Below are 112,656 nucleotides of genomic sequence, written 5' to 3'. Positions count from 1 at the left end.
ATGACGGCAAAGAAGGAGCGGAAGAACACGACTTCGCCCAAAGGAACTTCCGTTCCCGCGGCCTTGACGCAGACAAACATGCCAGCCGACAGAAGACCCGCGAGAATGCGCAAGCTGATCCCCAGTGTTGGACGGTCGTGATCGGTCATTCGGAACGGCCTCGCTCGGCCAAGGCATCACGCAGTGCGTCTCCCGTCAGGTTGATGGCCAAAACGCAGATCACAACGGCAAGTCCGGGCCAGATCATCTGGAGAGGTGTCGAGCGCAAGTGCACCCGCGCGTCCAGCAGCATCGCGCCCCATTCGGGGTTTGGGGGTTGCACGCCAAATCCCAAGAATCCGAGCGCCGAAATACCGAGAATTGCGCGGGCAAACATGCCGGTCCAGACCACCGTCAATGAGGGGATCAGGGAAGGCACATAGTGCCAACGCGCGATGGACCATCCAGGCAATCGGGCCAGCCGGGCTTGAACTACATAGCCTCGGCTTTGTACCGACAGACCAATGCCGCGTGCAACGCGGGCATAGCGCATCCAGCCGGTGACACTTAGAGCAAAGATGAGGCTCCAAGTGCCAGCGCCCATCAGCCCTGCAATGACGATGGCCGCAACAAGCTCAGGGAAGGCAAGAAATGTGTCGGTAGTGCGCATCACGACCCAATCGGCGAGTTTACCGCCCAGAGCCGCGGCAAGTCCGAATGTAGTGCCGATCACAAGGCTGATCACCGAGATCAGGAAAGCCAATCCTAGCGACCAGCGCGCGCCGTGCAGCAAACGCGACAGGATATCCCGACCGAGCGCGTCGGTCCCAAGCAGAAACTCAGGCCCCGGCGGTGACAATCGTTTTGGGATGTTGATTGCGGTTGGATCGTAGGGTGCCAGCACTGGACCAACACCGGCCAGCAGAACGAAGGCGATGCCCAGCACCCAGACGCTACGCATTACGCTCTCCGATCCTTGGATCAATGATGTTGTAGATGAGGTCGATGACCAGGTTGACGGTCACAAAGACAATCGCCGTCAGAACCACGACGGCCTGCACATGGGCAAAGTCCCGGGCGAGGATGGCTTGGACCAGAAAGGTGCCAAGGCCAGGCCTGCCAAAGATCACTTCTACAAGGACCAGACCTTCGAGGAGAAACGCCATTTCCAATCCAAAGACCGTGATGACCGGTATCGCAGCATGCGGTGCGACGTGGTCTTTGCCGATGGATCTTTCGGAAACGCCGCGTCGTCTGAAGGCGGGCAGGAACGGCTGGCCACGCGCCTCAAGAATACCAGAGCGGATGATCCGCGTGAGCGATGCTGCAACCCCGAGACCAAGCGTGAGGGCCGGAAGGATGGCGTGTGCTGGTGTGCTTGCCCCCAAAGCAGGCAGCCACGCGAGTTTGACGGCGAAGATCAGGATCAGGATTAACCCTAACCAATATGCCGGGATCGCGTTGCCGAGCGAGGCGATGCCAACAGCGAAGCGGTCCAGCCAGCCACCCGGTCGTTTCGTTGCCACAAGTGCGAGCGGGATTGAAACGGCAAGTCCAATGGCAAGTGACGTAAAGGCCAGCGGAAATGTGTAACTGATTGCGGCTGTGAGGTCTGGCCATACCGCGCGGCCTGTGACGGCGGAAAAGCCAAGGTCCAGTGTCAGCAAAGGTCCGAGCCAGGCCCAGAAGGCCTGCCAGAAGGATTTGTCGAGGCCCACCTCTTCGCGGACCTGATCGATCACCTCATCCGTCAAAAGCGCGTCGAACCGGGCCATGGCAATGGCCTGCGCGGGATCGCCCGGTGCGTTCCACAACAAGGCGAACGTCAAGATTGCAGTGCCGGACAGCACGACCAGCGTTCGCAAGAGCAGGCCACCGACAACCTTGATCACGCGACGGCCTCTAGCGCCCCAAGCGCGATGGCAGCGTTGCGTAGGGCGCGGCAATATTCGGATTGCGGGTCTAAGGCGAAGGTTCGGGCGTCTGCGATCTCCTCGATTCGTCCGGCTTTCAAAACTGCGATCTGGTCTGCGTGGGCCACGGCATAGCCGAGGTCGTGGGTGACAATCAGTGCGGCAAAGCCTTCTTCGTTTTGCAGGTCCGAGATCAGACGTGCGGTATGTTTCTGGGTCACCGCATCCAATGCCGAGAGCGGCTCATCGAAAAGCACCAAGGGCGGTGACGCGATCAGCGCGCGCAGGATCCCGGCGCGCTGTGCCTGCCCGATGGAAACCTGATCCGGACGACGCTCCAACAGATCAATTGGGAATTCCAATCCCGTGCACAACCGTTCCAGCCGACCATGGACGAGCGTGATGCGCTGCGCAACAATCGGTTCCATGATCGAGCGCCTCAGGCTGAGCGTTGGATTGAAGGCCGACCGGGGTTCTTGCATCACCAAGGCCGGACGTGCGGCGCGCGTCGGTGCGCCGTTCCACGTGATCTCGCCCGATGTCGGTCTCAACAGGCCGAGAATGGCAGCAATCAATGTCGATTTACCAGCACCGCTCTCACCAACGACCGCTAGTGTCTTACGTGCAGGCAAAGACAGCGAGATATTGTACAGAGTCACGCGTCTGCCGCGTTTCACTGTAAGATTGCGCACGGTCAGCACGGCAGTGACATCCAATTGCGATGCGCCGATAATGATTGTGCTGTCTCAGTCCTTGGCCGCTCCAAAATGTCCAGCGTAGCGCCCTGCTCCACCAGGCGGCCTGCGTCCATCACCATCAGCGTATCGACCTGGCGAGCGGCGAGACCCAGGTCATGGGTAATCAGGATCATCGCTGCGTCCTTTCCGTCCAGGAATGCGCTCAAGAGGTTCATCGTTGCGGCGGCCACCACGGGATCAAGCGCCGATGTAGGCTCATCGAGCACGATCAGGTCAGGCGTGCCTATGAGCGCCATAGCGATCACAAATCGTTGCTGCATTCCCCGGCTCCAGCCCCAGGGACGCTTGCCCAGATCACCTCCCTCAATCTTCAGCGCCTTGAACAATCCGGCCAGATCCGCGCTGTCTGGGGTCAGACCAAGCGCCACTTCTGCCTCACGCCAGTGAAACGACATGGACCGTAGTGGATCGAGCGCCTCATCCGGGCTTTGCGGCACATGAGCGACGCTGTGACCCTGCGCGCGCAAGTCGTCGATCAGCGCATGACCGAGCGTGGATTTGCCAGAGCCCGACGCGCCAACGAGGCCGATGCGGCCTCGTGGTGGGATGTCCAGCGATGTGGGGTGGAGGATGGTCTGGCCTGAACGGATCGCGTTCAGGCCAGAGACTTTCAGGGTCATTCTGACAGCTTCGTCTCATGCGTAATCCAGTAGGTCTCGGTCGGATGCACTTGGTAGCCAGTCAGGCCGGGAACACCCACGTTGGTCTGGCTGACATGAAACACCGGGATCAGAGCGGCCTCGGCAGCGATGATTTGCTGCGCCTCGTCGTAGATCGCCTTGCGAGCTTCATGTTCGAACGTCAGACGTCCCTGATCGAGCAACTCATCCAACCGGGCATTGGCAAAGCCACCCGAATTCGAGCCACCATCAGACTTCAGCAGCGTCTCCAGAACAGCGCCGGGATCGCCCTGCGGTGTGGTCACCCAAGCTTGTAGGAAAAGGTCGGCGTCTCCGGCCGCAATCGAGTCATTGCTTGCTCCCCATTCGCCCACAGTGATGTTGGCCTTTACACCGATGGCTGACAGGAAGGCTTGCGTCAGTTCAGCAGTTGGCGGCAATGCGGCCCGCGAAGAATAAGTGACGATGTCGATTTCAAGCGGTGCACCGTCGAGCATCCAGCTGCCGCCCTCTTTGACCGCGCCAGCCTCGGCCAATAGTTCTTCTGCTTTTGCAGGGTCGTAAGGTGCGGGAATATCCGCGGCCCAGCCCTTGCCCTCCGGGTAAACAGTGCCTGCCGGAACACCACCAACGCCGGACAGGGCGGCGTCAACAACGCCTTGACGGTCAATCGCATACGATAAGGCTTGGCGGATCAACGGGTTTGCCATAGGGCCGCTCTTTGCGTTCACGGTGAAGAAGTAGAGCCGTGCCGTCGGAGCCGAGAAGCCCTGCGCGCCGGTTTCTTTGATGCGGTCAAAGTCGGTTTCTGGGTAGTTGATCACAAGATCAATCTCGCCCGCCTCAAACGCCAGCGCGGCGGTGGCAGGGTTCGCCGACGCGACGACGCGGACCTCTTCTAGGCCAGGCGTCCCCTTCCAATAGTTGAGATTTGCTTCGGCGCGATAAAGCTGTTCCGGCACCGCTTCTTTGAACACGAAAGGACCCGTGGCGTTTATCGGAAACGCGTCAGACGGCTCACCCAAGACAGCAATCGCCGGTTCGGACAGAGTCCACGGGAAAGCGGCACTCGGGCTGTTCGTCTCGAACACGAGCACGTTGTCTCCGTCGGTCGACATACCCGCAAGGTCGAGCAGCTTGGACACCCTCGCGTTGTGACCGGGATGCTCCTCATCCGAAATCGGCGTGATCGCGTCTATGACGGCCTGGGCCGTCACCGCGCTGCCATCATGGAACGTCAGCCCGTCGCGCAGGGTTACGCGCCAAGTTGTCGGAGACGCCTGTTCGATGGTCTCCGCCAGGCGCGGATAGAGGTTCATCTCATAGTCGATCCCCATCAGCGTCTCGGTCACGCCGGTCTGATTGGACATCCAGCCGTTGTAGCTGGCGCGCGGATCAGGGACTTCAGCCGTAGGACCAAAGCCAACCGAAATGGTAAGGCTGCCCTCTTGAGCGGTTGCAGGAAGTGCAGTGCTTAGCGCGAGCGCTGTGGCGCAAGCCAGACGGGAAACGAAAGACATAAGGATTTCCTTCAGGACATGGAGTTGAGTTTGGAAGCAGTGGATTGCCGGTCACGTGCCAGTGTGCGGGCTTCGGCTTGAGCGAGCGTCAGCAGGGCCTCGTCGTCCGACTGACCCCGCGCCCGAGACTTGGACCAGATGCGACGAACTGAGGCCGGGGACCACGGCAAGGCAGCTTGCGCAACCCATTGCCGGACCGGCTGCGGCAAACCGTCAAAGGCGTCCATGGGATCACCCGCCCGCCTTTTGCGGCGCAGGCTGCATTGCCCGAGATTGCGTTTCATTCGGCCTCGTCCGGATCGAATACAGGGTCGAGAACGAGAACCAAGCGGGTCTCACCTGTGCCCTCGATTGGTGGTGAACGGTGCAGAAGACCTGATGGCGGATCGGCAGGCCAAAGCGTGCCCCGCAGCAGGATCGGCGCGCCAGTTGGCACTGTGAACACCCGCTTCGGGTCGGCGCCATCTATAGAAATCCCGTATTGTGTTGCCGTGCCACGATAGGTGCACACAAGTCGGGCGGTGATCGCGTCGATGTGGAACCGTCGGCAGGCGTTGGTTTGAATCCGGTCCAGCCGCAATCTCAGATACTGCGCCTGCATCAGGTCCGCGAACATCTGCGCCAATTCGGTGATATCAGCTTCAAGCCAAGCGCGTTGGTCACCATCTGGCACACCCGACATATCGCAAAGGTGGCCGACGGTTTCGGCCACGGCGCCCTTGGGAAGTATCACGCGGCCATTCGGCAGAGTATCTTCGGGCAAGGCTTCAAGCCAGGATGTAACATCTTCCGGCATGTTTCGCCGCCAAATCGCTGCCGCACAGCCCGGCTGCAAAAAGGCGCGAAGTCCCGCCGGGTCGTCCGCCACACCAACGCCGACCGCTGCGTCTTTGACAGTCTTGCGGACAAAGTTCATGCCGCATCCTCAACACGTCGCCAGCCCGGAAACGGGTCTGGCATGTCGAGCGGCAAGGCATCCGGTCCGGAAGCCATCACCGAGGGCACGAGGCACGCGTCGAGTCTGTTCTTGAGCGCTGGCCAATCGATGTCAGAACCGATGAACACCAGCTCTTGCCGCCGGTCGCCCCAAGGCTCAATCCAATGCTGCTGCAAGTACTCACGGGCAGACGCGTGATCTGGCCAGCGGTCTTGTGGGACAGAGGCCCACCAAGTTCCAATTGGCTTCACACTAGAAAGCGCCCCGGCCAGCGAAAACTCGGCCACCCATTCGGGGCGGGTTGCGATCCAGAAATGACCCTTCGCCCGGATCACCCCGGGCATATCGCCATTCAAAACTGCAAGAATCTTCTCAGGGATGAAGGGCTGACGCGCACGGTAGACGTAAGACGTTACGCCATACTCTTCGGTTTCAGGCGTGTGGTCCGCAAAGCCGTAGAGTTCCTTGGCCCACATCGGATGCTCATGCGCCTTGTCAAAATCGAATAACCCGGTGTCGAGGATTTTCTCGGCCGCAACCTCTGAATGGTTCGTCTCGATGATCTCGGCATCCGCGTTCAGGCTCCGAATGATCTTGCGCGCCGCATCCACTTGACCCTCGGTCGCATCGGCGACCTTATTGAGGATCACCACATCGGCAAATTCCATCTGATCCGTCAGAAGATGGACAAGCGTGCGCTCATCTTCTTCGCCCATGACCTCGCCGCGATCCCTCAGGAAGTCGTGGCTTGAAAAATCCTTGAGCAGGTTCACGGCATCCACCACCGTCACCATCGTATCTAGCCGCGCGACATCGGACAGGCTGTCGCCAAACTCATCGCGGAAGTCGAATGTGGCCGCTACGGGAAGCGGCTCGGAAATTCCCGTGCTCTCGATCAGCAGGTAGTCAAAGCGACGCTCGGCAGCCAACCGGCGCACCTCATCCAGCAAATCGTCACGCAAGGTGCAGCAGATGCAGCCGTTCGACATCTCAACCAGCGTCTCGTCGGTTCGGCTGAGTTCGGTGTCCGCGCGCACCAGATCGGCGTCGATATTCACCTCCGACATGTCATTAACGATGACGGCCACCCGCCGCCCCTCACGGTTGTTCAATAACCGGTTCAAAAGAGTGGTTTTGCCCGCACCTAAGAACCCGGACAGGACGGTGACGGGAAGACGGGTATCTGGCATATTTGGCTCCACAACACGCAACGACAGTCACGCAACTTACGCAGTTACTAGACGAATGCAACTGCTATTGTTACGTATTGAGGCAACCGGAGAATAATTGCGCATGAAGCGAAACAGCCGTCTTTCCCTTGCCCTGCACACACTGAGCCACATGGCAGGTGAACCAAGCCGTGTACGCACCTCTGCAGACATCGCCGAGCACGCTGGAACAAACCCTGTTGTCGTTCGGCGGGTCCTTGGAAAACTGCGCGAAGCCGGGCTTTTGTCGTCCGAGAAGGGCCATGCAGGTGGCTGGCGGTTAGCCAAGGCAGCCGACAGTATCACGCTTGCGGACGTCTATTTGGCCCTCGACGAAAGGCTTGTCTCCGGGGCTGGAGGCGATGCAGAACCATCTGAATGCAGCGTCGAAACGGGCTTGCAGGCTCGCGTTGCGGAAGTTCTCGATGATATCGAAGCAAGCCTTGTGGATCGCTTACGCGAAACCACGATCACGGATGTTCATCCCAGCAGTTGTAGCTATTGCGCTAGCTGAAAACTAAAAGTTCCCGAGTTCAACTAGACTAAGTCTCAGACTCTTTCTGTTTGATGGGCAAGTCGGCGCTGCGATCAGTTTTTCTGGTTCCCGTGGTATATTTCAGCGACAACGTGGGGTTGTCGTTTTGGGCGGGCATGGCGGATCGGAGGATCAGTCATGGAAACACCAAACCTACCTGCCATTCGTGCACTTCGGCCAGCCTGGAACAAAGGGCGCATCGTCGGCCAGAAACGCCCGCTCAAGCCAAAACACGTCTGGGCGATCCGCGTCCGACTTGAACTGGCCGAAAACCATCGCGACCTTGCGCTGTTCAACATGGCGATCGATAGCAAGTTGAGAGGCTGTGATCTGGTGAAGATGAAAGTCGTCGACATCATGGCATCTGGTCAGATCAAAGAGCGGGCATCGGTCCTGCAAAGTAAAACCCAGAAGCCTGTTCGTTTCGAGATATCGGAAGGCACGCGTGCTTCGGTCGAGAAATGGATGGAAGACGAACTCATGGTCGGCTCAGAGTACCTGTGGCCTGGACGCTTCCATGAGCGTCTGCATATCTCCACCAGACAATACGCGCGAATTGTCAGAGACTGGGTGACATCGATCGGCCTAGAAGCGAGCGCGTATGGCACGCATTCGATGCGGCGCACCAAGGTCACCCAAATCTACAAGAAGACAGGAAACCTACGGGCCGTTCAGATCTTACTTGGTCATACGAAAATGGACAGCACGGTTCGGTATCTTGGTGTCGAACTGGAGGATGCCTTAGCTATCGCAGAAGCCATTGAAATCTAGCGACTTCGGGTCGCCTTCAAGGGCGGCCCATAAGAGACATTCATCGCAGTCACTGGTGCCGCAGTGCGGCTTCACCAGACCGGCCATTCGCTACGGACATAAATATCCTGAAACTGCCGAACTCACAGATTGCAGACAATGCAGCCGTTTGATCTACCGCTATTGGGCGGCTCGAAACATCGGAAACAGGGGTGGGGCTTGGTCGGCTTTGATTAGACCCATCTCTTGGAAACCATAGCGCTTATACAGCGATAGATTTGTAGGGTTTGTCGACTCTAAGTAAGCAGGTCTTCCATCTTCATCACAACGTTTGAGGCAGCATTCAAGCAACGCGGACCCCAATCCTTTTCCTTGGCGAATTGGATCGACCGCAATAAATGCTAAATGCCAGCAATCCTCATCGGGATGATAATTGTCCATCTGCCCGAAGGTTTCGAACAACGCATCATGCTTTTCTGGTGAGACCGTCTGCTCAAAACAGGCGACAAGCCGTTCTTCGTCAGGGTGAATGCTTGGCGGAAGCCAAAGTGCGCCAGCAGTGAAATCATCGTTCCGAAACGCGCTACCCTGTTCAAATGCACGCCCGCCAAAGAAATCCATTACTCGCGGGAAGTGGGTAAGGAAATCGGCAGGTTCAGGATACAGCCAACGCATGAACGGGTCCGCAGAAAATCCAAGAGCAAGTCCGCTTAACAAACTTTCTGCTTCACTTCGGGTTGATGATCTAAACATGAAATTACCTTTGGTCGTTACACCTCGATTTTCACGTTTCAGCATGTGGGCCGCAAATACTTGTTGTCAAATGCGCAATTTATTGTCCTGCTCAAGCAACGATGGATGGCTACGTCGAGCTCCCAGCAGGCCTCTGAGGCGACGCAGCATCCTGTAATATTGTTTCTCGTCAATGTCGGGTTGTCGTTGTGGGAGGGCATGGCGGATCGGAGGATCAGTCATGGAAACCCAAACATACCTGCCGTTCGCGCGCTTCGCCCAACCTGGAACAAAGGACGTATCGTCGGTCAGAAGCGGCCGCCAAAACCCAAGCATGTCTGGGCGACCCGAGTTCGACTTGAACTGGCCGAAAACCACCGCGATTTCGCGTTGTTCAACATGGCATGTCTTACGGGCGAGGGCATCGATGACGATTGACGGCCTGCACATCATCGAAAGCTTTTTCAGTTACTTTTAGATTGTCTCTCCCATAAAGTTCGTTGAAATCAGAGTTGGCGGTGATCGAATGAATGGCGCAGAATCGTTAGTCAAAACCTTTCTTCACAATGGTGTGGATACGGTTTTCGCCAATCCAGGCACGTCTGAAATGCACTTTGTTGCGGCTCTTGATAGACATCCCGAGATGAACTGTGTTCTGTGCCTGTTCGAAGGTGGAACGACGGGCGCCGCTGATGGCTATTACCGCATGAAACGGGACGTCGCCGGCACTCTGCTGCATCTTGCACCGGGGCTAGGCAACGCATTTGCCAATCTACACAACGCCCGAAAATCAGGGTCCGGGATCGTGAATGTGGTGGGAGATCACGCAACACATCACCTGCGCTATGAAAGCCCACTCAGAGGCGACATTATTGGCGTAAGTCAGGCCATAAGCCATTGGACACGAGTTTCTGATCAGGCCACAAGCGTCGCATCGGACGGGGCCGCAGCCATCCAGGCCGCCCGATCTCAAAACGGCCAGATCGCCACTCTTGTTCTTCCCGCCGATACTGCTTGGGATGCAGCGACTGGCCCTGCGACGAATAGCATTCTGGCCCAACCACTTCATCGCCCGTCCTTGGAAGGCATCGAGGCCGCAGCCATGCGTCTGAAGACTGCAAACGCGGCTTTGATGATAGGTGGTTCCGCGCTTTTTGGTCCACTTCGTGTACTGGCTGGAAAAATTTCCGTCAAAACCGGATGCCGCCTGTTGGCGGATACTCTAATCCCTCGAATTTCGAAGGGGGCCGGGGCTGCCAAATTGGATCAACTTGTGTATCCAATTGCACCCAAGATCGCTCAGCTTGAACAGACATCGTCAATCACTTTGATCGGCGCCGACCAACCCGTTGCCTTCTTTGCATACCCGGGCAAACCGAGCACACCCGAGCCCGCCGGTTGCACGGTTTCAAGCCTGTGTGCTCCGACGGATGATATTGCCTGGACTCTTCAAACACTGGCAGATGCGGTTGGTGTTTCGAGCAAGACTCAGCTGAACACATACGCTCTCGACCTGCCTCCAATCCCAACCGGAGATCTCACCCTAGCGAAAGTCGGCCAAGCGTTAGCGGCCCTCATTCCCGAGAATGCTATCGTTTGCAATGAATCCGTGACGTCCGGGTTTCACGTCATTCCTCCGACTGCAACCGCGCGACCACATGACTTGCTTGGGGGAACCGGTGGTGCGATAGGGCTTTGCCTACCGTGCGCAACCGGCGCAGCAATTGCATGTCCAGATAGAAAAGTAATTGCTCTAACAGGCGATGGATCAGCCATGTATACGTTGCAATCTTTGTGGACGATGGCACGCGAAAGCCTGGACGTTACGGTGATTGTTTTTGCAAACCGCGGCTATCAAATCCTTCGAGATGAGCTGGCAAATGTCGGTGTTGAGAGTTTTGGCAAGAATGCGGAGGCAATGTTTGATGTGGAAAACCCAACGCTTGATTGGGTTGCGCTCGCTAAAGGGCATGGGGTTCCCGGAATACGAATTGAAGACACCGATAGCTTTGCAAAAGCCCTTTCCGCGGGGCTATCACGTGACGGCCCTTCCTTGATCGAAGTCATGTGCCCGCCAGCATCTTGAACACAAATTCTTTTTGAAACGGGCGGCCCAAAGCCGCCTTTCGTTACCCAAAGCGAAGCTACATTTTGGCACTGAAAGCAGACTGTCACGAGCGCTCAAACAACATGCAAAAAAATGTCATTGGCGTGCCAGAAGAGAACTCATGACAATGTCCTCCACACAGCCAATTTTCGCGATGACCATAATTGCGAAATGATAGTTGGTCGCACCTTAAACGTCACCGATAATCCGGCAGGACGGAAACCGGCTTCACTTCACTACGCCGAAACACGCCAGGTGCGCCTGGCTCGCTCCATCGAAATAAAGTTATGTGCCAAAGACCCGGACGCCTTCGCGAAGGGTCAATCAACCCGATATGCCGATCTGTTCTGAGCCGATCAGCAGCGAGCCATGAAGACGGCTCTCCGCCCGCAGCTAAGAGTTTGCGCCAGGGCTGACTGGCGAGTGCATAGATATCCGCGGCTTCGGGGCTGCGCAGATCGAATAACGCACATCGTTCCACCTCGAAGGTCAGCACAACCCGCGGGCGATCATCCTTCCTAACGTCCTGACCAATAGCGACTTTTGCGCTTTCGACATCAGGGCTCAGATACAAAGCGTCCTGCCCCCGGCGATTGAACCGGGCGGGTGGGCGATCCGGTGCGCCGCGCATGAGGTGAACGTCTGGGTCATCGGCCCAAACAATCTTTACGAATTCTCCGGAAACTTCTGTCAGCATAACGGGTGGCACTGATCGTTTGCGCGTCGCGTTATAGGAAAGACGCAAGGCGGCAGTGGTTTTCCTAGAACAGAGAAGACGCATGATATCTTGATTGAAATCACCTACTCATGTTTCCTCGCACTGTGTTGCATTTCCAAAGGCCTCTCGCATGACGGCTCCAAAGATCGCCCTCCTTGGCGCAATTCTCGAGTCAAATCGCTTTGCACCCCCGGCTGATTTGTCAGACTTTAAGTCTCTGACATGGCTTTCAGGCGATGCTTTGATGTCTGAAGCCAGATCCGCGACACCAAAGCTGGCAATAGAATTTGCAGCTTTTGTCAGGGCAATGGATGCTACGGGCGACTGGACTCCGGTACCCTGTATCTTGGCAGCCAGCCACCCGGCGGGTCCAGTACGAAAAACCGTGATCGAAGAGATCATAGTGACTTCGGAAGACATGCTTCGCTCAGCTGGGCCTGTTGACGCAGTTTACATCTGCAATCACGGCGCGATGGTTGCCGAGCATGACCACGACCCCGATGGTTTGTTGATGTCGCGCATTCGGAGAGTTGTCGGACCGGACGTACCTATCGTTGCGACACTCGATCTGCATGCAAATATCTCACAGCGGATGGTCGATGCCTGTGACCTGATCGTCGGCTATCGGACCAATCCCCACGTCGATCAGATAGAACGTGGCGAGGAAGCCGCTTTTTCGCTGCGCCGGGTTTTGGCGTCAGGCGTCCGGCCCCAAACCGCGCATGTCAAGCTGCCTCTTGTTCCGGCATCCGTAACCCTACTAAGTGCCGAGCACCCGTATGGCACCCTGATTGACCACGGTCAGCGACGACAAGCCGAAGGTCGAGGTGACTTTCTAAACGTATCGATCTTCGGTAATTTCCTTTTCTCCGACACGCCCGACAACGGTCTGAGCATCGTTGTCACCGCGCGTGAGGACCAGAAAGCGGCCAATGCACTGGCGGAAGAACTGGCAGACATGGCCTGGTCATTGAGGAAGGATTTCGTTCGGAAACTGACAACCGTGACGGAATCGATCTCGATTTCCACCGACCAAGCGCGCGCGCCTGTGATTTTCTCCGATGCCGGTGACAATCCTGGCGGCGGCGGCAGTGGCAGGACCACGGAACTGTTAGCCGCTCTTCATGCGGCAAAGGTCGAAGAATGCCTGTTCGGTTCCTTTTGTGATCCGGAACTTGCGAACGAAGCCCATGGCATCGGTGTCGGCGGCAAATTCAGGGCACGATTCAACCGGTCTTCCGATTCCAGCGCTTTCTGGGCGCAATGGGATGTACCTTTTGAGGCGGATGCAGAGGTCTTGGGTCTCCATAATGGAGATGTGGTAGGTGAACTGGGCATGACAGCTGGTCGCAGATTGGTCCTGGGCCCATGCGCTGCGCTTCGTATTGGTGGTATCACCGTGGTGGTGATCACCGATCGCACACAGACTGCCGACCCCGTGTTCTTTCACATGTTCGGACTGGATATTGCGTCGGCCCGGACCGTTGTTGTGAAATCCCGAGGCCACTTTCGGGCCGGATTTTCCAAATGGTTTGGGGCAAATCAGGTATTTGAAGTCGACACGGGCGGGCTTACGTCGCCTGTTCACGACCGCTGGCCGTTTGCTAATTTGCCACGACCGAACTTTCCGATGGACTTCGATACCTCGCGGGCGGAGCAAATGTTGCGCTAGACGGGCTCTGAATACTTGTCATGTGGCGTCGTCAATTTGACAAACTGCATGAACTGGCGGGCAAGTTGCGACGGCGGTCGGCCTGATGGTAAAACGAAGCTGGTGTCATAGAAGATGGCGGCGTCAAATGGTCTGACGACAACGCCTTCCATCCCCGACGACAGTAACGGGAACGGGTTGATCAGCGTCACACCCAAACCCTCGCGGACAAGCTCCAAAGCGGCCATATTCGTTGCTGTTTCAGCGACTTGTTTTGGACGAATTCCAGCGCGCGCAAAGATCTTTTCGGTGATCGCTCGCGTCCCCAGCCTTCGCAGAAACTCGATCAGCGCGACGCCTTCAAGGTCGTGCGGCGTCACCACTCGTTTTTCCGACAGCGGATGGTTGCTCGGCATGGCGCAAACCACCTGACTGCGGCGCCAGGGCATTAGGTGAACACCCGTTCGTTGGATCATCGCACTCGTCAAGCCGAGATCATAGCGGAGGTCGAGAATGCCAGCGACAAGCACGTCCGTGGCCTGAATATCCAATTGAAGCTGCTTTCCCTCATTCTTCTTGAGAAAACTGGCCACCCTAGAGATGACAAAGTGATGCGCCAGAGTTGGCGGCACGATCAGGCGCAACGGCTCGTTATCCGGAGTAGCCCATTCTGCGCCCTCGATGTCCGCAAGCGTCTCGAAGATTGGGTCCAGTTTTTCGTTGAGACGCAATGCTTCGTCTGTTGGGTCAATACGTCCCGATCGGCGGAGAAAGAGCGATCGCCCAACACGGGCCTCGAGTTGGGACAAGGACCGGCTTACGGCAGACTGCGAAATCCCCATTCGCCGCGCGGCGCCGATGGTTGTACCAGTCGTGATTACGGCTCTCAGGGCCTCAAACTCGCGCAGTCTGTGTCGGTGTTCCGTCATGCTACGTTACTCCCCCAGTTTGAGCGGCTGAACATCCAAACTCTTGGATTGGTCTATGCAGAGTTGCATAGCATTGAGTATTGGCAATGTTTTTTGCGGTAGCTAGCCTTTTTTACAGGGCGCGGGATCGGCCAGGGATTCGCCTATTCACAAGCGCCAAATCAACAGGGAGTCTTTTTGATGAGGAAACTCACATCTGCGACAGCCGTCGCTGTCGGCATTTTGGCTTTCGGCGCCGGTGCTGTTTCGGCGGAAAAACTGACGATCGGCCTCGCTTCGGAGCCGACGTCACTCGATCCGCATTTTCATAATCTTGGTCCGAACAACGCCATGTCCGTGCACATCTTTGACCGGCTGATCGCGCAGGATGAGAAGCAGCGCCTATCGCCGGGTCTTGCCGTGTCCTGGGAGCCAATTGATGAATTGACTTGGGAGTTCAAGCTGCGTGAGGGCGTAAAGTTTCACGACGGAAGCGACTTCACGGCGGACGACGTCGTCTGCACCATGGCGCGCGCGCCGGACGTACCGAACTCTCCATCGGGATACGGCACCTATCTTAAGGGTAAGGAAGTCGTCAAGATCGATGACTACACGGTGCACTTCAAAACGGCCGCACCTTATCCGTTGATGGGCAACGACATTTCCACGATCCCTGTGATCTCAGAAGTGGGCTGCGAAGCAACGACGGAAGACTTCAACGCGGGTACGGCCGCCATCGGCACAGGGCCGTTCAAGTTCCAAAGTTACACGCCGGGTGAAAGCATCGTGCTGGTACGGAACGACGAATACTGGGGTGATGCACCGATCTGGTCCGAGGTGGAATTCCGCCCAATCACGTCCGGTCCGAGCCGTGTTGCATCGCTTCTTGCCGGTGACGTCGACATGATATCGGGCGTTCCGACGACCGATATCACAACACTTAAGGGCAACGATGGTATCCAGCTGAGCCAGGGCGTGTCCAACCGAGTGATCTATCTTCACATGGACCAATTCCGTGAGGATTCACCCTTTGTGAAGGCCAACGGTGGTGGCGATATAAAGAACCCGCTCATGGACGTCCGAGTCCGGAAGGCGATCAGCATGGCGATCAATCGCGACGCGATCGTTGAGCGTGTCATGGAGGGGGTTGCGCTGCCCGCTGGCCAGCTTCTGCCCGAGGGATTCTTTGGCGTGTCCGACAATCTGGACGTGGTGGCTTATGACCCGGACGGTGCTAAAGCACTTCTGGCTGAAGCCGGTTATCCCGATGGATTTGAAATGACAATCCATGGGCCAAATGACCGCTACATCAACGACGCCAAAATTGCCGAGGCAATTGCGCAAATGTTGACCCGTGTGGGCATCAAGACAGCAGTCGAAACAATGCCGCGTTCGGTATACTTTGGACGCGCGTCCAAAGGCAGCCCGGAGGGTCTGCCGGAGTTCAGCTTTATCCTCGTCGGATGGGGCGCGGGGTCCGGCGAAGCGTCCTCGCCTCTCAAATCGCTGATCCACACCCATGACAAGGATGCGGGCTTTGGATCATCGAACCGTGGCCGGCACTCGGATGCTGAAACCGACGCGTTGATCGAAGAAGCCCTGCGAACAGTCGATGACGCAAAGCGGCAGGAACTACTCGCCGCGGCGACAGAGCGCGCGATCGAGAATGTGGCGATCATTCCGACTCACTTCCAGGTCAACACCTGGGCGGCCAAAAAAGGTCTGAGCTACATCCCTCGGACCGACGAGTACACTCTCGCGACAGGCGTCGTGAAAGAGTAATCGCAATGCATCCGGGCCGCCTTCGCAGCGGCCCGGAGCCTTTGCCCAGGGAATGTCCTCATGACCGTTTTTGTCATTCGCCGATTGCAGCAAGCAATGCTTGTTGTCTTCCTGATGTCGGTGATTGTCTTTTTCGGCGTCAATATCGTTGGTGACCCGGTCTACATGCTGGTCAGCCCCGACGCGGATCAGGCTGACATCGAAGCTGCAATTCGACGGCTTGGATTGGATCGGCCTATTTGGGAACAGTACTGGTTGTTCCTCAAAGGTGCTGCACAGGGTGACCTCGGCGACAGTTTCGTCTTCGGTGAGCCCGCGCTCAAACTGATCCTGCACCATATGCCTGCCACGATGGAACTGGCCTTCAGTGCACTCTTTCTTGCTATCGTGATCGGTATTCCATTGGGTCTTTATGCCGGGCTCTATCCCGACAGCCCGCTGTCCAAGGGCATTATGGCTGGCTCAATCCTTGGGTTTTCGCTGCCGACCTTCTGGGTCGGGCTTATGCTCATCATGCTGTTTGCCGTAGAACTTAGATGGCTCCCAGCGACAGGGCGCGGCGATATCGGCTCGTTTCTTGGGATTCACAGCAGCCTTTTTACGCTCGATGGGTTGAGCCACATCTTCCTGCCTGCTCTCAACCTAGCGCTTCTTAAGATTTCACTGGCAATCCGCCTTACCCGAGCGGGTGTCCGGGAAGCGATGGGACAGGATTACGTGAAGTATGCCCGGGCCAAAGGGCTTTCGACCCGACGCATCATTCTGGTGCATGTAATGAAAAACATCATGATCCCGGTAGTGACCGTCATGGGCCTCGAATTCGGTAGTTTGATCGGGTTCTCGGTGGTGACTGAATCAATCTTCGCGTGGCCGGGAATGGGCAAACTGCTGATCGACGCAATACTGCAATTGGATCGGCCTGTCGTCGTCGCCTATCTGATGATCATCGTACTGTTCTTCGTGCTGATCAATCTGATCGTCGACATACTCTACTCGATCCTCGATCCGAGGGTTCGTTTGCAGGATCAGGGCGCATGACCGACACCGTCACAGATCATTCTCTGACCCCCGCCAAGTCCCCTAAAGTCGAGACGCCGTTCCAGCGATTTCGGGCCGAGTTCTTCGAAAGCAGGATCGCAACAGCGGCGCTCGGCATATTCCTGATCATCGTTCTGCTGGCCATCCTGGCACCCTGGATCACGCCGCAGAACCCCTACGATCTTGGCCAGGTCAGCGTCATGGATGGGCGCTTGCCTCCAGGTTCCGAAGCATTCGACGGATACACGATGTGGCTCGGTTCGGACGGGTCTGGACGCGATCTCTACTCGGCAATTCTCTATGGCTTGCGTATTTCTCTGACCGTTGGGCTTGCATCTGGGGTGATTGCCCTTCTGATCGGTATGGCGATCGGTCTGGTCGCGGCCTACGCCGGAGGCCGGACCGAAGCGTTCATCATGCGCATCGTGGATCTTCAACTGTCGTTCCCGGCATCGCTTGTTGCGCTGATGATGGTTGCGGCACTTGGTAAGGGTGTCGACAAGATCATCCTCGCCCTCGTGATCGCGCAATGGGCTTATTACGCCCGCACGGTTCGCGCGACCGCGCTTGTCGAGCGTGGCAAGGAATATGTCGAAGCCGCGCAATGCCTTGGAATATCGCGACCCCGGATCGTCTTTCGCCATATCCTTCCGAATTGCATGGCGCCTCTGATCGTCGTTGGCACGGTGCAAACCGCCAGCGCAATCTCATTGGAAGCGACGCTTTCGTTTCTTGGCGTAGGCCTTCCACAGACTGAACCGTCGATTGGGGTGCTGATCGCAAATGGCTTCGAGTACATGCTGTCCGGGCGCTACTGGATATCCGTTTTCCCCGGCATCGCGCTCTTGCTGACGGTCGTGTCCATCAACCTTGTGGGCGACCATTTGCGCGATGTTTTGAACCCGAGGTTGAAGAAATGACGGCAGTACTCGAAGTCAGCGGGCTAAAGACCCACTTCTTCACGCACGCGGGTGTGGTCAAGGCCGTAGATGGTGTGGATTTCACCGTCTCCAAGGGCGAGGTAATGGGTCTGGTGGGTGAGTCCGGGTCGGGCAAGTCGATCACCGGGTTTTCCATCCTTGGGCTGATCGATCCTCCCGGGCGCATCGTCGATGGGTCAATCCGTTTTAATGGTGACGAGATCGCGAACGCACCGGAAGAGCGACTCAAGACCTTGCGTGGCAACCGAATCTCGATGATCTTTCAGGATCCGATGATGACTCTCAACCCGGTCCTGCGCGTCGATACGCAGATGATCGAGGCCATTCTCGCCCATGAAAACGTAAGCCGCCAAACCGCCTGGGAAAGAAGCCGTGATGCGCTTGGTTTGGTTGGCATCCCATCGCCGGAAGAGCGATTGCAAGCCTATCCGCATCAGCTTTCCGGTGGGATGCGGCAGCGCGTGGCGATTGCGACAGCCTTCTTGAACCAGCCGGACCTCATTATTGCCGACGAGCCGACGACAGCGCTCGACGTGACAATTCAGGCGCAGATCATCCACGAGGCACAGAAGCTGACGAAACGCACGGGAACCGCGATGATCTGGATCACGCATGACCTTGCCGTTGTGGCAGGGCTCGCGGACCGGATTTCGGTGATGTACGCAGGACGGATCGTTGAGCAAGGCAGTATCGACGATGTTATCGACCGTCCGTTGCATCCCTATACGGTCGGGCTTCTCGGATCGGTTCCGACGGCGAACCGGCGCGGGCAGCGTTTGTTCCAGATCGAAGGGATGACGCCAAACATGCTCGCCCTGCCTGAAGGATGCGCCTTTGGACCGCGTTGTCAGGCCCGAACGGCAGCGTGTTCCAAGCGCCCCCCGATTAAGGACGTGGATGGCCGCAGCCTTCGCTGTTTCAATCCGCAACGCACCAAGGAGACGACGCTTTGAGTGAGCCGCTCGTTGAAATCCGAGGCGTTTCGAAGCGCTTCACCAAACGTTTGGACGTCGCGGGGAAAATCGCACAGCGACTTGGCGCAAACATCCGGGAAGAAACGGTCCATGCTGTCGATAACGTGAACCTGTCGATTCAAAAGGGTGAGGTTCTGGGATTGGTCGGCGAATCCGGCTGCGGCAAGTCCACTTTGGGACGTGTTGTTGCCGGCATTCACCCTGCAAGTGACGGACAGATGTTCTACGGAGGCAAAGATGTTGCGACGTTGAACGGCACCGACAAACGCGCGGCGACCCTCGCAATTCAGATGATCTTCCAGGACCCCTTTGCCAGCCTAAATCCGCGAATGCGCGTCGAAGATATCATCGGCGAAGCACCGCGTATGCATGGGATCGTCCGCAAGGCAGAGAGTGCGGAATACGTGGACGACGTGATGCGCAAGGTCGGCCTCGACCCGTCGCTCAAGCGGCGTTACGCGCATCAGTTTTCCGGCGGTCAGAGGCAACGGATTGGAATTGCACGTGCGCTCGCCGTGAAGCCGAAGTTCCTTGTCTGCGACGAAGCCATCGCTGCGCTGGACGTGTCGATCCAGGCGCAGGTTATCAACTTGTTCATGGATCTGCGCGAAGAGCTGGGCCTGACCTATCTGTTCATCAGCCATGACCTGAGCGTCGTCGAACACATCGCCGACCGCGTGGCGATCATGTATCTGGGCCGCATTGTCGAGAGCGCATCGACTGAGGAAATTTTTTCGGACCCACGCCATCCCTACACGAAAGCGCTGCTTGCAGAGGCTCCGCGCCTTGATCAGCGCCGGCGTGAGTTTGCCCCGATTGAGGGGGAAATTCCGTCGCCGCTCGATCCGCCATCTGGATGTACCTTCCACCCGCGTTGCCCGGTGGCGACCGCTGAGTGCCGCACCACTGTTCCTGAACTGAAAGCGGGGCGCGGCGGGCGCGAAACGGCTTGCCTGCTGGAACACGCCGAAACCGTTTGAACGAGAAGCTGGAGAGCCCCTTGAAAAACGCCGATCCGATCTGGGACCACGTCGACCGCCATCGTGATGATTTTATCGCCTTGTCAGATCGAGTCTTTGACACGCCCGAGACGCTTTATGCCGAGTACAAGTCCGTCGCCGAACATGTGCAGATGTTACGCGCTCAGGGCTTCAAGATAACAGAGAACGCAGCTGGCATTCCTACGGCCGTGATTGGCGAAGCAGGAGACGAGGGTCCGGTGATTGCCATCCTCGGCGAGTTCGATGCGCTGCCATATCTGAGCCAGGCGCCAGGTGTGGCTGAACATCAGCCGCTTGAAGAGGGCGGCAACGGGCATGGGTGTGGTCACAATCTTTTAGGGGCCGCCGCACTCTTGGCCGCGACGGCGGTGAAAGACTGGCTGGCCGAAAACGGCATCAAGGGCCGTGTGCGATACTATGGCTGCCCCGCTGAAGAAGGGGGCGCGGCCAAGACATACATGGTGCGCGAAGGACTGTTCGATGATGTCGACGCAGCCATCTCGTGGCATCCAGCGACCTTCACAGGCGTGAATGAGGCCAGATCGCTCGCGAACACCCGGATCGATTTCACTTTTCATGGAAAAGCTGCCCATGCGGCGGGTGCACCGGAATTGGGTAGGTCGGCGCTTGATGCGGTTGAACTGATGAACATCGGTGTAAATTACCTGCGCGAGCACATGCCCGACAGCGCCCGGGTTCACTACGCCTATCTCGATGCAGGTGGTGTTGCGCCGAACGTGGTGCAGGCCAAGGCCACAGTGCGCCAACTCGTCCGCGCCAGCTCGCTACCGGACCTCGCCGATTTGGTTACGCGCGTCCGAAAGATTGCGGACGGCGCGGCGCTGATGACAGGAACGCAAGTTACCAGCCAGGTCTTTTCCGGCGTTTCAAACCTGCTTGGCAACCGTCCTTTGGAAGAAACCATGCAGCACGAGCTAGAGAAACTTGGACCCGTCGCCTTTGACGAGGCAGATCTCAGTTTTGCCCGCGACATTCAGACCACATTAACCGCCGCTGACATCAATACGACCTTCAAGCGGATCGGTGCTAAGCCCAAAAAAAATCTCGCACTCTGCGACTTCATCGCACCTCTTGATCGCCACAGCGATGGCGGCGAAGGCTCGACAGATGTTGGCGACGTGAGTTGGGCAGTCCCAACCGTTCAGGCACGAGTTGCCACCTGTGCTATAGGAACGCCGTTTCATACGTGGCAAACAGTGGCACAAGGCAAGGCGCCCGCGGCTCACAAAGGCATGGTCTACGCGGCAAAAGCAATGGCCGCGACAGCTTGTCGACTGGTTGAGGATCCCTCGCGCATCGAAGCTGCATGCGCGACGCATCAAGACCATCTGGGCCAAACACCTTACACATGTCCGATCCCGGACGACGTGCGTCCACCTGTCTGAGGCAAAACAACCGTGACCCGCGCCTCTGCAATAGACAACGCCGCCCAGTTTTTCGACACCGGTCAATTTGCAACAGAACTTAGCGAACTGGTTGCCCATGAGACGGAGAGCCAGACACAAGAAAAAGCCGCGGAGCTTCCGCGCTATCTTGAGGAAGCCCTCGTTCCGCGCCTGAGCAGACTCGGGTTCTCCTGTGAAATCTACCCGAACCCTGTGCACGATGCCGGACCGATCTTGGTTGCAGAGCGCATCGAGGACGACACGCGTCCGACAATCCTGTCCTACGGGCATGGCGACGTGATCCGCGCGCAAACGGATCAATGGCGCGACGGGCTTCACCCATTTCGACTGGTTGATGAGTGCGACCGCCTCTATGGACGCGGAACAGCCGACAATAAGGGGCAGCATCTCATCAATTTGGCGGCGCTGAGCGCTGTCATTGAGGCCCGTGGAGCGCTCGGCTTCAACATGCGCATTCTCATTGAAATGGGCGAAGAAATGGGATCACCGGGGTTGTCGGAGTTTTGCGCCAAGCACAAGGACAACCTAGCCGCAGACGTCCTGATCGCATCGGACGGGCCGCGCCTTCAGTCCGACACGCCCACGTTGTTCATGGGGGCAAGGGGCGGCAATTCGTTCGACCTCATCGTTGATCTAAGAGACGGCGCGCACCATTCGGGTAACTGGGGCGGTTTGCTTGCCGACCCCGCGATGATCCTTGCACAAGCCCTCTCGACGATCACCGATGTGCGGGGCCAAATCCAAATACCAGAATGGCGGCCGACCAGCCTGACTGAAGACATCCGGGACACCCTGCGCAACTTGCCGGTTGGCGGGGATGGTGGTCCGAAGATTGACGAGAATTGGGGAGAGGAAGGCCTGACACCGGCCGAACGCGTCTTCGGCTGGAACAGTTTTGCGGTCCTCGCAATGAAAAGCGGTGTCCCCGAGGCACCGGTCAACGCGATCTCGGGATTTGCCATAGCCGCCTGCCAGCTCCGCTTCGTTGTTGGCACTAACCAATCCGATATCCTGCCCGCCCTTCGACGCCACCTTGATGCGAGAGGTTTTGAGATCGTTCAGATCAAGCCTCATGACCGCAGCTTCTTTGATGCAACGCGAACGTCGCCCAACCATCCGTGGGTGTCTTTTGTCGCGCGTTCGCTTGAAAAAACGTGTGGGAAGCCACCCCATGTCCTGCCAAATCTCGCCGGTTCCTTGCCCAACGAGGTCTTTTCCGATTTGCTCGGTCTCCCAACGGTTTGGGTGCCGCACTCCTATCGCGGCTGTTCGCAGCACGCGCCAAACGAGCACGTGTTAAAGTCAGTTTCGCGTGATGCATTGCGCGCAATGGCCGGGCTTTTTTGGGATATTGGCGACCTTGCCAGGTCGCTCTGATCCCGCGCCACAAAGGACTTCATCCGTACCTGGATCGGGCGTGTATCGCATATCTGACTGTAAATGACCGCTTTCACAGATTGGTAGAGTTGCTCTCGCATATGCAGCGAAAGTCAGCTGTCCGCCCATATTGTTGAAAAACAACGTGTTGCTGGCGCAGAGAGAGGCGTACCGAACTGAGCGCGAGTGCCTTTCTTGTCAGGCTTTGCTCGTTTGCTGCGGTGCGGGAAAGATCTTGGCCAGTTTTCGGAGGTTCTGGGCGGTGGCGGCGAGGAGGAATTCGTCGGTTGCACCACAAGGGCCACGTAATCGGAGTCGTCCCAGCCCGAGAATGCGTTTGAGGTGGGCAAACAGCATCTCAACCTTCTTTCGGAGCTTTGCCGAGACTTTGTATTGGGGCGTTTTGCGAATGGCGCGTGCCACATCGCGTGCGTCTTCATGTTCTTCGCGGGTGATTTTGCGAGCATCGGCGTTTGGGCAGCACTTCATCTTCGACTGGCACGCCAGGCAGGTGTGTTTGAGGGCCTGATACTTGGCCACGCCCTTGCCCGTCGGGCCACGGTTCGGATCAGAGTAGTTGCGACGAAACTGCTTGAGCGCTTCGCCCTCAGGGCAGATGTATTGGTTGTTCTCGGGATCCCATTCAAAGTCTGCATGGGACCATGTGCCATCTGTCCGGCCAGCTTTGTCGATAACGGGAATGTGCGGCGCGATCTTGCGCTTCACCAGCCAGTCCAGCATGGGGCCGGAACCGTAAGCGGTATCTGCGATTAACCGTTCTGGGTGCAGGTCGAACTTGTCTTTGACCCGGTTCAACATCGTCTTTGTTGAACCGACTTCTGCCTGTCGGATTGATCTGGTGGCTTCGACATCGACGATTACACCGTGATCCGTATCAATCAGATAATTGTCGGAATAGCTGAAGAATGCAGGGCCTTTGCGGGCTGCAGTCCATTGGCTGGCGGGGTCAGAATGTGAGGTGAACTTGGGCTGTACCTCGCTGGCCGCGCCGAATGCCGCCTCGTCCAGCGTGTCGAGATACTCGCGGACCGCGCGGGACGCATCTGCCGGGTCAATGCTTGCCGCGTCCCAGTCTTCCTTCGGTGTTGAGTTCCGTTTGTTAGCATAGGCTTCGATCAGGCTGGCATCAATCGCCATGCGCTGGCCGCTGACGAGACCTTCCTCAATGCAGCGTGCCACAGTTGTCTCAAACAGACGACGCAACAGTTCGCTTTCCCGGAAACGGCCGTGCCGGTTCTTGGAAAACGTGGAATGGTCTGGCACCCGGTCGTTCAAGTCGAGACGGCAGAACCAGCGGTATGCCAGGTTCAAATGCACCTCTTCGCAGAGCCGTCGCTCGGATCGAATACCGAAGCAATAGCCAACCAACAGCATGCGGATCAGCAGTTCGGGATCGACGGAGGGCCGGCCCGTGTGGCTGTAGAAATCCGTAAGGTGCGCGCGAATGCTGCCCAGATCGACGAACCGGTCAATCGAGCGCAAAAGGTGGTCTTGCGGGACATGATCCTCCAGCGAGGACTCGTAAAACAGCGACGCTTGCGCTTCCTGTCTCGGTCCCATCATGGCTGATCCCTCCCTTTAGGAAGAAATGAATCAGCAACTTACCAACCGATCAAGCCCGAGTTTTTCAACAAAATACGCCGTTCGGACCCAATGACCAAGGTTTCGCTGGGCGGTTCTAGGCCGACTACCGGCCTCGAACTTTGGTTTCTGTTCTACCGCCGTCTGATCCGCTCGCGACGGCGCTCGCGACGTTCGATGTTTATCTGATGATCATGGCCTAGCGCGCGGTAGAATCCCAATCCCTTGGACCAGTTCAGAAAGTGGGCAAAGCTGTCGACCTGATCGTCATTGCGACCGCGTGGAAAGGACTGCAGTTCCCGTTTGAACGCCGCCAGCCAGGGCGCGTCTGCAGGCAGATACACCTTGCCCTCTTCGATAGGACCGCACGCGGACTGGAACCGGGTTTCCTTGTCCTTGTCAGGTCTAATGCGTTCATAGCGCCGACGGTCATCACGAAACAATTCGTCCAAAAGCGGTTTGCCAGAAGCGGCATCCTCGATCAGAACTCGATCCGGATCCCAGCGACTGACAAGCTGCAGTGCCTTGGCTTTCAGGTCTGGGTAGTCCACCTGCCCACGCCAGACGTCGAGAAGGTACCACGCATTTTCTCGGAACCCCCAGGTTGTACAGACCGAGAAGTCGGACCGGGGATCCGCAGACATCCCCGTATCCCAGCTTTGAACGACAAGCTGATACCAGCGGCGATCTTGGATAGTCTTGTAGGTACCAAACCACTCCCAGCGCAGGGGTGACCCGTCGGGAGCAATGGGGTTCTGCTGATACTGGCAATTGAACACGGCTGCGCCCATTTCACGACGCTTGGTATCCAGCGTGTCCTGATCCAAACGGGACGGGCAAAGGAGATCACCCGGTTTGCGGCACATGACCCTTCCGCGCCCAAGAGGCACTGTCTCATGGTCTTCGGCGATGGCAGGCAGGTTCAGGTGCCGATAGGTATCGCGGTCCAGCAGATAACCCGGCGGATCCATCTCGTGCAACCGCTGTGCAACCATAACCACACGCCCTTCGGACGGGTTGTCAAAGCGCGACAGCAAGGTCCCCTCAATGAACTCCTGTGCCTTGACCAGTTCAGCTTCGGAGCCCGCATCGCCGGCTTTCAGCAGGTCATCGATGATGGTGTAGTCAGCGCCATGTCCAGTCACAGAACTTCCGATGGAGACAGCCTTACGGCTGCCTCCCTTTGTGGTGCGGATTTCTTCTGAGGTGTTGCCCTTTTTAGCCAAGACCGTTTCAGGGAACATTCCCCGGTACCAGCGCGCAGACATGATCCGACGACAATCCTCGGAATGTTTGCGTGCCAGATCCAGCCCGTAGCTGGCAACAATAATCTTGGCGCTGGGGTTATGACCGAGAAGATAAGCGACATAGGCAACGGCCACGGTGACCGATTTCAGGCACCGGGGCGGAATGTTGATAATCAACCGCTTGTTCTCGCCGACGCGAACGTTGTCCAACTCATGGCACATGGCCCGCACATGCCAAGCCGGATCAAAGCTGTGGTCAGTTCCTTGGTGCAGCGTGTCAAACACACGCCAAACAAAGGGAAAGAAATTGCCCCGGCAAACCTCGCGCGCGGCTTGCAGGACCATTTTTGGATCAGGAGCCGTCATCTTCCGCCTCCTCATCTTCCGCACCGCCGTCACCGTCCAATTGGCTGGAAAAGAAATCCCGGAGGATGTCGTAGTCGACCTTATCCGGCCCTTCCAAAGCAGCGCTGGCCTGTCCGCTCCCATCATCTGAACCGCCAAACAGATCAGAGTCGACCTTAAGAAGCGCCATCAGCAATTTCGTGTCGCCCTTCAAAGCACCTGCCATGAGCCGCTTTGCAATTGCCTCCGCCTTGGAAATTCGGGTTTCGTGGTTGCCTTCGCGGACTGTGATCTTGGTTTCCAGTTCGCGTTTCAGGCTGGCATTCACGCCTTTGGCAGCTTTCGGTCGTCCTTTCGGATTTCCGGATCGCCCTTTTTGGAACCGGGTTGCTTTGGGCGGCTTGCCGTAGCCGACCTCATACTCTTTCGTATTGTCAGACATGACCCACCTCCAGCTCTGAGGTGGCATCAGTTGCCGCAGAATGCGCATCGAACGTCTGGCCTGTTACCGCGTGCACGGCGCTCTCACCGGTCATCTCCTGCCAACGGCGGATGGCGACATCGACATAAGCCGGATCGAGCTCAATCAGCCGCGCCCGGCGCCCAGTTTTCTCAGCTGCCAACAACGTCGCGCCGGATCCGCCAAAGGTATCCAGCACAACATCACCGCGGTGGCTCACATCCATGATGGCATCTGCAACCAAGGCTGTCGGCTTCACCGTGGGATGATCAGCGAGATCCGCTTCACGCCCTGCCCCAAAGCTGTTCACACCGGCATAGTCCCAGACATTGGTCCGGTTGCGCCCGTGTTTTCCCAGTTCGACATTGTTGATATGCGCCGCACCTGGTTTCTTGAAGATGCAAACCAGCTCGTGCTTGGAACGATAAAGGCTGCCCATCCCGCCATTGGTCTTGTTCCAGACGCAGAGATTGATGAGATCAAAGCCACCTGCCTTGCCGGACGCAATCAGTTCTTCAATGTGATGCCAGTCCATGCAGATCATCGCGATGCCACCGTCCGGCAAGCAGTCAAACAGCCGGTTGGTCACGCCTGAAAGAAAGCTGCGGAACTCGCTGTCCGACATTTCTCCCGACGCCATGGCAAATTCGCGATGATCGCCGCCGGTGCCGCAACGGACATGCCCATTGACCGGCACATTGTAAGGCGGATCGGTAAAGACCATCTGCGGGGTCTCGCCATCCAGCAAGGCGTCGTAGCTCTGGGCTTGCAAGGAATCCCCGCAGAAGATGCGATGATCTCCGAGAACCCAGAGGTCGCCAGGCTCCGTGATTACGGGTGCCTCAGGGTTCGGCGTCTCAACAGATTCCGCTTCAGTCTCCGTGACCTCATCCGCGCAGTCGATGATAATGTCGATCTCCGGTGTTTCGAACCCGGTGATATCCAGATCAAAGTCCAGTTCACCATCAAGGCTGAGATCCATCAGCTCGGCAAACTCGATCTGCAGAGCAGCTTCGTTCCAGTCGGACAATTCCGCCAGCTTGTTATCCGCAATGCGCAGAGCCCGCACTTCTGCGTCTGACAAGTGATCCGCGACAACTGTCGGCACAGACTTCAACCCCAGGGCTTTAGCGGCCTCATAGCGGCCATGACCCGCGATGATTGTGCCCGAACCATCCAACAAGATCGGGGTGACAAAGCCAAACTTGGCCACCGACGCTTTCAGCTTGTCGATATTCTTGGCCGCGTGCACGCGGTTGTTGTTGGCGTAGGGCTTGATCTGGCTGATCTGAGATTGGATGACTTTGTCCGCCATCCAGATCGGCGTGTTGGACGCCTTGGTGTCGCTCTGTGTTTTCTTAGTAGGCATTGCCGCCTCCTTTCGTTTGACGCTCGTTAGCGTCGACAAGAAAGGATCGTGTTGGGAATTCGGAGAGAGCACGAATAGCAACTCTCCGGACCAATCGATCCGGTTCGTTGCCCCTTCGAATGCTCTCGGTCTTATCCGCTTCGAAAAATGCGGCGCCGAATGCTGCCTGGGAGATGTATTCACCTCCCCGTGGGACCTTGTCCCTTGCAGGGCTGGCTAGAATCTATGCGCGGGCTTTTGCATTTGCAACCCCCAAGCAAAAAGTAACCAATTAAGATTGTTGACGAATAATCGGGGGTACAGCAGCAACACCCGACATAACACAGCCCTCTTCGGATTGCCCCAGAAAGAGCTGGACTGTTGCTGCGAACCACGCATCACTGAACCCACGCCCGAGCCATTCGGGCGCTCCTCGGTACGGGGGTTCGGCATTCCGCCAGCCCCAGATCAGAGGAGACAATACATGTCCAAATCCAAACCAACCAAAATTGACAAGGTGCAAGCTTTGTTGCGTCGCCCGAACGGTGCCAGCCTTGAGGCGCTCTGCAAAGCAACGGGGTGGCAGCCTCATTCGGTCCGAGCGGCATTGAGTGGGTTACGGAAGAAAGGCGCGACGATTGAACGGCGGACATCCGACAAACAAAATGGATCATCCACGTATCACCTGACGGCGGGAACAGGAGAAGAGTCATGACCAAGACCAGCGACGTCGCCGATCTGGCCGCCATGAGTCGATCGGATCTGGTCACGCTTTGGCAGCAACTGTTTGATCAACCCGCGCCCGCCATGCTCAGCCAACCCTTCCTGCGCCGTTTTATCGCCTTTGAGATGCAGTCCCGCTGTCATGGCGGGCTACCCTGGCAGGTCAAAGCCACGCTGGAAAAGGGTTCCGAGAAAAAACCCCGGCCAGCCTGCCCTGCTCTTAAACCCGGCGGGCGCCTGCTGCGCGAGTGGAATGGCGTGACCCATATGGTCGATGTGACAGGGGACGGCTTCACTTGGAACGGTCGGTCCTATCGCTCGCTCTCAGCCATAGCCCGAGAGATTACCGGCGCGCATTGGTCAGGGCCGCGTTTTTTCGGACTCACCCGAAAGATCGCCAAATGAGCCCGCGCCGTAAAATCCGATGCGCGATCTATACGCGCAAGTCCTCAGAAGATGGACTGGACCAGGACTTTAATTCGCTGGACGCTCAGTATGAGGCCTGCGCGGCCTATGTCGCCAGCCAGCGGCACGAAGGTTGGACCCTTTTGCCAGACCGCTACGATGACGGTGGCCTGTCGGGCGGCAACCTAGAGCGCCCTGCCGTTCAGCGCCTTCTTGAAGAGATAGATGTCGGGCGCATCGACATGGTTGTGGTCTACAAGATCGACCGGCTGACCCGATCGCTCGCCGACTTCTCCAAGCTGGTCGAACGGCTGGAACAAGCGAACTGTTCTTTTGTGTCCGTCACACAAGCATTCAACACCTCCTCATCCATGGGTCGGTTGACCCTGAATGTACTCTTGTCCTTTGCTCAGTTTGAACGGGAAGTCACCGCGGAACGTATTCGCGACAAGATTGCAGCGTCTAAGAAAAAGGGGCTTTGGATGGGCGGCAACCTGCCGCTCGGCTATGACCGCCACCCCGACCCAAAAGCAAGAACGCTGGTCGTGAATGAGGATGAGGCCAGAACGGTCCGGCATCTCTTTGGGCTCTATGATGAGCTGGGTTGCCTGCGCAAAGTAGAAGAGCGGGCAACGGCAGAAGACCTGCGATCAAAACGGGCTGTTCGGGCGGATGGAAGCGTGAAGGGGAATTGCCCGCTGTCACGCGGCCAGATCTATTATCTGCTGCGCAACCCGGTTTACCTCGGAAAAATCCGGCACAAGGATAAGATCTGGGACGGGCAACATCCGGCGATCATCGACCAGGACATCTGGGACCGGGTGCAGGAGAAAATGCGCGAAGCGTCGCAGCGATCCCGTGCAGACCCTTCACCTGATGCGCGCCAACGCACCAATGACCCCGGCGCCTGGCTCACTGGTCTGCTGCAGGACGAAACTGGTGATCGGTTGACGCCAACCCACACCACGCGCAAAGGCCGACGGTTGCGCTATTACGTCTCCAATCGACTGATCTCGGGCGGCAAGGATACCTCCGGCTGGCGACTGCCCGGCCCGGCGCTGGAAAACGCAGTCATTGATGTCATCGCCAGACATCTTCAAGAGGCCGCCGCCGCGCACCAAGTACTGGCGCAGCCCGAGGCTGGGTCAGCCGCGGTGATCCAGACGTCAATTGCCGATTTGGTGACTCGGCTTCAACGCCAAGGCGGTTATGTGGGCGCTGCTCTTCTGGCCAGCGGCGAAATTGCACGAGGACACTTTGAACTCGAGTTAAACCCCAAGACTCTGGCAAGCGCAGTTGGTATTGCTGCGGACCATCTGCACCCGGATCTCACCCACGTCACCGCATCTTTCGATCTGCGCCGCCGCGGCGTCGAGGCCAAGGTCATCGCCGGAGATATGGCACCCCAACCTGATCCCCACCTCCGGTCCATGCTGATCCGCGCCCATGGCTGGGCCCGAGATCTGAAATCCGGAGTTCAACTGATGGAGATTGCACGCCGCGAGAGCGTTCCCTGCGCCTTCATCCGTACCCGTTCCCAGCTCGCGTTTCTCTCACCGAAGATTCAAGCCGCGATTCTCGACGGCACTCAGCCGCCCGAACTCACACTCAAGCGTCTGGTCAGCGTGACCCACCCAGTTGACTGGACCGAACAGGAACGCCAGTTCGGCTTTTTATAGCTTCAAATCCTGCGTCCCTGATACAGGGTTTGCCCTACCTGATCCGGTGGAACAATTCTCTGTTCCCGCGAGGAAGTTCCCTGTTCCACTTTTTAGGGAATTTGCAACATAAACCTCTGAAAAACATACAGTTCCGACAGGTGAAATAACGGAACTCAGACCTGTTTCGCGAAAATTCCCTGTAAATTGCAGGTTATCAGGGAAATCCAGCCCAAAGCGACCCCGCCAAAATGCGGCACTGAGACTGCGGCCGGAATTGCGCTCTGAATGTACAGTCTGCTCCGTCTCTGATTGAAAGCGCACGCGCCAACTCGCGGAAATTGCGACACAATTTCGGGTCAGAAAACACAACTGAAGTGAGACAGGTATGAGTGGCGGGGAGACAGGGATTCGAACCCTGGGGACGCTCTCACGCCCAACGGTTTTCAAGACCGCCGCATTCGACCACTCTGCCACCTCCCCGTCGAAGGCAGGGTCTAAGCGCAAGTTCGGCCAGAGGCAAGTCGAAATCGGGATTTCTTGCCGAAGCCCGCGCAGCGGTCTTTCCATGACTCTTCAGCCGCGTTATGATCCCCGAAATAGACCGAAACAGGCTGGCAAGCAGAACCAGCAGACCGGCAGCGGGGTTCCGAGAACGAGACCCCTTCAGGCAAGGGATAAGCAGATGAAGCGAGCGATCATGACACGCCCGGGACCGAAACGGTTGGCGTATCTGGCGTTGACTTTGACAGTTCTGAGCGGGTGTGAGGATATTCTTCAAGAGGCTGAAAAACCTGAAGAAAACTCAAACAAAACTGAACTCCTTCCCGAGGTGGCCTCGGGCTCGCAGCGTGACGTCGAAGCCCCCGAGGTTTTTCAGGTCACCGAAGCAGGGCTTTGGGATGGCAGGCCCTCGCTGGGCGGTATCTGGGTTGCCTACCCGGAAGTATCCCAGCCCGAGCGTGTCGTGATTACGAACACTGCAAACAACAAGTCCGTAACAGGGGCCCTGTTCCGACGTGAACGCAACCTGCCCGGCCCAGCGATTCAGGTTTCATCTGCGGCTGCGGAACAGCTCGGAATGCTGGCGGGCGCGCCGACAAAGGTCAGTGTCGTCGCCCTGCGCCGTGAAACTGTAAAGGAATCACAACCTGAGGACGCGCCCAAACCGGAAGACGAGGCGACGGATAAGGCTGCGGTGTCGGACGCCGCGGCCACCGACGCCCCATCCGCGGCAGATACCGAAAAACCGGCCAAGCCGAAATGGTGGCAAAAGAAGGCGCCAGCAGCAGCAGCCGGTACAGCAGTGGTCGCGGCGGAAGCGGCAAGTTCTGCCAACGAGGCGACCGAAGGTACGGAAGCGACCACCGATGCGGCGGCGGCCACTGAGGATCCGTCAGAGCCCGCTGAAAAGAAACCGGCCAAGCGGAAGTGGTGGCAGAAAAAAGAGCCAGCAGCAGCAGCAGCTGCGGGAGCCACCGTGGCTGCGGCGGGTGCAGCAACAGGCGGTGCTGATGTGGCCGCAGATGTTGCGGCAGCCGCAGCTACACCAGCGTTGTCAGATGCGCCCGTCGAGGCCCCCGCCGAAAAGCCTGCAAAACGGAAGTGGTGGCAAAAGAAAGACCCCGCTGAAATCACCGAAACACCACTAGACCCCATCGAAGGCGCAGCATCCGCGATTGACGCGACCGAAGCGGTTCCGGCCGCAGCGGCAGCGACAGGCGCTGCGTCGTCGCTGAGCAAACCATTTGTGCAGATCGGCACATTCAGCGTCGAAGCAAATGCGAATACCGCTGCTGAGAAAGTGCGTCGGAATGGCATGTCGACTGTTGTGCGGGAACTGAAAACCGAAAACAAAACAGTATGGCGGGTCCTGGTTGGCCCCGCCGCAACCCGGGCCGAACGCAAAGCCATTCAAAAAGATGTAAAGGATCTTGGTTTCAAAGATGCGTTCACGGTGTCCGACTAAATACAAGGAGGCATAAGATGCTATCCTCATTGCGAACTTCTGTTCTGGCCATTGGGCTTACCGTGCTGGCAATCCCGGCTCAGGCTTTTGATACATCTGCCCGCGCAGCTTATGTGATCGATCAATCCACCGGTACGGTGCTTTTGGCAAAAGACTCCGATCAGCCCTTGCCGCCTGCATCCATGTCCAAGCTCATGACGCTGTATGTAGCTTTCGAAGCGCTGCGTGACGGCAGATTGACGCTGGACGAAACCCTGCCCGTGTCCGAACACGCGATGAGCTATGGCGGCTCGACCATGTTTCTGAACACGCAGGACCGGGTTCGGGTCGAAGACCTACTGCGCGGCATCATCGTTCTGTCAGGCAACGACGCCTGCGTGGTCCTCGCCGAGGCGCTAAGCCCTGACGGCACAGAGGCCGGGTTTGCCCGATATATGACCCAACGCGCCAAGCAGATGGGTATGAACAACTCGAACTTTGCGAATTCGAATGGGTGGCCTGCCGCCGGACATATGATGTCGGTTCATGACCTGGCGGTTCTGGCCGACAGGTTGATTACCGACTTCCCAGAATATTACCCTCTGTTTTCAGAAGAGGTATTCGAATTCGATGGCCGTGCGCCGTCGAATGCCCGCAACCGTAACCCGTTGCTGAAACTGAGCATCGGCGCGGATGGCCTGAAAACCGGCCACACGCAGGAGGCAGGATACGGCCTGGTCGGCTCCGCCAAACAAGGCGACCGGCGTGTCATCTTTGTCCTCAGCGGGCTGGACAGCACCGGTCAACGGGCAGAGGAGGCTGAGGCCGTGGTTAACTGGTCGTTTCGAAATTTTGTCGAGAGGACAGTTGCCAACGCGGAAACGCCGATAGCCGAAGCCAAGCTGTGGATGGGCGAGAAAAAGACTGTTGGTCTTGTACCTGACGGCGATCTGACGGTTCTGTTTCCGGTTCTGGGCACACAAAACGTCAAGGCTGAAGTTGTCTATCAGGGTCCTATCAATGCGCCGGTCAAGAAAGGCCAGCAACTGGCCGAGCTTGTCATCAAGCCTGAAGGATTGCCGGAAATTCGACGTCCGCTGGTGGCAGCGGAAGATGTTGCAATTGGTGGATTTGTCGTTCGTATGCTGACCGTTGGCGGCATTGTTCTGAAAGACGTGATCAATAACCCACTGGAGTCGATGTGACCAAGGCGGGGTTATTTCTGACTTTCGAAGGCATTGACGGATCAGGCAAGTCAACTCAGGCGCGGATGCTGGCGGATCAACTGCGGGCGCAGGGTCATGAGGTCGTTTTGACGCGTGAACCGGGCGGCTCACCCGGCGCGGAGGAAATCCGCAGCCTGGTATTGGAAGGTGATCCCGACCGCTGGTCGGCCGAAACGGAAATCCTGCTTTTCACGGCCGCCCGCCGCGACCATCTGGAACGTACGATCGAACCCGCACTTGCCGCAGGGCAAGTGGTGATCTGCGACCGCTTTGCCGACAGCACACGTATGTATCAGGGCCTGTCGCGGGGCGATCTGCGCGGCCTTGTTGATCAGCTGCACAGCCTGATGATCAAGCGCGAGCCGGACTTGACGCTGCTGATCGACATGGACCCCGATACCGGCCTGTCCCGCGCCAAAGGGCGGCAAGGCGCGGAAGAACGGTTCGAAGATTTCGGCCCGGACCTACAAAGGAAAATGCGGGCGGGCTTTCTGGCACTGGCCCATGAGTTTTCCGACCGTTTCCGCGTGGTGGACGGTAACCGGGACATGGACAGCGTTGCGCAGGATGTGACAGAAATCGTCCAGGCTGCTTTGCGATAGACGATGAATGACGAAATCCCCTCTCCGGATCAGGTGCCCGGTGCGCCGCATCCCCGCGAGACCGCCCGGCTTTTTGGTCAGGATGCGGCGGAACAGGCGTTTCTGACCGCCTACAACTCGGACCGGCTGCACCACGGCTGGTTGCTGACCGGGCCGCGTGGCGTCGGCAAGGCAACGTTGGCCTGGCGGATTGCGCGGTTCTTGCTGGCAACACCTTTGGCAAACGACGGTGGGCTGTTTGGCGCGCCGCCACCGCCAGAGACGCTCGACATTGATCGCGACCACCCGGTGTCACGTCGCATTCTGGCCGGGGCCGAGCCGGGATTGGCCGCGATAGCCCGGTCGCTGAATGATCAGGGGCGGCTGCGCAACGAAATCATTGTAGATGACATCCGAAAACTGGGAAAGTTCTTTGGCCTGTCCTCTGCCGATGGTGGGCGCCGGGTCGTAATCGTGGATTCAGCGGATGAGATGAATGTCAGCGCCGCCAACGCGTTACTGAAGATGTTAGAAGAACCTCCGGCGCGTACAACCCTTTTGCTGGTGTCGCACCAACCCTCGCGCTTGCTGCCAACTATCCGTTCTCGTTGCCGCACCCTACGTCTAGGCCCCCTGAGTGCCGGGGATATGCAGGACGCGCTGTCGCAAACCGGGACGACCTTACCAGCGCAACCCGAACATCTGGCTTCTTTGGCCGCTGGCTCGGTCGGGGGCGCGGTTCGCCTGATCAATCTTGGTGGGCTTGAAATCTATGCCGAGCTGATTGCCATTCTGGGTACCCTGCCCCGCCTTGACCGCCAGCGCGCACTGGCCCTGGCCGAGGCTGCGGCCCAACGTGGCGCAGCCGAGCGCTTTGATCTGCTGCTGACACTGATCGATGTTGCCTTGTCTCGGCTGGCCCTGACCGGGGCAACCGGCGCACCGCCGACCTCTGAGGCCGCCCCGAATGAAGCTGAAACGCTGGCCAGACTGTCGAATTCTTCGGATCAGGCCCGTCGCTGGGCCGAAGTCGCCGCGACAATCACAGCCCGCGCGCGACATGGTCAGGCGGTGAACCTTGACCCTGCCGCTCTGGTCCTAGATACGGTGTTCAAGATACAGGAAACCGCCGGCCAGGTCAGATGAGCGACATCCCCCAGATCACCGACAGTCATTGCCATCTGGACTTCCCGGATTTTGACGGTCAGTTGGACGACATCATCTCGCGCGCGGCTGAGGCTGGCGTGACCCGGATGGTGACGATTTGCACCAAACTGCGCAATGAACCTACGGTCCGTGCAATTGCCGAGGCCCATGCACCGGTATTCTACGCCGCAGGCACCCACCCGATGAGCGCCGCAGACGAGCCTATGGTCTCGGTCGATGAACTGGTCGCGTTGGCACAGCACCCGAAATTTGTGGGCATCGGCGAATCCGGTCTGGATTACCACTACACAGCCGATAGCGCTGAGCTTCAGAAGCAATCCCTGCGCATTCATATTGAAGCCGCCCAGCGCACAGGGTTGCCTTTGATCATTCATGCCCGCGCGGCAGACGACGATATGGCCCGAATTCTGGCCGAAGAGTATCGCAATGCGCCTTATTCCTGCGTGATGCACTGTTTCTCGTCCTCGGCCGAGCTGGCCAAAGCCGCGCTGGATCTGGGATTTTATCTGTCCATGTCCGGCATTGCGGCCTTTCCCAAAAGCCACGAGTTGCGCGACATTTTCGCAAGCGCGCCGGTGGATCGCATTCTGGTGGAAACCGATGCGCCCTATCTTGCGCCGCCCCCTTATCGTGGCAAGCGAAACGAACCGGCCTATACCGCACATACAGCCCGAAAAGGGGCTGAAGTGTTCGGTCTGGAGTATCCGGCTTTTGCCGCCCAAACTCAGGCGAACTTTGACCGGCTGTTCAGCAAGGCGGCAACGAACAGGGCCGCTGCATGACCGAATTGCGATTTACCATTCTGGGCTGCGGATCGTCAGGCGGCGTACCCCGGTTGGGTGGCCACTGGGGTGCTTGCGATCCTGCTAACCCCAGGAACATTCGCCGGCGCTGTTCCCTGCTTGTCGAGCGTGACGGCCCCGGCGGCACAACCTCAGTGTTGATTGATACGACCCCGGACATGCGCAGCCAGTTGCTGGACACGGGCACCGGGCGGCTTGATGGTGTAGTCTATACACACTCTCACGCGGATCATGTCCATGGAATCGACGACCTGCGCATGATCGTGTTCAACATGAAAACCCGTGTACCGGTCTGGGCTGATGGTGATACTCAGAACGCCCTGCTGGGGCGGTTTGGATACGCCTTCATTCAACCCGAAGGGTCACCTTATCCTCCGATCCTCGACCTCAAGTCCATCGACGGGCCGTTCGAAATCGACGGACCGGGCGGGCCCATTCCGTTTCGTCCATTCAAGGTCAATCACGGCTCGATAGATTCTCTAGGTTTTCGCATGGGACGGCTCGCCTATTTGCCGGATGTTGCCGAAATATACGACGACGCATGGCCTGAAATGGAAGGGTTGGAATATCTTATAATCGACGCCCTGCGCCGAAGCCCTCATCCCACACATGCACATCTGGAAAAAACGCTTGAGTGGATTGAGAAGCTGCAACCAAAACAGGCGATACTAACCAACATGCATATCGATCTGGACTATATGACCGTCGATGCAGAAACTCCGGACAATATCACCCCCGCCTATGACGGGATGGTGATACATCACGCGTTTCAGGCCCCTGTTCCTTTTGCATAAGATATCGCAACCTGGCCGTTGCACGGGGGCCAAATGCTGCAAAGTCTGATTGACGTCATTCTTCCTGTCTTTCTTGTGATCGGCGCCGGTTACACGGCAACACGAACAGGATATTTCAAAGAAGACCATGTCGACGGGCTGATGAGATTTACTCAAGGGTTCGCGATCCCATGCCTGTTGTTTCTTGCCATCGCGCATCTGGACCTCAGCGCCAGTTTCGATCCCCGGCTTTTGGCAAGTTTCTATTCTGCCGCCGCCCTGTGTTTCATCACTGGCCTTTTTGGTGCGCGCATCCTTTTCGGCCGCGAATGGGAAGACTGCGTGGCAATCGGGTTTTGTTGCCTGTTCTCTAACTCGGTTCTGCTGGGATTGCCGATTACTGAACGCGCTTATGGTCCCGAGAACCTGACAGGTAATTATGCGATTATCGCCTTCCATTCCCCCTTTTGTTACGGCGTGGGGATCACGGTGATGGAGGTTGTCCGCAATCGCGGAAACGGTGGCGTACGCATGGCGCGTTCCGTTCTGTCCGCAATGTTCAAGAACGCGCTGATCCTTGGTATTGCACTGGGATTCGTGGTTAATCTGTCCGGGTTGGCCATCCCGGCTGTGGTGGACGAAGCCCTTGGTCTGATCACGCGGGCCGCCCTGCCCGGCGCCCTGTTTGCACTGGGCGGGGTACTAGTCAAATACAAACCCGAAGGTGATCTGCGCACCATCGCTTTTGTTTGCTGTATCTCGCTGATGCTGCATCCCAGCCTTGTGTGGATATTCGGCAAATCCACAGGGCTGCCACAGGATCTGTTCCGCTCGGGCGTGTTGAACGCAGCCATGGCGCCGGGGTTCAACGCCTATATCTTTGCTAACATGTATGGCCGCGCCAAGCGGGTGGCAGCTTCGGCTGTTCTCATTGGGACAGCCACATCCATCCTGACTGTCTGGCTTTGGCTAACGGTTCTGGGCTAACAGTAGTGTTGACTTCGGTTCGCACAGAGGCACCTAACGCATATCGTGTCAGGAGATCCAAATGCCACATGCCATCATCGTCGCACATGGCCAGCCGTCCGATCCGGAACCGGCCGAGGCTGCTCTGGCTGCCTTTGCGGCTACAGTCGACGCCCTGACCGAGCATGTAACGGTGCATTCAGCAACTCTGGCCGCGCCCGGCGCGTTCGAGGCTAAGCTGAACAGCCTGCCGGAGAACACGGTCATCTATCCGCTTTTCATGGCAAATGGGTGGTTTGTCACCAGCGCTTTGCCCAAGCGGTTAGGGGATCACAAAGCGCGCATCCTAGACCCATTGGGTGTTGACCCAGAGCTACCGGAAATGACCGCGCAAGCCCTGCAATCTGAGTTGTCCGAAAGAAATTGGGTAACTGCGTCGACCGATCTGGTCATTGCCGCACATGGGTCGGGGCGTAGCCGAAACCCGTCGGCCGTGGCACTGAACTTCGCATCTCAACTTGAGGAAATGCTGGTTTTCAAATCTGTCCGCGTTGGGTTTGTTGAAGAGCCGCCATCCATTTCCGATGCCGCAACCGGCACGGGGGCCCAGGCACTGTGCCTTCCGTTCTTTGCCTGCACCGGGGGGCACGCAATTGAAGACGTACCCGCCGGATTGAGCCAAGCAGGGTTCAAAGGCGTTCTGCTGCCAGTGGTTGGAGAACTGCCACCCATCCGGCACCAGATTGCCAAGCAGGTAACAAAGGCCGTTCAGCTCGCGTGATAATTTGCTGAGATCTTTGACCCGAAAACAGGCAAAACTCAGGTTTGCGCTTTGATCAGAGTGGAATACAGGCGATGGCAGGACCGGCCATCTCGCTTGGCCTGATAAAGGGCAACGTCGGCGGCGTGAAGGATGTCAGCGGCTTTGGCAACCTTGAACTGGGTGGATAAGGCCGTTCCGATACTTGCAGAGATACAGCACGGTTGGTCCTGAAACATCATGGGTTCATTCAACCTCGCGATCAGGCGCCCCGCGATGGACTCCAGAGTTTCTTCCCGCGTCAGGTCTTTGAAAATAATGACAAACTCATCCCCGCCAACCCGCGCAACCGTATCGTCGCCACGCGTCTCTTCAAGCATGATGCGGGCCGCCTGTTGCAAAACGTAATCCCCGGCTGCATGGCCCAGCCGATCATTCACGGATTTGAAGAAGTCCAGATCCAGATGCATAAGGGCGAATGTAGAATTTGCCAGGATCAGATGCCCCAGCAAATGATCCATCGCTCGACGGTTCTTCAATCCCGTCAATGTATCGGTATATGCCTGCTCTTCCGCGGCCAGCATTGCCCCCTGAAGCCTGAGATTAAGTGAACGGGATGCTTCCATCGCGGCGGATTTGGCTTCGACCAGATACAGCAGCTCGATCGCCAGGTCGGTGCCGGAAAAATCCGCGCTCGTCAGGGCGTAATCCCGAACCGCGTCCAAAATCGAAATACCGAATGACAGATTGATGACTGCACCGCCTGACTCGGGCAAGGGTGCGACCAGACCTTTCAGGGTCGTACGCGGTTCATCGCGAAATCTCAGATGCAGTTTGGCACCGGCCATCGACATCAATGCGGGAAGGGTGGTGACTGTTCTGGGGCGGATCAGCTCGAACACGTCCAGAACCCCCAGCCCGACCAAAGGCAACTCGGGCCGCAACTTTTGCAATGTCGGGCCCGCTTGTTGAATGCATCCGCTGCGGTCCACCAACAAAAACATCGGGCAAAGTGTTTCCAGAAGATCTGCCAGTTCCTGAGTATGTGTCATCTGTTCCGAGCCCCCAGATCAAAATGGCGCCCCTCGGCAAAGGCGCTTTCGACCAAAATGATTGAAATGATTTCACAACACTCCTGCCGACCCTCATGCGACAGCATCACCAGCGCGCCATAATCATCGGCCATCGCGCGCAGGACCCCGACCATAACACTGGAAAATCCCGGCATATCCGGAAGGCAGCACAACTGGTATTCCGTGGCTGAAAGCTCTCTCAACTCAAGCGCAGGCAAATTCAGATCAGAGACAGCCAGTCTTACACGATCCGTAAGATCATCGAGGGAATGAAGGAACTCGACATAGGTGACACCCCCAAACCTGAGCAGTCGGCGCAGCCCTTCCATATTCGGGTGGGACACCAGATATGTTCCCAGATCTTCAAGGATTTCCGCCTGCGGTCGGTTGAGATCAATACTCAGGGCCTCGAGCACACGGGTCGTCATTTCATCATCATAGATGAGCATGGCTTCAAACTCGACAAACCCCAGCCGCGCACCTTCGGTCACGCGAACCCAACAGGATTGCCCATAGGTTGCGCCGACAAAAGACTGTATCGCCCGGTTGATCAGACCATGCATCGGATGCCTCAGATTGGTGTCCTTGGCACTGTGGTCTGAGAAACCTTAACAAATAGCCAAAATCCGCCCCGAGTTGCTGTGAGTACAACGGAGTATCAAACCGACACTACTCACCATGTCAGAAGTCTGTCGGCGCACCGCCTTCAGCCTTGCGGCGTTCGACAAACTCGGCCAGTTCCTCGCGGATACCATCGTCCATCGGAGGGGCCTCAAAGCTCGAGATGATCTCTTTGAACATGTGATGCGCACGCTCAGCCGTCCAGATGCCGCCTGCGGCCTCCCAGCCTTCATAGTTCTTCCAGTCGCTCAGGAAAGGCTGGTAGAAGGCCGTGGTGTAGCGGTCCTGTGTATGCTGGATTCCAAAAAAGTGACCGTCATTGCCAACCGCGCGGATGGCATCCAAAGCAATCTCATCCGGCCCGGTCGCGGTCAGATCAGGGTTCATATACCGCTGAATTTGCTGCAAAACCTCGCAATCCATAATGAATTTTTCCGGGCTTGCGATCAGGCCGCCTTCCAGCCAACCGGCGGCGTGGTACACCATGTTGGTGCCCGACTGCACGGCCGCCCAGAGCGAATTCGAGGTTTCCCACACGGATTGCCCGTCTGGCACATTGGCCGCACACACACCGGATGAACGCAGCGGCAGCCCATAATATCGCGCCATCTGCCCGGTCATCTGGGTCGAGCGCATGTATTCCGGCGTCCCGAAAGCGGGCGCGCCTGATTTCATGTCCACGTTCGACGTGAACGTTCCGATTACGCAGGGAATACCGGGGCGCACATATTGGAACAAAGCGATAGCGCATAAGGCTTCGGCCAGAGACTGGGCAACCGCCCCCGCCATTGTTACGGGCGCCATTGCTCCCGCCAGCGTAAAGGGGGTTACGACAATCGCCTGCCCGCGCCGCGCCAATCTCAGGCAGCCATCAATCATCGGATGGTCATGCTTCAACGGCGAGGTCGAGTTGATGTTGGTGTACATCCGTGGCGAGGCCTCGAATTCCTCATGGCTGAGACCGCCCGCGATGCGCACCATTTCCATCACATCTTCGACACGTTCCTTACCCAACGAATAAGCGTGCATCGCCTTGTCGGTCAGGGTCAGCTTGTCATACAGCACATCCAGATGCCGGACGCTGGCATGAATATCGACGGGTTCTACAGGATATCCGCCTGCGAAGTGAATACAGTTGAAGTACTGCGTCAGTTTCAGAAGATTCTGGCACATCTCGCGATTGCCGGGCACTTTCTTTCCAATCTCCATGTCCCAGTAATTGGGCGGCGACGAAACGTTGCCAAACAGGATGTTCTTTCCACCGATCTCGATCCTGTGGTCAACATTGCGGGGCGTGATGGAAAACTGGCTGGGCGCCTTGGCGATCATCTCCATGACGAAATCGCGCCCCATGCGGACGTTGTCACCATTGATCGTGCACCCCGCCTCACGCAGGATGCCGATTGCCTCTTCGTTGTAGAATTCGATCCCGATTTCTTCCAGAATTCGCATGGCCCCTTCATGGATCGCTTCGATCCCGGCCTGATCCAGCGGTTCAGTCGGGCGATCTATATTGATGGGTGGGTCCCACGGCATCTGGTCAATCACCGCGCTGCCCCTGCGTGCTGCCGCACCTGCGCGTCCTCCGCCGCGGCGTTTGCGTGTGTTGGTCTCGGCCATGGTTGCCTCCGTTCTGGCTTGATACAAGCAAGACCCGAAGACGCATTTCTGGCCGCTCCATCTGCGACAGAGCTTGTCGGTTTTCTATAATTGTTCGTCGATTTTCCGGATCAACGCATCATTTTTCGGCCAGCCATGCCGGAATGTGACCGATATCCGGCAGGACAACATCCGCCATCGGCGCCAGCGCTTCTGCTTCGGCCAATCCGGTCAAAACGCCAATGGTGATCATTCCGGCTGCGCGTCCCGCTTGCAGGTCATGAACACTGTCACCTACCATTGCGATGCGCGACGGCTCGACCCCGATCTGTGCGGAAAAGGCCAGCAACTGACCTGGCCCCGGTTTGAACCCATGACCACTGTCATACCCGGCGATAAAATCGAAGTGTTCGCGTATTCCCGCAGATTCCAGATGCTGCAATGCCGGATGCTCGCTGTCATTTGTCGCAACGCCCAGTTTGATCCCGGATTGCTGCAACCCTTTCAGGAACGGACCCAACGGAACGGCAGGGGATTGAGGAGCCGCCGCGGCTTCGGCGTTCATCATGTCCACAACTTCCTGCAATGTCACATCGTCAACATGCGAAATAAGCACTTCGGCGATTTCTTCGACCGTTGCGGCTATCACAATGCTATCTGTGGTATACCGCTCTTGCTCGAAGTCAAATCCGATGACGCTGCCGAGTTCCACCGCCCGGTCTACATCCCCCTTTGTCAGGCGCATCAGCAACGAGCGCCCGAACGTTCCCCAGGTTTTGGCAAAATCGAACAAAGTGCCATCCTTGTCGAAGACGATTGCTTCTATTGGCATCGCGTGCTCCTGCGGAAAAGGTGTTCAGGTCCAGTTTACATCGCCGCCGCCTGACAGAACCGCCCGCGCCTGGGCCGGGTGATCATAGGCGATTGAGTTGGCGTCACAAAACGCCATGACCCACGAATCGTCAAGCACCAGAAAATCGAGAACCGAAGTCAGAAAGTCCCGATCACCGGCCCGATTGCGAACATCCCCGATCGAAGCGCCCGTCGAGCCAAGAAATAAAGGCAAAAGCTCGTCGTTGCTGACCAACCACCCCAGGGCTGTCAGAGCAAGAGTCTCGGCTGAATCGGACGAAAGGGGCATAAACTGCGCTCAGAGAATGGTGCTGGAAAGAGTTTGTTAACCAGACTCATAAACAATTTGTTCACGCATGCAATCAACGGTGAACGACTATGTCTGTGCAAGGCACCATCCTTGTCCTCGACGGGGTATCAACCAACCGCATAATGCTGAAGGTTCAACTGACTGCTGCCTGGTACCACGTGGTACAGGGTGGAAAACTTGAAGGGCTACAAGCCCTTGCACGCCGCGTGCAGCCGGACCTAGTTCTGACGGCCCAAACATTGCCCGACGGAACAGCAGCTGATGTCAAGAAAGCCCTCACCGAAGTATCTGGCCTTGATGACGTGCCCGTCGTCGTACTGGCAGCACAGAATGACAAAAACGCGCGCCTGCGTGCCCTGAAAGACGGGCTGGACGATGTGCTGACGCATCCTTTCAAAGATACGTTGCTGCTGGCACGCATTCGCAGCCTTTTGCGCGCGCGCGCGGTTACTCAAGATTTGCAGGTCAGCACCGGATCGCAACCTATTGGATTTGGGGAACCCGCCCCTGTGATGATCAGCCCCCCGAACGCGGCCCGGGTTGATATCTTGGCCGATACGGTCCAAACCGGTGCCCTTTGGTACAAGGCCCTGCAAGGCCAGCACCGTTTCGATCTGTCCTGGCACCTTCAATCGAACTTACAAGGCGTTTTGTCCGGGCCGATACCGGACGCGATTGTCGTCGAATTGGGCTCGCACCCATCCGCGCTGAATGTCCTTGCGGATCTCAGGTCACGGGCAGCAACCCGGAATACCGTCCTGATTGGCGTCTTGCAGGACAACGATGCCGTGCATGCCTCGGAAGCGCTGGACAGAGGAGCGGACGCCGTATGCCTTGGGGGGTTCTGCGCGCAAGAGATTCTGTTGCGGCTGAATAATCAGATTGCGCGCAAGGCACGGCTTGATCATCTGCGCGTATCACTGAGAAAAGGGATCGCCGAGTCCTGGATTGATCCGCTCACCGGGCTGCACAATCGTCGTTACGCCATGCGGGCATTGGATCAGATCGCGCGTCAGTCTGCCCGTACCGGGCATGGCTTTGCCGTCATGCTGGCGGATCTGGACCACTTCAAGACCATCAATGACTGCCATGGCCATGGTGCCGGTGATTGTGTTCTGACGCAGGCCGCAAAACGCATGCAAAGCGCACTTGGATCCAAAGGTTTTGTCGCCCGTATCGGCGGTGAAGAGTTCATGTTCGCGGTGCCCGATGTGTCACAAAAGCAAGCCAGAAAACTGGCTGAGACCATCTGTGACAGCATTTGTCGCGCGCCGTTCCTGCTAACGGATCAAGGTTTGCAGGTTAACGTCACGATCAGCATTGGGCTGGAGATGCCGCAATCGGGTCAGCCGGGAAAAGAACGCACACCCGTTCCTGTAGAAGATATCCTAAAAGCCGCCGACAAAGCCCTTTATGCGGCAAAAAAAGCGGGGCGCAATCAGGTGAGTATCAGGCAAAGCGCAGCCTGAACCTGTCAGTCCTTTTTCTTGTGCCCATGCGGCCCGCGTTCGACGATCTTTTGCAACCTGTCCGCATAAGATTGCCGCTCTGCGTCGCTCATGGCGGTGACGCGAGCCAGCCATTGTGTCTGCAAGGCTAGTTGCAGTTCTGCTGTTGCTTGCGACTGTTTCTGCAACAACACTTCAACGGCGACCGGATCGAAGGGCACTGTGCGCAGTGCCAGGCTCAGGGCTTCAAAGTCCTGTCTGCGCCCTCTTAGGTCTTTTTCGCGTAGCGCAGACAGTTCCCCTCGCATCGCTTTTCGATCATCTTTCGGCAAAGCGCGATATAGCGCCGGGCCGAATCCCGGCGGTGCCTCGGTGTGAACTCCATCCTTCAGGCGCAGCATGGTTCCGACTGCAACACCGACAACCAACAGGTTCAGAGCCAATGACAAGACCAGCAAAACCGTCATCCACCGGCGTTTCGGTTTAGGGGCAGCATTCATTCTGTGCTCTCCAGAAAACTCGTGTCGTATCCAAGGTCCGCCACAAAAAGGGCCGCCTCTTGCGATGCCAGAAGATTGGCAGGATCGGGCAGGAACCCCGGCGCGGAAAAGCCGATCCAGAGCCCCGCCGCACTGGCAGCGATCAAGCCGCCCACCCCCTGCCAGCCACCTACGTTGCCCATCATTCGATGCCAGAGCGAAAATTGTGGATGCGGTTCAGGCCTTAAGCGACTCAGGCGGAGTTTTTCAGCATCAATCTGAATGCGCACGGCCAGATCGTCGGGCAGCGGCGGTCGGTTCTGCCGAGCCTGCGCAAACAAATGATCCAGTTCCAGGTTTTCATCCGTCATCGTCATACCCCAGTTCTTCACGTCGCCCGGCCAATATCGCGGTCAGACTTCGTTTGCCCCGCGCGGTCAAACTTTCAACCGCTTCTACTGAAATTCCCATGATCCCGGCAATTTCAGGGTTGGGCAACTCTTCGATGTGGCGCAGAATCACTGCCTGCCTCTGCCTTTCGGGCAGCTGCGCCAAGGCAAGCTGCAACGCATCCACGCGGGCCTCATCCTGCAACTGGTCGACTACGCTGGCTTTGCCATCTTCCGGCTCAGGAATATCCGACAACCTGCCGGGGGCCTTCCTGCGCCGAATGTCCACACACAGATTCAGCGTCACGCGATACAACCATGTCGACACTTTGGCCTGACCCGGCACCCAATCCGGCGCCATCTGCCACAACCGCATCATCGCCTCCTGCGTTACGTCTTCTGCCTCGGCCCGATTGCCCAACAAACGCAACGCGACGGAATAACAAAGCGGCCCGAGACGATCGGTTAAAACCCGCGCAGCCTGTGCGTCACCATCAGCGAATTGGCTCAGCAACACATCGTCGCTGAGAGAGCTCGCGGTGCAACCCGCACCGCGAACATCGTGTAGGTGAGAGGTCAGGTCCTCCACCCTGCATCAGTTGTCGATTGCACCCGACTTGTGGCGCTTATTCTTATGGTGACGTCCCATCCGGTCTTTGGCATCGGCAAATTCCTGCTCCGATATTCCACCACTATTATCTGCATCCATCCGGTCAAACATCTTGTCACCCCGACGCGGTTTCGGCAACTCGTCCTGGCTTAGGAAACCGTCGTTGTTCGCATCGTTGTTTTCGAACATTTTGGCGACCCGGTCGTTTGCCTTTTTTTGAGCGGCGGCCTGCATTTCCTCAAGGCTGAGTTGACCGTCCCCATCAGTATCCGCGGCCGAGAAGCGTTCGGTGAAACGCGCTTCCATTTCTTGCTGCGTCACCTGACCGTCGCCATTGGCATCCAATTCTTGAAAGGACACTGGCTCACGACCGCCCGGGCCGGCCGCGAGAACAGACGTGCCGGTGATTGCAACACCCGACAGAACAATCGCCGTGATGAATTTTGCATTTTTCATTTCGGTTTTCCCTTGTTAACGCGGCCTGAGTGCCGCTGCTCATATCCATTCAAACGCGCGAAGTAGGGAATTCCGTCGCAGTGCCAGCAACTTTTTTTTGAACCAGCGCGGTATTTCACGACGAAGTTCAGCTGAGGTGCGTTTCAAAGCGACGCACCCCCCTTTAAAAATCACCTGTTCAGGCGCATTATCCGCCAAAGATTACTGCGCGAGTAATATTATGACAGATCAGACGATCGACACCACAACCCAGAACGAGCGTGAAACCTGGCCTGCATTGGTCAAAGGGTTTTGGTGCAAGTGTCCTAATTGCGGCGAAGGCAAGCTGTTGCACAGCTACCTGAAGGTGAATGACACCTGCTCGAACTGTGGACAGGAACTGTTTCATCACCGCGCTGATGATGGGCCCGCCTATCTGACGATCCTGCTGGTCGGGCACTTGTTGGCCCCGGCCCTGCACGTCTCGTATGTGAACTGGCGCCCGGACCCATGGGTGATGGCCATCGGGTTTTCCATTGCTTGCGTTGCACTGTCGCTGTTTTTGCTCCCCCGCTTGAAAGGCGCTGTGGTCGCATATCAGTGGGCGCGTCGTATGCACGGTTTTGGCAACGATTCATGAGCCTCAAGAAACGATTGTTTTGGGCATGACGACCGACAAGACCGCCATCCGCGACGCCGCAACCGTCATCGTTTTGCGGAACAGGTGGACCAATCCGTCGATCCTGATGGGTCAACGTGGGTCCAAGGCCGTGTTCATGCCCAACAAATTCGTATTCCCCGGCGGAGCGGTCGATCCGGCGGATGCGGATGTACCGCTTGCGACCACATTGCCTGACCTGTGTTCCGAGCGGTTGGCGGAACAGGCGGAATCCGGAAAACAACACGCCCTTGCCGCCGCAGCAATTCGCGAGCTTTGGGAAGAGACAGGACTTGTCCTGGGCCAGACGGGACACTGGCCGGGCAGCATTCCCGACGACTGGCAGAGCTTTTCTGCCATGGGTTACGTGCCGTCGGCAGCTGCGTTGCAATTTGTCTTTCGCGCGGTCACACCGCCCGGCCGCCCCCGTCGGTTCGATGCGCGGTTCTTTCTGGTCGATGCCGATGCGCTGCAGGGCGACTTGGATGATTTCAGCCATGCCTCGGACGAGCTGTCGCATCTACAATGGGTGGAACTGGATCGGGCGCGCGACCTGGATCTGCCGTTTATCACCGAAGTTGTTCTGGCCGAAGTAGCAGCCCGGGTGACCTCACCCGAGCCGCCAGTATCGGTTCCGTTCTATCAGAACAACGAAGAAGCTAATCTGTTCCTGCGGCTCAGAGGCTATCCGATGCCCGAGCACGACTGACCGATCAGTTTCACCGCATCCGGCTGACAACCACCGTCACTTCAGGTTTTTTGCCGATTTCCGCTTTTGCCGTCTGACGCACAATCCGGCGCATTTCGTCTTCCAGCTTGTCGTCATCCCGTAGGGTCTTGGCCGCAGCCCGCATCAGGAACTGGTTCAGGTCTTCTTCCAATACTTCGACCAATCCGGCGCGGGACGTTCCGACTTCGGGCAGACCCATCGTATCGCACCACGGTTCGCCCAGCGGCTCGTCTTCTTCGTCCAGAACGACTGTCACAGTTACGTGGCCGTTCAGCGCCATGCGAATACGGTCCCGTACCACACCGTCCATCGCACCGATTTTCACCGTACCGTCCAGATAGGTACGCCCGGTTTCGACATGGTCGACCACCACGGGTGCATTGCCGCTGAGATCCAGCATGGTGCCGTTCACGGCCAGCACACCCGTTCTGCCACCCTGCTCAGCCAGTTTGACATGCTCGCGCAGGTGCCGGTGCTCTCCATGCATTGGGATCACAACTTGCGGATCGATCAGCGCGTGCACCTTCTCAAGATCAGGCCGGTTCGCATGGCCAGAGACGTGATAGAGGCCCGAGCTGTCATCCACCACATCCACGCCCTTTTCACTGAGCTGGTTCATGATGAAAATCACGCCACGTTCGTTTCCGGGAATGGTTTTCGACGAAAACAGGAACAGATCGCCTTCGGACAGTTCCAGACCTCGGTACTTGCCACGGGCCAGTTGCGCACTTGCCGCACGGCGTTCGCCCTGGCTGCCGGTCACGATCAGCATCAGGTTCTGGCGCGGCAGGTCCAACGCCTCTTCTGCGCTGATCACCTTGGGGAAGTCCGACAGGATACCCGTTTCGGTTGCAGCTTCGATCATCCGCCGCATTGCGCGCCCCAGCAACACAACCGAACGCCCCGCGCGCGCGCCCGCCTCGGCCAATGTTTTGACCCGTGCCACGTTCGACGCGAAGGTAGTTGCCACAACCATACCCTCGGCGCTTTCGACCAGTTTGGTAATCTCTGGCCCGACCTCGGATTCCGAACGGCCCGGATGCGCGGAGAAAACATTCGTGCTGTCGCAAACCAACGCCTTGACGCCCGGCTTGGCAATCTCGGCCCACAGGTCGGGATCAAAGGGTTCGCCCACGACCGGGTTTGCATCCAGCTTGAAATCACCCGAGTGCACCACGCGTCCTGAGGGCGTGTCGATGACCAACGCAGCACTTTCCGGGATCGAGTGTGAAACTGGAAGGAAACCCACCGTAAACGGTCCGACTGAGACCTTTTCGGGCCATGCGGACACGGTTGTCACAACATCGGTCGGGTGCGCATATTCTTCCATCTTGCGACGCGCGATATTGGCCGTGAAAGCCCGGGCATAAACCGGGGCTCCCAGTGCCTCATAGCAATGAGCCACGGCGCCGACATGGTCTTCATGCGCATGGGTGATGAAAACGCCATCCAGCCGGTCGGCTCGTTCTTTCAACCATGAAATATCCGCATAGATCAGGTCGACACCCGGTGTTGTGTCCATATCGGGAAAAGTGACGCCCAGGTCCACCAGGATCAGACGTTCCTGCCCGGGCTGACCATATCCGTACACATAGGCATTCATGCCAATTTCGCCCGCGCCACCCAGCGGCAGGTAGATCAATCTTTCACTGCTCATATCGAGCCATTTTCCTTGTTGTAGCGATGAATCACGGTCAAGCCGTGCATCGTCAAATCATCCTCGATTACGTCGAACCCCACGTCGGCCTGATCGAACAAGGGGGCCAACCCTCCGGTTCCCACGACTTTCATCGGCATTCCATATTCGGCCTTGATCCGCGCGATCAGCCCTTCGATCAGGCCGGAATATCCCCAATACACGCCCGACTGGATACAACCAACCGTATTTGTACCGATCACCTTCTCGGGACGCGTGATGTCGATATGCGGCAGTGCGGCTGCGCCCTGATGCAAAGCCTCAAGGCTGAGGTTCACACCCGGAGCGATGACGCCCCCCACATAGGCACCGTCCGCGGCGACAACGTCGAAATTTGTTGCGGTACCAAAGTCCACCACGACGACATTGCCGCCATGACGGTCAAATGCGCCAACTGCGTTGGCCAGTCGATCCGGGCCCGGCACAGTTCCTTGATCCACACGCGGCGGCACGGGCAGCAGGCAATCCGGCCTTCCCACTACCAGCGGCCTGCACCCAAAAAAGCGATCAGCAAAGATGCGCAGGTTGAACACGACGCGCGGCACGGTCGAGGCAATGATGACATCCGAGATATTCGCCTCGATCCCGTAATGTTTCACCAGCGTCGAATACCAGGTGAAATAGGCGTCCGCCGTGCGTGCGTGATGGGTCGAGGTGCGCAGGGTGCACAGAAATTCCTGACCATCCCAGATCGAGAAGACTGTGTTGGTATTGCCGCAATCAATGGCCAGAAGCATCTGTGCCCCTTTCAGAAATAGACATCCGCCGCAGGAATGCTCACGCGACCTTTGGCGGTGTTTAAGACAAGGTTACCGGCTGCGTCTACCGTTTCGAAGGTCCCAACCGTCTCGGACGTTCCGGTACGGGCCGTGATAACCTCGCCCAGCCGGGCAGCACGGGACAGCCACGCAGTGCGAATGGGTTCGAACCCGTAGGTAACAAACTGAGTTTCATATTTGGCATAGGCCGAGGCAAGCTCGGTCAGAAAATCCTCGGGCGTGACGTTTGCACCGGTTTCCGACAACAGCGAGACGGGACGGATCGCGCCCGGTTCCACCACGTCGGCGTCTGGGGCGTTGGCCAAATTCACGCCAATACCGATCGACAGATGCGCTACACCGCGCCCCTGGCCGACGCTTTCCAGCAAAATACCAGCAAGCTTACCTCCGTTCAGCAGTACGTCATTGGGCCATTTCAACGACAGCCCCGCCGCACGCCCTGTCACCGAGACGCAAGCGTCAAACAGAGCCAGTGCCGCAACAAAACTGCGCAGTGCCGCCTGTTCTGGTGCACCTTCGGGGCGCATCAAAAGGGTCGCGGCAAGGTTGCCCATGGGGTTGGCCCATGACCGTCCGCGTCGCCCACGCGCAGCCGTCTGATGATGCGCCATGATCCAGACAGGACCACGGGCATTGGGGGCAATCCGCGCCGCTTCGTTGAGTGTGCTATCGACTTCCTGCACCTCGTGCAGGCCATAGCCTTTTGGCCACTTGGTCATATCAAAAAGGCCCGGTCACGCGACCGAGCCCCTCTCTCAGATTGTGCAAAACGTTCAGTTGACAAGAGTCGCTGCCGCGGCAGCGGCCGCGCCCTCGATCCCGAACTGATAGAAGACCCCGATCAGCATCAGCGCCGCGGACCCCATCAGGGCGACCCACAGAACAGGTGTCGACCGCGTTTCGATCGGGTCCTCGTTCTCGGCCCCGAAATACATGTAGAACACGATCCGCAGGTAATAGAAGGCGCCAATTACCGATGCGATGGCCGAAACCACAACAAGGCCTGTCAAATCGGCACTTACACCAGCCCGCCAAACACCAAACTTCGCAAAGAAACCCAGCATCGGTGGGACACCGGCAAGCGAGAACATCAGGATCAGAACAGCAAGGGCCTTGCCCGGATCACGTTTGGAATACTGGCGCAGCGCATCAATGTCAGTGACGGGTTTGCCGTCGCGTTCCATCATCAGGATAAACGCAAACGTGCCAATGTTCATGGTCACGTAAATCGCCAGATACATCAGCATCGCCTGAATACCCAACTCGGTGCCAGCCGCGAGACCGATCAGCGCATAGCCCATATGGGCAATCGACGAGAACGCCATCAGTCGCTTGATGTCGCGCTGACCAATTGCGGCAACCGCCCCCAGCAGCATCGACAGCACCGACAGCAAAACAATCACTTGCTGCCAATCTTTGACCACGCCTCCGAAAGCGTCATGCAGAAGACGTGCAAACAAAGCCATTGCCGCGACTTTCGGCGCGGTGGCAAAGAAGGCCGTAATTGGCGTCGGCGACCCTTCATAGACATCCGGTGTCCACATATGGAACGGAACCGCCGACACCTTGAATGCCAGACCCGAGATCAGGAAGATCAGGCCAAACAACAGACCAACCGAGACGTCCCCATGATGGACCGTCTGAATAATGCCCGAGAACAGTGTTGTGCCGGTGAACCCATAGACCAGCGACGCACCATACAGCAGCAGACCTGAACTGAGAGCGCCCAGAACAAAGTACTTCAGCCCTGCTTCGGTTGATTTCGCGCTGTCACGACGCAGCGCGGCAACAACATAAAGCGCAAGGGATTGCAGCTCGAGCCCCATGTAAAGAGACATCAGATCGCCTGCGCTGACCATCATCATCATCCCTACGGCGGCAAGAGCCACCAGCAACGGATATTCAAAGCGCAGCAAACCCCGGCGTGCCATGTATTCCTGGCTCATCACCAGTACGGCACCTGCCGACGAAAGGATGGCAACTTTGGCAAAACGCGCGAACCCGTCATCTACGAACATGCCGTTGAAGGCCACGTTGGTACCACTGCCTTGGGTTGCGATCCAGATCGCCAGGACCGCCATCAAGCCCGCTGTGGTCCAGACCAGAACCGAAGCCAGCCCGTCTCTCGAGGTGTAGACAGCCCCCAACAGAGCCACCATCGCATAGATCGCCAGAACGATTTCCGGCAGGATAATTGTCAGATCAGCCTGGATCATGTCTCCAAAGCTCCCTTAATGCGAAGCGGCAGTCTGGGTCGCAGCCTCAGCCGCGGCCAGAGCCGTGTCATAGTTCGAAATGAGTGCCGTCGTGGATTGGCCGATCACATCGGTCACCAGCGACGGGTAAACGCCCAGAAGGATCGTCATCACGATCAGCGGGGCAAAAATCAACCGCTCGCGCGAGCTCATGTCGGTCATCGCCTTCAGGCTTTCCTTGATCAGGTCCCCAAACACGACCCGGCGATAGAGCCACAGCGCGTAGGCTGCCGAAAAGATCACACCGGTCGCCGCAACGGCAGTCACCCAGGTGTTGACCTGGAATGTACCCATGAGTGTCAGGAACTCACCAATAAACCCGCTGGTGCCCGGCAGGCCGACATTGGCCATGGTGAACAGCATGAAGACCAGCGCATAGGCGGGCATCCGGATGACCAGACCGCCATAAGCCTCGATATCGCGGGTGTGCATCCGGTCATAGATCACGCCGACACAGAGAAAGAGCGCGGCAGAGATGAACCCGTGGCTCAGCATCTGGAAAATTGCGCCGTCAATGCCTTGCTGGTTCGCAGCAAAGATGCCCATCGTGACAAAGCCCATATGCGCCACCGAGGAATACGCGATCAGCTTTTTTATGTCTTCCTGCACCAGTGCCACCAGCGAGGTGTAGACAACCGCTATGGCTGACATCCAAAGCACAAGATCAGTCATCACCGCCGAGCCAACCGGGAACATCGGCAGGCTGAACCGCAGGAAGCCGTAGCCGCCCATCTTCAACAGGATCGCCGCCAGCACGACCGAACCCGCCGTCGGCGCCTGAACGTGCGCATCGGGCAACCAGGTATGCACCGGCCACATCGGCATTTTCACCGCAAAAGACGCGAAGAAGGCCAGGAACATCAACGTCTGCATACCGCCGGTGACATAGATGCCCAACACGCTGAAACTCTCGGATGCGAACTGATGGGCCATCAGAGCTTCGATATCCGTGGTGCCCGCGTCAGCATACATTGCGACCATGGCCACCAGCATCAGCACCGAACCAAGGAAGGTGTAAAGGAAGAACTTGAAGCTGGCATAGATACGATCCTTGCCGCCCCAGATACCGATGATCAGGAACATCGGGATCAGACCTGCCTCGAAGAACAGGTAGAACAGCACAAGATCCAGCGCCATGAACACGCCCAGCATCAGCGTTTCCAGCAGCAAGAAAGCAATCATGTATTCCTTGACGCGGTCTGTCACATTCCAACTGGCCAGAATGGTCAGCGGCATGATGAAAGTGGTCAGCAACACGAACAGAACGCTAATGCCATCCACGCCCATCTTGTATTTCAGACCCATCAGCCATTCACCCTCTTCCACCATCTGGAAGCCGGTGTTCGAAGGATCAAAGCCTGTGTAGATGCCAATTGACACCAGAAACGTCACAGTTGTCGCCAGCAATGCAATCCACTTGGCGTTGCGCTGAGCAGCGACGTCGCTGCCGTGCAGGAACAGCGCCAGAATGCTTGCTGCGATGGCGGGGATAAAGGTGACAATAGATAGGATATTGTCCATTAGTGTGCGCCTCCGCCGATCGACATCCAGGTGACAAGGGCCGCAATGCCCAAAACCATCCAGAAGGCGTAAGTAAAGATGTACCCGGTCTGCGCCTTGCCTGCGAGGCGGGTGAAGAAGGGAACAACGCCCATTGCAACCCCGTTCAGGAAGCCGTCAATCGTGTTGCCGTCACCGCGTTTCCACAGGAACCGGCCAAGGGCGACAGTGGGTTTGACAAAGATCGCGTCGTAGATTTCGTCGAAATACCATTTGTTCAGTAAGAACAGGTACAGCGGACGCTGGTTGGCGGCCAGACGTGCCGGCAGCGATGTGTTCACGATGTAGAACCAATAGGCCACGACAAAGCCAAGCACCATCGCAACAAATGGCGAAACCTTGACCCATTTCGGAGCCGCATGCGCATCGTCCAGAATGTGGTTGTCCGGCGCCATATAAAGCGCACCTTCACCCGGCTCGCCCGCAAAGACATAGTGATGATCGCCACCCTTGGCATCCTTCTCACCATGACCTTCATCAGCATGGCTGTCAGCCGCACGGCTTTCATCGGCATGGCTGTCTTCGCCGTGCGACGCATCCACCGCCGCGTGATCACCGGCCTCGGCATGCTCTGAAGCTTCTGCAACCGGAATACCGTAGAATTTGCCAACCTTGTCCGCATGGCCAAAGAAGTTTCCGTACCAGATCATGCCCGCGAACACCGCTCCCAGCGACAGAACACCCAGCGGCACCAGCATTACCATCGGGCTTTCATGTGCGTGATCATGCGTGTGCTTGTCGCCGCGCGGCTCGCCATAGAAGGTCAGGAAGATCAGACGCCAGCTGTAGAACGAGGTGAACGCGGCAGCGACGACCAGCAACCAGAAGCCATAGCTTGATCCGCCCGCATAGGCGCTTTCGATAATTGCGTCCTTTGACAGGAAACCGGCAAACCCAAAGGTGGTCAGCGGGATGCCAACACCGGTAATCGCCAGGGTACCGATCATCATCGCCCAGAAGGTATAGGGAATCTTTTTGCGCAGACCGCCATACTCGGTCATCTCCTGCTCGTGATGCATCGCGTGGATCACCGAACCGGCCCCAAGGAACAACAGCGCCTTGAAGAAGGCATGCGTGAACAGGTGGAACATCGCCGCCGAATACATGCCGACGCCCGCCGCCACAAACATGTAGCCCAGCTGCGAACAGGTCGAATACGCGATGACACGTTTGATATCGGTCTGAACCAGACCAACAGTAGCAGCGAAGAACGCAGTCGAGGCCCCAAGAACAGTGATGAACCCTGTTGCGCCCGGTGCGAACTCCATCAGCGGGGACATGCGGCAGACCAAAAAGACACCTGCGGTCACCATGGTCGCAGCGTGGATCAGCGCTGACACAGGCGTCGGGCCCTCCATCGCGTCCGGCAACCATGTGTGCAGGATCAACTGCGCCGATTTACCCATCGCGCCGATGAAGAGCAGAACGCAGATCACTTCGATCGCGGTCCATTCCCCCCACAGGAAATGCAGCTTTTCTTCGGCCAAGGCAGGGGCAGAGGCGAAGATGTCCGAGAAGTTGATACTGTCGGTCAGGAAGAACAGCGCGAAGATGCCCAGAGCAAACCCAAAATCGCCAACCCGGTTGACCACGAAAGCCTTGATTGCCGCCGCATTGGCCGAAGGCTTGCGATAATAGAACCCGATCAGCAGGTATGAAGCGACGCCGACGCCCTCCCAGCCAAAGAACATCTGCACCAGATTATCCGCCGTCACCAGCATCAGCATGGCAAAGGTGAAGAAGGACAGATAGGCAAAGAAGCGCGGTTTATAGCTTTCGCCTTCGCGCCATTGCGGATCGTGGTCCATGTAGCCGAAGCTGTACAGGTGCACGAGCGCCGAGACGGTCGTCACCACGATCAGCATGATTGCCGTCAGTCGGTCCAGACGGATGGCCCAGCTTGTCGAAAGCGAGCCGCTTTCGATCCAGCGCATGATCTCGATCTGCTGCGTGTGGCCGTCGAAGGTGAAGAATACGAGCCAAGACAGCAGACAGGCCAGAAACAGTAGGCCCGTGGCCGTCCACATGGCGGCTTTCTCGCCAATGAACTTCCAGCCGAACCCGCAGAGCAGCGCGCCCACCAACGGGGCAAAGAGGATGGTGGTTTCCATGTTCCCTTACCCCTTCATCATATTGACGTCTTCAACCGCGATGGTGCCACGGTTGCGGAAGAAACAGACCAGAATGGCCAGACCAATCGCCGCTTCGGCCGCTGCAACGGTCAGCACGAACAGCGTGAAGACCTGCCCGACCAGATCGCCGAGGAAACTGGAGAACGCCACGAGGTTGATATTCACCGCCAGCAGCATCAGTTCGATGCTCATCAGCAGGATGATGACGTTCTTGCGGTTCAGGAAGAGACCGAAGATGCCGATGACGAACAGCGTCGCCGCGACCGTAAGATAGTGTTCAAGTCCGATCATAGCTTCGCTCCTGGCGAGTCGGGGTAGTAGAGTTTGCAGCCGCAGGTGTAGTCGATACGTTTGTGGTTTTTGGTTCGAGCAAAGAACTTCCGGATATCTTTCGTGAATGAATATCGATGTTCGGATGCAATCTGCTTCAGTTCGGCTACTGTTGTCTCAGCGGTTAGTCCGATGGGACCTTCTGGCTTTTGTATCAGATCAATAGAACTTGGCACGTAACCGGCGATGTTGGTCGGCCTATATTCTCCATAGATAACGATACCTTCTCCGCTGCCGCAGTTTTGAAAGAACAGGCTTTGTTTCGGGCTGCAACCGTCTCCGGCATTCACACGTTGTCCAATGCGTCCATTGCCAATATTGACTACGGCTTCTCCGGAGAACGTTTCGAATTGCCCTCTACCGCCATTTACAAAGCTGCAATCGGAGTTCATTCGTTTTAACTTGTAACCCTCGTTCTGCGGCGCACTCTCACACGCCAACAGCGACGCCGGAGCTAGCGCAAGACAAGCCGTCATGGCTAAAACTTTCAAGAGTTCGCCTCTCACAACCCCTGCCCCGGTTTCACGTCCTTCAATTCCATCGCCTTGGCCGGGTCGCGCATCATCTGGCCTATGATGTCCTGACGCTTGATGTCCTTGCGGTGGCGCAGAGTCAGAACGATGGCGCCGATCATGGCCACCAGCAGGATCAGGCCCGCCAGTTGGAACAGAAGGAAGTATTGATCATAAAGAATGACGCCGAGCGCCTCGGTGTTGTGGCGGTCCGCTGGAACGGGTTGCGCCAGATTGGCCGCCGCGCCCTGCGCGCTGTCCCATGCCCCGAAGGCCATGACAAACTGCATCAGGATGATCAGACCAATCAGCAGGGCCAGCGGCATATAGCGCGCCATTTCGGCCTTGAGCTCGGCAAAATCCACGTCCAGCATCATCACCACGAAGAGGAACAGAACCGCGACCGCGCCGACATAGACGATGACCAGCAGCATCGCCACGAACTCGGCCCCCAGCAGCACGAACAGCCCTGCCGAGGACAGAAACGCCAGGATCAGCCACAGGACCGAGTGCACCGGCTGGCGGCTGATCACCGTGAACAGCCCGCCGGTGATGGCGCTGATGGCAAACAGGTAGAAGGCAAAGACGGTCATTGATCCTCATCCTCGTTGTCGCCAATGACCTCTTGCGCCAGTTCCAACGCGCGGGTCATAGCCGGGATGCCGGCAAAGACCGACATCTGACCGATCGTTTCCACGATCTCTTGTTTCTTTGCGCCCGCCTCCAGTGCATGGCGCACGGTCTGCCTTACGGCCGCATCCGCCTGCGCGCCCTGACAGGTCAGCCCGGCCAGCGTCAACAGCAGGCGTGTCTTGGCATCCAGCCCGTCCTTGTTGACAGTGTTGCCGAACATCATCTCCATGACCTCTTTCGGCATGGTCGGCCACAGCGCCTCGAACCCTTTGGGCGAGAAGCTTTCCATCGCCGGGTTCATCGCCTTGGCCATGTCCTGAGCCTGCTTCATCATCAGCTCGAACGGATTTGTCGGGCTGTCAGTCATCGGTACGGTGCGTCCAGTTCCAGATTGCGCGCGATCTCGGCTTCCCAGCGTTCGCCATTCGACAGGAGTTTTTCCTTGTCGTAGAACAGCTCTTCCCGGGTTTCTGTCGCGAATTCAAAGTTCGGGCCTTCGACGATGGCATCAACCGGGCATGCTTCCTGACAGAAGCCGCAATAGATGCACTTGGTCATGTCGATGTCATAGCGGGTGGTGCGGCGGCTGCCGTCCTCGCGCGGCTCGGCGTCGATGGTGATGGCCTGCGCCGGGCAGATCGCTTCGCACAGTTTGCAGGCGATGCAGCGTTCTTCGCCATTGGGATACCGGCGCAAGGCGTGTTCGCCGCGAAAGCGCGGGGACAGGGGGCCCTTTTCGTGTGGGTAGTTCACGGTGGCTTTGGGAGCGAAGAAGTACTTCATGCCAAGTTTGAAGCCGACCCAGAAATCCTGCAGCAAGAAATACTTGGCAGCGCGGGTGTAGTCGATTTGGGTCATATCAGCCTCCTACGCTCCAACGCGCAAACGCGCCCCAGAACCAGTCGAATTTTGCCGCGAAGGCTACAAAAACCACCCAAACGAGGCTGAACGGCAGGAACACTTTCCAGCCCAACCGCATCAGCTGGTCATAGCGGTAGCGCGGTGTGATCGCCTTGACCATCGCGAAGATGAAGAAGAAGAACGCCATCTTGGCGACCATCCACAGCACGCCATCGGGCAAACCCGGAATCGGCGATAGCCATCCACCGAAGAACAGCAGTGACGTCAGGGCGCACATCAGGAAGATGGCGATGTACTCACCGGCCATAAACAACAGGAAGGGCGTGGCCGAATATTCCACCTGATAACCGGCCACCAGTTCCGATTCCGCTTCGGGCAAGTCAAACGGTGGTCGGTTCGTCTCGGCCAGTGCCGAGATGAAGAACAGGAAGACCATCGGGAAATGCGGCAGCCAGTACCAGCTGAAGAATCCGAACGATCCATCCTGCGCTCGCACGATATCACCAAAGTTCATCGACCCGGTCGAGATGATCACACCGATGATGATCAGGCCGATGGAAACCTCGTACGAAATCATCTGCGCGGCAGAGCGCAACGAGCCGAGGAACGGGTACTTTGAGTTCGACGCCCAACCGCCCATGATCACGCCATAAACCTCAAGCGAGGACACGGCGAAGACATAGAGGATTGCGACGTTGATGTCCGACAGGACCCAGCCATCATTGAACGGGATCACCGCCCAGGCGATCATCGCCAACACGAAAGAGGTGAGCGGCGCGAGGATGAAAACCGTGCGGTCGGCTCCTGCAGGGATCACGACCTCTTTGACGACGTATTTCAACGCATCTGCCACCGATTGCAGCAGACCGTAGACGCCGACCACGTTAGGGCCGCGGCGCATCTGGACAGCGGCCCAGATCTTGCGATCACCATAAACAAGGAACAACAGCGAGATCATCACGAAGGCAACAACAGCAAGCACTTGCGCCAGAATGATGATGGCTATTCCGCCGGGGGTGTTAAAGAATTCAGCCATTGGTCCTCACACCGTGGGTATTCCGTTTTTCGCGCGCGATGCAAAGGCCAGATGCCTGCGCAAACTGCGGCTGGGTCGGCGCGTTGGTGTAAACAGCATCTGCCGCCATTGCGCCACCCTTTTTCTTTCGTTTCACGCACATTTCCAGCGCAGTCAGGTGCCACCCGACCACAGCGCTGGTTTGCGATATGAAACTGCTTTCGTTCATTCCGCCGCAATCTTCTCAGCTTTGCGGGCTTGCGCCTGCGCCGAAAGCTCGGCCATCAGTTGCGAGGCCCGTGCGATCGGGTTGGTCAGATAGAAATCCTTGATCGCATTGCGGAAGGTCGCCTTGCCCAAAGACCCGGCCTCCAGCGCTTGAACCTCATTCTCGATCACATCGTCGATGCGGGCCAGATGGGGAACCGCCTCGATCAAGGCTGTGCGCAACTGCGCAAGCGAGTCATAGGGGAGTGTCGCCCCCAGTTCAGCCGACAGCGCACGCAGGATGGCCCAGTTTTCCTTGGCCTCACCCGGCGCAAACCCTGCGCGCATCGCCAGTTGTGGGCGGCCTTCCGTGTTTACGAACAGACCGTTTTCCTCAGTATAGGCCGCACCCGGCAGGATCACGTCTGCGCGGTGTGCGCCCCGATCCCCGTGGCTGCCCTGGTAGATCACAAAGGCGCCTTCGCCGATTTCGATCTCATCCGCACCAAGGTTATAGATCACATCCGCAGCATTGATCGCTTCCATGCCGCCTGCGTTGGTGGCATCCACATCCATCGCGCCCACGCGCGACGCCGCAGTGTGCAGAATGATCAGGCCGCTTTCCGTATTTGCGGCAATCGTTTGCGCGGCAGCTAGAACAGCGGCACCATCCGCCTCTTGCAGCGCGCCCTGCCCGACGACGACCAGCGAGCGTTTGCCCCTGATTTCATCGTCGCCCCCCATGTCGATAACCTTTTGCAGCGCCGCGCGATCATCGCCCACATGATGGTACCCATAAGTCAGATCGACCGCTGGACCCACCAAAGCGACTTCGGCCCCATGCGCCCACGCTTTGCGGATACGCGCGTTCAAAACCGGTGCTTCATCGCGCGGGTTGGTGCCAATCAGAAGAATACGCTCGGCGGCATCGATGTCTTCAATCGCGGCGGTCCCGGCATATGCGCCACGGTTCCCGGCCGGAAGCTTGGCTCCATCGGTGCGGCATTCGACAACACCGCCCTGTCCTTCGATCATCTGTTTCAATGCGAACGCAGCCTCGACCGGCGCCAGATCACCGACGATACCGGCTGGCTTCTCAGCGCTTTTCAGCGCTTCTGCGGCCTTGGTCAGTGCTTCGGACCATGAGGCCGGGCGCAGTTTGCCGTTTTCACGGATGTAAGGCTTGTCCAGACGCTGACGCCGCAACCCGTCCCAGACAAAGCGGGTTTTGTCGCTGATCCACTCCTCATTCACGCCGTCATGATTGCGAGGAAGGAAGCGCATCACCTCGCGCCCTTTGGTATCGACACGAATGTTCGATCCCAGCGCGTCCATGACGTCGATGCTTTCGGTCTTGGTCAATTCCCACGGGCGGGCGGTAAACGCATAAGGTTTCGAGGTCAGTGCCCCTACCGGGCACAGGTCGATAATGTTGCCCTGCAGGTTCGAATCCAGCGTCTGGTTCAGATACGAGGTAATCTCGGCATCCTCACCGCGCCCTGTCTGACCCATCTGAGTGATCCCGGCGACTTCGGTGGTGAAGCGCACGCAGCGGGTGCAACTGATGCAGCGGGTCATTGCGGTGCCCACAAGCGGTCCCAGATCCAGATCATCGACCGCGCGTTTGGCTTCCTTGAACCGCGAACCGGACAGGCCATAAGCCATCGCCTGATCCTGAAGATCGCATTCGCCGCCCTGATCGCAGATTGGGCAATCCAGCGGATGGTTGATCAGCAGGAACTCCATCACTCCCTCGCGGGCCTTCTTGACCATGGGAGAGTTCGTCTTGACTACCGGCGGCTGCCCTTCCGGCCCCGGGCGCAGATCGCGCACTTGCATCGCGCACGAGGCAGCCGGTTTCGGCGGTCCGCCCACCACTTCTACCAGACACATCCGGCAGTTTCCCGCAATCGACAGACGCTCGTGATAGCAGAAACGCGGCACCTCGACCCCGGCTTGTTCACAAGCCTGTATCAGGGTCATCGCACCATCGACTTCGATTTCCTGCCCGTCGATATTGATCTTGCGGAGGTCAGACATGGCTCTCAGTTCGCTCTCAAATAAACGCCAATGGCGCTGTTTCTTTGGATTTCCTTCTGCCCCAGAGAGCAGAATGTTTTGGGGTTGTCGTAGGACACGCCGTTTTTCGCCAGATAGGCCTCGCCCTTGGCCCGCATCCGATCCTTTTCAGCATCCGACTCGACATAGGAGCGGATTTCTGTGTCCGAGTACCCCAGATTATTCGCTTTGGACCGCAGTCCCCACATCACACTAATCGCTTTCAATCGCCGCCCGCTGATCGATGGGCAGAACTCGGAGATCTCATTTGCAATGGCGATGTAGTAGAGTTCGTTGTCGATCTCTTTGACATCCCTCAAGGGCGGCTTTGCTTCTGCCACCACCGGCAAGGCAATCAACGATGCGAGGGCAACTAGTTTTATGACAGACATGAGTTTTCCTTTCGTCTTGGACTGTCCAAGACGAAGCGGTTCGCTGCTGCTAGGCAATAACACCCCGCGCACCAACCGATGATATGGAAAAACACCGGTCATGGCCGCTGGCAAGTTCCTGCAAATGTCAGTTGATCATCGCTGATGCTGAGCTTCTGCGGGTCAGTGTCCGGGCCCACCTTCCACGCAATCCGCGACGATCCGAAGTTTTGGATGCAGAATTTGGTGCCTTCGTGGCGTCCGGCCTCGCGCGCTCCGTCGAGTGAGTCAGAGACGCCTTTGACGACTACCGTAAAGTCCGCGGGCGAGGTTTTCTTGTCGACAACCTTCGCCTTGGTCCTGAACGACTTGCCGTCGAACAACAACCGATCTGCTGACGGTTTCACCAGACCGCATGCAGAAACACCAGCCAGCGCCAACACAACAATAAGGGCTTTCGGGGCCTTCATACCTTCCCTCTTTGTTTTCTGTTCCACTGCGTCGCTATCAAAACGCCGCCACCAGTGCCATAAGTCCGATCACGACCATGCACGCCCAGCCGATCACATACAGAATTGTCCGCGGACCACTGCTTGGCTTGCCAATCCCTTTCAGGTGCACCACCAGCATCGCCAAGCGCGCAACCAGCGCCACCGAGGCCAGCAGGTTTACCCAAAACGGGCTGACACCAAGCAAAATCGCCGCTGTAATGACTGTCACAAATGCCGGAAGTGTTTCCGTTCCATTCAGATAGGCCCGGTTCAGACGATACGCCTTGTCGGCATAATCCTGGTCAGGCGTCGCACCGGGTGCCAGCCCCTTGGCTTGTTTGGCCAGTGCCGAAAACGGTGCCAGAAACAACACAACCAGTGTGAATAGCACAACCGACGCAACTGCGTGGCTATATTCAGCAAACACTTCCATCTTGTTCACTCCGCTGCCATGGCACCCATACGGCCCGATTTCTGAGCCTTGATGCGGTCTTCGATCTCTTCCCGGAAGTTGCGGATCAGGCCCTGGATCGGCCAGGCGGCCGCATCGCCCAAGGCACAGATCGTGTGTCCTTCGACCTGTTTGGTCACGTCGAACAACATGTCGATCTCTTCCAGTTCAGCCTCGCCGCGCACCAGACGATCCATCACACGCATCATCCAGCCGGTGCCTTCGCGACACGGCGTACACTGACCACAACTTTCATGCTTGTAAAACTTCGACAGGCGCCAGATCGCCTTTATGATGTCGGTGGATTTGTCCATCACAATCACCGCTGCCGTGCCCAGACCCGACCCCAGATCGTTGCGCAGGTAATCGAAATCCATGATCGCGTCGCGCATGTTTTCACCACGCACGCAGGGAACCGAGGACCCACCGGGGATAACCGCCAGCAGATTATCCCACCCGCCGCGAATACCGCCGCAATGGGTTTCGATCAGCTGTTCAAACGGAATCGACATCGCCTCTTCGACGACACAAGGGTTGTTCACGTGGCCCGAGATCGCAAACAGCTTGGTACCAGCGTTGTTCTGACGACCAAATCCAGCGAACCAATCCGCACCCCGACGCAGAATGGTCGGCACCACCGCGATGGATTCCACGTTGTTCACAGTGGTCGGACATCCGTACAGCCCCGCACCTGCCGGGAACGGAGGTTTCATCCGCGGCATACCCTTCTTGCCCTCAAGGCTTTCGATCAGGGCTGTTTCCTCGCCACAAATATAGGCCCCTGCCCCGTGATGAAGGAAAAGATCAAAATCCCAGCCCGAACCAGCGGCATTTTTGCCCAGAAGACCCGCGTCATAGGCCTCATCAATCGCGGCCTGCAATGCTTCACGCTCGCGGATGTATTCGCCGCGCAGGTAGATATAGCAGGTATGGGCGTTCATCGCGAAAGACGCGATCAGGCAACCCTCGATCAGCGTATGCGGATCATGGCGCATGATCTCACGGTCTTTGCAGGTGCCGGGCTCGGATTCATCGGCATTCACAACCAGATAGGAAGGGCGACCGTCGCTTTCCTTTGGCATGAACGACCATTTCAGGCCAGTTGGGAAGCCCGCACCGCCGCGTCCGCGCAGCCCCGAATCCTTCATTGTCTGAATGATCCAGTCCCGGCCCTTTTCAATCAGGCCAGCTGTGCCGTCCCAATGCCCGCGGGCTTGCGCGCCTTTCAGCGTGCGTTCGTGCATCCCGTAGATGTTGGTAAAGATCCGGTCCTGATCCTTCAGCATCATTCGTTACCTTCAGCTGTCCTGACGCATGCGCCAGAGTTGAAAAATGTTCACACCCGCATAAATGAATGCCGCCAGAGCAGCAAAATCAAACAGCAGCGCGTGCCGGGCTGTCAAACCCAGCGCGGGGCCAATGAACAGGTTCATGGCAAGCCAGATCACCATCGTCACCGCAATGACGATGCCAATATGTCGGCCCTTTCGGGCTATAGCCTGATCCTTGTCCTTGTCCATCATCCCCCGATGCCCCGATGGGGCACCCGTTTAGTCTTTGTAGGTGCCATCTTCCTTGGCACGTTTGGCAAATTCGGTTTCCTCACCCGCCGCAAGCTTGGCTGCCTGTTCAATCCAGCCATCGCGCTCGATCCGGCCCTTGAACTTCAACCGTGCATCGACCCAGGCGACCTGTTCCGGTGTCCAGGCAGCGATCTGATCATAGTGGAAGAAGCCCAGCTCGTTCAGGGTCTGCTCCAGCTTGGGGCCTACGCCTTTCAACAGTTTCAGGTTATCTGCCTTGCCGTCGCGCGCGCCTGTCAGTGTTTCGGGCTGGTCCTCTTTCTCTGCCTTCGCCTCAGCGGCCTGTTTCGCAGCAGGTTTCGCCGGGGCTGGCGCTTTGGGCGGCTTCGGTGCCGCTTTGGTCGCAGCCGCTTTGCCATCCTTGCCCAACCAAGGGGTCAGGATCGGAACCTCGGTCCCGTCGATGCGTTTGACCGTATCGCCAATATCGGTGGCCAGTTCGACGCTGGCGTTATACCGGGCCTTTCCGGCCTCATAATCGGTCAGACTGGTCAGCCCTTTGAGCGGTTCAGCCGCATAACGTCCGTTTTGTGGGCCCGGCGTCGGAACTTTCCCCGCCACCAGATCATCGAGGATCTTGCCAAAGCTCTCGGCGGTCAGGTCTTCGTAGTAATCCTTGCCGATCTGCGCCATCGGCGCATTGGTGCAGGAGCCAAGGCATTCGACCTCTTCCCAACTCAGCTTGCCATCAGCCGACAGTTCGTGCGGTTTCGCCGAGATCTTTTCCTTACAGACCGCAATCAGGTCCTCTGCTCCGCAGATCATGCAGGAGGTCGTACCACAAACCTGAATATGCGCAGCCGACCCAACGGGTTGCAGTTGGAACATGAAGTAAAACGAAGCAACCTCAAGCACACGGATATAGGCCATACCCAGCATGTCGGCGACGGATTCAATCGCCGGACGGCTCAGCCATCCCTCTTGTTCCTGTGCGCGCCACAGAAGCGGAATGACCGCGCTGGCCTGACGGCCTTCGGGGTATTTGGTGATCTGCGCTTCGGCCCATTGCTGGTTGGCAGCAGTAAAGGCAAAGCTTTCAGGTTGATCGGGGTGCAGACGGCGGAGCATTAGCGGTCAATCTCTCCAAATACGACGTCCATGGTGCCGATGATGGCGGCGACGTCGGCCAGTTGGTGGCCCTTGGCAACGTGGTCCATGGCTTGCAGGTGCAGGAAACCCGGCGCGCGCAGTTTGGCGCGGTAGGGTTTGTTGGTGCCGTCGGCGACCAGATAGACGCCGAACTCGCCCTTGGGGGCTTCGACGGCAGCATAGACCTCACCGGCAGGCACGTGGAAGCCTTCGGTATACAGCTTGAAGTGATGGATCAGGCTCTCCATCGAGGTCTTCATGTCCGAGCGTTTCGGTGGAGTGATCTTGCCGCGGGCCAGAACGTCACCGGGACACTCGCGGATTTTGGCGATGGCCTGACGGATGATCAGCAGCGACTGGCGCATTTCCTCCATGCGGACAAGATAGCGGTCATAGCAATCGCCGTTCTTGCCGACGGGAATCTGGAATTCAAACTCATCATAGCACTCGTAGGGCTGCGCGCGACGCAGGTCCCAGGCCAGACCCGATCCACGCACCATCACGCCCGAGAAGCCGTATTTCTGGATGTCATCCTCGGTCACCACGCCGATATCGGCGTTGCGCTGCTTGAAGATGCGGTTTTCGGTCAGCAGCCCGTCAATGTCATCAAGAACGCTTGGGAATTCGTGACTCCAGGCCTCGATATCGTCCAGCAGTTCGGGCGGCAGGTCCTGATGGACACCACCGGGGCGGAAATAAGCGGCGTGCAGGCGGGCGCCACAGGCACGCTCATAAAACACCATCAGCTTTTCGCGTTCTTCAAAACCCCACAGCGGCGGGGTCAGAGCGCCCACATCCATCGCCTGCGTGGTCACGTTCAACAGGTGATTCAGGATGCGTCCGATTTCGGAATACAGCACCCGGATCAGCGAGCCCCGGCGCGGCACCTCGACCCCGGTCAGCTTTTCGATGGCCAGACACCAGGCATGTTCCTGGTTCATCGGTGCCACATAGTCCAGACGGTCGAAATACGGCAGGTTTTGCAGATACGTCCGGCTTTCCATCAGCTTTTCGGTGCCACGATGCAGCAGGCCGATATGCGGGTCGCAACGTTCGACAATCTCGCCGTCCAACTCGAGCACCAGACGCAAAACTCCGTGCGCCGCGGGGTGTTGCGGGCCGAAGTTGATGTTGAAGTTGCGGATCTTCTGCTCGCCGCTCAGCGCGTCCGTGCTGCCGTCATCATATCTTGAGCCGTCCATCAACGCCCTCGTTTCTTCTTTGCTTCGGCCCGAACCCGGACCTTTTCGGCCTCGACCGCCTTGACCGCAGACCCGGCCAGTAGAACCCCAAACGCGCCCAGAATGATCAACTCACCTATCATCTCAGCGGCGCTCCAACTCTTGCAGTTTCAGCCCGACCCACCACAGCAATGCGATCGTGCCAAAGGGAACCAGACACAGCAGGCACCAGTATTTGTTGATCCCGAAGAACGGCAAAATCTTCACCATCGGAATGATGGTCAGCGCAGACAGGATCAGCCACCAGATGCCACCCATTATTCGGTCTCCTGTTTCTCATCCCCTGGCAGAATGTAATTCGCACCTTCCCATGGGGACATGAAATCAAACTGACGGTACTCCTGCACCAGACTGACCGGCTCGTAGACGACGCGTTTCTGCGCCTCGTCATAACGCACCTCGGTGTAGCCCGTGGTCGGGAAATCTTTGCGCAGCGGATGGCCACGGAAGCCATAATCCGTCAGGATGCGCCGCAAGTCTGGATGGCCCGAGAACAGGATGCCGAACATGTCGAACACCTCACGCTCGAACCAGTTGGCCGAGGGGTGGATATCGACTATCGAAGGCACCATGTCATCTTCGCGGATCGAAACCCGCAGACGGATGCGCTGGTTCTGGTACATCGACAGGAAGTGATACACCACGTCGAACCGCTTGGCGCGTTCGGGGTAATCGACGCCGGTGATATCCACCAGTGTCGAGAACTTGCAATTTTGGTCCGACCGCAGGAATTCTACGAATTCCACGAGGTTCGACGGCGCCACATCGACGTTCAGCTCACCATGGGTCACATCCCAGGACAGAACACAATCGGCTCGTTTCAGTTCAAGCTGGGTGCCGAGTTCTTTGAGTGCTTCGCTCATCTACCCTTCCCCTCAGCGTACAATTGTGCCGGTGCGGCGGATTTTGCGTTGTAGCTGTAGCAGACCGTAAAGCAGCGCCTCGGCGGTCGGAGGGCAGCCGGGCACATAGATATCCACCGGAACTACCCGGTCACAGCCACGCACGACAGAATAGGAATAGTGGTAGTAACCACCGCCATTCGCGCAGGACCCCATCGAGATCACATAGCGCGGCTCGGGCATCTGGTCGTAAACCTTGCGCAACGCAGGGGCCATCTTGTTGGTCAGCGTGCCGGCCACGATCATCACGTCAGATTGGCGCGGAGAGGCGCGCGGGGCGATGCCGAAACGTTCCGCATCATAGCGCGGCATCGAGGTGTGCATCATTTCAACCGCGCAGCAGGCCAGACCAAAAGTCATCCAGTGCAGCGAACCGGTACGAGCCCAGTTGATGATATCCTCGCTCGAGGTCAGCAGAAAACCTTTGTCCTGCAACTCGGCATTCAGGGCCTGGGTCGCGACTTCCTTGTCGACGCCAGCGGTATTTGCACCCGTCATCACTCCCATTCCAGGGCCCCTTTCTTCCATTCATAGGCAAAGCCAATGGTCAGCACTGCCAGGAACACCATCATGGACCAGAACCCGACATCGCTGATATCGCGGAACCCGACGGCCCAGGGGAACAGAAAGGCGATCTCAAGATCGAAGATAATGAAGAGAATCGAGACCAGATAGAATCGGACGTCGAATTTCATTCGCGCATCGTCGAAGGCGTTGAAGCCACATTCATATGCGCTGACCTTTTCGGGGTCGGGATTGCGGACAGCCAGTACAACGGCGGCAAGAATCAGGACGATTCCAAGGCCTACGGCAACGGCCAGAAACACCAGAATCGGGAGGTACTCCCGCAGCAGGTCTTCCACGAATAGCTCCTTTCTTGCGCACGCATCTTGTCGGGTGCGCCGTCAATTGGCGTGTTGACTGGACATTCTCTATCCCTGCCGGGTCAGAGGGTCAACCGAACACAGCCCCGTTCACCATCAAACATACGCTTGACAGCGCGGCATAGAATCGCATTTCGCGCGTTTTGCATTGGCTTGCGGAAACTCGATAAACTTACTTATTCCATGCAGGTTTACGTTTTTCGAAGAACGCCGCGATCCCTTCACGCGCCTCTTCTGTTTCCCAGCGTTCGACCAGTTCGTTAATGGTCAGGTCGATTGTGGCATCATCAATACGTGGTCCCAGAGTTTGAACCAGAGCCTTGGCTGACGCGACTGCCCCCGGCGCGCACGAAAGATAGGGCCGGACTTCATCTTCTATCGCGGTCGCAAGCTGCTCGGGGGGCACAACCTTTGCCAGCAATCCCAGATCAACCGCTTCGTGCGCATCGAACAACCGTGCCGACATGAACACACGCCGTGCCCGCGCCTCACCCATACGAGCGATAACATAAGGGCCGATTGTCGCCGGAATCAGGCCCAGCCGGGTCTCGGTCAGTCCCATCTTCAGACTATCTACACCGATAGCGACATCGCACACGGCGGCCATTCCAACACCTCCGCCAAAGGCGTTGCCTTGCAACGCCCCGATCAGGGGTTTGGGCATTGTGTTCAACGCCTGCAACATCTCGGCCAGCTTGCGCGCTTCGACAAATCGCGTCGCCTTGTCGGCCGCCATCTGGTCCTGCATCCATCCCAAATCACCACCGGCGCAAAACGTCTTTCCCGCAGCAGCCAGAACGACCGCTCGGACAGCGCCATCCTGGCCCAATTGCGACGCGGCCTGTGTCAGCTCGGTAATCATCTGACCCGACAGCGCGTTGTGCTTTTCCGCCCGGTCCAGAGTTAACGTGGCAACACCGCGTTCGTCTGCTGAAATCGAGATTGTTTCGAACATGTTAGCCCCTCAACGCCTTGGCCATCTGTGCGGCCTCTTCGACCACATCGATATCCAGACCGGTTTGATAGCCCAACCGTTGCAAATGCGCTGCAACGGTTTCAGTCGCGACATTGCCTGCGGCCCCCGGAGCATACGGGCAACCGCCAAGCCCACCCACGGCCGCGTCGAACACGCGCACCCCCAGCGAAAGTGCCGCATCGATATTGTCGATTGCACGCCCATTGGTGTCATGAAAATGCCCGGCAAGCCGCGTCACAGGAACCCTTTCCCTAACTGCCAGAAGCATATGAGCGATCTTGTCTGGTGTGCCCTGCCCGATTGTGTCCCCCAATGACACCTCGTAACAGCCTAACGCAAACAGGCGATCGGCAACTTCGGCCACTTTCTCGGGCGGGGTCGGGCCGTCATAAGGGCAATCCGTCACGCAAGAGACATAGCCGCGAACCGGAAGGTCGATATGGCGCGCCGCTTCGAGTATCGGCGTGAACCGTTCGATTGACTCGGCGATCGAGGCATTGATGTTTGCTTTGGAAAACCCCTCGGAGGCCGACGCAAAAATGGCAATCTCATCCGCTTTGGCGGCCAGCGCATCCTCGTATCCGCGCATATTCGGCGTTAACGCCGCGTACCGCACTCCGTCCGCCCGGGTTATGCCGGCCAGAACCTGCGCCGATCCAGCCATTTGGGGCACCCATTTGGGAGAGACAAAGCTTGCAACTTCGATCCGTCGATATCCGGCGCGGCTAAGGCAGTCGATCAGCGCCACCTTGTCGGCAACCGGTATCTCACGGGTTTCGTTTTGTAGCCCGTCGCGCGGTCCAACTTCGTAGATTTCGACCAGATCACCCATGTCAGAACCCCTTATGGCTTGTTCTCATTCCAAATACGGATCGCGCGACCGTGCCACGTCAAACCGCGCGGGTACAGATCACTCTTCTTCCAAACGCACCAAAGCCGCCCCAGCCTCGACCTGCGCGCCATCTTCGACCAGCACCTCGGCCACCACACCATCTCGTGCGGCCAGCAACGAATGCTCCATTTTCATCGCTTCGAGAATGGCCAAACGGTCGCCTTCCTGAACGGTCTGCCCCGCAGTGGCAAAGACTGCCTTGACCAGACCCGGCATCGGCGCTTCGATCACATTGGTGTCACCCGTCGCGCTAGCGTCCCGGTCCAGCGGATCGATAACGTCGAAACTGTGACCGTAGTCGGTAAATACGGTCACAGTTGTTCCGCTGGCAGCCACCCGGGGCATCGGTGCGCCGCTCAGCGCCCACCGCCCCGAGATCCGCTCGGCCACGACACGGTGTTCGCCCAGCTGCCAAAGCTGGCGATCCGGACCATCGACCTGCACGTCCAGATCAAAAACCTCTCCCTGATCGGACAATTGCACCGCCCGATGCAACGGAGCCCAGAGCGAAAACCCGGTGTCAGGCGTGACATCCACCAGATCCAGTGCGGTCATCGCGGCCGCAACAGCGGTTGTGGCAGACGTCGTCGCTTCCCGCACCAACCCATCAAGATCGCGCCCGATCAGGCCCGTATCCACATCACCCGAGGCAAATCCATCATGGCGGGTCAGCGCGCCCAGAAAGGCGAGATTCGTAACGGTGCCCGCCACTTCGGTTTCCCGCAGCACTCGGTTCAACGTCTCAAGCGCGACGGCGCGGGTCGGACCGTGCACCACCACTTTGGCAATCATCGGATCATACCACGGGCTGATGGTGTCACCTGTGCGAACGCCACTATCCGCACGGCAGTTGGCCGGGAAAACCAGATGGGTCAATGTACCTGTCGCCGGCAAGAACCCTTTTGGTACATCCTCGGCATAAAGCCGGGCCTCGAATGCGTGACCCGAGATCGACAGATCATCCTGTTGCCTGGGAAGGCTCTCTCCTGCCGCAACGCGCAACTGCCATTCGACCAGATCGACGCCAGTGATGGCCTCTGTTACCGGATGTTCCACCTGTAGGCGCGTGTTCATCTCCATGAACCAGAACCTGTCGGGGCGCAGCCCGTCTGAGGCATCGACAATGAATTCAACCGTGCCTGCGCCCTTATACCCGATCGCCTCGGCGGCGCGCACACCAGCCTGACCCATAGCCTCGCGCATCTCAGCCGTCATACCCGGCGCCGGAGCCTCTTCGATCACCTTCTGATGGCGGCGTTGCAACGAGCAGTCGCGTTCGAACAGATGCACGGCATGTTTACCATCGCCAAACACCTGCACTTCGATATGGCGGGGTTTGGCCACGAATTTCTCGACCAGCACGGCGTCGTTGCCAAAAGCGGTCTTGGCCTCGCCCCGCGCGCTGTCGAGCGCGGCGGCGAAATCCTGAGGCCGTTCAACAAGGCGCATTCCCTTGCCGCCACCGCCCGCAACGGCCTTGATCAGAACCGGATAGCCGATGGCGTCAGCCGCCCCCGCCAGGTGTTCGGGATCCTGATTGTCGCCGTGATAGCCGGGCACCACGGGCACGCCAGCCTGTTCCATCAACACCTTGGCCGCATCCTTGAGGCCCATTTTGCGGATCGCATCCTCTGATGGGCCGATAAAGGTCAAACCCGCGGCCTCGACCGCGTCGACAAAATCGGGGTTCTCTGACAGGAATCCATAGCCGGGATGAATAGCCTGCGCGCCGGTATCCAGCGCAGCCTGAATAATTACATCGCCCTTCAGATAGCTTTCCGCTGGCGCGGGACCGCCGATACGAATGGCCTCATCCGCCAACTGCACATGCTTAGCCGTAGCGTCCGCATCGGAATAAACAGCCACGCAAGATACGCCCATCTTCTGAGCGGTTTCCATAACGCGGCAAGCAATTTCGCCCCGGTTGGCAATCAGGATTTTGTTGAACATAGCTTACCCCTCAACCGCCAGATCTTCGACAAGTCGAAATCGCTCGCATAGCAGCTCCATCTCCGGATCAAATCCGCCATTGCGTTCGAAATACTGGCGATGCCCCTCTCTCCATCCCTCAAGCGTTTCATTTTCGCCCTCTGCCAACGCGAAATCCTCGGTTACGTCGCAGTATCGGCAGGTCGAGACCTCGACCGTTTCGATCACCAAGGCCGGACGGTCGTCCCATTCCAGCGCAATATCTCTCCGACCGACCACAGGAGTGTCAGGGCTACCTTCGGGATAGTCGCGCAACGCACCGCAGGTTGCCGTTTTCCGCCCTGATCGTACCAGAGCCAGAAGCTCAGCACTCAGCCGGGCATTGTCACCAAACTTGAAAGTCTGGGCACCCGGATAGCGTGCCATGACGTCATTCAATGAAACGTTCATCTTACATCCTGAACACGCCGAAACGTGTCTCCTCTATCGGGGCGTTCAGTGCGGCGCTCAGAGACAAGGCGAGCACATCGCGGCTTTTGCGCGGGTCGATGATGCCGTCATCCCAGAGACGGGCCGAGGCATAAAGCGGGTGCGATTGCTCTTCGAACATCTCCAACGTCGGACGTTTGAATTCGGCCTCTTCCTCGGCCGACCAGGTGCCGCCCTGTCGTTCGATCCCATCGCGCCTGACGGTGGCCAGAACACCGGCTGCCTGCTCGCCCCCCATCACCGAAATCCGCGAATTCGGCCATGTCCACAGGAACCGCGGCTGATAGGCGCGTCCAGCCATGCCATAGTTCCCGGCCCCGAACGAGCCGCCCACCAGCATCGTGATCTTGGGAACGCTCGTCGTTGCAACTGCCGTCACCATCTTGGCGCCGTGGCGGGCGATCCCCTCGTTCTCGTATTTGCGGCCGACCATGAAGCCGGTGATGTTCTGCAAGAAGACCAGGGGCGTTTTGCGCTGCGAACACAGCTCAACGAAATGCGCGCCCTTTTGCGCGGCCTCCGAGAACAACACCCCATTGTTGGCAATGATCCCGACGGGACACCCTTTGACATGGGCAAAGCCGGTGACCAGTGTCTCGCCAAACCGGGGTTTGAACTCATCAAACCGCGACCCATCGACAAGCCGCGCAATCACTTCACGGATGTCATAGGGCGTGCGCAGGTCGGCGGGAACAACTCCCAGAATTTCCTCCGGATCATAAGCAGGCTCCTCGGGTGCGTCGAACCGTAGGCCGGGCTTCAGCCCGGCACCCCCCAATGACCCGACAGCCCGCCGCGCCAATGCCAGCGCATGCGCATCATCTTCGGCCAGATAATCTGCCACACCCGACAGGCGTGTGTGCACATCGCCGCCACCCAGATCCTCGGCGCTGACAACCTCACCCGTCGCAGCTTTGACCAATGGTGGCCCTGCCAGAAAGATTGTGCCCTGTTCCTTTACGATGATCGTCACATCGGACATTGCAGGAACATAGGCTCCACCCGCCGTGCATGATCCCATCACCACGGCAATCTGAGGGATACCCTTCGCGCTCATCCGCGCCTGATTGTAGAAGATACGCCCAAAGTGGTCGCGGTCTGGGAACACCTCATCCTGATTGGGCAGGTTCGCGCCGCCACTGTCGACCAGATAGATGCACGGCAGATTGTTTTCCTCGGCAATCTCCTGCGCGCGCAGGTGCTTCTTGACGGTCATCGGATAATAGGTGCCGCCCTTCACGGTGGCATCGTTACACACCACCATGACTTCGCGCCCCTGCACCCGGCCAATCCCCGCGATGACCCCGGCACAAGGTGCTGCATCGCCATACATCCCATGTGCCGCTGTCGCCCCGATTTCAAGGAACGGCGACCCCGGATCAAGCAGGTTCGCCACCCGCCTGCGCGGCAACATCTTGCCTCGGGATTCATGCCGCGCGCGGGATTTCTCGCCCCCGCCCATGCGGGCTGCTTCGGCAGCAGCAGAGATTTGCGCCAACGCATCGAGATGAGCGGTGCGGTTTGTCTTGAAGCCCTCGGAGCCGGGCATGGCTTTGGATGTGAGTTTCATTTGTAGATATCCACCTTCAATGCCCGATTACTTATGGGCAAGACCACCACTGCGAAGTAAATTATGTAGAAGATTACGCTCTTTGCAGAAGACGAGAGGGGCCAATTGAACAGCCCTTCAGGGTTGTTCAAATTGATACTAATCTCATCCAGTGCCAAGAATGGCAAAGGCAGCGTCATCAGAAAAAGCAATAGTAAGAAATGAAAAACCCCATTCTTGGACTTAACGCGCAGCCAAGCTTCGCAGTTACCACACCTTACAGCTGGCACGTACTCCTCACTGCCAACCATAGTGTTCAAAACACTCAAGGGCTGCGGCACCCCACATTTAGGGCACTTTAACCCTGACAGACGCCGCAGAATCTTATTCATTTCGATTCCCCCGCCGCCCGCGCCTTCAGTTCCTTTCGGATCACCTTCCCCGTCACCGTCATCGGCAGCTCCTCCAGAAACGCCACCCCGCGCGGATACGAATAATGCGCCAGACGGTCTTTGACCCAGTCCTGCAACTCGCGCTCCGAAGCCTCAGCCCCCGGCTTCAACACCACATAGGCCTTCACGATCTCGGTCCGCAGCGGGTCGGGTTTGCCGACCACGCCAACCGTCGCCACTGCCGGGTGGGTCAGCAGGCAATCCTCGATCTCAGCTGGGCCAATGCGATACCCGGCTGAGGTGATCACATCATCATCGCGGCCGACAAAGCGCAGATAGTCGCCCTCCCACGCGCCGCGATCACCGGTGATCAGCCAGTCGCCCCGGAACTTCTCAGCCGTCGCCTTGGGTCGGTTCCAGTATTCCAGCAGCATCGAGGCCGAGCCGCGCCGGATGGCCACGTCGCCCTCTTCGCCGGTCGGGTTTCCGTCCTCATCAATCACCGCAACCTCATGCCCCGGCACCGGTTGGCCGATACAGCCGGGGCGCACAGGGAAATCTTCGGCGCAGGAGGATACGACCATGTTGCATTCAGTCTGGCCGTAAAATTCGTTGATCGTCAGGCCGAACGCCTTCTGACCCCATGCCAGCATTTCGGCCCCCAGCGGTTCACCCCCGGACGCGACCGAGCGCAGACCGGGGATCACCTGATCTGCTGCCTTGAGCATTCGCAGCGCCGTTGGTGGGAAAAAGACGTTCCGTACCCCGCCACGCGCGATGATGTCAGCGCAGGCCTCGGGGGTGAATTTCTCAAGCCGTGCCGCGACAACAGGAATGCCCAGCGCAAGACCCGGCATCAGCACGTCGAACAACCCGCCGATCCACGCCCAATCCGCCGGGGTCCAAAGACAATCGCCTTCGCGCAAGTGATTATGGCTGATCGAAACCCCTGGCAAATGACCGGTCAGAACCCGGTGCCCATGCAGCGCGCCCTTCGGGCTGCCGGTTGTGCCCGAGGTATAGATCAACACAGCCGGATCGTCAGGGCCGGTCGCGGCAAATGGTACAGCGGGACCGTCTTCGCCAATTTCCGCTGCAATCAAGGGCGTGGCCAGATCACCCAACAGATCAGCCCCTTCGGCGTCGGTCAGTACAATCCCGGCACCTGCGTCACTGACCCGCGACCGCAGCGCGTCCTGCTTGAACAGTTTGAACAAAGGGACCGACACAGCCCCGATCTTCCAGATCGCCAGATGGGCCGCCGCACACCATGGCGACTGGCTCAGCAACACTCCGACGCGATCACCGGGCTTCACATGGCGCAATAATGCGCGGGCTATTCCGTCTGTCATTTGCGACAGCTGCGCAAAGCTGATGTGCTGCGGGTCAGGTCCGGTCAAATCGATCAGCGCGACCCGGTCCCCCGCATGCCGCAGGCACTGCTGCGCCATGTTCAGCCTGTCCGGCAGATCCCAGCCTCCATCCGGGCGCAAACCCGGTATGCGCTCAGCGGTTAGCACGGCGAATTTTCCCTATATTTCCTGCACTTCTCGGTTCAACTGCACCCAACTCCTTCACATAAACTTGATGCAGATCAGAGTGGGCAGTTCCAATCGCTGCAACACCAAGGTCATCAACAGAACCAAAGGCAAGACAATGACCAAGAAACTCGCCGCATTGACCCTTTCCACCGCGTTGGTGGCTCTGGCTGCTCCTGCGTTTGCCCAATCTCAGGGGGATTGGACGCTCGGCATCGGTGTGGGGTACCTGGACCCGAAATCCAACAACGGAACACTGGCCGGCCTGAGCGCCGATATCGACTCGGATACGCGCCCGATCTTCACCGCCGAGTATTTCATCCAGGACAATCTGGGGATCGAGCTGCTGGCCGCGACCCCGTTCAAACATAACGTCACCTTGGGCGGAAGCGTGGACGCTGGCAGCGTCAAGCATCTGCCGCCCACCTTGTCGCTGAACTATCACTTCCCGACCAATAGCGCCTGGAAGCCCTATGTCGGCGCCGGTCTGAACTATACCATCTTCTTTGACGAGCAATCTGCCCTTGGCAACCTCAAGGTCGATGATTCCTTCGGCGTTTCGCTGCAAGCCGGTCTCGACTACATGATCACCGACAAAGGTGCGGTCCGTCTGAATGTACGCTGGTTCGACATCGACTCGGACGTCACTCTGAACGGAGCCGATATTGGCACTGCGAACATCGACCCTTGGCTGGTCGGTATTTCCTACGTTCATCGCTTCTGATCCTTTGATCGAAACGCCCCGCTGTAACCTCGTCTGCGGGGCGTCTTCATTCAGCGCATTTCGTTCATCATTTCCCGACCGATCAGCATCCGGCGAATCTCGCTGGTACCTGCGCCGATCTCCATCAGCTTGGCATCCCGGAAGATCCGGCTGACCGGCGCATCCGACAGGAAGCCCGCCCCGCCCAGCGCCTGAACCGCCTGATGCGCCTGAACCATCGCCTGTTCGGATGCATAAAGACAGCACGCCGCCGCATCCTGCCGGGTTACGTCTCCACGATCGCAAGCCTTGGCCACCTCGTAGACATAGGCCCGCGCCGAGTTCATCGCGGTATACATGTCGGCAATCTTGCCCTGCATCAACTGGAAGCTGCCAATCGGTTTGCCGAACTGCTTGCGCTCAGCCAGATAAGGCATCACTTCGTCCAAACAGGCGGCCATGATGCCGGTCCCGATGCCTGCCAGCACAACCCGCTCATAATCCAGACCTGACATGAGCACGGCTACGCCCTTGCCCTCTTCTCCCAATACATTCTCGAACGGCACTTCGACATCTTCAAAGATCAGTTCAGCCGTGTTCGACCCGCGCATCCCCAGCTTGTCGAAATGGGGTGAGGTCGAAAAACCCTTCATCTCTTTTTCAATCAGAAATGCGGTAATGCCTTTTGATCCGGCATCGGGGTCCGTCTTGGCATAAACCACCAGTGTATCCGCGTCCGGCCCGTTTGTGATCCAGTACTTGTTGCCGTTCAGGCGGTAATGGTCGTTGCGTTTTTCCGCCCGCAGCTTCATCGACACCACGTCCGAACCTGCGGAAGGTTCCGACATTGCCAGCGCTCCTACATGTTCGCCCGAGACCAGGCGCGGCAGGTATTTCTGTTTCTGCTCTTCCGTACCGTTCAGTTTGATCTGGTTCACACACAGGTTGGAATGCGCCCCATAAGACAGCGAAACCGAAGCCGAAGCGCGCGCGACCTCTTCGACAGCAATTGTATGCGCCAAATAGGACATGCCCGCACCACCGTATTCTTCTGGCACGGTGACACCCAAAAGACCAAGCTCTCCCATTTCATTCCACAGTTCATTCGGAAAGCTGTTCTTGGTATCAATGTCAGCCGCCATCGGCTTGACACGCTCCTGCGCCCACCGATGCACCATCTCGCGCAGGGCGTTCACATCCTCACCCAGATCAAACTTCATCGTGGCCATGAACATCTGTGTCCTCCCTCCGCATTAATGAACAAGTGTTCAATAAATCTCTAGCAGCGAATCTGTCTCCGGTCAATCTTTGTGAAAGCCCGGACCGAAACGCAAAACGCCGCCCGGACGGGGCGGCGCTCTCAAGGGTCGAACGTGCGCAGAAAGCGCACTCTGTTTGGCTAGGATTGATAAACTGCGCCCACTTCGGCCCGAATGATGCGCGCGATCATTCGGCAATCCTCCAGTGAAAAGGTCAGCGGCACACGCATATCCATGATACCTGCCAGAACGCGGTCACTTTCCGGCATCCGCTCGCTGTCGAAATACCGCCAGCTGTCATAGCGCGACGTGAACCCTGTTGGTTCAGCCCCGCCAAACCATTTGATCTCGACCCCACGCGCGGCGCAGCGGCTGATAACGTCAGCAATCTGCTCAGGCGACCAATCCAACAGCAGAAACTGGATCGAAGACCCGACATAGGTTTCCTCTTCGGGTCGCTCGACAATCGTCAGGCCCGGAGTGCCACGCAGCCCGGTTTCGATCTCCCGATAGCGCTCGTTCCACCGTTCCACCTGCCGGTCCAATTCCCGCAACTGAGGGCGCAGGATGGCGGCGCGCAAATTGTCCATGCGACCGGACACATTGGGTGTGGTGTACTTTATCCGCTCGAACACTTCAGGTCCCGGCGCTGCCAGATGGCGTTCATACAGCATGTATGACCCCGACAGCATTGTAGCCTTAGCCGCCAGTTCCGCGTCATCAGTAACCAGCAAACCGCCCTCGCCCGAGTTTACGTGCTTATAGGTCTGGCAGGAATAACACCCGATTGCCCCCTGCCGCCCCGACAACTGACCACGCCAAGCCGCGCCCATCGTGTGTGCGCAATCCTCGATCACGATAACGCCTGCCGCGTCACACATCTGCATCAGACGATCCATGTCACACAGATGCCCGCGCATATGGCTAAGCATCAGGACACGGGCCTGATCCAATTTGCCCTCAAGATCCTCCAGATCGATGGTCAGGTTTTCGGTGACGCCGACAAAGATCGCCCGCGCCCCGACCGAGGCAATTGATCCCGGCACCGGGGCCAGAGTGAACGCGTTGGTCAGAACCGGGTCGCCCGGCTGCACACCGACGGCCCGCAACGCGGTGGCAAGCGCATAACCGCCAGAGGAAACCGCCAAGCAATACTTGGCCCCCATCTGTGCCGCAAACTCCTGCTCCAACAGGGCCGTTTCCCCCAACTCACCGGGGACCACGTTATAACGATGCAGCCGCCCGTGACGCAGAACAGCCAGCGCTGCCTCGATTGCATCGTCTGGAAGGGGTTCCTGCTGCGTGAAATTACCAGTGAATGTTTCCGTCATGGTCTTTTTCTGGCTCTCCGACAGGGTCCGGTCAAGGTTTCAGGCTGCCGCACCAATCAGATCAGGCACAAGATCGGGCAAGTCATCAAAATGATGCAGCAGCGCTTCGGGCTCCAGCGCTGCCATGTCCTCCCCTGATGGTCCGAAAGTCACCAAAACCGATGGGACCCCTGCCGCCCGGGCGGTATTGCGGTCAGTATCCGAGTCGCCGATCAGCACGCAACAGGCCGGGTCGCCACCGGCACGGCGCGCAGCCTCGCGCAGAGGGGCCGGGTCCGGTTTGCGCACCGGCAGCGTATCCGCACCGACCAACGAGGCAAAACGATCCCGCACTCCCATGCGCGTTAGTAACAATTCGGCCAGATGTTCCGGCTTGTTGGTGCAAATGCCGACACCGTAGCCCGCGTTACTCAGCATCTCGACGGCTTGTAACGCTCCCGGATAGAAGCTTGTGTGGGTGTCGATATCCTGCGCGTAAGCCTCAAGCAGAACAGGATAATAGGTCTGAACGGTGTCCTCGTCGTAAGCTCCAACGCGTTTCAGCCCTTGGGTTAACATCATGCGCCCGCCGCGCAACGCAATGCCTGCATCCTGCCCATGGACCAGCACATCACCATGCCCCATTTCGCGAAAACAATGGTTCGCCGCAGCCAGCAAATCGCCCGATGTATCCGCTAATGTGCCGTCCAGATCGAAGATGACGGTCCGCATGTAGCCTCCTGTTTCGGCAGGTTTTCGCCGTGCCCTGTTTCAATCGGCAATCTTGTTTGATGGCCGAACAGCTTGCGCCTTTGCCCCCAGCGGATAAAACGGTCAGCAACAAAACACAAAGAGAAAACGATTTCATGACCATTGCCCTTGTCATCCTTGCCGCCGGAAAAGGCACCAGGATGAATTCGGATCTTCCCAAAGTCCTGCACCCCATCGCTCAGGCTCCGATGCTTGTTCACGCGATGCGCGCCGGGTCTGTTCTGTCGCCCGAACGTACGGTGATCGTCACCGGCCACGGGTTCGAGGCTGTAGCAAAGGTTGCTCAGGACGAAGACGAAGATGCCCGGATAGCCGTTCAGGAAGAACAGTTGGGTACGGCCCATGCGGTCGGTCAGGCCAGGACAGCACTGGAAGGGTTCGACGGTGATATCGTGGTTCTTTTCGGCGACACCCCGTTTTTACAACCCGACACGCTGGAACGGATGGTCGAGGCTCGATCCCAAAATGACCTGGTCATCCTTGGGTTCGATGCGGCTGATCCGGCCCGCTATGGCCGGTTGGTCATGAATGGCGACACGTTGGAACGCATTGTCGAATTCAAAGACGCATCAGATGAAGAGCGCGCCATAACATTTTGCAACTCGGGCCTTTTAGCTTGTGATGCCCGGTTGCTTTTTTCGCTGATTGACGCCGTTGAAAACAACAATGCCTCGGGCGAATACTATCTGACAGACGTAGTTGAGATCGCCCGCAACCGCGGTCTGAACGTAACCGCCGTCGCCTGTGACGAGGCCCAGACGCTGGGCGTGAACTCACGCGCTGATCTGGCCGCCGCCGACGCGGTGTTTCAGGCGCGCGCGCGGGCAGAACTGCTGGATATGGGTGTCACATTGATGGCACCGGATACGGTATACTTGTCCGCAGACACTGTGATTGGGCGTGACACAGTAATCGAACCCAACGTGGTCTTCGGCCCCGGAGTGACCGTCGAAAGCGGTGCAACCATCCGGGCCTTTTCCCATCTGGAAGGGTGCCATGTCAGTCGCGGCGCCATTGTCGGCCCCTACGCGCGGCTGCGCCCCGGTGCGGAACTGGCCGAAAACACGCGGGTTGGCAATTTCGTCGAGATCAAGAATGCAGAAATCGCCGAAGGCGCGAAGGTCAACCACCTCAGCTATATCGGGGACGCATCAGTGGGTGCTGCGACGAATATCGGCGCGGGAACAATCACCTGCAACTATGATGGCGTGATGAAGCACAAAACCACCATTGGTGCGAATGTCTTTATCGGCTCCAACACCATGCTCGTGGCCCCAGTCACTGTGGGCGATGGCGCAATGACAGCGACAGGCACCGTGGTGACCAAAGACGTGGCGCCCGAGGCGTTGGCCGTGGCGCGTGCCAAGCAGGAAAACAAACCCGGCTACGCGCGAAAACTGTTTGAAATGTTGAAGGCGAAGAAGGCTCGCCGCGGTAACGAGGCCTGAGATATGTGTGGAATTGTAGGTGTCTTGGGGCAGCATGAAGCAGCCCCTATTCTGGTAGAAGCCCTGAAACGGCTGGAATATCGCGGCTATGACAGTGCCGGGATTGCAACCGTTAATGACGGTGTCCTGGGGCGTCGGCGTGCGGTCGGCAAGCTGGTCAACCTCAGCGATCTGTTGGTGCATGATCCGCTGCCGGGAAAATCCGGCATTGGTCACACCCGCTGGGCCACGCATGGCGCGCCTTCCGTCAACAACGCGCATCCCCACAAGGCTGGCCCGGTGGCCGTGGTTCACAACGGGATTGTCGAAAACTACCGCGACCTGAGGGCGGAACTGGCCAAACACGGCGTGGCCTTCAAGACCGAAACCGACACGGAAACCGTCGCGCTGATGACGGAACATCACCTCAACACAGGCATGTCCCCGGTCGAGGCCGCTTTCAAGACCATCGACAAGTTGGAAGGTGCCTTCGCCCTTGCATTCCTTTTCGATGGTGAGGACGACCTGATTGTAGCGGCCCGCAAAGGGTCACCCCTGGCCATCGGCCACGGCGATGGTGAGATGTATGTGGGCTCGGACGCCATTGCCCTTGCGCCGCTAACCAACCAGATCACTTATCTTGAGGAAGGCGACCGCGCGGTTCTGACCCGAACATCGCTGGAAATCCGCAACGAAGCCGGTGAACTGGCCAACCGGGAAAAGCGCAAGATCAAGCTGGATCATGCGCGCGCCGACAAGGGCGAGCATAAGCATTTCATGGCCAAGGAAATCGCTGAGCAGCCTATCGTCGTGGCCGAGGCCATCCGATCCTACCTGCCCACGGGCGGTGATCGAGTGGTGTTCCCCGACGCCGAGCTGGATTTCAGCAAGCTGGACCGTCTGACCATGGTCGCCTGCGGCACCGCGTTTTACGCCTGCCTGACCGCGAAATACTGGTTCGAACAACTGGCCAAGATGCCGGTCGAGGTCGATATCGCCAGCGAGTTTCGCTATCGCGAACCTCCGATCACGGGTCGCACACTGGCGCTGTTTGTCAGCCAGTCAGGAGAAACCGCCGACACCCTGGCCGCGCTGCGCTATTGCGAGGGCAAGGCGGACAAGATCGTTTCTGTCGTCAATGTCCCTGAAAGTTCGATTGCTCGGGAAAGCGATATCGCCCTGCCGATCCATGCTGGCGTTGAAATCGGTGTGGCTTCGACCAAGGCCTTCACCTGTCAACTAAGCGTTTTGCTGATGCTCGCGCTCAAGGCGGCGACAGATCGCGGCACCCTGACGGATGAGGAAATCGCCGATCATGCCGCTGCGCTGCGCGGATTGCCGACCGTACTGAACACAGCACTGGATCAGAACCGGGCGATCCGCAAAGCAGCCCAACGCCTGTCCGAGGCGCGCGATGTTCTGTTCCTGGGCCGTGGCCTGATGTATCCGCTGGCAATGGAAGGGGCGCTGAAGCTCAAGGAAATCAGCTACATCCACGCCGAAGGTTATGCATCGGGCGAGTTGAAACATGGCCCCATCGCCTTGATCGACAAGCATATGCCCGTGGTTGTCATGGCCCCCCGTGACACTGTGTTCGACAAGACCGTGTCAAACATGCAGGAAGTGATGGCGCGCAAGGGCAAAGTGATCCTTGTGTCTGATGATGATGGAATTGACGAGGCCGGAGACGGAGTCTGGAGCACGATCCGGATGCCGCATGTTCACACCAGTCTTGCGCCGATCCTTTATTCGGTTCCCGCACAGTTGCTGGCCTATCACACAGCTGTAGCCAAAGGGACGGATGTAGACCAGCCGCGCAATCTGGCAAAATCAGTGACGGTAGAGTGACCCATGTCCAAACAGTTTCCCCGGCTTGATGACGCGCATCAAAAGTTCATCGAAGATCAGCATATGTTCTTCGTCGGCACCGCCGGGACCGAGGGAAAGGTCAATATCTCGCCCAAAGGTATGGACTCGCTGCGGGTGCTGGGGCCAAACCGCATCGTCTGGATGAACCTGACTGGCAGCGGCAACGAGACGGCGGGGCATCTGATGCAGGTCAACAGGATGACACTGATGTGGTGCTCCTTCACCACGCGCCCACTGATCCTGCGCACATATGGCACAGCCCGCACTCTGCACGTCGGAGATGACGGCTGGGATGAACTGGCCAATCTTTTCCCCAACCACCGCAGCGCGCGACAGATCTATGACCAGTCGATCGAAATGGTTCAGACCTCTTGCGGGTATGCAGTGCCGTTCATGGAATTCCAGTCCGACCGCGACACGATGCAGAAATGGGTCGATGGCAAGACGGACGGCGACATCCGGTCTTATTGGGCCGAAAAGAACAGCCAGACGATTGACGGCGAACCGACAGGCGCTCCGGTCTGCCCCCAATGCTGACCCCTTTTCTTGATCAGATCAAAGCCCATGCCGACCCCGAACGTGCGGGTCAGATGGCCAGTTATCACAAGGCGGATCGCGTCTATCTGGGTGTCGCCAATCCGGTTCTCAACGATCTGACCAAAACATGGCGGCAAGAGCTGGATGTGAACAAACGCGTCACGCTGGCCAAGGCGCTGTGGCAAACCGATATCCACGAAGGGCGCCTTGCCGCGGCCAAGCTTCTGACCCAAGCCCGCATCCGGCCCGACGATCAGGTTTGGGACCTGCTTCAAAGCTGGCTACCGGTCTTTGACGCCTGGGCCGTCGCCGATCATGCCTGCATGGCGATACAAAAACGACTGATGGCCGATCCCGAGAGGTTGGACGCCGTCGAACAGTGGACACAGTCCGATCACATGTGGACCCGGCGCGCCGCCCTTGTCGCAACGCTGCCCTGGACCAAACAGAACCACCCCAAGCCCGAAGACCTGCAACGCCGCGACCGTATCCTCGGCTGGGCCGCCGGATATGTCCCGGATCGCGACTGGTTCATTCAGAAATCAATCGCCTGGTGCCTGCGGGAACTGTCCAAACACGACCCCGAACGCGTGATCGCTTTTTTGGACAAACACGGTGATGGAATGAAACCGTTTGCCCGCCGCGAAGCAGCCAAATACCTGAAAAGTCAGTCGGCATAAACCGCGACTTCGACCAGTTCGTCTAATGGCACCAGAAGGGCCCGCATGGCATCCAGCGACAAGCGACTGCCGCTACTTTCCGGGCCTGCGGCAGGAACCAGAGTGATATAGGCCTGCGCGCCGGTTCTAGGCACAACAACCCGCGCCGTTACCTCGCTATCGACCAGCGGCGTCTGCATCCAGCGTCCTGGCGTGGTCGGATCACCAAGCCCGGCAATGGTTGTTTTGGCCCCGACCCAACTGGGGCGTGCCGCAACCGGTTCGGGCTTAAGAACCTCCTCAGCGACAACCGGCGCAGTTTCGACATCCGATACGGCCTCAGCCGCCTCACCCCCGGACCCGAACACACGTTCCGTCGTTGCCCGGACAGTGTCGCACCCGGTCAAAACAACGCATAGAAATACAAATGTCTTTTTCATGCCCGGAAACTACAATCCCATGCTGGCGTGATCCAGTGCAAAGCGCAGTTCGCACTTGTCGCAGGCAGGTTACAGCTTTACCTATGTCGCATGTCTGCTCCGCTCATCGACCCGTTTGCCCGCGCCATCACATATCTCCGCGTCTCCGTTACGGACCGCTGTGATTTTCGTTGCGTCTACTGCATGTCCGAAAACATGACCTTTCTGCCCAAGAAAGACCTTCTTACGCTGGAAGAGCTGGATCGCATGTGCTCGACCTTTGTAAGAATGGGCGTCGAGAAATTGCGCATTACCGGCGGTGAGCCATTGGTTCGTCGCGATATCATGACTTTCTTCAACGCCATGACTCGCCACTTGGACAGCGGTGCGTTGAAAGAGCTGACGCTGACGACAAACGGTTCGCAATTGCATCGCTTTTCCGAAGATCTTTATGCCGCCGGTGTGCGCCGCGTGAATGTATCTCTGGATACTCTCGATGACGACAAATTTGCTAAAGTCACACGCTGGGGCCGCCTCAAACAGGTACTGAACGGCATCGACGCGGCGCAAATGGCGGGGCTGCGGATCAAGATCAACGCTGTTGCGCTCAAGGGGTTCAACGAACCCGAATTGCCCAAGATCACTGAATGGTGCGCCGAGCGCGACATGGACCTGACCTGGATCGAGGTCATGCCGATGGGCGATATTGGCAACGAGGATCGCCTGGACCAGTACTGGTCGCTCAAGGACGTGCGCAAAGAGTACGAAAACCATTACACAATCACGGATCTGGCCGAACGCACTGGCGGCCCGGCCCGCTATATCAGGCTGGAAGAAACCGGTCAGAAGATCGGCTTCATCACGCCCCTGTCCCACAATTTCTGCGAAAGCTGCAACCGCGTGCGCCTGACCTGTACTGGCGAGCTTTATATGTGTCTTGGGCAGGAGGACATGGCTGATTTGCGCGGCGCATTGCGGGATCACCCCGATACAGAACAGCCGCTTGAAGATGCCATCCGCGCGGCGATCAACCTGAAACCAAAAGGTCACGACTTCGACTATTCCCGCCAGTCCGTCGATGGCCGGATGAGCCGCCATATGAGCCATACAGGCGGCTGATACATGCCGGATCACCAAGACCGACCCACAGCGCTGTACTACCTGTACTGCGCCCTGATCTCTCTGGCCGCACCTCTGGTCTGGAGAACCGTCCGAAAGAAACTTGAGGCTGCGGGCGTAGCAGCCAACCGCCAGCACGAGCGTCTTGGCCGTGCCAGTCAGCCCCGCCCCGCAGGGCAGTTGATCTGGTTCCACGCCGCCAGCGTCGGCGAAAGCCTGTCCGTCCTCACCCTGATCAATCGGCTGGGCACCTGCCTTCCCAAATCCGAGTTTCTGATCACCTCAGGCACGCCAACCTCAGCGGCCCTGATCGAAAAGCGCTTGCCGCCCCGCACCCGGCACCAGTACCCGCCGCTTGACACAGCCGGCCCGGTTCAACGCTTTCTGGACCATTGGCAACCCGATGCCGGGATCTTCGTCGAAAGCGAGATCTGGCCGCGGTTGATTGTCGAAAGCGCAGGGCGCGACATTCCACTGGCTCTGCTGAATGCTCGATTGTCGGACAAATCTGTCGCCGGATGGAAGAAGCGCCCTAAAACGGCAAGGTTTATTCTGAATAAGTTTCGCCTGTTCCTGACGCAAAACGACAAAACAGCTGCCGACCTGATTGCCATGGGTGCCCCTGCCCAACGCGTGCAGCCCGGCACCAACCTCAAGGCCATGTCCGATCCTCTGCCTGTGGACCAGAACACGCTGGATGACATTCGCGCGCAATTAGCCGCCAGACCGGTCTGGATCGCCAGTTCCACCCATGCCGGAGAAGAAGACAGCGTTCTGGCAGCCCACAAAGCATTGTTGCAGCATTGGCCCGACCTTCTGCTGCTACTGATCCCACGCCACCCCGAACGACGCGGTGAGGTTGCAGAACTTCTGAACAACGCGGGGCTCAAGGCGTCCTTCCGGTCAAAAAACGCACCGATCACAGATACGACGCAGGTGTATGTTGCCGACACACTGGGCGAAACCGGAACCTGGTACGCGCTTTGCCCGATCGTTTTCCTTGGGGGGTCACTGAAAGAAATTGGCGGACACAACCCATTTGAACCGGCACAGGCCGGGGCCGCCGTGATCACCGGCCCGGGGTATTTCAACTTTGCAGAAACCTTTGCCCCGCTGATCGACGCCAAGGGCGCTGTCGAGGTCCAGACATCCGCTGACCTCTCTGAGGCCGTTTCACATTGGTTGTCGGACCAGAATGCCCTTCAAGCGGCCCGAAGGGCTGCACAATCCTGCGTCAATACGCAGTCGACCGCCTTGGATGCCGTCGTCGAAACCCTCTGCACGGTGCTTGATCTGCAAGCAGAGGATCCCGCTTCATCTGGCTAGAAATATCCCGGGGGTGTGGGGGCAGAGCCCCCACGCTCTCCATCAGGCGGCTGGCATCCGCTGTTCGACAATCTCCGCCCACCAGCTGCATCCGGCCGGAATGGCTTCGTCGTTGAAATTGTATTCCGGGTGATGAACCATTGCGGTGTCACCGTTGCCCACAAGAATATAGGCGCCTGGACGTTCCTCCAGCATGAAGGCAAAATCTTCGCCCCCCATGACCAAAGGTGCCTCGTCGCAATCACCGGACACCGACCGGGCCACATCCGCCGCAAACTCTGTTTGCTCGTCGCTGTTCACCATCACCGGATATCCACGAATATAGGTCACGTCAGCGGTGCCTCCAAACGTGGCCGCAACACCGTTGCAAATCGCGTTGATCCGCTTTTCAGCCAGATCCCGCATGCCCTTGCTCATGGTGCGCACCGTGCCTTTGATCTGCACGGTCTGAGGGATCACATTGAATGCCTTTGATGACGTCTCGAACGACGTCACGGACACCACGACCTGATCGATCGGGTCGGCATTGCGCGAAGAAATCGTTTGCAACGTTAGGACAGCCTGCGCTGCCAGAACTGTGGTATCCACGGTCTCATGCGGTTTGGCCGCATGTCCGCCGCGACCCTCAAAGGTGATGTCGAACTGATCGGTCGCCGCAAAGAACGACCCCGGTCGGATTGCGAACTTGCCGACAGGCTGTCCCGGCCAGTTATGCATTCCGTAAACTTCCTGAATGTTCCAGCGGTCCATCATGCCGTCTTCGCACATTTCGCGCCCCCCGCCGCCCCCTTCTTCAGCAGGTTGGAAGATCACGACAACGGTGCCGTCAAAGTTGCGGGTTTCCGACAGGTACTTTGCCGCCCCCAGCAACATCGCTGTGTGCCCGTCATGACCACAGGCATGCATCGCACCCGGCGTTTTCGAGGCATAGTCCAACCCCGTCGCCTCATGTATCGGCAATGCATCCATATCTGCGCGCAGGCCGATCACCTTTCCCTTACTGTCCGACTTGCCTTTGATCACCCCCACAACGCCGGTACGTCCGATACCGGTTACAACCTCATCGCATCCGAACTCCTTCAGCTTCTCGGCCACCTTCGCGCTGGTGCGGTGGGTCTCAAACAGGATCTCTGGATTTTCGTGAAGATCCCTTCGCCATTCCGTGATTTCATTCTGCAATTCGGCAAAGCGGTTCTTGACTGGCATGTCTTTTCTCTCTCCTGATTCTGGTCACGCCGCCGGCATCCGGCGCTCGACCATTTCCGCAAACCACGAGCACCCAATGGGGATGATCTCGTCATTGAAATTGTATTCGGGGTGGTGCAGCCCGGCACTGTCACCGTTGCCCAAGACGATGAATGCCCCGGGCCTCTCTTCCAGCATGAACGAGAAATCCTCGCCCCCCATCACCATCGGCGCTTCAATGCAACTGCCCCCGACCGACACCGCAGCCTCTGCTGCATATCCCGTCTGGGCTTCGGCATTGATCGTCACTGGAACACCGCGCGTATAGGTGACGTTCACGGACCCGCCAAATGTTGCAGCGGTCCCTTCCGAGACTTCCTTCAGCCGTTGTTCGATCAGGTCGCGCAACTCGTTGGAATGGGTCCGAACGGTGCCGCGTATCCGCGCTGATTGCGGGATCACGTTGAACGCTTTCGAGGACGTCTCGACCGAGGTCACAGACAGCACGGCCTGCAAAATCGGGTCCGCGTTGCGCGACACAATCGTCTGCAACGCCACGATCAGTTGCGACAGCATAACCGTTGTATCAATCGTCTGATGAGGTTTTGCCGCGTGGCCGCCGCGCCCTTCAAGATGGATGTCAAACTCGTCCGCCGCTGCCAGCAACGGGCCCGAACGAATGGCAAACTGCCCGGTAGGAACACCCGGCACATTGTGCATCGCATAGACTTCCTGAATGCCGAACCGATCCATCAGACCGTCCTTGCACATGGCCTCGGCACCATTCCCACCCTCTTCGGCAGGCTGAAAGATCACGATTGCCGTGCCATCAAAGTTGCGGGTTTCCGCCAGATACTTGGCGGCCCCCAAAACCATCGCCGTATGGCCGTCATGACCGCAGGCATGCATCGCATTCGGTATTTCCGAGGCATAGTCCAACCCGGTCTGTTCCTGCATCGGCAGGGCATCCATATCGGCGCGCAAGCCAATCACACGGCCCCGCGTGTCGCTTTTGCCGCGAATGACCCCGACGACTCCGGTGCGACCGATGCCGGTCACGACCTCGTCGCAACCAAACTCGTTCAGCTTTTCCGCAACCAGCGCACTGGTGCGGTGGGTGTCGTACAGAATTTCCGGGTGTTGGTGAATGTCACGCCGCCAACCGGTGATCTCATCATGCATCTCTGCGAGACGGTTCTTGATCGGCATGTCATTCTCCCTGTTTCATGCGACAGGCAATCGTCGTTCCACAAGCTCGGCAAACCAGCTGCAACCGGCGGGGATCGCGTCGTCGTCAAAGTTGTATTGCGGGTGGTGGCACATGGCCGTATCCCCGTTCCCGATAAAGATGTACGCGCCGGGGCGTTCTTCAAGCATATAGGCAAAATCTTCGGACGGCATGATCGGGTCCGTGCTGTCATTGACCTTGCCCGCAACCGCTGCTGCCGCCTCGGCCGCATAGCCCGTCTCAGCCTCGGAATTCACTGTCACCGGGTATCCCGGTGTCCAGATAACTTCCGCCTTCGCGCCAAAGGCCGAGGCCGTATCCTCGGCGATCCGGCGCACGCGTTCTTCGGCGATTGTGCGATATTCGGGGTCAAGTGTCCGCACGGTTCCCTGCAAACGAACCGTATGAGCTATCACGTTTGACGCTACGCTGTCCGTCACAAACGTCCCAACGGTGAGGACAACTCGCTTGATCGGGTCAACGGTCCGGGACACCACCGATTGCAAGGCAACAACGATGTGCGAGGCCACCAGCGTTGTATCCACCGCCTCATGCGGTGCAGCGGCGTGTCCGCCCTTGCCAGTGACGGTGATTTCAAACTCATCGGACGAGGCCAGCAACGCGCCAGGGCGAATTGCGAACTCTCCCACCGGAAGACCGGGCATATTGTGCATGCCATAGACCTCGTGAATGCCCCAGCGGTCCATCAACCCGTCCTGACACATGGCCAGACCGCCGGCCCCGCCTTCCTCGGCAGGCTGGAAGATCAGAACTACGGTGCCATCGAAATTGCGCGTTTCGGTAAGGTACTGCGCGGCCCCAAGCAGCATCGAAGTATGCCCGTCATGACCGCAGGCGTGCATCTTGCCCGACACGGTCGAGGCATAGTCCAGCCCTGTCGCCTCTTCAATCGGAAGCGCGTCCATGTCTGCACGCAGGCCGATGACGCGCCCCTGCGTGTCCGTGCGCCCTTTGATCACCCCGACAACGCCCGTTTTGCCAACGCCCGGAGTGATCTCGTCCACTCCAAATTCTTTCAGACGGGCAGCGACAAACGCCGCAGTTTCATGGACGTCATACATCAGCTCCGGATGGGCGTGCAGGTGGCGACGCCATTCGGTGATCTCGCCATGCATTTTTGCAAGTCTGTTTTTTACGGGCATCTCAAGACCTCCCTCTCAACCGCTGACACCATTTTAGACCGGGCTAGGCGCATAGTTTTTCAACCAATCGCTGCATGAATTTATGACCGGCTTCGAATTGTTCAATCGTAATGAACTCATTCGGCTGATGGGCCTGCGCTATGTCTCCGGGTCCGCATATCACGGCAGAATACCCGGCCTCCTGAAATTGGCCTGCCTCGGTCCCATAACTGACCACATGGCTTGCGTTGTCTCCGGTCAGGGCGCGTACCAGAGCTTCGGCTTCACCATCCTCTTCCGGGATCAACCCCGGAATCGCGAAGTTTTCAGTCAGTTCGATGCGGGTATCCGGGTGAACGGCCTGCATCTGAGCCTTAACTTGCCGAACCTGTTCGAAATAGGCATCGCGCCATTGGGCCTGCGTTTCATCGGGCACAGTCCGGAAATCCATCATGAACCGGCAGTCTTTGGCGGTAATGTTATGGGCTGTTCCGCCTTCAATCATACCGACGTGGCAGGTTGTCCAGGGTGGATCGAACACGGCAGCAACGGTACTGGGTTGCGTCGCCATGTTTCGCGCGTTCTGTTGGTTGGCCCAGTCGATCAACGGGGCCGCCGCCATGATGGCGTTGACGCCTGTGTGCATGATCGAGCTGTGAACTTCGAACCCGACCATATGGGTGTCAAAGCCGAACCCACCCTTGTGACCCGTCACCGCCTGCATCATCGATGGCTCGCCCACAACCACCGCCGAGCCTTTGGGGAGAACGCCCTGCATCGCCTCGATCATTGGCGGCGCTCCGGTGCACCCGACTTCCTCATCAAAACTCAGCGCAAGTTGGAGCGGTCGTTTCACACGTGCGTAATGCGCCTCGACCAGCGCCCAGATGGCAAGCGCATCAAATCCCTTCATGTCACAGGTGCCGCGCCCGAAATATTTGCCGTCCTCCTCGGTCACGGTGAAGGGGTCGGTGTCCCAAGGTTGCCCGTCAACCGGTACGACATCCGTGTGCCCGGACAGCACAACTGCGCCTTCTTCCAAAGGGCCAACATGCGCAAAGATCGCCGCCTTATGCGGCTGATCCGGATCAGGCCAGCGGTGCGACGTGATCCCATGGCTTTGCAGGTATTCTTCCACCCAGTCGACCAACGGCAGGTTGGTGTCACGACTCACGGTTGGGAATGAGATCAGCTTGGTCATGATCTCAAGCGGCGTCAGGCGCTTGGCCATCGTGTCAGTACCCACTGTCGGTGGTCAGGATAAAGTGACCCGGCTCAACCTCTTGATATTGCGAGGGTTCCGGTTTGTAGTCGACAGGGTGAATCGGTGACGGGATCGGTTTGAAGTTCAGGTCTTTTTCTGTCTTTCGCTTGTTCGGGTCAGCAATCGGAACTGCCTTCATCAATGCCTGCGTATAGGGGTGTTGCGGGTTTTCGAACACACGCGCACGCGGGCCCAGTTCCACAATGCGGCCCAGATACATAACACCGACATAGTGGCTGACACGTTCAACCACGGCCATGTCATGGCTGATGAACAGATAGGACAGCCCCAAATCGGACTGCAGCTCCATCATCAGGTTCAGAACCTGCGCCTGAACCGACACGTCGAGGGCCGAGACTGCCTCATCCGCGATGATCAGCTTGGGGTTCAGGGCCAGTGCGCGGGCAATCGCGATCCGCTGACGCTGTCCCCCGGACATTTCATGCGGGAAACGACGCATGAAGCTGCGCGGCAGCTGCACCTTGTCAAACAATTGCGCGACGCGGTCCTGCAATTCGGATCCCGACGCCACGCCATAGTTGCGCATCGGCTCGGCAACCTGATCGATCAACTGCATCTGTGGGTTCAGCGAGGCGAACGGGTCCTGAAAGATCATCTGCATGTCCAGCCGCGCCTTGCGCAGGCCGGACGGGTCCAGCTTCATGATATCGACACCGTCCAGATTGACCTCACCCGCCATCGGCTCGACCAGCCGCAGGATCGAACGCCCGGCCGAGGACTTGCCGCACCCGGATTCGCCCACAAGGCTGAGTGTCTGACCTTTGTTCAGTGTGAACGACACATCCTCGACCGCATGAACATTCGAGATCGTGCGCCGCAGAAGACCACCTTTGACAGGAAACCGCGTGGTCAGGTTCTTTACGGTCAACAAAACCTCTTCGGTTCCGTGGATGGGCGCAATTTTCTGCCCCTCGACACCCAGCAGCTTCATCGGTTCGGGTGCCGACTTACCCTGCATTTCACCCAGCTTCGGCACTGCGGCCAAAAGGGCCTTGGTGTAATCATGCTGCGGGTTTTCAAAGATTTCCTTGACGGTCCCCTCTTCGACCTTGTTGCCGCGATACATGACAACAACACGGTCAGCCATCTGGGCAACCACGGCCATGTCGTGGGTGATGAACATCACCGCAGTTCCGGTTTCGCGCTTGAGGCGATCCATCAGGGCCAGGATCTCGGCCTGAATGGTCACGTCCAACGCTGTGGTGGGTTCATCGGCGATCAGCAGGCGGGGTTCGCAGGCCATGGCCATCGCGATGACGACACGCTGGCGCATCCCGCCCGACAGCTCGTGCGGGTACTGTTTCAGACGACGCTCGGGCTCGGGGATGCGAACCTGGCGCAGCAACTCAAGCGCCCGGTCCTCGGCCTGTGCCTTTGACATCTGCTTGTGGATGCGCAGACCTTCGGTCAACTGGCGGCCAACGGTAAAAACCGGATTAAGCGCCGTCATCGGCTCCTGAAAAATCATCCCGATCTCGTTGCCGCGAATCTGTTTCATCAGATCCGGATCGGCTTTGGACAGGTCCATCTCGCTCCCGTCGCGGCGGTCAAACAGAAGTTCACCACCCGCGATTTCGCCACCTCCGAACTCGACCAGCCGCATCAGCGACAGCGACGACACCGATTTCCCCGAGCCCGATTCGCCAACGATACAAACGGTTTCACCCGGTTTGACCTCGAACGAGACATCCTCAACACCGACAACGGGGCCATCCTTCGTCTGAAACTCCACCCGCAGTTTTTTAATCTGTGCAATAGGCTGATCCAGCACGCGCGCGCTCCCTTGACGACGGTATTCTTTTTCTGAATTCCGAACGCTAAGGCGGGCCGCCGGGAAAAGTCAAACCCATTACACATTTTCGCGACGGCACTACTTGCATTTTTCTCAGGTTCTGTTTCGATACGCCATGTAACCGACCTGGGGAGGCGGCGCAGACCGAAATCGTTAGCGCTATTATCTTTGTTGATCAGAACCTTACCTTGGGGCGGCAACGCCAAACCCGCAGGCCTTGCGGAGATAATCGAGACACGAACGTGTCCAACTTGGGAGTAACTTATGAAAATCAAAACCCTTTTGCTTGGTGCGATTGCAAGCACGGCGATGGCCCCTGTGGCTATGGCCGAGCGTGGATCGGACGGCAATGTCAGCATCATTTACTGGCAGGCTCCGTCGATCCTGAACCCGTACCTGTCCTCGGGCACCAAAGATATCGAATCGGCTTCGTTGGTGATTGAGCCGCTCGGTCGCTATGACCAAGACGGGAACCTTGTAGCCTATCTCGCCGAGGATATCCCGACCGTGGAAAACGGTGGTGTTTCGTCGGATCTGAAATCGATCACGTGGAAACTGAAATCCGGTTTGGTCTGGTCCGATGGATCGCCCGTGACGTCGGCCGACGTGAAATTCACCGCCGACTATTGCATGCATCCGGAAGGTGGTTGCGCCCAGCTTGCCAAGTTTGAAGGCGTCGAAAGCGTCGAGGCAATCGACGATCTGACCATCAAGGTCAACTTTGCCGAACCAAAGCCGAACCCCTATGGCCCATTCATGGGTGGCCAGTCGCCAATTATCCAGATGGCCCAGTTTCAGAACTGCATGGGCTCCAAGGCGCCCGAATGTACAGATCAGAACTTTGGCCCGATCGGAACCGGCCCGTTTGTGGTGGACGAATTCAAGCCAAACGACGTGATCACCATGTCGGCCAACCCGAACTATCGTGACCCGAACAAGCCCGCTTTTGCCACGCTGACCTTCAAAGGTGGCGGTGATGCAACAGCGGCTGGCCGTGCTGTGATGGAAACCGGCGAATTCGACTATGCGTGGAACCTGCAGCTGGCGCCCGAAGTCATCGAGCAGATGAAAGAAGGCGGCAAGGGTACTCCGATCGCGGCGTTCGGGACCTTGGTTGAACGGATCGAAATGAACATGACGGATCCGTCCCCCAGCCTGCCTGAAGGTGAACGTTCAACCGCAAAACATCCGCACCCGGCCTTGTCGGAACTGGCTGTTCGCAAGGCACTGTCGATGGCAATCGACCGTGATCTGCTGGTTGAGATTGGCTACGGCCAAGCCGGTCGCCCGACCTGCAACCTGGTACCGGCCCCGGCATTGTACGCAAGCGACAATACCGAGTGTCTGACGCAGGACATTGACGGCGCGAACCAGATGCTGGATGAAGCCGGCTGGGTGAAAGGCGCTGACGGCGTCCGCGCCAAGGATGGTGTAAGACTGTCGCTGGTCTATCAAACCTCGACCAACGCTGTTCGTCAGGACTTCCAGGCGCTGATCAAGGAATGGTGGAGCCAGATCGGTGTTGAAACCGAGCTGCGCAACATCAACGCGTCGGTCTTTTTCGGCGGTGACCCGGGCAGCCCGGACACGTTCCAGCGTTTCTATGCAGACGTTGAAATGTACGCCAACAACTTCGATGGCACCGATCCGGAAAGCTATCTTGCGCAGCACACCTGTGACAAGGCACCCAAGCCGGAAAGCCAGTGGCAGGGTGAGAACATCAACCGTTACTGTGACGCCGAGTATGACAAGCTGGTGGCCGAACTGGGCCGCACCGGCGAGCTTGAAAAGCGTGGCGAAATTGCCCGTAAACTCAACGATATGCTGACCAAGGACAGCTATGTCGTGGTTCCGCTGGTTGATCGTGGACGGGTCTCTGCGCATTCCAACACGTTGGGTGGCGTGATCCTGAACACTTGGGACAGCGAGCTTTGGAACGTTGCGGACTGGTACCGCAAAACCGGCTCCTAAGCGTTAAACCTGCCAAGCCGCGCCCCGATCTTCGGGGCGCGGTCATTTGCAGGCCGCTCCAACAAGAAGACGCATCAACAAAGGCGCCTTTGAATGCTCAACTTTACAATCAGACGACTGGTGTTGGCGGTGCCCACATTGCTGTTCATCAGCCTCGTCATCTTCCTGCTGCTCGAGCTTGCCCCTGGCGACCCGATGGCACAGGTTCCACTCACCGTTCCCCCGGAAGTCAAAGAGAAGATGCGCGAGGCGCTTGGCCTCGGCCAGCCGATGCATATCCGGTTTTGGAAATGGATCGTGCAGTTCTTCTGGATCGAACCGCAGGTATTGGTCGATTCTGTATTCGGTACAACCTTCTCCGAAGGCGACCTGCGCGTGATTTCATGGCAGACACGCTCGCCGGTCATGGACATCGTCGTTCAGCGTATCCCGCAGACCCTGTGGGTTGTCGGCACCGCCTATGTGGTCGCCATCCTGATCGCGCTGCCCATCGGCATCTATTCGGCCTACCGTCAGTATTCCTGGTTCGACCAGATGGGTACTTTCGTGTCGATGGTCGGCTTTTCCGTTCCACCCTTCTTTTCGGGCGTGCTGGTAATCGTGATCTTTTCAGTCCAGCTGGGCTGGTTCCCGTCGATCTATGACACCACGCTGGTGGTCAACAGCTGGGACAGCTTTGTTGTGCAGCTCAAACAGATGATCATGCCGGTCATGGTTCTGGCCTTGCAGATCACCGCACAACTCAGCCGGTTCATGCGCGCGTCCATGCTGGATAACCTCAATCAGGATTACGTTCGCACCGCCCGCGCCAAGGGTCTCAGCGAATATACCGTGGTCATGGTTCACGTCCTGCGAAACTCGATGATCCCGGTGGTCACCGTGATCGCGCTGGGTATTCCGTCCATCTTTGGTGGCGCCATCATCACCGAGCAGGTGTTCAAGGTGAACGGAATCGGGCAGTTGCTGATCGGCGCGATTCAGGCCAATGATCTGCCGATGGTGCAAACCCTGACCTTTATTTTCGCCGTACTGATCGTGTTGTTCAACCTGATCGCTGACGTACTTTATGGCATTCTGGACCCGAGGATTCGATATGACTGATCATGATCGTACCGATACGCTGGTCCCGGACGAAGGACTTGCACCAGCTTCAACCGCCTTGCCGACAGCCGACGTGATGGAAGAACTGGCCACCCCTCCCCGCAGCCAATGGCGCGATGTTTGGGATCAGTTCAAGACCCACAAAGGCGCAATGGTCGGGGCGATCCTGTTTATCATCATCGTTGCCGGTGTCTATCTGGGCCCGTATCTGTGGAGCATTGATCCAACCCAGATCGATATCCGGTCGCGCAATCAGGGGCCCAGTTGGGCGCATCCCTTTGGCACCGACCAATTGGGTCGCGACATTCTTGCGCGCATGATGTCGGGTGGTCAAACCTCAGTCTCGGTTGGCATAACCGCAATGTTGCTGGCGCTGTTTCTGGGTTCGTTCATCGGCGTTCTGGCGGGATTCTTCAGGCGGCTCGATGGGCCGCTGATGCGCCTGACCGACCTGTTTCTGGCCCTGCCCCTGCTGCCTTTGCTGCTGGTCATGATGCTTCTGTTCCGCGAGCCCCTGTCAGCGGCTTTCGGGCTGGAGCGCGGGATCTTCATCCTGATCGTCTGCGCCATCGGCATCACCTCATGGATGCCGACTGCACGGATCGTGCGCGGTGACGTCCTGGCCATCAAGGAACGTGAATTCGTTCTGGCCGCACGCTCCATCGGCACCAGCAACAGCCAGATCATCACGCGGCATATCCTGCCGAACGTTCTTTCGCCGATCATGGTGTCGGCAACACTGGGGATTGCCACAGCGATCATCACCGAAAGCGCGCTGTCCTTCCTTGGGCTGGGCTTCCCGCCCGACTTCCCGACATGGGGCCGCCTGTTGTTTGATGGTGTCGACTATCTTCAGCAATACCCCGAGCGTGTATTCTGGCCCGGTCTGGCAATCTCGCTGACTGTTCTGAGCGTCAACTATCTGGGTGATGGTCTGCGCGACGCGCTGGATCCCCGCATTCGCGGACGCTGAAACAAGTTAGTCGGCGCGCTTCAGCGCGCCGGCCAACAGCACGATCAGAACGGCCAATGGCAACAGCACGGCGAACGCCAGACGCAGGCCGAACAGTTCCGCCAAAAATCCGATCAGCGGCGGCCCAATCAACAGCCCGCCATATCCCAGCGTAGCTACACTCGCGATGGCTTGCCCCGGCGGCACATGCGGATCGCTGGCTGCACGGCTGAACGCCAGCGGCATGATCACCGCATACCCTATACCCATCAGCGCAAACCCCGCCAATGCGGGCAAGGGCACGACCGAAGAAACCACAACGAAAACGCCCAGTGCCGCGCAGATCCCGCCAAACCGAGCCGTGGCGGCAGGACCAAACCAAGTGATGACAACAGCACCTGCAAGTCGAAACGCAACCATCGCCACGGAAAACACGGCATAGCCCAATGCGGCAACACTTTCGGGCGCACCGGACACGTCTCGCAGGAAAATCGCGCTCCAGTCCGCGACGGCGCCTTCACCCAATGCACCACACATGGCGGCGAATCCGACCAGTATCAGCGCGCCCGAGGGCAAAGCAAAAACCGAGCTTTGCGGCCGATCGGACCGTTTCGACGTCCAGCGCACCCACGACAAGGCCAGCGCGAAGGCGACAACCGCGCCACCCGCCACTAGGAAGTGCACCAGAACCGTCAGCCCCATCTGAACAGCCACATATCCGCTGAGCGCGCCAAGACCGGCCCCAAGGCTCCACATGGCGTGGAATGATGACATTACGGGTTTGTCATAAGCCTGCTCGACTTCGGCGGCCCAGGCATTCATTGCCACATCCATCGATCCGTGGAACGCGCCGAAAACAAACAAACAAAACGCCAGCGCCCAAAACCCGCCAGCCACAGCAAGCAGAACCAGCGACAGCGTGTACAGAACGGCCACAATCCGGGTAATCGCAACAGCGCCATTCCGATCCGTCAACCGCCCTGTGACCGGAAAGGAACAGACGGCCCCGGCCGCCATGAACAACAACCCGTACCCCAACGCGTCATGAGACAAGTCCAACCGGTCGCGCACGGCCGGAATGCGCGAGGCCCAGATGCCAAACAAGGCCCCGTTCAGGATGAACATGGCCGCAACTGCCCGCCATGCCGAGAAAACACCAATCAACAGAGAACCTCGTGCTGTCTGCCCGCCCCACCCGTTCTACAGGTTGGGCGCAAATTGGCAATTGCAGCTTACCCCAGGCGTTTGCGGATGCGCCGAACGGCGAACCATACGCCCGCCACTACCGGGATCGTCGCCGCCGCCGTCAGCGTTCCCTTGCTTGTACCGGTGGCCGTCAACGGATACAGAAGATAGCCAACCAGTGAGACCGCATAATAACTGATGGCCACCACAGAAAGCCCCTCGACCGTGTGTTGCAAGCGCAAGGCAAGATCGGCCCGACGATCCATGCTTTCCAGCAGGGCCTGATTTTGTGCACTCCGCTCGACGTCCACCCTAGTGCGCAACAACTCACCCGCACGGATGGCCCGGTCAGACAGCGCCTGCAGGCGGCGTTCTGTTGATTTCACGGTACGGATCGCAGGATCATAACGGCGCATCATGAAATCGGCAAAGCTTTGACCACCTTCGAACCTTTCCTCGCGCAGGACGTCGATCCGTTGATTCACCAGCGCCTCGTAAGCGCCGGTTGCCCCAAACCGGAACGAACTGCGGGCCGAAATGGTCTCGAGCTCGGTCGATGTGGCCAGCAATTGAGGCAACAGCGCATCTGGTGGTGTGGTGTCATCTGTCATTTCAACCATCAGCTTCGCCAGCTGGGCGTCCAGTTCCTCGATCCGGGGGGCCAATTGTTTGACGCGGGCAAAGCCAAGCATCGACATCGCCTTGTATGTCTCGATCTCGCACAGCCGCTGGATAATACGCCCTGTTCGGCGCGTGCCCGTGCCTTCGGTCACGAACAGGGCAAAACGCATGTGACCAGCCGGGTCGATACGGAAATCGCTAGCGCAAATTGCCGAAGCATCCAACACCCGAGACACGGCAAGACTTTCAGGTTCGAACCAATCAGCCAGAGCGACCTTTACAGCCGCATCTTCCGGGCGCGGTACCACCCGCATCAGCAACGAAGTGATCCTCTGGCCCGGGCTGGCCATCAGCCAATCCGGGGGAAAAACCTCGAAATCGGCGGGGTTGAAAGGGCGGCCGCTGACGTTCGGCACAATCGCCGTATACGTGACAAACTCTGTGTGCTGCTCCCATTTCAGCCAATGGCGTCCGATCTGCCCGGCATAATGCGTGGCCCCCGGCTGCGGATGTTGCGCCCCATGTCGGTCAAGCAGATCAATCAGATGGGCGATATCCTGACTGCGGTCCCGAGCGACGGCTGCTTCCGGCTTCTTGATCGCAAGAAAGGCGACCGTGCACGGCGTATCGGCGGCCGGAAACGGGCGGGCATGAAGTTCATTGGCCAGCGCATAGCGCAGCGGGTGATCATCGATTGGCGTCATTCAGAGGCTCCGATAGCGGTGTCCGCACTATACGTCACAACTCGGATACATCAATTCTTATTTTATTTCATATACTTACACGAATACAAAGGTATACAAACCGACTATCTCATTGATTTGGCTGCCACAGCTCGATCGGATTACCTTCCGGATCGTGAAGCCGCGCGAACTTTCCGATCTCACTGTCCCAGTCGGGGCGGGTCTCAACAGCGATTCCGGCAGCTTCAAACTGCTGTATCATCGCGCCCAGATCGTCGACCCGAAAATTGATCATCCATTGCTGATCCGGGTTTCCGAAATACTCAGTGTCTTTCGCGAACGGCGCAAACACCGTATACCCTTCGCGTTGCTTCCAGGGCACCGGATCATAGTGGTTTACGCCCAGATGTTCTTCGTACCAGCGGCTTAATGCCTCGGGATCACTGGCCCGAAAAAATACGCCCCCTATACCGTTCACTTTCTCCATGCTTCGCTCCAACAATACGCATGTCTATTATACCACAACCCGCCCGCTTCATCTGGCCATAAATATCCTGGGGGTTTGGGGGCAAAGCCCCCAATAGTACAAGTAAAGAAAAGGGCGCCCAAAGGCGCCCTTTGCAATTGGATCAGACCGGTGGATCAATCGATCATCGGCAGCAGCTTGTCCAGCGATGCTTTGGCGTCGCCATAGAACATGCGGGTATTTTCCTTAAAGAACAGCGGGTTTTCGATACCCGAATACCCTGTACCCTGACCGCGTTTGGACACGAAGACCTGCTTGGCCTTCCAGCATTCCAGAACCGGCATACCGGCAATCGGGCTGTTGGGATCTTCCTGCGCCGCAGGGTTCACGATGTCATTCGAGCCGATGACGATGGCCACATCCGTATCCGGGAAGTCGTCATTGATCTCGTCCATTTCCAGAACGATATCATAGGGCACCTTCGCCTCGGCCAGCAGCACGTTCATATGGCCCGGCAAACGGCCCGCGACCGGGTGGATCGCAAAACGCACCTCTTTACCCTTGGCGCGCAGCTTACGGACCAGTTCACTGACCGATTGCTGTGCCTGCGCCACCGCCATACCATAACCGGGAATGATGATAACGCTGTCGGCATCGTTCAGGGCTGCAGCAACGCCATCCGCCTCGATGGCCACCTGCTCGCCCTCAACGGCCATCTGTTCACCCTGCGGGCCACCAAAGCCGCCCAGAATCACGCTGACAAAGTGACGGTTCATCGCCTTGCACATGATGTAGGACAGGATTGCACCGCTTGAGCCCACCAGCGCACCGACCACGATCAGCAAGTCATTGCCCAGCGAGAAACCAATAGCCGCCGCGGCCCAGCCCGAATAGCTGTTCAGCATCGACACAACCACCGGCATGTCCGCGCCACCGATGCCCATGATCAGGTGATAACCAATGAACAGCGCGGCCAGGGTCATCAGGATCAGCGGCAGCAGCCCACCGGACGAGGTATACCAGATCAAGCAGATCAGCGAGAGACCCGCAGCCGCTGCGTTCAGCGCATGACCACCGGGCAGCTTTGTCGCCGCCGAGGTCACTTTGCCCGCCAGCTTGCCATAGGCCACGACCGAACCGGTAAAGGTGATCGCACCGATAAAGATGCCCAGGAACAGCTCTACATGAAGGATTGCCAGCTCGGCCGGTGTCTTCTTGGCGATCAGTTTGGCAAAGGTGCCCAGATCATGCAGATCCGCCTCTTTCGCCGTATCCGCAATCGCCAGGACCTGCGCCACGTTGCCGATCTCAAAATGCGCATTGAAACCCACAAACACCGCGGCCAGACCGACCAGCGAATGCATCGCGGCCACAAGTTGCGGCATCTCGGTCATCTGGACGCGCTGCGCCACGTATTGACCGATCAGACCGCCGCCAATGATCAGCAGGATCGACAAAAGCCACAGGCCAGACCCGGGGCCAACCAGCGTGGCAAAGACCGCCAACGCCATACCGACGATGCCGTACCAGACCGCGCGCTTGGCGCTTTCCTGGTTCGACAACCCGCCAAGGGAAAGGATGAACAGAACAGCCGCAACAACGTAGGCGGCAGTGGTGAAGCCAAATTCCATGTGCCCGGCCTCCTTAAGATTTCTGGAACATGGCGAGCATGCGCCGGGTTACGAGGAAGCCGCCGAAAATGTTGATCCCGGCCATGAAGACGGACAGCGCCGCCAGCAGAATGACCAGGAACGACCCCGATCCGATCTGCATCAACGCCCCAACGATAATGATCGACGAGATCGCGTTGGTGATCGCCATCAGCGGCGTGTGCAGGCTGTGCGAGACATTCCAGATCACCTGGAAGCCTACGAAAATGGCCAGCACGAAGACGATGAAATGCTGCATGAAGCTGGCCGGGGCAACCAGCCCCACCAGCAGCATCAGCGCGCCACCAACACCCAAAAGGGTGAACTGCTGCTTGGTCTGCGCCTTGAAGGCCGCAATCTCCTGCGCCTTTTTCTCTTCCGGGGTCAGTTCCTTGACCTCGGGCTTCTTCTGCGCGGCGATCGCCTGAATCTTGGGCGGTGGCGGTGGGAAGGTGATTTCACCTTCATGCGTCACGGTCGCGCCGCGGATCACATCGTCTTCCATGTTGTGATTGATCTGACCGTCCTTTTCGGGCGTCAGGTCTGTCATCATGTGACGGATGTTGGTGGCATAAAGCGACGAGGATTGTGTCGCCATTCGGCTGGGGAAGTCGGTATAACCGATTATGGTCACGCCATTGTTGGTGACAACTTTCTCATCCGGCACGGTGCCTTCGACGTTCCCGCCTCGCTCGGCTGCAAGGTCGATGATGACCGAACCCGGCTTCATCGCCTTGACCATATCCTCGAGCCACAGCTTGGGCGCCGGACGGTTGGGGATCAGGGCGGTGGTGATAACAATGTCCATCTCGGGTGCAAGTTCGCGGAACTTGGCCAGCTGCGCGTTGCGGAATTCTTCCGACTGGACCGAGGCATACCCGCCTGTGGCCGCGCCGTCCTGCTGCTCTTCCTCGAAGTCCAGATAGACGAACTCAGCCCCCATCGATTCGACCTGTTCGGCCACTTCAGGGCGCACGTCGAACGCGTAGGTGATCGCGCCCAGCGACGTGGACGTCCCGATTGCGGCCAGACCGGCCACACCGGCCCCAACGATCAGCACCTTGGCAGGAGGAACTTTACCGGCGGCGGTCACCTGGCCGGTGAAGAAACGGCCAAAGTTGTTGCCTGCCTCAATCACGGCGCGATAGCCTGCGATATTTGCCATCGACGACAGCGCGTCCATCTTCTGCGCGCGCGAGATGCGTGGCACCATCTCCATGGCGATCACGTTGACGCCCTTGGATTTGGCCAGCTCCATTCCTTCTTCGTTGCCCGCAGGATTGAAGAACGAAATCAGGGTCTTGCCCTTGGTCAACCGTTTCAGTTCGGCCTCAGTCGGGATCCGAACCTTGGCAATGATATCCGCAGTCTTCCACAGCGACGCTGCGGTCTTGACCACCTCAACGCCTACGGCCTCGTATGCGGCATCCGAAAAACCGGCAGCCGCGCCCGCGCCTTTCTCGATCAGGCACTCATAGCCCAGTTTCTGCAATTGCACGGCCGAGTCGGGCGTCATTGCAACCCGGTTCTCACCGTCCAGTATTTCCTTTGGCGTGCCTATCTTCACTGGCAGTCCCCCTAATTTTTACTCTGTCCGAGCGGGTGGTCGGTATTCTTTGTTAAGCAAAGATGTATCCTGCGCAACATTATTTCGCAAGCGCAGCATTTTTTACGTAACATCACAAAATCAGCCACCTTAGATCCAACGCCGCGTCTTGCGTTCATAGCGTGCGAAATCCGTGCGGAACTGCCGGCGCAGGCGGTCTTCTTCCGGCAGGATAAACCGGCGCTCCAGCACCCAGACGAAGACCGGAACCAAAACCAGTGACAACACGGCGTCAAACCGCAGAATCAAACCCGCAAGAATCAGTACGTCCCCGACGTAGATCGGGTTTCGACTGCGTTTGTAGATGCCCGTTTGCACCATCGCGGTCGGTGTCTCATGGGGAATGACGGTTGTTTTATGGCGGCGAAACTCGACAATGGCCAGAACGGCCATCAGAACGCCACCGCCGATCAGAACTCCACTGAGAAGGTCGGTCAGGCCGCTCTCTAGTGACAGGCCCAGCGCCATGTATCTGGCTTGTGCCCATGCCAGCACCGCAAAAGCGATCAACCAAACTGGCGGTACATCTATCCAGCGCATTCTAAGCCCTCATGAACGACGACGGTGTCGGGTGTGTGTCGCTTCTGACCGACGTCCTACCGTTTTTCGGCCAGATTAGCAAAAGACCAGTATGTCGCATCGATAGACAGACATGTCAGGATCGGCTACCCCAAATGCAACAAAAGACGACCACACAAGTGAGTGAGCCTTCATGACCGATTTTGCAGCAACCAAAGCCATGTTCGACCTGCCCGAGGGCGTGATTTATCTGGACGGCAACTCTTTGGGCCCGCTGCCTAAAACGGCTGCGTCTCGTGTGCAGAACATGCTGACCGAGGAATGGGGGCAAATGCTGATCACCGGCTGGAACAAAGCCGGTTGGATGGGCCTTCCCATGGGGCTTGGAGATCGAATTGGCCGCCTGATCGGAGCCGAGCCAGGCAGCGTCGTGACCGGCGACACCCTGTCGATCAAGGTTTATCAGGCCGTGTCCTCTGCCCTTGAACTGAACCCGACCCGCAAGGTTGTGCTTTCCGACAATGGGAACTTTCCGTCAGACCTGTACATGGTCGATGGCCTGCTGCGATCCCTTGGGAGCCCATACGAACTGCGCGTCGTCGACCCGCAGGACGTCGCAGATGCAATCACCGAAGAGGTCGCGGTCCTGATGCTGACCGAAGTGGATTACCGCACGGGCCGGATGCACGACATGAAGGCACTGACGGAACTGGCCCACGCCAACGGTGTCGTGACGGTTTGGGATCTGGCGCATTCCGCAGGGGCCATTCCCGTTGACCTTGCAGGGTGCAATGCGGATTTCGCAGTCGGGTGTACTTATAAATACCTCAATGGCGGCCCCGGTGCGCCCGCGTTCATTTATGTTGCGCCCCGACTGGCAGATAGTGTGCGCCCGGCCCTGTCCGGCTGGCTGGGGCACGAAGAGCCCTTTGCCTTTGACCTGGACTATCGCCCCGGAAGCGGGATTGAGCGTATGCGCGTGGGAACACCTCCGATCATCCAAATGACCGCGCTGTCGGCGGCCATGGATATCTGGGATATGGCCGACATGGCGGATGTGCGCGCCAAGTCCATTGAATTGACCGAGCTTTTCATTCGTCAGGTCGAGGCGACCTGCCCAGACTTGCAATTGGACAGTCCGCGCGCGCCCGAGCAGCGTGGCAGTCAGGTTTCATTCCGCTTCAAGGAAGGCTATGCCGCGATGCAAGCGCTGATCGCGCGTGGTGTCGTCGGAGATTTCCGCGCACCTGACACAATGCGGTTTGGTTTCACGCCGCTGTATATCGATGAAAGCGATGTCGAGCGTGCAGTCGGGATTCTGGCGGATGTCATGCAGAACAAGCTTTGGGACACGCCCGAGTACAAAACCCGGCAGCGCGTTACCTGATTTCCAGCCCGGCCCCGATCAGGGCCGCCAACTGGTTGGTGCGCCTTTCAAATTCCTCGGCGTCTGACGCAGTCAGCTTGATCCCCTTCAGCGTGACCGTAAGTGTTTTCGCCGTTTCTTCAGGCGTGTCGAACAGACGAACGCGGCCAGCACCCTGCTCTCGCCTCAGCCATTCGGCATAAAGCGCGGTTAGTTCACCTTCGCCCCGTTCGACAATGTCGATGGCCATGGATTTGGTCGTGTCCAGCATCTCAAGCCCATGCGGCGACGCCAAAATCGCAGCCATGCCCTCGGTCTGGGCGTGGATCGCCTTTCTGGCAAGTTCTGAAACCGAGCCTTCGCTGTTCAGCGCCGCGGCCACCACTGCGGACTTTTCCTCGTAATGCCGTTCAGTCAGCTTGCGAACGATCGCTTCCTTGTTCCTGTAATACAGATAAACCGCTGGCCGTGACATCCCCGCACCGCGCGCAATGTCATCCATCGAGGTCTTGCGGAACCCGTATGCGGAAAAGGCCTGAAAAGCAGATGCTAGGATCGCTTTCTGCCGGGATTCGTCACTCGTATCTTTCATGCGCAAATCTCTGACATTTTTTGTGTAATTTGTCAATTGACAGACTGACACTTTACAACCATTATGTCAGAACCTGCCACAGTTACAAAAGGTGCGCCATGGCGACGGCCCTGAAGATTAACGGAACTCCTCATCAGATCGACCTGCCGGATGATGTCCCCCTGCTTTGGGTTCTGAGGGATGAGGTTGGCCTGACCGGCACCAAGTTTGGCTGTGGCGTCGCCGCTTGCGGCGCCTGTACGGTTCATATCGATGGCGAGGCGGTACGTTCGTGCCAAGTGGCGCTGTCGGATGTCTGGGGTGACGTGACCACAATCGAAGGCGTCGGCACGCCAGAAGCACTGGCTACGATCCAGCAATCCTGGGCTGACCATCAGGTGGCGCAATGTGGCTATTGCCAGTCGGGCCAGATCATGCAGGCCGCTGCCCTGCTTGCGGAGAACCCTGCGCCCACGGACGCAGAGATCGATGAGGCGATGCAGGGAAACCTGTGCCGCTGTGGCACCTACCCCCGCATCCGGGCCGCGATCCACGACGCAGCCTCCAAGTTGAAGGAGGCGTAAGAGATGGCTTCTGTTGGCAAAATTATCCGCCGCACGTTCCTGATCGGCTCAGCCGCAATTGTCGGCGGCGTCGCCTTTGGCGCGTATTATGTCACCCGCCCTGCCCCCAACCCGCTGAAACCGAAAGAGGGTGAAGCGGCCCTGAACCCCTTCGTACTGATCGATCAGAATGGCATCACCCTGTTCGCGCCCCGTGCCGAGATGGGACAGGGCGTGAAAACCACGTGGGCCGCGCTGATCGCCGAAGAACTGGATGTCGATCTGGATCAGATCACCGTTCTGCATGGTCCGGCAGCCGCCGCCTATTACAACTCAGCCATGATGGGCGAGGGACTGCCAAACAAGGGCTACGACATCTCAGACTTCCAGCACAACTTAGGTGAAGCACTGGGTGTTCTTGGTAAGGCCCTTAGCCTGCAGGTCACAGGCGGCTCCACCTCGATGAAGGACGGGTTCGAGAGGATGCGGCAAGCCGGTGCTTCGGCCCGTGAAACGCTGAAACGCGCCGCCGCTGATCGGTTGGGTATCGACCCCTCGGATCTGAAAACAGCTTCAGGCCATGTCATCGCGCCGACCGGTGACAAGATCGCTTATACCGATCTTGCAGTGGAAGCGGCCGGACTGGAACCCGTCGAGGTACCTTTGCGAGACCCGTCCGAATGGCGTTATCTGGGACGGACACAACCGCGACTGGACATGGTGGGCAAAGTGACAGGCACTGCCGAGTTTGGCATCGATGTTCGCCTGCCCGGTATGAAATTTGCTGCCGTGCGCATGAACCCCAAACTTGGCGGCGCGATGAACAGCTTTGACGACAGTGCTGCAATATCCATGCCCGGGGTCGAGAAGGTTGTTGATCTGGGCACAGGTGTTGCCGTGATCGCGAACAACACATGGCTGGCCAATCAGGCGGTTGAGGCTGTTGAGATCGACTGGGGCGATGCGCCATATCCACCTGATACCGATGGCATTTTCTCAAAGATTGCCGAGGCGTTTGACGGCGCGCCGAACTCGACCATGCGCGATGATGGCGATGTCAGCGTGACGCCGGATGGCGCAACCGAGGTCACTGCCGAATACCAAGTGCCCTATCTGGCGCACGCCACGATGGAGCCGATGAATGCCACCGCGCTCTATACCGGAAACGCTCTGGAACTGTGGTGCGGTAATCAGGCCCCGACGCTGATCCGTTTTCGCGCTGCGAATACCGCAAATCTGGACACTGAGGCTGTTCAGATTCACACCACCTACCTTGGGGGAGGGTTTGGCCGCCGGGGCGAACTGGATTTCGGAGAAATCGCCACCAAGGTCGCCATGGCCATGCCTGGCACACCGGTCCAGACAACCTGGAGCCGCGAAGAAGACATGCGTCACGACTACTTCCGCCCCGGCGCCATCGCCCGGATGCGCGGCGCTGTTCAGGACGGCAAGGCCGTTCTTATTGACGGCAAGGTTGCAGCGCAGTCCTGCACGCAACAGGCGGTCGAGCGTTACACCGGCTTCCCCGGAGGCGGACCCGACAAAGTGCTGGTCGAAGGGTTCTTCAACCAGCCTTACGCCGTGCCAAACTACCGGATGAGCGGCCACGTCGCTGATCTGGCCGTCCCGGTGGGCTTTTGGCGTTCGGTCGGCAACAGCCACAACGGCTTTTTCCACGAGACCTTCATGGACGAATTGGCTCATGCCGCAGGGCGCGACCCGCTGGACTTCCGGCTAGAACTGATGAGAACCGAACACGCCCCGTCTGCCGGATGTCTGGAGGCGGTCAGGGAAATGTCCAACTGGACCGGAAAAACACCTGACGGTGTAGGCCGTGGCGTGGCCTTCACCTACAGCTTCGGCACTCCGGTGGCTCAGGTTATCGAAGTGGTCGACGAAGACGGTGCCATCCGCATCCACAAGGTCTGGATCGCCTGCGACATGGGGCTGGCGCTGGACCCGGAAAACGTCAAGGCACAGATGTTTGGCGGCATGATGTATGGCCTGTCGGCTGCGTGTTTCGGCGCGATCACCTTTGCCGACGGGGAAGTCGAGCAGTTCAACTTTCCCGACTATGACGCCCTTCGTATGCATACTGCGCCACAAGTCGAGGTGCGCACGCTGGAAACCAACCGCCATATGGGCGGCGCTGGTGAGCCCGGCACGCCCCCCTCGATGCCCGCACTGGGCAACGCCCTGTATGATTTGACGGGAAAACGCGCGCGCAGCCTGCCGCTGGTCAATCAGTTCAACCTGCTGGTCTGATTGCCATTTACCTTCCCCTGCACCGGTCCGTCGCGCGCCCGCACGGTCCGGTGCCCAAGTCAGGCTGATTTCTGAACTGCCTGACAGGCAATCCCCGCCGCCCATCCCCGCACAGCCATGCCGAAGGCTTCGAACAAGGGGCGTGAAACCGGGTCGTTGATCGCATCCCATTCGGGATGCCATTGCACGGACAGCGTAAATCCGGGCGCGTCTTTGATGTAGATCGCCTCGGGCGTTCCATCCGGCGCATGCCCATCGATCACCACACGCTGTCCGATGCACTTGATCCCCTGCCCGTGCAGCGTGTTTGTCATGACCTCCTGCGCACCAAACAAGTCGTGGAACACACCGTTTTCCGTCAGTTTCACCACGTGGCGCAGCGCAAATTTTTCCTCAAGTGTACCATCGGGCGGCATCCGGTGGTTCATCCGCCCCGGCAGATCGCGAATTTCCGGATAGAGTGTTCCGCCCATGGCCACGTTGACCTCTTGAAATCCGCGGCAAATGCCCAGAAACGGCTGACCCCGTTCCACACAGGCCCGAACCAGCGGCAGGGTGATCGCGTCACGCGCGCGGTCAAACTCTCCATGCGCCTCGGTAGCCGGTTCACCATATTCTTCGGGATGCACATTGGGGCGACCGCCGGTCAGAAGAAAGCCGTCGCAAACCTCCAGCAACTCCTCAACCGACACATAACGGGGATCGGCGGGGATCAGCAGCGGCAAACATCCCGATACGTTCGCCACAGCGTCAGAATTCATCGTCCCCCCTGCATGGGTCGGGTATTGATCGTTCATGAGGTATGAGTTGCCGATAATACCAACAACGGGTCGAGACATTCCGCTTTCCTTGTTATTCATCCCCTTGGAAAGGAAGCTAACCGCAGCTTCACAGTCGTGCAAGAATACACCTCCTGCGTGACAGCGCAGGGACGTGTTCAGGGGTGCACAAATTTTCTCCCGACAACCAATCAAATCTCGGCACGCTTTCCCCGCCCCAAACTTCAAGTCGGGAACATGCGCCAAACGCTCCTGTGACGGAACTCTCTATGGTCGGATCTATTTCTCTCCGTCCAACCCGGCAGCTTCAATTCCCGCCATCGCAACGGCAGCGTCGTTTTCAGACGTGTCGCCGGTTACCCCAACGGCACCGATCACGTCGCCCTTTCGACCCCGTATCAAAACCCCGCCCGGAACTGGTACGACCTGCCCGCCATACACTCCGTTTACCGCCGCCATGAAGTAGGCTTGCGCCTCGGCCCGCTGCATCTGCGCCGTGCCCGCCATACCCAGCATGACAGAGCCATATGCCTTGCCATGCGCAATCGCAAAGCGGCCCGGTGCTGCATCATCCTCGCGCTCGAACGCGATGACGTGGCCGCCTGCATCCAGAACAACCACTGAAAGTGGCTTCAGCTCCATCTCGCGGCCTTTCTCAAGTGCTTTGCGGATAATGGTGCGGGCTTTGCGAAGGGAAACTTCCATGTGCATTCCTGTGTCTGCATGTCGAAAGAAGAAAGGGGGCGGATCGCCCCCTTTGTATTACGCGGTGGCCGCCTTCAATTCCAGACGGCGCGCGTGCAGGACCGGTTCGGTGTAGCCCGAGGGCTGCACACGGCCTTTGAACACAAGGTCACAAGCCGCCTGAAAAGCAATTCCGTTAAAGCCCGGCGCCATCGGGACATAACCCGGATCACTTGCATTCTGGCGATCCACGACAGCCGCCATTTTCTGCATCGCAGCCATCACCTGTGCATCGTCGACAATGCCGTGATGCAACCAGTTGGCCAGAGCCTGAGACGAAATCCGGCAGGTCGCACGGTCTTCCATCAACCCGATGTCGTTGATGTCGGGGACTTTGGAACATCCTACGCCCTGATCGACCCAACGCACGACATAGCCCAGAATGCCTTGTGCATTATTCTCGACCTCGCGCGAGATTTCCGCCTCACCAAGATTGCGGCCCCCCAGCAGAGGAATGGTCAGCAAATCGTCAAGCGTTCCTCGGGCACCCGCCACTGCGATCTCGTCCTGACGGGCCAGTACGTTGACCTTGTGGTAATGTGTGGCGTGCAGCGTTGCAGCTGTAGGCGACGGCACCCAGGCGCAGGTGGCGCCAGATTGCGGATGGCTAATCTTTTGCTCCAGCATATCGCCCATCCGGTCCGGCATCGCCCACATGCCTTTGCCGATCTGCGCCT

The 112,656-nt window shown here is 58.1% G+C and carries 115 protein-coding genes, 1 tRNA gene and 1 pseudogene (2 of these 117 running past the window's edge); 39 read left to right on the top strand and 78 right to left on the bottom strand.

Going from position 1 to position 112,656, the window contains the following annotated elements; translation table 11 throughout:
- The 9 genes in view from ACR0AP_RS08245 to ACR0AP_RS08205 are tightly spaced (at most 11 nt apart) and all read right to left on the bottom strand, a layout consistent with a single transcriptional unit that may run on beyond the window.
- Positions 1–149 carry the 5' end (the start) of a DMT family transporter gene (locus tag ACR0AP_RS08245; protein WP_480506356.1) on the bottom strand. Its footprint begins 754 nt before the window's first position, so the window shows 149 of its 903 coding nt (coding positions 1–149); it begins with the start codon at positions 147–149; its stop codon lies beyond the left edge, outside the window.
- Positions 146–940, bottom strand: a complete 795-nt coding sequence (locus tag ACR0AP_RS08240) for an ABC transporter permease (protein WP_480506355.1) — start codon at positions 938–940, stop codon at positions 146–148. The genes ACR0AP_RS08245 and ACR0AP_RS08240 overlap by 4 nt, the downstream gene beginning before the upstream one ends.
- Complete coding sequence (locus tag ACR0AP_RS08235; RefSeq protein ID WP_480506354.1) at positions 933–1,871, bottom strand: ABC transporter permease; 939 nt, start codon at positions 1,869–1,871, stop codon at positions 933–935. Before ACR0AP_RS08235 ends, ACR0AP_RS08240 begins: the two co-directional genes overlap by 8 nt.
- The gene (locus ACR0AP_RS08230; protein ID WP_480506353.1) at positions 1,868–2,608 is read right to left on the bottom strand and encodes an ABC transporter ATP-binding protein; all 741 of its coding nucleotides are present in this window, start codon (positions 2,606–2,608) and stop codon (positions 1,868–1,870) included. The genes ACR0AP_RS08235 and ACR0AP_RS08230 overlap by 4 nt, the downstream gene beginning before the upstream one ends.
- Entirely contained in the window at positions 2,587–3,270 is a 684-nt protein-coding gene (locus ACR0AP_RS08225) for an ATP-binding cassette domain-containing protein (protein WP_480506352.1), read from the bottom strand. The genes ACR0AP_RS08230 and ACR0AP_RS08225 overlap by 22 nt, the downstream gene beginning before the upstream one ends.
- The gene (locus tag ACR0AP_RS08220) at positions 3,267–4,790 is read right to left on the bottom strand and encodes an ABC transporter substrate-binding protein (protein WP_480506351.1); all 1,524 of its coding nucleotides are present in this window, start codon (positions 4,788–4,790) and stop codon (positions 3,267–3,269) included. The genes ACR0AP_RS08225 and ACR0AP_RS08220 overlap by 4 nt, the downstream gene beginning before the upstream one ends.
- Before the next feature lie 11 nt (positions 4,791–4,801).
- On the bottom strand, positions 4,802–5,074 hold the full coding sequence (locus ACR0AP_RS08215; RefSeq protein WP_480506350.1) for a DUF6525 family protein: 273 nt from the start codon (positions 5,072–5,074) through the stop codon (positions 4,802–4,804).
- Entirely contained in the window at positions 5,071–5,706 is a 636-nt protein-coding gene (locus tag ACR0AP_RS08210; protein WP_480506349.1) for a DUF1826 domain-containing protein, read from the bottom strand. Before ACR0AP_RS08210 ends, ACR0AP_RS08215 begins: the two co-directional genes overlap by 4 nt.
- Positions 5,703–6,917, bottom strand: a complete 1,215-nt coding sequence (locus ACR0AP_RS08205; RefSeq protein WP_480506348.1) for a GTP-binding protein — start codon at positions 6,915–6,917, stop codon at positions 5,703–5,705. Before ACR0AP_RS08205 ends, ACR0AP_RS08210 begins: the two co-directional genes overlap by 4 nt.
- A gap of 103 nt (positions 6,918–7,020) precedes the next feature.
- On the opposite strand from ACR0AP_RS08205, the gene ACR0AP_RS08200 reads away from it, so the two are divergent.
- Positions 7,021–7,449, top strand: a complete 429-nt coding sequence (locus ACR0AP_RS08200; protein ID WP_480506347.1) for an Rrf2 family transcriptional regulator — start codon at positions 7,021–7,023, stop codon at positions 7,447–7,449.
- Positions 7,450–7,608: 159 nt separating this feature from the next.
- The gene (locus tag ACR0AP_RS08195; protein WP_480506346.1) at positions 7,609–8,241 is read left to right on the top strand and encodes a tyrosine-type recombinase/integrase; all 633 of its coding nucleotides are present in this window, start codon (positions 7,609–7,611) and stop codon (positions 8,239–8,241) included.
- A 159-nt stretch (positions 8,242–8,400) separates the two neighbouring features.
- Here ACR0AP_RS08195 and ACR0AP_RS08190 read toward each other — a convergent pair whose 3' ends face one another.
- Entirely contained in the window at positions 8,401–9,018 is a 618-nt protein-coding gene (locus ACR0AP_RS08190) for a GNAT family N-acetyltransferase (RefSeq protein ID WP_480473296.1), read from the bottom strand.
- A 153-nt stretch (positions 9,019–9,171) separates the two neighbouring features.
- Between ACR0AP_RS08190 and ACR0AP_RS08185 the strand changes: the two are divergent.
- Positions 9,172–9,357 (top strand): annotated as a pseudogene (locus ACR0AP_RS08185) (hypothetical protein); the annotation flags it as partial.
- Between the two features lie 121 nt (positions 9,358–9,478).
- Positions 9,479–11,038, top strand: coding sequence for an acetolactate synthase large subunit (locus ACR0AP_RS08180; protein ID WP_480473298.1), 1,560 nt, complete (start codon positions 9,479–9,481; stop codon positions 11,036–11,038).
- A 217-nt stretch (positions 11,039–11,255) separates the two neighbouring features.
- Here the strand turns inward: ACR0AP_RS08180 and ACR0AP_RS08175 are convergent, their stop codons facing one another.
- Positions 11,256–11,756, bottom strand: a complete 501-nt coding sequence (locus ACR0AP_RS08175) for an RES family NAD+ phosphorylase (RefSeq protein ID WP_480473300.1) — start codon at positions 11,754–11,756, stop codon at positions 11,256–11,258.
- A gap of 151 nt (positions 11,757–11,907) precedes the next feature.
- On the opposite strand from ACR0AP_RS08175, the gene ACR0AP_RS08170 reads away from it, so the two are divergent.
- On the top strand, positions 11,908–13,449 hold the full coding sequence (locus tag ACR0AP_RS08170) for a M81 family metallopeptidase (protein WP_480506345.1): 1,542 nt from the start codon (positions 11,908–11,910) through the stop codon (positions 13,447–13,449).
- On the opposite strand, the gene ACR0AP_RS08165 is transcribed toward ACR0AP_RS08170, so the two are convergent.
- Positions 13,446–14,357, bottom strand: a complete 912-nt coding sequence (locus ACR0AP_RS08165) for a LysR family transcriptional regulator (RefSeq protein ID WP_480506344.1) — start codon at positions 14,355–14,357, stop codon at positions 13,446–13,448. The genes ACR0AP_RS08170 and ACR0AP_RS08165 overlap by 4 nt on opposite strands.
- Positions 14,358–14,537: 180 nt before the next feature.
- On the opposite strand from ACR0AP_RS08165, the gene ACR0AP_RS08160 reads away from it, so the two are divergent.
- Genes ACR0AP_RS08160 through ACR0AP_RS08130 form a run of 7 tightly spaced genes read left to right on the top strand, consistent with a single transcriptional unit; the run spans position 14,538 to position 22,876 of the window.
- Positions 14,538–16,118 (top strand): ABC transporter substrate-binding protein, encoded by a 1,581-nt coding sequence (locus tag ACR0AP_RS08160; RefSeq protein ID WP_480506343.1) that lies wholly within the window; start codon positions 14,538–14,540, stop codon positions 16,116–16,118.
- 60 nt (positions 16,119–16,178) lie between these two features.
- The gene (locus ACR0AP_RS08155; RefSeq protein ID WP_480473304.1) at positions 16,179–17,156 is read left to right on the top strand and encodes an ABC transporter permease; all 978 of its coding nucleotides are present in this window, start codon (positions 16,179–16,181) and stop codon (positions 17,154–17,156) included.
- The gene (locus ACR0AP_RS08150) at positions 17,153–18,076 is read left to right on the top strand and encodes an ABC transporter permease (RefSeq protein WP_480472946.1); all 924 of its coding nucleotides are present in this window, start codon (positions 17,153–17,155) and stop codon (positions 18,074–18,076) included. The genes ACR0AP_RS08155 and ACR0AP_RS08150 overlap by 4 nt, the downstream gene beginning before the upstream one ends.
- Positions 18,073–19,050 (top strand): ABC transporter ATP-binding protein, encoded by a 978-nt coding sequence (locus ACR0AP_RS08145; RefSeq protein WP_480472948.1) that lies wholly within the window; start codon positions 18,073–18,075, stop codon positions 19,048–19,050. The genes ACR0AP_RS08150 and ACR0AP_RS08145 overlap by 4 nt, the downstream gene beginning before the upstream one ends.
- Positions 19,047–20,051 carry an ABC transporter ATP-binding protein gene (locus ACR0AP_RS08140; RefSeq protein ID WP_480473306.1) on the top strand — a complete coding sequence of 335 codons (1,005 nt, stop codon included), beginning with the start codon at positions 19,047–19,049 and terminating at the stop codon, positions 20,049–20,051. The genes ACR0AP_RS08145 and ACR0AP_RS08140 overlap by 4 nt, the downstream gene beginning before the upstream one ends.
- Before the next feature lie 20 nt (positions 20,052–20,071).
- Entirely contained in the window at positions 20,072–21,478 is a 1,407-nt protein-coding gene (locus tag ACR0AP_RS08135; protein ID WP_480472950.1) for an amidohydrolase, read from the top strand.
- Between the two features lie 12 nt (positions 21,479–21,490).
- On the top strand, positions 21,491–22,876 hold the full coding sequence (locus tag ACR0AP_RS08130; RefSeq protein WP_480472952.1) for a M20 family metallopeptidase: 1,386 nt from the start codon (positions 21,491–21,493) through the stop codon (positions 22,874–22,876).
- A 198-nt stretch (positions 22,877–23,074) separates the two neighbouring features.
- Here ACR0AP_RS08130 and ACR0AP_RS08125 read toward each other — a convergent pair whose 3' ends face one another.
- From ACR0AP_RS08125 to ACR0AP_RS08110, 4 genes are all read right to left on the bottom strand, one after another.
- Positions 23,075–24,460 (bottom strand): IS1182 family transposase, encoded by a 1,386-nt coding sequence (locus ACR0AP_RS08125; RefSeq protein WP_480506342.1) that lies wholly within the window; start codon positions 24,458–24,460, stop codon positions 23,075–23,077.
- Between the two features lie 152 nt (positions 24,461–24,612).
- Positions 24,613–26,091 (bottom strand): phage terminase large subunit, encoded by a 1,479-nt coding sequence (gene terL / locus ACR0AP_RS08120; RefSeq protein WP_480506341.1) that lies wholly within the window; start codon positions 26,089–26,091, stop codon positions 24,613–24,615.
- On the bottom strand, positions 26,078–26,512 hold the full coding sequence (locus tag ACR0AP_RS08115; protein ID WP_480506340.1) for a DUF5681 domain-containing protein: 435 nt from the start codon (positions 26,510–26,512) through the stop codon (positions 26,078–26,080). The genes terL and ACR0AP_RS08115 overlap by 14 nt, the downstream gene beginning before the upstream one ends.
- Positions 26,505–27,899 carry a site-specific DNA-methyltransferase gene (locus tag ACR0AP_RS08110; protein WP_480506339.1) on the bottom strand — a complete coding sequence of 465 codons (1,395 nt, stop codon included), beginning with the start codon at positions 27,897–27,899 and terminating at the stop codon, positions 26,505–26,507. Before ACR0AP_RS08110 ends, ACR0AP_RS08115 begins: the two co-directional genes overlap by 8 nt.
- A 463-nt stretch (positions 27,900–28,362) precedes the next feature.
- On the opposite strand from ACR0AP_RS08110, the gene ACR0AP_RS08105 reads away from it, so the two are divergent.
- Genes ACR0AP_RS08105 through ACR0AP_RS08095 form a run of 3 tightly spaced genes read left to right on the top strand, consistent with a single transcriptional unit; the run spans position 28,363 to position 30,685 of the window.
- Complete coding sequence (locus ACR0AP_RS08105; RefSeq protein ID WP_480506338.1) at positions 28,363–28,593, top strand: DUF3489 domain-containing protein; 231 nt, start codon at positions 28,363–28,365, stop codon at positions 28,591–28,593.
- Positions 28,590–29,006: a DUF2924 domain-containing protein gene (locus ACR0AP_RS08100; RefSeq protein ID WP_480506337.1), complete on the top strand. Its 417-nt coding sequence runs from the start codon at positions 28,590–28,592 to the stop codon at positions 29,004–29,006. The genes ACR0AP_RS08105 and ACR0AP_RS08100 overlap by 4 nt, the downstream gene beginning before the upstream one ends.
- Positions 29,003–30,685 (top strand): recombinase family protein, encoded by a 1,683-nt coding sequence (locus ACR0AP_RS08095; protein ID WP_480506336.1) that lies wholly within the window; start codon positions 29,003–29,005, stop codon positions 30,683–30,685. Before ACR0AP_RS08100 ends, ACR0AP_RS08095 begins: the two co-directional genes overlap by 4 nt.
- A gap of 372 nt (positions 30,686–31,057) precedes the next feature.
- Here the strand turns inward: ACR0AP_RS08095 and ACR0AP_RS08090 are convergent.
- Positions 31,058–31,147: transfer RNA gene (locus ACR0AP_RS08090), tRNA-Ser, on the bottom strand.
- Positions 31,148–31,349: 202 nt separating this feature from the next.
- Here ACR0AP_RS08090 and ACR0AP_RS08085 point away from each other — a divergent pair.
- The 8 genes from ACR0AP_RS08085 (at position 31,350) to ACR0AP_RS08050 (ending at position 38,909) form a co-directional block, all read left to right on the top strand.
- A complete protein-coding gene (locus tag ACR0AP_RS08085; protein ID WP_480506335.1) occupies positions 31,350–32,633 on the top strand; it encodes an SPOR domain-containing protein in 1,284 nt (427 codons plus the stop codon).
- A 17-nt stretch (positions 32,634–32,650) separates the two neighbouring features.
- Entirely contained in the window at positions 32,651–33,817 is a 1,167-nt protein-coding gene (locus tag ACR0AP_RS08080; protein ID WP_480506334.1) for a D-alanyl-D-alanine carboxypeptidase family protein, read from the top strand.
- The gene (tmk, locus tag ACR0AP_RS08075) at positions 33,814–34,440 is read left to right on the top strand and encodes a dTMP kinase (protein ID WP_267362759.1); all 627 of its coding nucleotides are present in this window, start codon (positions 33,814–33,816) and stop codon (positions 34,438–34,440) included. Before ACR0AP_RS08080 ends, tmk begins: the two co-directional genes overlap by 4 nt.
- Before the next feature lie 3 nt (positions 34,441–34,443).
- Positions 34,444–35,565 (top strand): DNA polymerase III subunit delta', encoded by a 1,122-nt coding sequence (locus ACR0AP_RS08070; protein WP_480506333.1) that lies wholly within the window; start codon positions 34,444–34,446, stop codon positions 35,563–35,565.
- Entirely contained in the window at positions 35,562–36,368 is an 807-nt protein-coding gene (locus ACR0AP_RS08065; RefSeq protein ID WP_480506332.1) for a TatD family hydrolase, read from the top strand. The genes ACR0AP_RS08070 and ACR0AP_RS08065 overlap by 4 nt, the downstream gene beginning before the upstream one ends.
- On the top strand, positions 36,365–37,183 hold the full coding sequence (locus ACR0AP_RS08060) for an MBL fold metallo-hydrolase (protein WP_480506331.1): 819 nt from the start codon (positions 36,365–36,367) through the stop codon (positions 37,181–37,183). The genes ACR0AP_RS08065 and ACR0AP_RS08060 overlap by 4 nt, the downstream gene beginning before the upstream one ends.
- A gap of 33 nt (positions 37,184–37,216) precedes the next feature.
- Complete coding sequence (locus tag ACR0AP_RS08055) at positions 37,217–38,149, top strand: AEC family transporter (protein WP_480506330.1); 933 nt, start codon at positions 37,217–37,219, stop codon at positions 38,147–38,149.
- A 61-nt stretch (positions 38,150–38,210) separates the two neighbouring features.
- Positions 38,211–38,909, top strand: coding sequence for a CbiX/SirB N-terminal domain-containing protein (locus ACR0AP_RS08050; protein WP_480481766.1), 699 nt, complete (start codon positions 38,211–38,213; stop codon positions 38,907–38,909).
- A 38-nt stretch (positions 38,910–38,947) separates the two neighbouring features.
- On the opposite strand, the gene ACR0AP_RS08045 is transcribed toward ACR0AP_RS08050, so the two are convergent.
- From ACR0AP_RS08045 to ACR0AP_RS08025, 5 genes are all read right to left on the bottom strand, one after another.
- Positions 38,948–39,940: a diguanylate cyclase domain-containing protein gene (locus tag ACR0AP_RS08045; protein ID WP_480506329.1), complete on the bottom strand. Its 993-nt coding sequence runs from the start codon at positions 39,938–39,940 to the stop codon at positions 38,948–38,950.
- Positions 39,937–40,524, bottom strand: coding sequence for a heme NO-binding domain-containing protein (locus ACR0AP_RS08040; RefSeq protein WP_480506328.1), 588 nt, complete (start codon positions 40,522–40,524; stop codon positions 39,937–39,939). Before ACR0AP_RS08040 ends, ACR0AP_RS08045 begins: the two co-directional genes overlap by 4 nt.
- A 118-nt stretch (positions 40,525–40,642) precedes the next feature.
- Complete coding sequence (locus ACR0AP_RS08035) at positions 40,643–42,202, bottom strand: trimethylamine methyltransferase family protein (protein WP_480506327.1); 1,560 nt, start codon at positions 42,200–42,202, stop codon at positions 40,643–40,645.
- Between the two features lie 118 nt (positions 42,203–42,320).
- Positions 42,321–43,013: an HAD family hydrolase gene (locus ACR0AP_RS08030; RefSeq protein WP_480506326.1), complete on the bottom strand. Its 693-nt coding sequence runs from the start codon at positions 43,011–43,013 to the stop codon at positions 42,321–42,323.
- Positions 43,014–43,037: 24 nt separating this feature from the next.
- Entirely contained in the window at positions 43,038–43,322 is a 285-nt protein-coding gene (locus ACR0AP_RS08025; protein WP_480506325.1) for a DUF3572 domain-containing protein, read from the bottom strand.
- Positions 43,323–43,411: 89 nt separating this feature from the next.
- On the opposite strand from ACR0AP_RS08025, the gene ACR0AP_RS08020 reads away from it, so the two are divergent.
- Complete coding sequence (locus ACR0AP_RS08020) at positions 43,412–44,812, top strand: diguanylate cyclase domain-containing protein (protein WP_480506324.1); 1,401 nt, start codon at positions 43,412–43,414, stop codon at positions 44,810–44,812.
- A gap of 5 nt (positions 44,813–44,817) precedes the next feature.
- Here the strand turns inward: ACR0AP_RS08020 and ACR0AP_RS08015 are convergent, their stop codons facing one another.
- From ACR0AP_RS08015 to ACR0AP_RS08000, 4 genes are read right to left on the bottom strand one after another with little or no spacing between them, the layout of a single operon-like run.
- Positions 44,818–45,291, bottom strand: coding sequence for a periplasmic heavy metal sensor (locus ACR0AP_RS08015; protein WP_480506323.1), 474 nt, complete (start codon positions 45,289–45,291; stop codon positions 44,818–44,820).
- The gene (locus ACR0AP_RS08010) at positions 45,288–45,641 is read right to left on the bottom strand and encodes a hypothetical protein (protein ID WP_480506322.1); all 354 of its coding nucleotides are present in this window, start codon (positions 45,639–45,641) and stop codon (positions 45,288–45,290) included. Before ACR0AP_RS08010 ends, ACR0AP_RS08015 begins: the two co-directional genes overlap by 4 nt.
- Positions 45,631–46,248 carry an RNA polymerase sigma factor gene (locus ACR0AP_RS08005; RefSeq protein ID WP_480506321.1) on the bottom strand — a complete coding sequence of 206 codons (618 nt, stop codon included), beginning with the start codon at positions 46,246–46,248 and terminating at the stop codon, positions 45,631–45,633. The genes ACR0AP_RS08010 and ACR0AP_RS08005 overlap by 11 nt, the downstream gene beginning before the upstream one ends.
- 6 nt (positions 46,249–46,254) lie before the next feature.
- Positions 46,255–46,725: an EF-hand domain-containing protein gene (locus ACR0AP_RS08000; RefSeq protein WP_209504434.1), complete on the bottom strand. Its 471-nt coding sequence runs from the start codon at positions 46,723–46,725 to the stop codon at positions 46,255–46,257.
- Between the two features lie 220 nt (positions 46,726–46,945).
- Between ACR0AP_RS08000 and ACR0AP_RS07995 the strand changes: the two genes are divergently transcribed.
- Entirely contained in the window at positions 46,946–47,344 is a 399-nt protein-coding gene (locus ACR0AP_RS07995; protein WP_480506320.1) for a DUF983 domain-containing protein, read from the top strand.
- Positions 47,345–47,369: 25 nt separating this feature from the next.
- Positions 47,370–48,071, top strand: coding sequence for an NUDIX hydrolase (locus ACR0AP_RS07990; protein WP_480506319.1), 702 nt, complete (start codon positions 47,370–47,372; stop codon positions 48,069–48,071).
- Positions 48,072–48,081: 10 nt separating this feature from the next.
- On the opposite strand, the gene ACR0AP_RS07985 is transcribed toward ACR0AP_RS07990, so the two are convergent.
- From ACR0AP_RS07985 to ACR0AP_RS07825, 33 genes are all read right to left on the bottom strand, one after another.
- Positions 48,082–49,749, bottom strand: a complete 1,668-nt coding sequence (locus tag ACR0AP_RS07985; RefSeq protein ID WP_480506318.1) for a ribonuclease J — start codon at positions 49,747–49,749, stop codon at positions 48,082–48,084.
- Entirely contained in the window at positions 49,746–50,525 is a 780-nt protein-coding gene (locus tag ACR0AP_RS07980) for a type III pantothenate kinase (RefSeq protein WP_209504438.1), read from the bottom strand. Before ACR0AP_RS07980 ends, ACR0AP_RS07985 begins: the two co-directional genes overlap by 4 nt.
- An 11-nt stretch (positions 50,526–50,536) precedes the next feature.
- Positions 50,537–51,286 (bottom strand): biotin--[acetyl-CoA-carboxylase] ligase, encoded by a 750-nt coding sequence (locus ACR0AP_RS07975; RefSeq protein ID WP_480506317.1) that lies wholly within the window; start codon positions 51,284–51,286, stop codon positions 50,537–50,539.
- A 54-nt stretch (positions 51,287–51,340) separates the two neighbouring features.
- Positions 51,341–52,783 carry an NADH-quinone oxidoreductase subunit NuoN gene (nuoN, locus tag ACR0AP_RS07970; RefSeq protein WP_480506316.1) on the bottom strand — a complete coding sequence of 481 codons (1,443 nt, stop codon included), beginning with the start codon at positions 52,781–52,783 and terminating at the stop codon, positions 51,341–51,343.
- Positions 52,784–52,798: 15 nt separating this feature from the next.
- The gene (locus ACR0AP_RS07965; RefSeq protein WP_480506315.1) at positions 52,799–54,343 is read right to left on the bottom strand and encodes an NADH-quinone oxidoreductase subunit M; all 1,545 of its coding nucleotides are present in this window, start codon (positions 54,341–54,343) and stop codon (positions 52,799–52,801) included.
- Positions 54,343–56,493 carry an NADH-quinone oxidoreductase subunit L gene (gene nuoL, locus ACR0AP_RS07960; RefSeq protein ID WP_480506314.1) on the bottom strand — a complete coding sequence of 717 codons (2,151 nt, stop codon included), beginning with the start codon at positions 56,491–56,493 and terminating at the stop codon, positions 54,343–54,345. Before nuoL ends, ACR0AP_RS07965 begins: the two co-directional genes overlap by 1 nt.
- Before the next feature lie 6 nt (positions 56,494–56,499).
- The gene (gene nuoK, locus ACR0AP_RS07955) at positions 56,500–56,805 is read right to left on the bottom strand and encodes an NADH-quinone oxidoreductase subunit NuoK (protein WP_005984024.1); all 306 of its coding nucleotides are present in this window, start codon (positions 56,803–56,805) and stop codon (positions 56,500–56,502) included.
- Positions 56,802–57,335: a hypothetical protein gene (locus ACR0AP_RS07950; protein WP_480506313.1), complete on the bottom strand. Its 534-nt coding sequence runs from the start codon at positions 57,333–57,335 to the stop codon at positions 56,802–56,804. Before ACR0AP_RS07950 ends, nuoK begins: the two co-directional genes overlap by 4 nt.
- Positions 57,336–57,346: 11 nt before the next feature.
- Positions 57,347–57,949, bottom strand: a complete 603-nt coding sequence (locus tag ACR0AP_RS07945; RefSeq protein WP_480506312.1) for an NADH-quinone oxidoreductase subunit J — start codon at positions 57,947–57,949, stop codon at positions 57,347–57,349.
- Positions 57,946–58,356 carry a carboxymuconolactone decarboxylase family protein gene (locus ACR0AP_RS07940; RefSeq protein ID WP_480506311.1) on the bottom strand — a complete coding sequence of 137 codons (411 nt, stop codon included), beginning with the start codon at positions 58,354–58,356 and terminating at the stop codon, positions 57,946–57,948. Before ACR0AP_RS07940 ends, ACR0AP_RS07945 begins: the two co-directional genes overlap by 4 nt.
- On the bottom strand, positions 58,353–58,847 hold the full coding sequence (nuoI, locus tag ACR0AP_RS07935; protein ID WP_480506310.1) for an NADH-quinone oxidoreductase subunit NuoI: 495 nt from the start codon (positions 58,845–58,847) through the stop codon (positions 58,353–58,355). The genes ACR0AP_RS07940 and nuoI overlap by 4 nt, the downstream gene beginning before the upstream one ends.
- Before the next feature lies 1 nt (position 58,848).
- Positions 58,849–59,886, bottom strand: coding sequence for an NADH-quinone oxidoreductase subunit NuoH (gene nuoH / locus ACR0AP_RS07930; RefSeq protein ID WP_117868407.1), 1,038 nt, complete (start codon positions 59,884–59,886; stop codon positions 58,849–58,851).
- Entirely contained in the window at positions 59,879–60,094 is a 216-nt protein-coding gene (locus ACR0AP_RS07925) for a hypothetical protein (RefSeq protein WP_480506309.1), read from the bottom strand. Before ACR0AP_RS07925 ends, nuoH begins: the two co-directional genes overlap by 8 nt.
- On the bottom strand, positions 60,091–62,112 hold the full coding sequence (gene nuoG / locus ACR0AP_RS07920) for an NADH-quinone oxidoreductase subunit NuoG (RefSeq protein WP_480506308.1): 2,022 nt from the start codon (positions 62,110–62,112) through the stop codon (positions 60,091–60,093). The genes ACR0AP_RS07925 and nuoG overlap by 4 nt, the downstream gene beginning before the upstream one ends.
- Before the next feature lie 5 nt (positions 62,113–62,117).
- A complete protein-coding gene (locus ACR0AP_RS07915) occupies positions 62,118–62,624 on the bottom strand; it encodes a DUF5333 domain-containing protein (RefSeq protein ID WP_480506307.1) in 507 nt (168 codons plus the stop codon).
- Positions 62,621–62,971: a hypothetical protein gene (locus ACR0AP_RS07910; protein ID WP_480506306.1), complete on the bottom strand. Its 351-nt coding sequence runs from the start codon at positions 62,969–62,971 to the stop codon at positions 62,621–62,623. The genes ACR0AP_RS07915 and ACR0AP_RS07910 overlap by 4 nt, the downstream gene beginning before the upstream one ends.
- Positions 62,972–63,008: 37 nt before the next feature.
- The gene (locus tag ACR0AP_RS07905) at positions 63,009–63,425 is read right to left on the bottom strand and encodes an MAPEG family protein (RefSeq protein ID WP_480506305.1); all 417 of its coding nucleotides are present in this window, start codon (positions 63,423–63,425) and stop codon (positions 63,009–63,011) included.
- 5 nt (positions 63,426–63,430) lie between these two features.
- Positions 63,431–64,729 carry an NADH-quinone oxidoreductase subunit NuoF gene (gene nuoF, locus ACR0AP_RS07900; RefSeq protein WP_209504919.1) on the bottom strand — a complete coding sequence of 433 codons (1,299 nt, stop codon included), beginning with the start codon at positions 64,727–64,729 and terminating at the stop codon, positions 63,431–63,433.
- Positions 64,730–64,741: 12 nt separating this feature from the next.
- Complete coding sequence (locus ACR0AP_RS07895; RefSeq protein ID WP_209598087.1) at positions 64,742–64,963, bottom strand: DUF5337 domain-containing protein; 222 nt, start codon at positions 64,961–64,963, stop codon at positions 64,742–64,744.
- Positions 64,964–64,993: 30 nt separating this feature from the next.
- Positions 64,994–66,094 (bottom strand): NADH-quinone oxidoreductase subunit NuoE, encoded by a 1,101-nt coding sequence (nuoE, locus tag ACR0AP_RS07890; protein WP_480506304.1) that lies wholly within the window; start codon positions 66,092–66,094, stop codon positions 64,994–64,996.
- The gene (locus tag ACR0AP_RS07885) at positions 66,094–67,317 is read right to left on the bottom strand and encodes an NADH-quinone oxidoreductase subunit D (protein WP_171631140.1); all 1,224 of its coding nucleotides are present in this window, start codon (positions 67,315–67,317) and stop codon (positions 66,094–66,096) included. Before ACR0AP_RS07885 ends, nuoE begins: the two co-directional genes overlap by 1 nt.
- On the bottom strand, positions 67,317–67,439 hold the full coding sequence (locus tag ACR0AP_RS07880; protein ID WP_267362849.1) for a hypothetical protein: 123 nt from the start codon (positions 67,437–67,439) through the stop codon (positions 67,317–67,319). The genes ACR0AP_RS07885 and ACR0AP_RS07880 overlap by 1 nt, the downstream gene beginning before the upstream one ends.
- Position 67,440: 1 nt before the next feature.
- Positions 67,441–67,614, bottom strand: coding sequence for a hypothetical protein (locus ACR0AP_RS07875; RefSeq protein WP_010442775.1), 174 nt, complete (start codon positions 67,612–67,614; stop codon positions 67,441–67,443).
- Positions 67,614–68,219, bottom strand: coding sequence for an NADH-quinone oxidoreductase subunit C (locus ACR0AP_RS07870; RefSeq protein WP_267362853.1), 606 nt, complete (start codon positions 68,217–68,219; stop codon positions 67,614–67,616). The genes ACR0AP_RS07875 and ACR0AP_RS07870 overlap by 1 nt, the downstream gene beginning before the upstream one ends.
- A 12-nt stretch (positions 68,220–68,231) precedes the next feature.
- Entirely contained in the window at positions 68,232–68,765 is a 534-nt protein-coding gene (locus ACR0AP_RS07865) for a NuoB/complex I 20 kDa subunit family protein (protein WP_209504454.1), read from the bottom strand.
- Positions 68,756–69,121, bottom strand: coding sequence for an NADH-quinone oxidoreductase subunit A (locus ACR0AP_RS07860; RefSeq protein WP_209504455.1), 366 nt, complete (start codon positions 69,119–69,121; stop codon positions 68,756–68,758). The genes ACR0AP_RS07865 and ACR0AP_RS07860 overlap by 10 nt, the downstream gene beginning before the upstream one ends.
- A gap of 193 nt (positions 69,122–69,314) precedes the next feature.
- A complete protein-coding gene (locus ACR0AP_RS07855) occupies positions 69,315–70,097 on the bottom strand; it encodes a crotonase/enoyl-CoA hydratase family protein (RefSeq protein WP_480506303.1) in 783 nt (260 codons plus the stop codon).
- Between the two features lies 1 nt (position 70,098).
- Positions 70,099–70,950 (bottom strand): hydroxymethylglutaryl-CoA lyase, encoded by an 852-nt coding sequence (locus ACR0AP_RS07850; protein WP_480506302.1) that lies wholly within the window; start codon positions 70,948–70,950, stop codon positions 70,099–70,101.
- Between the two features lie 78 nt (positions 70,951–71,028).
- Entirely contained in the window at positions 71,029–72,960 is a 1,932-nt protein-coding gene (locus ACR0AP_RS07845; RefSeq protein WP_480506301.1) for an acetyl/propionyl/methylcrotonyl-CoA carboxylase subunit alpha, read from the bottom strand.
- Positions 72,961–72,963: 3 nt separating this feature from the next.
- Entirely contained in the window at positions 72,964–73,389 is a 426-nt protein-coding gene (locus tag ACR0AP_RS07840) for an ASCH domain-containing protein (RefSeq protein ID WP_267362867.1), read from the bottom strand.
- 1 nt (position 73,390) lies between these two features.
- A complete protein-coding gene (locus ACR0AP_RS07835) occupies positions 73,391–74,998 on the bottom strand; it encodes a carboxyl transferase domain-containing protein (protein WP_480486221.1) in 1,608 nt (535 codons plus the stop codon).
- Positions 74,995–75,369: a hypothetical protein gene (locus ACR0AP_RS07830; protein WP_480481792.1), complete on the bottom strand. Its 375-nt coding sequence runs from the start codon at positions 75,367–75,369 to the stop codon at positions 74,995–74,997. Before ACR0AP_RS07830 ends, ACR0AP_RS07835 begins: the two co-directional genes overlap by 4 nt.
- Complete coding sequence (locus tag ACR0AP_RS07825) at positions 75,366–76,889, bottom strand: AMP-binding protein (RefSeq protein WP_480506300.1); 1,524 nt, start codon at positions 76,887–76,889, stop codon at positions 75,366–75,368. Before ACR0AP_RS07825 ends, ACR0AP_RS07830 begins: the two co-directional genes overlap by 4 nt.
- Positions 76,890–77,025: 136 nt before the next feature.
- On the opposite strand from ACR0AP_RS07825, the gene ACR0AP_RS07820 reads away from it, so the two are divergent.
- A complete protein-coding gene (locus ACR0AP_RS07820; RefSeq protein WP_209504463.1) occupies positions 77,026–77,631 on the top strand; it encodes an OmpW/AlkL family protein in 606 nt (201 codons plus the stop codon).
- 50 nt (positions 77,632–77,681) lie between these two features.
- On the opposite strand, the gene ACR0AP_RS07815 is transcribed toward ACR0AP_RS07820, so the two are convergent.
- The 3 genes from ACR0AP_RS07815 to ACR0AP_RS07805 all read right to left on the bottom strand — a co-directional run bounded on the left by ACR0AP_RS07815 (position 77,682) and on the right by ACR0AP_RS07805 (position 80,911).
- Positions 77,682–78,845, bottom strand: a complete 1,164-nt coding sequence (locus tag ACR0AP_RS07815) for an isovaleryl-CoA dehydrogenase (protein ID WP_480506299.1) — start codon at positions 78,843–78,845, stop codon at positions 77,682–77,684.
- Positions 78,846–79,009: 164 nt separating this feature from the next.
- Entirely contained in the window at positions 79,010–80,200 is a 1,191-nt protein-coding gene (locus tag ACR0AP_RS07810) for a DegT/DnrJ/EryC1/StrS family aminotransferase (protein ID WP_480506298.1), read from the bottom strand.
- A gap of 39 nt (positions 80,201–80,239) precedes the next feature.
- Entirely contained in the window at positions 80,240–80,911 is a 672-nt protein-coding gene (locus tag ACR0AP_RS07805) for an HAD-IA family hydrolase (protein ID WP_480506297.1), read from the bottom strand.
- 134 nt (positions 80,912–81,045) lie between these two features.
- Between ACR0AP_RS07805 and glmU the strand changes: the two genes are divergently transcribed.
- Genes glmU through ACR0AP_RS07785 form a run of 4 tightly spaced genes read left to right on the top strand, consistent with a single transcriptional unit; the run spans position 81,046 to position 85,463 of the window.
- Positions 81,046–82,398, top strand: coding sequence for a bifunctional UDP-N-acetylglucosamine diphosphorylase/glucosamine-1-phosphate N-acetyltransferase GlmU (glmU, locus tag ACR0AP_RS07800; RefSeq protein WP_480506296.1), 1,353 nt, complete (start codon positions 81,046–81,048; stop codon positions 82,396–82,398).
- A 3-nt stretch (positions 82,399–82,401) separates the two neighbouring features.
- Positions 82,402–84,225, top strand: a complete 1,824-nt coding sequence (glmS, locus tag ACR0AP_RS07795; protein WP_480506295.1) for a glutamine--fructose-6-phosphate transaminase (isomerizing) — start codon at positions 82,402–82,404, stop codon at positions 84,223–84,225.
- A 3-nt stretch (positions 84,226–84,228) separates the two neighbouring features.
- Positions 84,229–84,783: a pyridoxamine 5'-phosphate oxidase family protein gene (locus ACR0AP_RS07790; RefSeq protein ID WP_480506294.1), complete on the top strand. Its 555-nt coding sequence runs from the start codon at positions 84,229–84,231 to the stop codon at positions 84,781–84,783.
- Positions 84,777–85,463, top strand: a complete 687-nt coding sequence (locus tag ACR0AP_RS07785; protein ID WP_480506293.1) for a DNA alkylation repair protein — start codon at positions 84,777–84,779, stop codon at positions 85,461–85,463. Before ACR0AP_RS07790 ends, ACR0AP_RS07785 begins: the two co-directional genes overlap by 7 nt.
- Here the strand turns inward: ACR0AP_RS07785 and ACR0AP_RS07780 are convergent.
- Positions 85,451–85,882 (bottom strand): hypothetical protein, encoded by a 432-nt coding sequence (locus ACR0AP_RS07780; RefSeq protein WP_267362893.1) that lies wholly within the window; start codon positions 85,880–85,882, stop codon positions 85,451–85,453. The genes ACR0AP_RS07785 and ACR0AP_RS07780 overlap by 13 nt on opposite strands.
- Positions 85,883–85,972: 90 nt before the next feature.
- Here ACR0AP_RS07780 and moaA point away from each other — a divergent pair, with 90 nt between their 5' ends.
- Positions 85,973–86,980 carry a GTP 3',8-cyclase MoaA gene (gene moaA, locus ACR0AP_RS07775; protein WP_480506292.1) on the top strand — a complete coding sequence of 336 codons (1,008 nt, stop codon included), beginning with the start codon at positions 85,973–85,975 and terminating at the stop codon, positions 86,978–86,980.
- 3 nt (positions 86,981–86,983) lie between these two features.
- The gene (locus tag ACR0AP_RS07770; protein ID WP_480506291.1) at positions 86,984–88,306 is read left to right on the top strand and encodes a 3-deoxy-D-manno-octulosonic acid transferase; all 1,323 of its coding nucleotides are present in this window, start codon (positions 86,984–86,986) and stop codon (positions 88,304–88,306) included.
- 42 nt (positions 88,307–88,348) lie between these two features.
- Here the strand turns inward: ACR0AP_RS07770 and ACR0AP_RS07765 are convergent, their stop codons facing one another.
- Genes ACR0AP_RS07765 through ACR0AP_RS07745 form a run of 5 tightly spaced genes read right to left on the bottom strand, consistent with a single transcriptional unit; the run spans position 88,349 to position 94,917 of the window.
- Positions 88,349–89,512 carry a M20 aminoacylase family protein gene (locus tag ACR0AP_RS07765; protein ID WP_480506290.1) on the bottom strand — a complete coding sequence of 388 codons (1,164 nt, stop codon included), beginning with the start codon at positions 89,510–89,512 and terminating at the stop codon, positions 88,349–88,351.
- A 24-nt stretch (positions 89,513–89,536) separates the two neighbouring features.
- Positions 89,537–90,700, bottom strand: coding sequence for a M20 aminoacylase family protein (locus ACR0AP_RS07760; RefSeq protein ID WP_480506289.1), 1,164 nt, complete (start codon positions 90,698–90,700; stop codon positions 89,537–89,539).
- Positions 90,701–90,715: 15 nt separating this feature from the next.
- Positions 90,716–91,882: a M20 aminoacylase family protein gene (locus ACR0AP_RS07755; RefSeq protein WP_480506288.1), complete on the bottom strand. Its 1,167-nt coding sequence runs from the start codon at positions 91,880–91,882 to the stop codon at positions 90,716–90,718.
- A 43-nt stretch (positions 91,883–91,925) separates the two neighbouring features.
- Positions 91,926–93,092, bottom strand: coding sequence for an acetylornithine deacetylase (gene argE, locus ACR0AP_RS07750; protein WP_480506384.1), 1,167 nt, complete (start codon positions 93,090–93,092; stop codon positions 91,926–91,928).
- 4 nt (positions 93,093–93,096) lie between these two features.
- On the bottom strand, positions 93,097–94,917 hold the full coding sequence (locus tag ACR0AP_RS07745) for an ABC transporter ATP-binding protein (RefSeq protein WP_480506287.1): 1,821 nt from the start codon (positions 94,915–94,917) through the stop codon (positions 93,097–93,099).
- Positions 94,918–95,202: 285 nt separating this feature from the next.
- On the opposite strand from ACR0AP_RS07745, the gene ACR0AP_RS07740 reads away from it, so the two are divergent.
- The 3 genes from ACR0AP_RS07740 to ACR0AP_RS07730 all read left to right on the top strand — a co-directional run bounded on the left by ACR0AP_RS07740 (position 95,203) and on the right by ACR0AP_RS07730 (position 98,983).
- Positions 95,203–96,909 carry a peptide ABC transporter substrate-binding protein gene (locus ACR0AP_RS07740; protein ID WP_209504479.1) on the top strand — a complete coding sequence of 569 codons (1,707 nt, stop codon included), beginning with the start codon at positions 95,203–95,205 and terminating at the stop codon, positions 96,907–96,909.
- 93 nt (positions 96,910–97,002) lie between these two features.
- The gene (locus ACR0AP_RS07735) at positions 97,003–98,010 is read left to right on the top strand and encodes an ABC transporter permease (protein WP_209504480.1); all 1,008 of its coding nucleotides are present in this window, start codon (positions 97,003–97,005) and stop codon (positions 98,008–98,010) included.
- Complete coding sequence (locus tag ACR0AP_RS07730) at positions 98,003–98,983, top strand: ABC transporter permease (protein WP_267366742.1); 981 nt, start codon at positions 98,003–98,005, stop codon at positions 98,981–98,983. The genes ACR0AP_RS07735 and ACR0AP_RS07730 overlap by 8 nt, the downstream gene beginning before the upstream one ends.
- Positions 98,984–98,989: 6 nt before the next feature.
- Here the strand turns inward: ACR0AP_RS07730 and ACR0AP_RS07725 are convergent, their stop codons facing one another.
- From ACR0AP_RS07725 to ACR0AP_RS07700, 6 genes are all read right to left on the bottom strand, one after another.
- A complete protein-coding gene (locus tag ACR0AP_RS07725; RefSeq protein ID WP_480481808.1) occupies positions 98,990–100,126 on the bottom strand; it encodes an MFS transporter in 1,137 nt (378 codons plus the stop codon).
- Positions 100,127–100,194: 68 nt separating this feature from the next.
- Positions 100,195–101,472, bottom strand: coding sequence for a DUF3422 family protein (locus ACR0AP_RS07720; protein ID WP_480506286.1), 1,278 nt, complete (start codon positions 101,470–101,472; stop codon positions 100,195–100,197).
- 109 nt (positions 101,473–101,581) lie between these two features.
- Complete coding sequence (locus tag ACR0AP_RS07715; RefSeq protein ID WP_480506285.1) at positions 101,582–101,938, bottom strand: VOC family protein; 357 nt, start codon at positions 101,936–101,938, stop codon at positions 101,582–101,584.
- Positions 101,939–102,093: 155 nt separating this feature from the next.
- A complete protein-coding gene (locus ACR0AP_RS07710; protein ID WP_209504484.1) occupies positions 102,094–103,548 on the bottom strand; it encodes an NAD(P)(+) transhydrogenase (Re/Si-specific) subunit beta in 1,455 nt (484 codons plus the stop codon).
- Between the two features lie 13 nt (positions 103,549–103,561).
- Positions 103,562–105,133 carry a Re/Si-specific NAD(P)(+) transhydrogenase subunit alpha gene (locus tag ACR0AP_RS07705; protein WP_480506284.1) on the bottom strand — a complete coding sequence of 524 codons (1,572 nt, stop codon included), beginning with the start codon at positions 105,131–105,133 and terminating at the stop codon, positions 103,562–103,564.
- A 129-nt stretch (positions 105,134–105,262) separates the two neighbouring features.
- The gene (locus tag ACR0AP_RS07700) at positions 105,263–105,712 is read right to left on the bottom strand and encodes a methyltransferase family protein (protein WP_267364290.1); all 450 of its coding nucleotides are present in this window, start codon (positions 105,710–105,712) and stop codon (positions 105,263–105,265) included.
- Between the two features lie 172 nt (positions 105,713–105,884).
- Between ACR0AP_RS07700 and kynU the strand changes: the two genes are divergently transcribed.
- Positions 105,885–107,078, top strand: coding sequence for a kynureninase (gene kynU, locus ACR0AP_RS07695; RefSeq protein ID WP_480506283.1), 1,194 nt, complete (start codon positions 105,885–105,887; stop codon positions 107,076–107,078).
- On the opposite strand, the gene ACR0AP_RS07690 is transcribed toward kynU, so the two are convergent.
- On the bottom strand, positions 107,071–107,649 hold the full coding sequence (locus ACR0AP_RS07690) for a TetR/AcrR family transcriptional regulator (protein ID WP_480506282.1): 579 nt from the start codon (positions 107,647–107,649) through the stop codon (positions 107,071–107,073). The two genes, kynU and ACR0AP_RS07690, sit on opposite strands and share 8 nt — an antisense overlap.
- A 98-nt stretch (positions 107,650–107,747) precedes the next feature.
- Here ACR0AP_RS07690 and ACR0AP_RS07685 point away from each other — a divergent pair, with 98 nt between their 5' ends.
- The gene (locus tag ACR0AP_RS07685) at positions 107,748–108,212 is read left to right on the top strand and encodes a (2Fe-2S)-binding protein (protein ID WP_480506281.1); all 465 of its coding nucleotides are present in this window, start codon (positions 107,748–107,750) and stop codon (positions 108,210–108,212) included.
- Positions 108,213–108,215: 3 nt separating this feature from the next.
- A complete protein-coding gene (locus tag ACR0AP_RS07680) occupies positions 108,216–110,456 on the top strand; it encodes a xanthine dehydrogenase family protein molybdopterin-binding subunit (protein WP_480506280.1) in 2,241 nt (746 codons plus the stop codon).
- 59 nt (positions 110,457–110,515) lie between these two features.
- On the opposite strand, the gene ACR0AP_RS07675 is transcribed toward ACR0AP_RS07680, so the two are convergent.
- The 3 genes from ACR0AP_RS07675 to ACR0AP_RS07665 all read right to left on the bottom strand — a co-directional run.
- Entirely contained in the window at positions 110,516–111,295 is a 780-nt protein-coding gene (locus tag ACR0AP_RS07675) for a gamma-glutamyl-gamma-aminobutyrate hydrolase family protein (RefSeq protein WP_480476009.1), read from the bottom strand.
- 219 nt (positions 111,296–111,514) lie between these two features.
- The gene (locus tag ACR0AP_RS07670) at positions 111,515–111,940 is read right to left on the bottom strand and encodes a GlcG/HbpS family heme-binding protein (protein ID WP_209504492.1); all 426 of its coding nucleotides are present in this window, start codon (positions 111,938–111,940) and stop codon (positions 111,515–111,517) included.
- 57 nt (positions 111,941–111,997) lie between these two features.
- Positions 111,998–112,656, bottom strand: the 3' end of a protein-coding gene (locus ACR0AP_RS07665; protein ID WP_480506279.1) for a malate synthase G. 1,477 nt of this gene lie beyond the right edge of the window; 659 of the gene's 2,136 nt are visible here — the last part of the coding sequence; its start codon lies beyond the right edge, outside the window; it ends in the stop codon at positions 111,998–112,000.

This window comes from Ruegeria sp. AF7, assembly GCF_056541885.1.
The sequence above is the reverse complement of the archived record's forward strand: the minus strand, read 5'-3'. Positions and strand labels throughout refer to the sequence as shown.

Excerpts from the sequence above, each read along its gene's own strand:
- ACR0AP_RS07845 (WP_480506301.1), bottom strand. The coding sequence starts at position 72,960 with ATGTTCAACAAAATCCTGATTGCCAACCGGGGCGAAATTGCTTGCCGC.
- ACR0AP_RS07925 (WP_480506309.1), bottom strand. The coding sequence starts at position 60,094 with ATGAACGAAAGCAGTTTCATATCGCAAACCAGCGCTGTGGTCGGGTGG.
- ACR0AP_RS07820 (WP_209504463.1), top strand. The coding sequence starts at position 77,026 with ATGACCAAGAAACTCGCCGCATTGACCCTTTCCACCGCGTTGGTGGCT.
- ACR0AP_RS07815 (WP_480506299.1), bottom strand. The coding sequence starts at position 78,845 with ATGTTCATGGCCACGATGAAGTTTGATCTGGGTGAGGATGTGAACGCC.
- ACR0AP_RS07985 (WP_480506318.1), bottom strand. The coding sequence starts at position 49,749 with ATGAGCAGTGAAAGATTGATCTACCTGCCGCTGGGTGGCGCGGGCGAA.
- ACR0AP_RS07945 (WP_480506312.1), bottom strand. The coding sequence starts at position 57,949 with ATGACCGTCTTTGCCTTCTACCTGTTTGCCATCAGCGCCATCACCGGC.
- ACR0AP_RS08115 (WP_480506340.1), bottom strand. The coding sequence starts at position 26,512 with ATGTCTGACAATACGAAAGAGTATGAGGTCGGCTACGGCAAGCCGCCC.
- argE (WP_480506384.1), bottom strand. The coding sequence starts at position 93,092 with ATGGCCAAGCGCCTGACGCCGCTTGAGATCATGACCAAGCTGATCTCA.
- ACR0AP_RS07840 (WP_267362867.1), bottom strand. The coding sequence starts at position 73,389 with ATGAACGTTTCATTGAATGACGTCATGGCACGCTATCCGGGTGCCCAG.
- nuoL (WP_480506314.1), bottom strand. The coding sequence starts at position 56,493 with ATGGAAACCACCATCCTCTTTGCCCCGTTGGTGGGCGCGCTGCTCTGC.
- ACR0AP_RS07785 (WP_480506293.1), top strand. The coding sequence starts at position 84,777 with ATGCTGACCCCTTTTCTTGATCAGATCAAAGCCCATGCCGACCCCGAA.
- moaA (WP_480506292.1), top strand. The coding sequence starts at position 85,973 with ATGTCTGCTCCGCTCATCGACCCGTTTGCCCGCGCCATCACATATCTC.
- ACR0AP_RS07995 (WP_480506320.1), top strand. The coding sequence starts at position 46,946 with ATGACAGATCAGACGATCGACACCACAACCCAGAACGAGCGTGAAACC.
- ACR0AP_RS08200 (WP_480506347.1), top strand. The coding sequence starts at position 7,021 with ATGAAGCGAAACAGCCGTCTTTCCCTTGCCCTGCACACACTGAGCCAC.
- ACR0AP_RS08150 (WP_480472946.1), top strand. The coding sequence starts at position 17,153 with ATGACCGACACCGTCACAGATCATTCTCTGACCCCCGCCAAGTCCCCT.
- ACR0AP_RS07805 (WP_480506297.1), bottom strand. The coding sequence starts at position 80,911 with ATGCGGACCGTCATCTTCGATCTGGACGGCACATTAGCGGATACATCG.
- ACR0AP_RS07940 (WP_480506311.1), bottom strand. The coding sequence starts at position 58,356 with ATGACTGACAGCCCGACAAATCCGTTCGAGCTGATGATGAAGCAGGCT.
- ACR0AP_RS07710 (WP_209504484.1), bottom strand. The coding sequence starts at position 103,548 with ATGGAATTTGGCTTCACCACTGCCGCCTACGTTGTTGCGGCTGTTCTG.
- ACR0AP_RS08195 (WP_480506346.1), top strand. The coding sequence starts at position 7,609 with ATGGAAACACCAAACCTACCTGCCATTCGTGCACTTCGGCCAGCCTGG.
- ACR0AP_RS08080 (WP_480506334.1), top strand. The coding sequence starts at position 32,651 with ATGCTATCCTCATTGCGAACTTCTGTTCTGGCCATTGGGCTTACCGTG.
- glmS (WP_480506295.1), top strand. The coding sequence starts at position 82,402 with ATGTGTGGAATTGTAGGTGTCTTGGGGCAGCATGAAGCAGCCCCTATT.
- ACR0AP_RS07735 (WP_209504480.1), top strand. The coding sequence starts at position 97,003 with ATGCTCAACTTTACAATCAGACGACTGGTGTTGGCGGTGCCCACATTG.
- ACR0AP_RS08180 (WP_480473298.1), top strand. The coding sequence starts at position 9,479 with ATGAATGGCGCAGAATCGTTAGTCAAAACCTTTCTTCACAATGGTGTG.
- ACR0AP_RS07760 (WP_480506289.1), bottom strand. The coding sequence starts at position 90,700 with ATGCCGATCAAGAACCGTCTCGCAGAGATGCATGATGAGATCACCGGT.
- ACR0AP_RS08085 (WP_480506335.1), top strand. The coding sequence starts at position 31,350 with ATGAAGCGAGCGATCATGACACGCCCGGGACCGAAACGGTTGGCGTAT.
- ACR0AP_RS08205 (WP_480506348.1), bottom strand. The coding sequence starts at position 6,917 with ATGCCAGATACCCGTCTTCCCGTCACCGTCCTGTCCGGGTTCTTAGGT.
- ACR0AP_RS07700 (WP_267364290.1), bottom strand. The coding sequence starts at position 105,712 with ATGCGCTGGATAGATGTACCGCCAGTTTGGTTGATCGCTTTTGCGGTG.
- ACR0AP_RS08095 (WP_480506336.1), top strand. The coding sequence starts at position 29,003 with ATGAGCCCGCGCCGTAAAATCCGATGCGCGATCTATACGCGCAAGTCC.
- ACR0AP_RS08145 (WP_480472948.1), top strand. The coding sequence starts at position 18,073 with ATGACGGCAGTACTCGAAGTCAGCGGGCTAAAGACCCACTTCTTCACG.
- ACR0AP_RS08170 (WP_480506345.1), top strand. The coding sequence starts at position 11,908 with ATGACGGCTCCAAAGATCGCCCTCCTTGGCGCAATTCTCGAGTCAAAT.
- ACR0AP_RS07690 (WP_480506282.1), bottom strand. The coding sequence starts at position 107,649 with ATGAAAGATACGAGTGACGAATCCCGGCAGAAAGCGATCCTAGCATCT.
- ACR0AP_RS07790 (WP_480506294.1), top strand. The coding sequence starts at position 84,229 with ATGTCCAAACAGTTTCCCCGGCTTGATGACGCGCATCAAAAGTTCATC.
- ACR0AP_RS08020 (WP_480506324.1), top strand. The coding sequence starts at position 43,412 with ATGTCTGTGCAAGGCACCATCCTTGTCCTCGACGGGGTATCAACCAAC.
- ACR0AP_RS07835 (WP_480486221.1), bottom strand. The coding sequence starts at position 74,998 with ATGAAACTCACATCCAAAGCCATGCCCGGCTCCGAGGGCTTCAAGACA.
- ACR0AP_RS07810 (WP_480506298.1), bottom strand. The coding sequence starts at position 80,200 with ATGACGGAAACATTCACTGGTAATTTCACGCAGCAGGAACCCCTTCCA.
- ACR0AP_RS07990 (WP_480506319.1), top strand. The coding sequence starts at position 47,370 with ATGACGACCGACAAGACCGCCATCCGCGACGCCGCAACCGTCATCGTT.
- ACR0AP_RS07730 (WP_267366742.1), top strand. The coding sequence starts at position 98,003 with ATGACTGATCATGATCGTACCGATACGCTGGTCCCGGACGAAGGACTT.
- ACR0AP_RS08155 (WP_480473304.1), top strand. The coding sequence starts at position 16,179 with ATGACCGTTTTTGTCATTCGCCGATTGCAGCAAGCAATGCTTGTTGTC.
- ACR0AP_RS08045 (WP_480506329.1), bottom strand. The coding sequence starts at position 39,940 with ATGACACATACTCAGGAACTGGCAGATCTTCTGGAAACACTTTGCCCG.
- ACR0AP_RS07865 (WP_209504454.1), bottom strand. The coding sequence starts at position 68,765 with ATGGGAGTGATGACGGGTGCAAATACCGCTGGCGTCGACAAGGAAGTC.
- ACR0AP_RS07670 (WP_209504492.1), bottom strand. The coding sequence starts at position 111,940 with ATGGAAGTTTCCCTTCGCAAAGCCCGCACCATTATCCGCAAAGCACTT.
- ACR0AP_RS07685 (WP_480506281.1), top strand. The coding sequence starts at position 107,748 with ATGGCGACGGCCCTGAAGATTAACGGAACTCCTCATCAGATCGACCTG.
- ACR0AP_RS08040 (WP_480506328.1), bottom strand. The coding sequence starts at position 40,524 with ATGCATGGTCTGATCAACCGGGCGATACAGTCTTTTGTCGGCGCAACC.
- ACR0AP_RS07895 (WP_209598087.1), bottom strand. The coding sequence starts at position 64,963 with ATGGACAAGGACAAGGATCAGGCTATAGCCCGAAAGGGCCGACATATT.
- ACR0AP_RS08240 (WP_480506355.1), bottom strand. The coding sequence starts at position 940 with ATGCGTAGCGTCTGGGTGCTGGGCATCGCCTTCGTTCTGCTGGCCGGT.
- ACR0AP_RS08030 (WP_480506326.1), bottom strand. The coding sequence starts at position 43,013 with ATGCCAATAGAAGCAATCGTCTTCGACAAGGATGGCACTTTGTTCGAT.
- ACR0AP_RS07880 (WP_267362849.1), bottom strand. The coding sequence starts at position 67,439 with ATGATAGGTGAGTTGATCATTCTGGGCGCGTTTGGGGTTCTACTGGCC.
- nuoI (WP_480506310.1), bottom strand. The coding sequence starts at position 58,847 with ATGACCCAAATCGACTACACCCGCGCTGCCAAGTATTTCTTGCTGCAG.
- ACR0AP_RS07740 (WP_209504479.1), top strand. The coding sequence starts at position 95,203 with ATGAAAATCAAAACCCTTTTGCTTGGTGCGATTGCAAGCACGGCGATG.
- ACR0AP_RS07715 (WP_480506285.1), bottom strand. The coding sequence starts at position 101,938 with ATGGAGAAAGTGAACGGTATAGGGGGCGTATTTTTTCGGGCCAGTGAT.
- ACR0AP_RS08015 (WP_480506323.1), bottom strand. The coding sequence starts at position 45,291 with ATGAATGCTGCCCCTAAACCGAAACGCCGGTGGATGACGGTTTTGCTG.
- ACR0AP_RS07755 (WP_480506288.1), bottom strand. The coding sequence starts at position 91,882 with ATGCCCGTAAAAAACAGACTTGCAAAAATGCATGGCGAGATCACCGAA.
- nuoF (WP_209504919.1), bottom strand. The coding sequence starts at position 64,729 with ATGCTGAAGGATCAGGACCGGATCTTTACCAACATCTACGGGATGCAC.
- ACR0AP_RS07680 (WP_480506280.1), top strand. The coding sequence starts at position 108,216 with ATGGCTTCTGTTGGCAAAATTATCCGCCGCACGTTCCTGATCGGCTCA.
- ACR0AP_RS08050 (WP_480481766.1), top strand. The coding sequence starts at position 38,211 with ATGCCACATGCCATCATCGTCGCACATGGCCAGCCGTCCGATCCGGAA.
- ACR0AP_RS08000 (WP_209504434.1), bottom strand. The coding sequence starts at position 46,725 with ATGAAAAATGCAAAATTCATCACGGCGATTGTTCTGTCGGGTGTTGCA.
- ACR0AP_RS07675 (WP_480476009.1), bottom strand. The coding sequence starts at position 111,295 with ATGTCTCGACCCGTTGTTGGTATTATCGGCAACTCATACCTCATGAAC.
- ACR0AP_RS07870 (WP_267362853.1), bottom strand. The coding sequence starts at position 68,219 with ATGAGCGAAGCACTCAAAGAACTCGGCACCCAGCTTGAACTGAAACGA.
- ACR0AP_RS07850 (WP_480506302.1), bottom strand. The coding sequence starts at position 70,950 with ATGGGTGATCTGGTCGAAATCTACGAAGTTGGACCGCGCGACGGGCTA.
- ACR0AP_RS08035 (WP_480506327.1), bottom strand. The coding sequence starts at position 42,202 with ATGGCCGAGACCAACACACGCAAACGCCGCGGCGGAGGACGCGCAGGT.
- ACR0AP_RS07765 (WP_480506290.1), bottom strand. The coding sequence starts at position 89,512 with ATGCCAGTCAAGAACCGCTTTGCCGAATTGCAGAATGAAATCACGGAA.
- ACR0AP_RS08065 (WP_480506332.1), top strand. The coding sequence starts at position 35,562 with ATGAGCGACATCCCCCAGATCACCGACAGTCATTGCCATCTGGACTTC.
- ACR0AP_RS07720 (WP_480506286.1), bottom strand. The coding sequence starts at position 101,472 with ATGACGCCAATCGATGATCACCCGCTGCGCTATGCGCTGGCCAATGAA.
- ACR0AP_RS07885 (WP_171631140.1), bottom strand. The coding sequence starts at position 67,317 with ATGGACGGCTCAAGATATGATGACGGCAGCACGGACGCGCTGAGCGGC.
- ACR0AP_RS07905 (WP_480506305.1), bottom strand. The coding sequence starts at position 63,425 with ATGGAAGTGTTTGCTGAATATAGCCACGCAGTTGCGTCGGTTGTGCTA.
- ACR0AP_RS08060 (WP_480506331.1), top strand. The coding sequence starts at position 36,365 with ATGACCGAATTGCGATTTACCATTCTGGGCTGCGGATCGTCAGGCGGC.
- ACR0AP_RS08160 (WP_480506343.1), top strand. The coding sequence starts at position 14,538 with ATGAGGAAACTCACATCTGCGACAGCCGTCGCTGTCGGCATTTTGGCT.
- ACR0AP_RS07910 (WP_480506306.1), bottom strand. The coding sequence starts at position 62,971 with ATGAAGGCCCCGAAAGCCCTTATTGTTGTGTTGGCGCTGGCTGGTGTT.
- nuoH (WP_117868407.1), bottom strand. The coding sequence starts at position 59,886 with ATGGCTGAATTCTTTAACACCCCCGGCGGAATAGCCATCATCATTCTG.
- ACR0AP_RS08210 (WP_480506349.1), bottom strand. The coding sequence starts at position 5,706 with ATGAACTTTGTCCGCAAGACTGTCAAAGACGCAGCGGTCGGCGTTGGT.
- ACR0AP_RS07855 (WP_480506303.1), bottom strand. The coding sequence starts at position 70,097 with ATGTTCGAAACAATCTCGATTTCAGCAGACGAACGCGGTGTTGCCACG.
- ACR0AP_RS07770 (WP_480506291.1), top strand. The coding sequence starts at position 86,984 with ATGCCGGATCACCAAGACCGACCCACAGCGCTGTACTACCTGTACTGC.
- nuoN (WP_480506316.1), bottom strand. The coding sequence starts at position 52,783 with ATGATCCAGGCTGATCTGACAATTATCCTGCCGGAAATCGTTCTGGCG.
- ACR0AP_RS07780 (WP_267362893.1), bottom strand. The coding sequence starts at position 85,882 with ATGAAAAAGACATTTGTATTTCTATGCGTTGTTTTGACCGGGTGCGAC.
- ACR0AP_RS08010 (WP_480506322.1), bottom strand. The coding sequence starts at position 45,641 with ATGACGGATGAAAACCTGGAACTGGATCATTTGTTTGCGCAGGCTCGG.
- ACR0AP_RS08025 (WP_480506325.1), bottom strand. The coding sequence starts at position 43,322 with ATGCCCCTTTCGTCCGATTCAGCCGAGACTCTTGCTCTGACAGCCCTG.
- ACR0AP_RS07830 (WP_480481792.1), bottom strand. The coding sequence starts at position 75,369 with ATGAATAAGATTCTGCGGCGTCTGTCAGGGTTAAAGTGCCCTAAATGT.
- ACR0AP_RS08215 (WP_480506350.1), bottom strand. The coding sequence starts at position 5,074 with ATGAAACGCAATCTCGGGCAATGCAGCCTGCGCCGCAAAAGGCGGGCG.
- glmU (WP_480506296.1), top strand. The coding sequence starts at position 81,046 with ATGACCATTGCCCTTGTCATCCTTGCCGCCGGAAAAGGCACCAGGATG.
- ACR0AP_RS08070 (WP_480506333.1), top strand. The coding sequence starts at position 34,444 with ATGAATGACGAAATCCCCTCTCCGGATCAGGTGCCCGGTGCGCCGCAT.
- ACR0AP_RS07980 (WP_209504438.1), bottom strand. The coding sequence starts at position 50,525 with ATGCTTCTGGCCATTGATTGCGGCAATACCAACACAGTCTTCTCGATC.
- ACR0AP_RS07975 (WP_480506317.1), bottom strand. The coding sequence starts at position 51,286 with ATGACCAAGTGGCCAAAAGGCTATGGCCTGCACGAGGTGCAGGAAGTC.
- nuoE (WP_480506304.1), bottom strand. The coding sequence starts at position 66,094 with ATGCTCCGCCGTCTGCACCCCGATCAACCTGAAAGCTTTGCCTTTACT.
- ACR0AP_RS08100 (WP_480506337.1), top strand. The coding sequence starts at position 28,590 with ATGACCAAGACCAGCGACGTCGCCGATCTGGCCGCCATGAGTCGATCG.
- ACR0AP_RS08105 (WP_480506338.1), top strand. The coding sequence starts at position 28,363 with ATGTCCAAATCCAAACCAACCAAAATTGACAAGGTGCAAGCTTTGTTG.
- ACR0AP_RS08165 (WP_480506344.1), bottom strand. The coding sequence starts at position 14,357 with ATGACGGAACACCGACACAGACTGCGCGAGTTTGAGGCCCTGAGAGCC.
- ACR0AP_RS07915 (WP_480506307.1), bottom strand. The coding sequence starts at position 62,624 with ATGACCGGTGTTTTTCCATATCATCGGTTGGTGCGCGGGGTGTTATTG.
- ACR0AP_RS08055 (WP_480506330.1), top strand. The coding sequence starts at position 37,217 with ATGCTGCAAAGTCTGATTGACGTCATTCTTCCTGTCTTTCTTGTGATC.
- kynU (WP_480506283.1), top strand. The coding sequence starts at position 105,885 with ATGACCGATTTTGCAGCAACCAAAGCCATGTTCGACCTGCCCGAGGGC.
- ACR0AP_RS08175 (WP_480473300.1), bottom strand. The coding sequence starts at position 11,756 with ATGCTGACAGAAGTTTCCGGAGAATTCGTAAAGATTGTTTGGGCCGAT.
- ACR0AP_RS08225 (WP_480506352.1), bottom strand. The coding sequence starts at position 3,270 with ATGACCCTGAAAGTCTCTGGCCTGAACGCGATCCGTTCAGGCCAGACC.
- nuoK (WP_005984024.1), bottom strand. The coding sequence starts at position 56,805 with ATGATCGGACTTGAACACTATCTTACGGTCGCGGCGACGCTGTTCGTC.
- ACR0AP_RS08220 (WP_480506351.1), bottom strand. The coding sequence starts at position 4,790 with ATGTCTTTCGTTTCCCGTCTGGCTTGCGCCACAGCGCTCGCGCTAAGC.
- ACR0AP_RS07965 (WP_480506315.1), bottom strand. The coding sequence starts at position 54,343 with ATGGACAATATCCTATCTATTGTCACCTTTATCCCCGCCATCGCAGCA.
- ACR0AP_RS08125 (WP_480506342.1), bottom strand. The coding sequence starts at position 24,460 with ATGATGGGACCGAGACAGGAAGCGCAAGCGTCGCTGTTTTACGAGTCC.
- nuoG (WP_480506308.1), bottom strand. The coding sequence starts at position 62,112 with ATGTCTGACCTCCGCAAGATCAATATCGACGGGCAGGAAATCGAAGTC.
- terL (WP_480506341.1), bottom strand. The coding sequence starts at position 26,091 with ATGACGGCTCCTGATCCAAAAATGGTCCTGCAAGCCGCGCGCGAGGTT.
- ACR0AP_RS08110 (WP_480506339.1), bottom strand. The coding sequence starts at position 27,899 with ATGCCTACTAAGAAAACACAGAGCGACACCAAGGCGTCCAACACGCCG.
- ACR0AP_RS07875 (WP_010442775.1), bottom strand. The coding sequence starts at position 67,614 with ATGGGTGGCATCTGGTGGCTGATCCTGTCTGCGCTGACCATCATTCCG.
- ACR0AP_RS08190 (WP_480473296.1), bottom strand. The coding sequence starts at position 9,018 with ATGCTGAAACGTGAAAATCGAGGTGTAACGACCAAAGGTAATTTCATG.